At 69.2% G+C, this 113,767-nt stretch carries 100 protein-coding genes and 1 tRNA gene (2 of these 101 running past the window's edge); 42 read left to right on the top strand and 59 right to left on the bottom strand.

All coding sequences use genetic code 11. The features are described 5' to 3' along the window. Together MFF24_RS09420 and MFF24_RS09425 are read right to left on the bottom strand one after the other, a co-directional pair. On the bottom strand, positions 1-906 hold the 5' portion of the coding sequence (locus MFF24_RS09420; RefSeq protein ID WP_238224196.1) for a helix-turn-helix domain-containing protein. It extends 42 nt beyond the left edge of the window; only the first 906 of its 948 coding nucleotides appear in the window; its start codon is at positions 904-906; its stop codon lies beyond the left edge, outside the window. 316 nt (positions 907-1,222) lie between these two features. Continuing rightward, positions 1,223-1,441 (bottom strand): hypothetical protein, encoded by a 219-nt coding sequence (locus MFF24_RS09425; RefSeq protein ID WP_108941789.1) that lies wholly within the window; start codon positions 1,439-1,441, stop codon positions 1,223-1,225. A 487-nt stretch (positions 1,442-1,928) separates the two neighbouring features. Between MFF24_RS09425 and MFF24_RS09430 the strand changes: the two genes are divergently transcribed. The 4 genes from MFF24_RS09430 to MFF24_RS09445 all read left to right on the top strand — a co-directional run bounded on the left by MFF24_RS09430 (position 1,929) and on the right by MFF24_RS09445 (position 6,694). Beyond that, complete coding sequence (locus tag MFF24_RS09430; RefSeq protein ID WP_166060618.1) at positions 1,929-3,224, top strand: HlyD family secretion protein; 1,296 nt, start codon at positions 1,929-1,931, stop codon at positions 3,222-3,224. Beyond that, the gene (locus tag MFF24_RS09435; protein ID WP_238224197.1) at positions 3,221-5,392 is read left to right on the top strand and encodes a peptidase domain-containing ABC transporter; all 2,172 of its coding nucleotides are present in this window, start codon (positions 3,221-3,223) and stop codon (positions 5,390-5,392) included. Before MFF24_RS09430 ends, MFF24_RS09435 begins: the two co-directional genes overlap by 4 nt. Positions 5,393-5,462: 70 nt before the next feature. Then, on the top strand, positions 5,463-5,936 hold the full coding sequence (locus MFF24_RS09440) for a RidA family protein (RefSeq protein WP_238224199.1): 474 nt from the start codon (positions 5,463-5,465) through the stop codon (positions 5,934-5,936). Beyond that, positions 5,933-6,694: a glycerophosphodiester phosphodiesterase family protein gene (locus MFF24_RS09445; RefSeq protein ID WP_238224203.1), complete on the top strand. Its 762-nt coding sequence runs from the start codon at positions 5,933-5,935 to the stop codon at positions 6,692-6,694. The genes MFF24_RS09440 and MFF24_RS09445 overlap by 4 nt, the downstream gene beginning before the upstream one ends. Before the next feature lie 58 nt (positions 6,695-6,752). Here MFF24_RS09445 and MFF24_RS09450 read toward each other — a convergent pair whose 3' ends face one another. The 9 genes from MFF24_RS09450 to MFF24_RS09490 all read right to left on the bottom strand — a co-directional run bounded on the left by MFF24_RS09450 (position 6,753) and on the right by MFF24_RS09490 (position 14,752). After that, positions 6,753-8,438 (bottom strand): methyl-accepting chemotaxis protein, encoded by a 1,686-nt coding sequence (locus tag MFF24_RS09450; protein ID WP_238224205.1) that lies wholly within the window; start codon positions 8,436-8,438, stop codon positions 6,753-6,755. Positions 8,439-8,633: 195 nt separating this feature from the next. After that, positions 8,634-9,794 carry an alpha/beta fold hydrolase gene (locus MFF24_RS09455; protein WP_238224207.1) on the bottom strand — a complete coding sequence of 387 codons (1,161 nt, stop codon included), beginning with the start codon at positions 9,792-9,794 and terminating at the stop codon, positions 8,634-8,636. Then, positions 9,794-11,299: a glycerol kinase GlpK gene (glpK, locus tag MFF24_RS09460; RefSeq protein ID WP_238224209.1), complete on the bottom strand. Its 1,506-nt coding sequence runs from the start codon at positions 11,297-11,299 to the stop codon at positions 9,794-9,796. Before glpK ends, MFF24_RS09455 begins: the two co-directional genes overlap by 1 nt. 195 nt (positions 11,300-11,494) lie before the next feature. Next, the gene (locus MFF24_RS09465) at positions 11,495-12,037 is read right to left on the bottom strand and encodes an ankyrin repeat domain-containing protein (protein ID WP_238224211.1); all 543 of its coding nucleotides are present in this window, start codon (positions 12,035-12,037) and stop codon (positions 11,495-11,497) included. A 79-nt stretch (positions 12,038-12,116) separates the two neighbouring features. Then, on the bottom strand, positions 12,117-12,827 hold the full coding sequence (locus MFF24_RS09470) for a di-trans,poly-cis-decaprenylcistransferase (protein WP_238224213.1): 711 nt from the start codon (positions 12,825-12,827) through the stop codon (positions 12,117-12,119). A gap of 72 nt (positions 12,828-12,899) precedes the next feature. Next, positions 12,900-13,343, bottom strand: coding sequence for a transcriptional regulator (locus tag MFF24_RS09475; RefSeq protein WP_238224216.1), 444 nt, complete (start codon positions 13,341-13,343; stop codon positions 12,900-12,902). After that, positions 13,330-13,983, bottom strand: a complete 654-nt coding sequence (locus MFF24_RS09480) for a hypothetical protein (protein WP_238224217.1) — start codon at positions 13,981-13,983, stop codon at positions 13,330-13,332. The genes MFF24_RS09475 and MFF24_RS09480 overlap by 14 nt, the downstream gene beginning before the upstream one ends. A 137-nt stretch (positions 13,984-14,120) precedes the next feature. Continuing rightward, positions 14,121-14,507, bottom strand: a complete 387-nt coding sequence (locus MFF24_RS09485) for a type II toxin-antitoxin system VapC family toxin (RefSeq protein WP_166060607.1) — start codon at positions 14,505-14,507, stop codon at positions 14,121-14,123. After that, positions 14,504-14,752, bottom strand: coding sequence for a type II toxin-antitoxin system Phd/YefM family antitoxin (locus tag MFF24_RS09490; RefSeq protein WP_238224218.1), 249 nt, complete (start codon positions 14,750-14,752; stop codon positions 14,504-14,506). The genes MFF24_RS09485 and MFF24_RS09490 overlap by 4 nt, the downstream gene beginning before the upstream one ends. A 122-nt stretch (positions 14,753-14,874) precedes the next feature. Between MFF24_RS09490 and uvrB the strand changes: the two genes are divergently transcribed. The 5 genes from uvrB to MFF24_RS09515 all read left to right on the top strand — a co-directional run bounded on the left by uvrB (position 14,875) and on the right by MFF24_RS09515 (position 22,083). Then, positions 14,875-17,640 (top strand): excinuclease ABC subunit UvrB, encoded by a 2,766-nt coding sequence (uvrB, locus tag MFF24_RS09495; protein WP_238224219.1) that lies wholly within the window; start codon positions 14,875-14,877, stop codon positions 17,638-17,640. 137 nt (positions 17,641-17,777) lie between these two features. Beyond that, positions 17,778-18,092, top strand: a complete 315-nt coding sequence (locus MFF24_RS09500) for a hypothetical protein (RefSeq protein WP_238224220.1) — start codon at positions 17,778-17,780, stop codon at positions 18,090-18,092. Between the two features lie 137 nt (positions 18,093-18,229). Continuing rightward, positions 18,230-18,898: a YidB family protein gene (locus tag MFF24_RS09505; protein WP_133089193.1), complete on the top strand. Its 669-nt coding sequence runs from the start codon at positions 18,230-18,232 to the stop codon at positions 18,896-18,898. A 19-nt stretch (positions 18,899-18,917) separates the two neighbouring features. Then, positions 18,918-19,646 (top strand): glutathione S-transferase, encoded by a 729-nt coding sequence (locus tag MFF24_RS09510; protein ID WP_238224221.1) that lies wholly within the window; start codon positions 18,918-18,920, stop codon positions 19,644-19,646. A gap of 79 nt (positions 19,647-19,725) precedes the next feature. Then, positions 19,726-22,083, top strand: a complete 2,358-nt coding sequence (locus MFF24_RS09515) for a PAS domain-containing protein (protein WP_238224224.1) — start codon at positions 19,726-19,728, stop codon at positions 22,081-22,083. Between the two features lie 24 nt (positions 22,084-22,107). On the opposite strand, the gene MFF24_RS09520 is transcribed toward MFF24_RS09515, so the two are convergent. The 5 genes from MFF24_RS09520 to mutM form a co-directional block, all read right to left on the bottom strand. Continuing rightward, the gene (locus MFF24_RS09520) at positions 22,108-23,667 is read right to left on the bottom strand and encodes a serine hydrolase (protein ID WP_238224226.1); all 1,560 of its coding nucleotides are present in this window, start codon (positions 23,665-23,667) and stop codon (positions 22,108-22,110) included. 143 nt (positions 23,668-23,810) lie between these two features. After that, positions 23,811-24,719, bottom strand: coding sequence for an NAD(P)/FAD-dependent oxidoreductase (locus MFF24_RS09525; protein WP_238224228.1), 909 nt, complete (start codon positions 24,717-24,719; stop codon positions 23,811-23,813). Continuing rightward, entirely contained in the window at positions 24,709-25,173 is a 465-nt protein-coding gene (locus tag MFF24_RS09530) for an Rrf2 family transcriptional regulator (protein WP_238224230.1), read from the bottom strand. Before MFF24_RS09530 ends, MFF24_RS09525 begins: the two co-directional genes overlap by 11 nt. Positions 25,174-25,315: 142 nt before the next feature. Then, a complete protein-coding gene (locus MFF24_RS09535; RefSeq protein ID WP_108941768.1) occupies positions 25,316-25,531 on the bottom strand; it encodes a hypothetical protein in 216 nt (71 codons plus the stop codon). 223 nt (positions 25,532-25,754) lie between these two features. Further along, entirely contained in the window at positions 25,755-26,654 is a 900-nt protein-coding gene (gene mutM / locus MFF24_RS09540) for a bifunctional DNA-formamidopyrimidine glycosylase/DNA-(apurinic or apyrimidinic site) lyase (protein WP_238224231.1), read from the bottom strand. A gap of 245 nt (positions 26,655-26,899) precedes the next feature. Between mutM and MFF24_RS09545 the strand changes: the two genes are divergently transcribed. Next, positions 26,900-28,024 carry a carboxylate-amine ligase gene (locus MFF24_RS09545; protein WP_238224232.1) on the top strand — a complete coding sequence of 375 codons (1,125 nt, stop codon included), beginning with the start codon at positions 26,900-26,902 and terminating at the stop codon, positions 28,022-28,024. Positions 28,025-28,042: 18 nt separating this feature from the next. Here MFF24_RS09545 and MFF24_RS09550 read toward each other — a convergent pair whose 3' ends face one another. The 4 genes from MFF24_RS09550 to MFF24_RS09565 form a co-directional block, all read right to left on the bottom strand. Beyond that, on the bottom strand, positions 28,043-28,957 hold the full coding sequence (locus MFF24_RS09550; RefSeq protein WP_238224233.1) for a sulfite exporter TauE/SafE family protein: 915 nt from the start codon (positions 28,955-28,957) through the stop codon (positions 28,043-28,045). A 190-nt stretch (positions 28,958-29,147) separates the two neighbouring features. Beyond that, positions 29,148-30,488: a ribosome biogenesis GTPase Der gene (gene der / locus MFF24_RS09555; RefSeq protein ID WP_166060596.1), complete on the bottom strand. Its 1,341-nt coding sequence runs from the start codon at positions 30,486-30,488 to the stop codon at positions 29,148-29,150. A 139-nt stretch (positions 30,489-30,627) separates the two neighbouring features. Further along, complete coding sequence (locus MFF24_RS09560) at positions 30,628-31,338, bottom strand: tetratricopeptide repeat protein (RefSeq protein WP_133089202.1); 711 nt, start codon at positions 31,336-31,338, stop codon at positions 30,628-30,630. Between the two features lie 96 nt (positions 31,339-31,434). Further along, positions 31,435-32,040: an NnrU family protein gene (locus tag MFF24_RS09565; RefSeq protein WP_238224234.1), complete on the bottom strand. Its 606-nt coding sequence runs from the start codon at positions 32,038-32,040 to the stop codon at positions 31,435-31,437. 79 nt (positions 32,041-32,119) lie between these two features. Between MFF24_RS09565 and MFF24_RS09570 the strand changes: the two genes are divergently transcribed. Beyond that, complete coding sequence (locus MFF24_RS09570; protein WP_238224235.1) at positions 32,120-33,328, top strand: hypothetical protein; 1,209 nt, start codon at positions 32,120-32,122, stop codon at positions 33,326-33,328. Positions 33,329-33,333: 5 nt separating this feature from the next. Here the strand turns inward: MFF24_RS09570 and MFF24_RS09575 are convergent, their stop codons facing one another. Both MFF24_RS09575 and MFF24_RS09580 read right to left on the bottom strand, forming a co-directional pair. After that, on the bottom strand, positions 33,334-34,260 hold the full coding sequence (locus MFF24_RS09575; protein WP_238224236.1) for an EcsC family protein: 927 nt from the start codon (positions 34,258-34,260) through the stop codon (positions 33,334-33,336). A gap of 109 nt (positions 34,261-34,369) precedes the next feature. Beyond that, the gene (locus MFF24_RS09580; protein WP_238224237.1) at positions 34,370-35,845 is read right to left on the bottom strand and encodes an AmpG family muropeptide MFS transporter; all 1,476 of its coding nucleotides are present in this window, start codon (positions 35,843-35,845) and stop codon (positions 34,370-34,372) included. 489 nt (positions 35,846-36,334) lie between these two features. Here MFF24_RS09580 and MFF24_RS09585 point away from each other — a divergent pair, with 489 nt between their 5' ends. Next, positions 36,335-37,435 carry a histidine kinase dimerization/phosphoacceptor domain -containing protein gene (locus tag MFF24_RS09585; protein WP_238224238.1) on the top strand — a complete coding sequence of 367 codons (1,101 nt, stop codon included), beginning with the start codon at positions 36,335-36,337 and terminating at the stop codon, positions 37,433-37,435. Positions 37,436-37,568: 133 nt separating this feature from the next. Continuing rightward, positions 37,569-38,033 (top strand): response regulator, encoded by a 465-nt coding sequence (locus tag MFF24_RS09590; RefSeq protein WP_108941760.1) that lies wholly within the window; start codon positions 37,569-37,571, stop codon positions 38,031-38,033. Between the two features lie 16 nt (positions 38,034-38,049). Here the strand turns inward: MFF24_RS09590 and MFF24_RS09595 are convergent, their stop codons facing one another. Beyond that, on the bottom strand, positions 38,050-40,122 hold the full coding sequence (locus tag MFF24_RS09595; protein WP_238224240.1) for an NAD(+) synthase: 2,073 nt from the start codon (positions 40,120-40,122) through the stop codon (positions 38,050-38,052). 405 nt (positions 40,123-40,527) lie between these two features. On the opposite strand from MFF24_RS09595, the gene MFF24_RS09600 reads away from it, so the two are divergent. The 5 genes from MFF24_RS09600 (at position 40,528) to MFF24_RS09620 (ending at position 48,167) form a co-directional block, all read left to right on the top strand. Then, a complete protein-coding gene (locus MFF24_RS09600) occupies positions 40,528-43,767 on the top strand; it encodes a DNA translocase FtsK (RefSeq protein ID WP_238224411.1) in 3,240 nt (1,079 codons plus the stop codon). A 145-nt stretch (positions 43,768-43,912) separates the two neighbouring features. Further along, the gene (locus tag MFF24_RS09605) at positions 43,913-44,869 is read left to right on the top strand and encodes an outer-membrane lipoprotein carrier protein LolA (RefSeq protein WP_238224242.1); all 957 of its coding nucleotides are present in this window, start codon (positions 43,913-43,915) and stop codon (positions 44,867-44,869) included. 227 nt (positions 44,870-45,096) lie between these two features. Beyond that, positions 45,097-46,782: a putative bifunctional diguanylate cyclase/phosphodiesterase gene (locus MFF24_RS09610; RefSeq protein WP_238224413.1), complete on the top strand. Its 1,686-nt coding sequence runs from the start codon at positions 45,097-45,099 to the stop codon at positions 46,780-46,782. Between the two features lie 32 nt (positions 46,783-46,814). Beyond that, positions 46,815-47,288, top strand: a complete 474-nt coding sequence (locus MFF24_RS09615; protein WP_133089318.1) for a BLUF domain-containing protein — start codon at positions 46,815-46,817, stop codon at positions 47,286-47,288. Positions 47,289-47,357: 69 nt separating this feature from the next. Further along, the gene (locus tag MFF24_RS09620; protein ID WP_238224244.1) at positions 47,358-48,167 is read left to right on the top strand and encodes an exodeoxyribonuclease III; all 810 of its coding nucleotides are present in this window, start codon (positions 47,358-47,360) and stop codon (positions 48,165-48,167) included. 246 nt (positions 48,168-48,413) lie between these two features. Here the strand turns inward: MFF24_RS09620 and MFF24_RS09625 are convergent, their stop codons facing one another. Continuing rightward, positions 48,414-49,880 carry an amino acid permease gene (locus MFF24_RS09625; RefSeq protein ID WP_238224245.1) on the bottom strand — a complete coding sequence of 489 codons (1,467 nt, stop codon included), beginning with the start codon at positions 49,878-49,880 and terminating at the stop codon, positions 48,414-48,416. A 280-nt stretch (positions 49,881-50,160) separates the two neighbouring features. Between MFF24_RS09625 and rpsO the strand changes: the two genes are divergently transcribed. The 4 genes from rpsO (at position 50,161) to MFF24_RS09645 (ending at position 53,978) form a co-directional block, all read left to right on the top strand. After that, positions 50,161-50,430, top strand: coding sequence for a 30S ribosomal protein S15 (gene rpsO / locus MFF24_RS09630; RefSeq protein ID WP_009864833.1), 270 nt, complete (start codon positions 50,161-50,163; stop codon positions 50,428-50,430). Positions 50,431-50,628: 198 nt separating this feature from the next. After that, the gene (pnp, locus tag MFF24_RS09635; RefSeq protein ID WP_231344110.1) at positions 50,629-52,866 is read left to right on the top strand and encodes a polyribonucleotide nucleotidyltransferase; all 2,238 of its coding nucleotides are present in this window, start codon (positions 50,629-50,631) and stop codon (positions 52,864-52,866) included. Between the two features lie 155 nt (positions 52,867-53,021). Further along, positions 53,022-53,663: a glutathione S-transferase family protein gene (locus MFF24_RS09640; RefSeq protein WP_238224247.1), complete on the top strand. Its 642-nt coding sequence runs from the start codon at positions 53,022-53,024 to the stop codon at positions 53,661-53,663. A gap of 90 nt (positions 53,664-53,753) precedes the next feature. Beyond that, positions 53,754-53,978: a YgaP-like transmembrane domain gene (locus MFF24_RS09645; protein ID WP_210279257.1), complete on the top strand. Its 225-nt coding sequence runs from the start codon at positions 53,754-53,756 to the stop codon at positions 53,976-53,978. A gap of 43 nt (positions 53,979-54,021) precedes the next feature. On the opposite strand, the gene MFF24_RS09650 is transcribed toward MFF24_RS09645, so the two are convergent. Beyond that, complete coding sequence (locus MFF24_RS09650) at positions 54,022-54,525, bottom strand: winged helix-turn-helix transcriptional regulator (RefSeq protein ID WP_238224250.1); 504 nt, start codon at positions 54,523-54,525, stop codon at positions 54,022-54,024. A gap of 77 nt (positions 54,526-54,602) precedes the next feature. Between MFF24_RS09650 and MFF24_RS09655 the strand changes: the two genes are divergently transcribed. Further along, positions 54,603-55,496 carry an SDR family oxidoreductase gene (locus tag MFF24_RS09655; protein WP_238224252.1) on the top strand — a complete coding sequence of 298 codons (894 nt, stop codon included), beginning with the start codon at positions 54,603-54,605 and terminating at the stop codon, positions 55,494-55,496. Positions 55,497-55,595: 99 nt separating this feature from the next. On the opposite strand, the gene MFF24_RS09660 is transcribed toward MFF24_RS09655, so the two are convergent. Next, positions 55,596-55,862: a GlsB/YeaQ/YmgE family stress response membrane protein gene (locus tag MFF24_RS09660; RefSeq protein WP_108941752.1), complete on the bottom strand. Its 267-nt coding sequence runs from the start codon at positions 55,860-55,862 to the stop codon at positions 55,596-55,598. Positions 55,863-56,111: 249 nt separating this feature from the next. Here MFF24_RS09660 and MFF24_RS09665 point away from each other — a divergent pair, with 249 nt between their 5' ends. Then, a complete protein-coding gene (locus tag MFF24_RS09665; RefSeq protein WP_238224254.1) occupies positions 56,112-56,471 on the top strand; it encodes a RidA family protein in 360 nt (119 codons plus the stop codon). Then, complete coding sequence (locus MFF24_RS09670) at positions 56,468-57,571, top strand: polyamine ABC transporter substrate-binding protein (protein WP_238224255.1); 1,104 nt, start codon at positions 56,468-56,470, stop codon at positions 57,569-57,571. The genes MFF24_RS09665 and MFF24_RS09670 overlap by 4 nt, the downstream gene beginning before the upstream one ends. 149 nt (positions 57,572-57,720) lie before the next feature. Here the strand turns inward: MFF24_RS09670 and rpoC are convergent, their stop codons facing one another. The 4 genes from rpoC to rplJ form a co-directional block, all read right to left on the bottom strand. Next, positions 57,721-61,938, bottom strand: coding sequence for a DNA-directed RNA polymerase subunit beta' (rpoC, locus tag MFF24_RS09675; protein WP_108941749.1), 4,218 nt, complete (start codon positions 61,936-61,938; stop codon positions 57,721-57,723). A 175-nt stretch (positions 61,939-62,113) separates the two neighbouring features. Continuing rightward, positions 62,114-66,244, bottom strand: coding sequence for a DNA-directed RNA polymerase subunit beta (gene rpoB / locus MFF24_RS09680; RefSeq protein ID WP_108941748.1), 4,131 nt, complete (start codon positions 66,242-66,244; stop codon positions 62,114-62,116). A gap of 264 nt (positions 66,245-66,508) precedes the next feature. After that, positions 66,509-66,889, bottom strand: a complete 381-nt coding sequence (rplL, locus tag MFF24_RS09685; protein WP_108941747.1) for a 50S ribosomal protein L7/L12 — start codon at positions 66,887-66,889, stop codon at positions 66,509-66,511. Positions 66,890-66,946: 57 nt separating this feature from the next. After that, positions 66,947-67,465 (bottom strand): 50S ribosomal protein L10, encoded by a 519-nt coding sequence (rplJ, locus tag MFF24_RS09690; protein WP_012456200.1) that lies wholly within the window; start codon positions 67,463-67,465, stop codon positions 66,947-66,949. Positions 67,466-68,148: 683 nt separating this feature from the next. On the opposite strand from rplJ, the gene MFF24_RS09695 reads away from it, so the two are divergent. Next, a complete protein-coding gene (locus tag MFF24_RS09695; protein WP_162940617.1) occupies positions 68,149-68,298 on the top strand; it encodes a hypothetical protein in 150 nt (49 codons plus the stop codon). Positions 68,299-68,336: 38 nt separating this feature from the next. Here the strand turns inward: MFF24_RS09695 and MFF24_RS09700 are convergent, their stop codons facing one another. Next, the gene (locus MFF24_RS09700) at positions 68,337-69,887 is read right to left on the bottom strand and encodes a porin (protein ID WP_238224257.1); all 1,551 of its coding nucleotides are present in this window, start codon (positions 69,885-69,887) and stop codon (positions 68,337-68,339) included. Positions 69,888-70,550: 663 nt separating this feature from the next. Here MFF24_RS09700 and MFF24_RS09705 point away from each other — a divergent pair. Further along, entirely contained in the window at positions 70,551-72,194 is a 1,644-nt protein-coding gene (locus tag MFF24_RS09705) for a B12-binding domain-containing radical SAM protein (RefSeq protein WP_238224260.1), read from the top strand. A 76-nt stretch (positions 72,195-72,270) separates the two neighbouring features. Here MFF24_RS09705 and MFF24_RS09710 read toward each other — a convergent pair whose 3' ends face one another. Further along, positions 72,271-74,748: an EAL domain-containing protein gene (locus tag MFF24_RS09710; protein ID WP_238224262.1), complete on the bottom strand. Its 2,478-nt coding sequence runs from the start codon at positions 74,746-74,748 to the stop codon at positions 72,271-72,273. 637 nt (positions 74,749-75,385) lie between these two features. Here MFF24_RS09710 and MFF24_RS09715 point away from each other — a divergent pair. Next, positions 75,386-76,234, top strand: a complete 849-nt coding sequence (locus MFF24_RS09715; protein WP_238224263.1) for a prephenate dehydrogenase/arogenate dehydrogenase family protein — start codon at positions 75,386-75,388, stop codon at positions 76,232-76,234. A 69-nt stretch (positions 76,235-76,303) separates the two neighbouring features. Here the strand turns inward: MFF24_RS09715 and MFF24_RS09720 are convergent, their stop codons facing one another. Continuing rightward, on the bottom strand, positions 76,304-77,629 hold the full coding sequence (locus MFF24_RS09720; protein WP_238224265.1) for an OmpP1/FadL family transporter: 1,326 nt from the start codon (positions 77,627-77,629) through the stop codon (positions 76,304-76,306). A 266-nt stretch (positions 77,630-77,895) separates the two neighbouring features. On the opposite strand from MFF24_RS09720, the gene MFF24_RS09725 reads away from it, so the two are divergent. Next, positions 77,896-78,780, top strand: coding sequence for a fumarylacetoacetate hydrolase family protein (locus tag MFF24_RS09725; RefSeq protein WP_238224267.1), 885 nt, complete (start codon positions 77,896-77,898; stop codon positions 78,778-78,780). A gap of 108 nt (positions 78,781-78,888) precedes the next feature. Here the strand turns inward: MFF24_RS09725 and MFF24_RS09730 are convergent, their stop codons facing one another. Beyond that, on the bottom strand, positions 78,889-79,275 hold the full coding sequence (locus tag MFF24_RS09730; RefSeq protein ID WP_238224269.1) for a hypothetical protein: 387 nt from the start codon (positions 79,273-79,275) through the stop codon (positions 78,889-78,891). Between the two features lie 193 nt (positions 79,276-79,468). Here MFF24_RS09730 and bioB point away from each other — a divergent pair, with 193 nt between their 5' ends. The 7 genes from bioB (at position 79,469) to MFF24_RS09765 (ending at position 87,397) form a co-directional block, all read left to right on the top strand. Further along, complete coding sequence (gene bioB, locus MFF24_RS09735; protein WP_238224271.1) at positions 79,469-80,494, top strand: biotin synthase BioB; 1,026 nt, start codon at positions 79,469-79,471, stop codon at positions 80,492-80,494. A gap of 80 nt (positions 80,495-80,574) precedes the next feature. Then, on the top strand, positions 80,575-82,389 hold the full coding sequence (gene aspS / locus MFF24_RS09740; protein ID WP_238224273.1) for an aspartate--tRNA ligase: 1,815 nt from the start codon (positions 80,575-80,577) through the stop codon (positions 82,387-82,389). A gap of 44 nt (positions 82,390-82,433) precedes the next feature. Next, the gene (locus MFF24_RS09745; RefSeq protein ID WP_238224275.1) at positions 82,434-83,306 is read left to right on the top strand and encodes a glycosyltransferase family 2 protein; all 873 of its coding nucleotides are present in this window, start codon (positions 82,434-82,436) and stop codon (positions 83,304-83,306) included. Next, positions 83,303-84,385: an acyltransferase family protein gene (locus tag MFF24_RS09750; protein ID WP_238224277.1), complete on the top strand. Its 1,083-nt coding sequence runs from the start codon at positions 83,303-83,305 to the stop codon at positions 84,383-84,385. The genes MFF24_RS09745 and MFF24_RS09750 overlap by 4 nt, the downstream gene beginning before the upstream one ends. A gap of 294 nt (positions 84,386-84,679) precedes the next feature. After that, entirely contained in the window at positions 84,680-84,895 is a 216-nt protein-coding gene (locus MFF24_RS09755) for a ferredoxin (RefSeq protein ID WP_238224279.1), read from the top strand. Next, a complete protein-coding gene (locus MFF24_RS09760; RefSeq protein ID WP_238224282.1) occupies positions 84,892-86,154 on the top strand; it encodes an NAD(P)/FAD-dependent oxidoreductase in 1,263 nt (420 codons plus the stop codon). Before MFF24_RS09755 ends, MFF24_RS09760 begins: the two co-directional genes overlap by 4 nt. Positions 86,155-86,158: 4 nt before the next feature. Then, on the top strand, positions 86,159-87,397 hold the full coding sequence (locus MFF24_RS09765; RefSeq protein ID WP_238224288.1) for a cytochrome P450: 1,239 nt from the start codon (positions 86,159-86,161) through the stop codon (positions 87,395-87,397). Between the two features lie 172 nt (positions 87,398-87,569). Here the strand turns inward: MFF24_RS09765 and rplA are convergent, their stop codons facing one another. The 7 genes from rplA to MFF24_RS09800 all read right to left on the bottom strand — a co-directional run bounded on the left by rplA (position 87,570) and on the right by MFF24_RS09800 (position 91,408). Beyond that, positions 87,570-88,268, bottom strand: a complete 699-nt coding sequence (gene rplA, locus MFF24_RS09770) for a 50S ribosomal protein L1 (protein ID WP_012456183.1) — start codon at positions 88,266-88,268, stop codon at positions 87,570-87,572. 11 nt (positions 88,269-88,279) lie between these two features. Beyond that, entirely contained in the window at positions 88,280-88,729 is a 450-nt protein-coding gene (gene rplK / locus MFF24_RS09775) for a 50S ribosomal protein L11 (protein ID WP_003597508.1), read from the bottom strand. Positions 88,730-88,962: 233 nt separating this feature from the next. Further along, positions 88,963-89,496, bottom strand: a complete 534-nt coding sequence (gene nusG, locus MFF24_RS09780; RefSeq protein WP_003597503.1) for a transcription termination/antitermination protein NusG — start codon at positions 89,494-89,496, stop codon at positions 88,963-88,965. A 44-nt stretch (positions 89,497-89,540) separates the two neighbouring features. Then, a complete protein-coding gene (secE, locus tag MFF24_RS09785) occupies positions 89,541-89,843 on the bottom strand; it encodes a preprotein translocase subunit SecE (protein WP_108941731.1) in 303 nt (100 codons plus the stop codon). A 183-nt stretch (positions 89,844-90,026) separates the two neighbouring features. Beyond that, a tRNA-Trp gene (locus tag MFF24_RS09790) sits at positions 90,027-90,103 on the bottom strand. Between the two features lie 76 nt (positions 90,104-90,179). Further along, positions 90,180-90,758, bottom strand: coding sequence for an RNA 2',3'-cyclic phosphodiesterase (gene thpR / locus MFF24_RS09795; protein ID WP_238224289.1), 579 nt, complete (start codon positions 90,756-90,758; stop codon positions 90,180-90,182). Between the two features lie 2 nt (positions 90,759-90,760). Next, positions 90,761-91,408, bottom strand: a complete 648-nt coding sequence (locus tag MFF24_RS09800) for an arylesterase (protein WP_108943055.1) — start codon at positions 91,406-91,408, stop codon at positions 90,761-90,763. Between the two features lie 201 nt (positions 91,409-91,609). On the opposite strand from MFF24_RS09800, the gene MFF24_RS09805 reads away from it, so the two are divergent. Next, positions 91,610-92,302, top strand: coding sequence for an ABC transporter ATP-binding protein (locus tag MFF24_RS09805; RefSeq protein ID WP_133089232.1), 693 nt, complete (start codon positions 91,610-91,612; stop codon positions 92,300-92,302). A gap of 111 nt (positions 92,303-92,413) precedes the next feature. On the opposite strand, the gene MFF24_RS09810 is transcribed toward MFF24_RS09805, so the two are convergent. From MFF24_RS09810 to MFF24_RS09840, 7 genes are all read right to left on the bottom strand, one after another. After that, the gene (locus MFF24_RS09810; RefSeq protein ID WP_108941729.1) at positions 92,414-92,611 is read right to left on the bottom strand and encodes a hypothetical protein; all 198 of its coding nucleotides are present in this window, start codon (positions 92,609-92,611) and stop codon (positions 92,414-92,416) included. 158 nt (positions 92,612-92,769) lie between these two features. Then, positions 92,770-93,441, bottom strand: a complete 672-nt coding sequence (locus MFF24_RS09815) for an HAD family hydrolase (protein WP_238224290.1) — start codon at positions 93,439-93,441, stop codon at positions 92,770-92,772. Positions 93,442-93,456: 15 nt separating this feature from the next. Then, positions 93,457-93,744 (bottom strand): hypothetical protein, encoded by a 288-nt coding sequence (locus MFF24_RS09820; protein ID WP_238224291.1) that lies wholly within the window; start codon positions 93,742-93,744, stop codon positions 93,457-93,459. Positions 93,745-93,963: 219 nt separating this feature from the next. Beyond that, positions 93,964-94,353, bottom strand: a complete 390-nt coding sequence (locus tag MFF24_RS09825) for a DUF2934 domain-containing protein (RefSeq protein ID WP_238224292.1) — start codon at positions 94,351-94,353, stop codon at positions 93,964-93,966. A gap of 62 nt (positions 94,354-94,415) precedes the next feature. After that, positions 94,416-94,688, bottom strand: coding sequence for a hypothetical protein (locus MFF24_RS09830; protein ID WP_133089236.1), 273 nt, complete (start codon positions 94,686-94,688; stop codon positions 94,416-94,418). 169 nt (positions 94,689-94,857) lie between these two features. Continuing rightward, the gene (locus tag MFF24_RS09835; RefSeq protein ID WP_133089237.1) at positions 94,858-95,262 is read right to left on the bottom strand and encodes a hypothetical protein; all 405 of its coding nucleotides are present in this window, start codon (positions 95,260-95,262) and stop codon (positions 94,858-94,860) included. 671 nt (positions 95,263-95,933) lie between these two features. Further along, the gene (locus tag MFF24_RS09840; RefSeq protein ID WP_238224293.1) at positions 95,934-96,800 is read right to left on the bottom strand and encodes an outer membrane protein; all 867 of its coding nucleotides are present in this window, start codon (positions 96,798-96,800) and stop codon (positions 95,934-95,936) included. A gap of 349 nt (positions 96,801-97,149) precedes the next feature. On the opposite strand from MFF24_RS09840, the gene MFF24_RS09845 reads away from it, so the two are divergent. The 3 genes from MFF24_RS09845 to MFF24_RS09855 all read left to right on the top strand — a co-directional run bounded on the left by MFF24_RS09845 (position 97,150) and on the right by MFF24_RS09855 (position 100,417). Next, a complete protein-coding gene (locus MFF24_RS09845; RefSeq protein WP_238224295.1) occupies positions 97,150-97,389 on the top strand; it encodes a hypothetical protein in 240 nt (79 codons plus the stop codon). Between the two features lie 276 nt (positions 97,390-97,665). Then, on the top strand, positions 97,666-99,207 hold the full coding sequence (locus tag MFF24_RS09850) for a DEAD/DEAH box helicase (RefSeq protein WP_133089240.1): 1,542 nt from the start codon (positions 97,666-97,668) through the stop codon (positions 99,205-99,207). A 145-nt stretch (positions 99,208-99,352) separates the two neighbouring features. Beyond that, positions 99,353-100,417: a GGDEF domain-containing protein gene (locus MFF24_RS09855; RefSeq protein WP_108941719.1), complete on the top strand. Its 1,065-nt coding sequence runs from the start codon at positions 99,353-99,355 to the stop codon at positions 100,415-100,417. Positions 100,418-100,451: 34 nt separating this feature from the next. Here MFF24_RS09855 and MFF24_RS09860 read toward each other — a convergent pair whose 3' ends face one another. Then, complete coding sequence (locus MFF24_RS09860) at positions 100,452-100,832, bottom strand: HesB/IscA family protein (RefSeq protein ID WP_108941718.1); 381 nt, start codon at positions 100,830-100,832, stop codon at positions 100,452-100,454. Between the two features lie 479 nt (positions 100,833-101,311). Here MFF24_RS09860 and MFF24_RS09865 point away from each other — a divergent pair, with 479 nt between their 5' ends. Next, the gene (locus MFF24_RS09865; RefSeq protein WP_238224297.1) at positions 101,312-101,578 is read left to right on the top strand and encodes a PDDEXK family nuclease; all 267 of its coding nucleotides are present in this window, start codon (positions 101,312-101,314) and stop codon (positions 101,576-101,578) included. A 6-nt stretch (positions 101,579-101,584) separates the two neighbouring features. Here the strand turns inward: MFF24_RS09865 and MFF24_RS09870 are convergent, their stop codons facing one another. The 7 genes from MFF24_RS09870 to MFF24_RS09900 form a co-directional block, all read right to left on the bottom strand. Next, positions 101,585-101,968, bottom strand: coding sequence for an SUF system Fe-S cluster assembly protein (locus tag MFF24_RS09870; RefSeq protein WP_238224299.1), 384 nt, complete (start codon positions 101,966-101,968; stop codon positions 101,585-101,587). A gap of 49 nt (positions 101,969-102,017) precedes the next feature. After that, positions 102,018-103,262, bottom strand: coding sequence for a cysteine desulfurase (locus MFF24_RS09875; RefSeq protein WP_238224301.1), 1,245 nt, complete (start codon positions 103,260-103,262; stop codon positions 102,018-102,020). A gap of 105 nt (positions 103,263-103,367) precedes the next feature. Continuing rightward, positions 103,368-104,690 (bottom strand): SufB/SufD family protein, encoded by a 1,323-nt coding sequence (locus tag MFF24_RS09880; RefSeq protein WP_238224303.1) that lies wholly within the window; start codon positions 104,688-104,690, stop codon positions 103,368-103,370. After that, entirely contained in the window at positions 104,690-105,442 is a 753-nt protein-coding gene (sufC, locus tag MFF24_RS09885; protein ID WP_004446364.1) for a Fe-S cluster assembly ATPase SufC, read from the bottom strand. The genes MFF24_RS09880 and sufC overlap by 1 nt, the downstream gene beginning before the upstream one ends. Positions 105,443-105,457: 15 nt before the next feature. Beyond that, entirely contained in the window at positions 105,458-105,697 is a 240-nt protein-coding gene (locus MFF24_RS09890) for a cytoplasmic protein (RefSeq protein WP_166060560.1), read from the bottom strand. 17 nt (positions 105,698-105,714) lie between these two features. Beyond that, entirely contained in the window at positions 105,715-107,184 is a 1,470-nt protein-coding gene (gene sufB, locus MFF24_RS09895; protein ID WP_108941715.1) for a Fe-S cluster assembly protein SufB, read from the bottom strand. 104 nt (positions 107,185-107,288) lie between these two features. After that, the gene (locus tag MFF24_RS09900) at positions 107,289-108,461 is read right to left on the bottom strand and encodes a cysteine desulfurase family protein (protein ID WP_238224304.1); all 1,173 of its coding nucleotides are present in this window, start codon (positions 108,459-108,461) and stop codon (positions 107,289-107,291) included. A 257-nt stretch (positions 108,462-108,718) separates the two neighbouring features. Between MFF24_RS09900 and MFF24_RS09905 the strand changes: the two genes are divergently transcribed. Further along, a complete protein-coding gene (locus tag MFF24_RS09905; protein WP_238224305.1) occupies positions 108,719-109,375 on the top strand; it encodes an alpha/beta hydrolase in 657 nt (218 codons plus the stop codon). Positions 109,376-109,412: 37 nt separating this feature from the next. Here MFF24_RS09905 and MFF24_RS09910 read toward each other — a convergent pair whose 3' ends face one another. The 3 genes in view from MFF24_RS09910 to MFF24_RS09920 are tightly spaced (at most 39 nt apart) and all read right to left on the bottom strand, a layout consistent with a single transcriptional unit that may run on beyond the window. After that, positions 109,413-109,700, bottom strand: a complete 288-nt coding sequence (locus tag MFF24_RS09910; protein ID WP_238224307.1) for a helix-turn-helix domain-containing protein — start codon at positions 109,698-109,700, stop codon at positions 109,413-109,415. Then, positions 109,697-110,044, bottom strand: a complete 348-nt coding sequence (locus MFF24_RS09915) for a type II toxin-antitoxin system RelE/ParE family toxin (protein ID WP_238224309.1) — start codon at positions 110,042-110,044, stop codon at positions 109,697-109,699. Before MFF24_RS09915 ends, MFF24_RS09910 begins: the two co-directional genes overlap by 4 nt. A gap of 39 nt (positions 110,045-110,083) precedes the next feature. Then, on the bottom strand, positions 110,084-113,767 hold the 3' portion of the coding sequence (locus MFF24_RS09920; RefSeq protein ID WP_238224311.1) for a Pls/PosA family non-ribosomal peptide synthetase. 423 nt of this gene lie beyond the right edge of the window; 3,684 of the gene's 4,107 nt are visible here — the last part of the coding sequence; the start codon falls outside the window, past its right edge; its stop codon occupies positions 110,084-110,086.

A 113,767-nucleotide genomic window follows, 5' to 3' on the forward strand; every position in this document is an offset into this window, starting at 1 on the left:
GATCACCTTGCGGAAGGTGCGCCCCATCCGCCGCGCATCGGGAAAGCCCGCACGCTTGGCCGCCTCGCCGAGGGAGACCGTCCCGGAGCGGATCAGCGATTGGGCCAGGGTCACGCGCTCGCGCAGGACATATTGATAGGGCGTGACGCCGAAGCTGCCCTTGAAGGCCCGTACGAAGTAGCCCTCGCTGAGGCCCGCGGCTTCCGCCATCTCCCGCAGGGACAGGGGCGCATCGATTCGCGCGGCGACGAGGTCGCGCACCCGCCGCGCCTGCCGCGCGGTGAGGGCCGCATTCCGGCGCGGGTTAGGCGGCGCCAGGGCACCGGAGACGCGCAGCACCGCCAGCGCCACGCTGTCCACCAGGAGCGCGTCGGCGGCGGTGTCGTGCCCGCCCGCCTCCTGCCCGAGGGCGGCGAGCAGGTGGAACACGCTCATCCGCTCCGAGAGGTCGTCCGTGAGCGTCGGGATCTCGGCCTGGGAGAGCGGCGCCTCGATCATCCGCTCGACCGCCGCCGGCATGTAGGCGAGGTAGCGCCCGCGGCAGGGCCCGCTCCAGGCCGTGCTGCCGACAAAGCCGGGGCCGCGCAGCACGAAGGCGTCGGCGATCCGCTCATCCGCCCGCTCGTCCGGCATCGCGCCGTCGCGGAAGGTCAGTCGTGTCGGCCGGTCGCCGGGACGGTCCTCCGGGCCGGGATGCCAGGGATTTCGCCAAGTGTTGTGCGACGTGCCCTGCCAGGTGCCGACGAGAAGTCCGTCCACGCGGTGGGTACTGTATCCCGCGGATTCGTAGGCGAAATCGAGAAAGGCGACGCCGTCGAGGCCGCTTGCCGGGATCTGGCCGAAGATCTGGTCGGGCGAGGCGGAGAGTTCGCCTTGCACGGAGGCGTTGACGAACGGGACGCTCATCGGCCGCTTCGCTCTCCCCGTCTCTGCCGCTTCGAGGCGGCGTGGTTCCGGTTCCGCCGTGTCGCGCGCCGCCGCCAGGGTCGGCGGCCGGACGGCGAACGGTCATGCTTGCATCCGACTCGGCAGAACGACACCTGGGCCGATCCTGTTCCTTCGCCGGCCAAGTGTAATAGCCAGATGCGCCGGCCAAGCGCCGGCCAAGCGCCGGCCGCGCTGCGCTGCGCCGAACCGTTGAGCCCTGCGGAAGCGGTGGGGTTGACCGCTTCCGCAGGGTGGACAGCCCCGAGGGGGCTGACCTCAGAGGCTGCCTGAGGGGTTACTTGCCGAGCACGCCGCCCAGGAGGCCTCCGACCGCGCCGAGCACGGTGTCGAGCGTGCCGCCGACGAGGCCGCCGACCTGATCGACCACGCCGGAGACGGCGCCGAGTTCCTGGCTGAGATCGAGTTCCACGCCGACGCCGAGAGACAGACCGCCGCCGACCTGATCCAGCTCCGCAGCGTTCAGCTCGCGGATGGTGTCAATGTTCTGCTGCATGTGTTCTCCTTAGTCCGTACGATATTGGAAGATCGTTCTGTATTTATGTCTTCCCGTGGAATAAGAGCGGCGTTGCTGCGCTGCTCTGCTGGATAAGGTACGGATATTAGTCCGGCAGGCAACCCGGTTTGTGCCGGCAGAGCCGAGCGGATCGAAAAGGAAACGGAGGAATGGACAAATCTTGCCCTTCGAAATCACCACCAACGGTCGTGAATACGTCGCGTCGGCTGCTCACAGGCAACCGCATTGCTCAGCCCTACGCCTTTCGGCGGTGTTCCGGGACGTCCGCACGGGAGGCGCGACCGACCGGACATCGGGGGACAAAAATTGACTTGCCCCGCCGGTGATCGGCCGCCCTACCCGCCCGCTCGAATAAAGCTCTGAAATGACTACGGATTACGACAAGCATGCGTCAGAATAACGCACCATGCCGCACTGTCGCAGGCTGGAGCGCTGGCCGGAGCGAGACCTACGGGGAGGCCCGGCCGTGAACGCGCCGCTGTTCCGTCAAGAGGTCGTCGAGGCGCGTCGAAGCGCTTGGCTCGGCGAGGCGCAGGTGGTGCAGCCGCTCTCCGTCCGCGTCGTGGTCGGCCTCTGTCTCGCCTTCGCCGTCTTGGTCGGCCTCTATGCCTGGCTCGGCAGCTACACCCGCCGGGTTCACGCGAACGGTCTGCTCGCGCCCGATATCGGGCTCATCACCGTGGCGAGCCCGCTTGCAGGACGGGTCAGTGCGTCGGGGGTCAAGGAGGGCGACCGGGTCGAGCGGGGCCAGCTCCTCTTCACCATCGATCTCGACGCGGTCTCCGCGAGCGGTCCGACCCAGGAGCGGGTGATTGCCCAGCTCGGACGCCAGCGCGAGAGCGTCGAGCGCCAGCGCGCCGCCCGCGCCGCCATGGCCGCGGCGGAAAAGGAGGGCTTGCGCGAGCAGATCGCCAACCTGGAGGCGCAGCGCGCCAAGATCGACGAGCAGCTCGCGCTCCAGGAGAAGCTGGTGCCGCCGCTGAAAGCCCGCGCGGACGAACTCGCCGACCTCGTGACCCGGGGCTTTGCCCGCGCGGCCGACTTCCAGAGCCAGAACTACCTCTACCTCCAGGCGACCTCGCAGCTCGCGCAATTCCGCCAGGGCGGATTGCAAGTCGAGGGCAAGCTCGGGGATCTCAAGGCCAAGCTCTCGACCTTCGATGAGACATTGGCGCGCGACCTCGCCGAACTCGATCGCAGCGCCGCCCAGCTCGAACAGCAGCGGGCCGAGAGCGAGGCGCGCCGCGCCATCGAGGTGCGCGCCCCGGAGCGCGGCATCCTCACCTCGATCCGGGCCCAGGCCGGGCAGACGGTGGCGGCGGGGGCGAACCTGCTCACCCTGCTGCCGAGCGAGGGCCGGCTGCAGGCCAACCTGTTCGTCGATTCCTCGGCGATCGGCTTCATCGAACCGGGAGCGAGCGTGATGCTGCGCTACGCCGCCTTCCCGTTCCAGCGCTTCGGCCTGCACCGGGGCATCGTGACGGAGGTGACGCGCGCGCCGCTCGAAGGCGACGGCGCCGCCCAGCCCGAGGCGGCCCGCGATGCCGCCAGAAATGCAGGGAATGGGGGCGTCTACCGCATCATCGTGCGGCCGGACGCCGACAGCGTGAGCGCCTATGGCGAGCAGCGTCGGCTCGAGGCCGGGATGCGGGTCGAGGCCGACATCGCGCTCGAGAAGCGCCCGCTCTACCGCTGGCTCCTCGACCCCCTCTACCACGTCAAGCGCAGCGTCGATCTCGTCACGGAAGGAGGCGCGCGGTGAGCCTGCTGTCGGATCTTCAGTTCGGTTTCCGGCGGCGCTTGCCGGTCGTGCTCCAGGCCGAGGCCGCCGAGTGCGGCATGGCCTGCCTCGCCATGGTGCTGGGCTATCACGGGCGCCGGGTCGATCTCGGAAACTTACGCGCGCGCCACGCCCTCTCGCTGAAGGGCATGACGCTGCGCAATCTCATGGACCTGTCGGGCACGATGGGGCTCTCGACGCGGGCGCTCAGGGTGGAGTTGCCCGATCTCGGCCGGCTGCGCCTGCCCTGCATCCTGCACTGGGGGCTCAACCACTTCGTCGTCCTGGCCAAAGTCGGGCGCCGGGAGATCGTAATCCACGATCCCGCCCGCGGGCGCCGTTCTTTGAGCCTTGCGGAAGCCTCGCGGGACTTCACCGGTGTGGCCCTGGAGGTAAGCCCGAACCAGAGCTTCGTGCGGGAGAAGGCCGCGCCGGGCCTCGCGCTCTCCGACCTGTTCCGCGGCATGGCCGGCATCCGCTCGGCGATGACGCAGATCCTCGTCCTGTCACTCGGGATCGAACTCGTCGCGATCCTGATGCCGATCGCCTCGCAGATCGTCATCGACGAGGTGATCGTGAACGGCGACCTCGATCTGCTCCTCGTCGTGGCCCTCGGCCTCGCTTTGCTTCTGGTGCTTCAACTCGGCCTCGGCGTCGCCCGAAGCTGGGCGATCATGCTCACCGGCACCAAGCTGAATTACCAGTGGTCGGGCTCGCTGTTCGACCACCTCTCGCGGCTGCCGCTCGACTATTTCCAGAAGCGGCATGTCGGCGACGTGATCTCCCGCTTCGGCACGCTCGCCACGATTCAGAAGGGCATCACCACCGATCTCGTCCAGGCGCTCCTCGACGGGCTGATGTCGGTCGGCATGCTGATCATGCTGTTCCTCTATGGCGGCTGGCTCGCCCTGGTGGCGCTTGCCGCCACCGCCCTCAACGCCGCCATGCGCATCGCTGCCTACAAGGCCTACCGCGAGGGCACCGAGGAGGCGATCGTCGCGGAAGCGCGCCAGCAGAGCCACTTCATCGAGACCGTACGCGGCATGGCGAGCGTCAAGCTCCTGAACCTGCGCGAGCGCCGCCGCGGCACCTGGATGAACCAGTTCGTCCAGGCGCTGAACGCCCGGCTGCGGCTGCAGCGGCTCGACCTCGTGTTCGGGCGCGGCAACGAGTTCCTGTTCGGCGCCGACCGTCTGATCCTGCTGGTGCTCGGCGCCCGCGCCGTGATCGACCAGTCGATGACGCTCGGCATGCTGGTGGCGTTTCTGGCCTATCGCGACCAGTTCTCGACCCGCATCGGCAACCTGATCCAGTCAGGCTTCCAACTGCGGATGCTCAACGTGCAGACCGACCGGCTCTCGGACATCGTCATGACCGAGCCGGAGGAGGCCGCAGCACCCATGGCCGCCGCGGTGGAGCCCGTCGCCGCGCCTGCCCTCCTCCCCGGCGGCGAGCGTCCGCCAGTGCGAGGGGCCGGGTTGCGCGCCGTCGGCCTGTCCCTGCGCTACGGCGCCGACGAGCCCTGGGTGTTCCGCAACCTCGGCCTGGAGGTGCCGCCGGGCGAAAGCCTCGCGATCACCGGCCCCTCGGGCTGCGGCAAGAGTTCGGTGATGAAGATCCTGATGGGCCTGCTGCCGCCCTCCGAGGGCGCCGTGCTGGTCGATGGCCGCGACATCCGCGCCGGGGGATTGGCGGCCTACCGCGCCCGCATCGCCGGAGTCATGCAGGATGACGGGCTGTTCGCCGGCTCGATCGCCGAGAACATCGCCTGTTTCGACGAGCGGCCCGATCCCGGCTGGATCCGCGAATGCGCTGGCCGCGCCGCGATCCTCGACGACATCGCCCGCACGCCGATGGGCTTCGAGACGCTGGTGGGCGACATGGGCTCGACGCTGTCCGGCGGCCAGCGCCAGCGGGTGATCCTGGCCCGCGCCCTCTACCGGCGCCCGGAGATCCTGTTCCTCGACGAGGCGACGAGCGCGCTCGACGAGCCGACCGAGGCGGTGATCGCCGCCGCGCTCCGCGACCTGAAGATGACGCGGGTCATCGTCGCCCACCGCCCGGCGACCGTGGCCCATGCCGACCTGCGCTACGACTTTTCCGCCGACGCGCCGCGGGTGGCGGCGCAGGCGAGGGAGACCGCCGGTTGAAGGGGCCCTCCCCCTTGCGGATCGCCCCGTGGCCGTGCTCAGAGCCCCGCAGCATCAAGGAGAGACGGCGATGAACTCGGTGAAGGAACGTCTGGAAGCGCTCGGCCTGAAGCTGCCGAAGGCGGCGGCCCCGGTCGCGAACTACGTGCCCTACATGCGCACCGGCAACCTCGTCGTCATCTCCGGCCAGATCTGCTTCGGGCCGGACGGCACGCTCGACCCGGCCCACAAGGGCAAGCTCGGCGCCGAGGTCTCGGCCGAGCAGGGGATCGCGGCGGCCCGGCTCTGCGCGCTCAACGTGCTGGCCCAGGTTCAGGCAGCGGTGGGCGACCTCGACCATGGTGTGGTGCAATGCGTGCGCCTCGGCGGCTTCATCAATGCGGTGCCGAGCTTCGCCGGCCTCGCCCCGATCATGAACGGTGCCTCGGACCTGATGGTCGAAGTGCTGGGCGATCGCGGCCGTCATGCTCGCTCGACGGTGGGCGTGGCCGAGCTTCCCCTCGACGCGGCGGTCGAGGTCGAGGCGATGTTCGAGGTCGCGTGAGCGCGACCCTGGATCGGGCGCCGGACTGGCTCACCGGCCGTCCGATCGCCCATCGCGGCCTGCACGACCGCGCGAACGGCATCCCCGAGAACACCCTGGCCGCGGCCGAGGCAGCGGTGGCGGGCGGCTACGCCATCGAGTGCGACGTGCAGCTCAGCGCCGACGGCGAGGCGATGGTGTTCCACGACGAGGCGCTCGGGCGCCTCACCGAGGCGTCCGAGCGGGTGGACGCCCGCACGGCCGCCGAGCTCGGCCGGCTGACTGTGGCCGGGACGGCGGAGCGCATCCCGACCCTGCCGGAATTCCTGGCGCGGGTCGCGAGCCGCGTGCCCGTCATCGTCGAGATCAAGTCGCGCTTCGACGGCGACCGTCGCTTGACCCGTCGCACCGCCGAAATCGTCTCACGCCTCGACGCGCCGGTGGCGCTGAAGTCCTTCGATCCCGGCATCGTCGCCACGCTTGCCGAGATCGCGCCGGACCGGCCCCGCGGCATCGTCGCCGAGGCGAGCCAGGACGACCCGCATTACGCCCTGCTGACGCCCTCCGTGCGGGCCGAATTGTCGGGCCTGCTCCACCTGCATGTGAGCCGTCCGCACTTCCTGTCCTGGCGCGTCGGCGACCTGCCGGGCCCCGTCCCCTATCTCTGCCGCCGGCTCGGGAACATGCCGGTGATGACCTGGACGGTCCGCACCGAGGCACAGCGGGCGCTGGCCCAGGAGCACGCCGACCAGATGGTCTTCGAGGGTTTCCGCCCGTAACGGGTTTCGAAAGGACAAGTCCTTCTCATAGGGTGCAGGGCAGAGCCCTGCTTCATGCTCAGGCCGCGCGAACCGTGTCGAGGAAGCGGGCGACCTCGGCCGAGAGATGCTCGGATTGGCGCGACAGTTCGGTCGCCGAGGCCAGCACCTGAGCGGCCGCCGCGCCGGTCTCCTCGGCCGCGCCCGCCACGCCGGCGATGGTGCGGGTGACGGATTCCGTCCCGCCCGCGGCCTGGGCGACGTTGCGCACGATCTCCTGGGTTGCCGCCCCCTGCTCCTCGACCGCCGCGGCGATGCCGGTGGCCACGCCGCTGATCTCGCGGATGCGCCCGGCAATGCTGTCGATGGCGCCGACCGCCTGCCCCGTCGCGCCCTGGATGCGCCCGATCTGCGCGGTGATCTCCTCGGTCGCCCGCGCGGTCTGGTTGGCGAGTTCCTTCACCTCCGCCGCGACGACGGCGAAACCCCGGCCGGCCTCGCCGGCGCGCGCCGCCTCGATCGTGGCGTTCAGCGCCAGCAGGTTGGTCTGGCCGGCGATGGTCGAGATCATCGCCACCACGTCGCCGATCCGCGCGGCGGCCTCGGAGAGATCGCGCACGAGGGCCGCCGTCTGGCCGGCCTCGGCGACCGCCGCCTGCGCCAGGGAAGCCGAGCCGTCGACCTGCCGGCCGATCTCCTGGACCGAGGCGCCGAGTTCCTCGGCCGCCGCAGCCACCGTGCCGACATTGGAGGCGGCCTCCTCGGCGGAAGCCGCCACCGTCCCGGACTGGCCGGCGGTCTGGCTGGCATTGGCGGTCAATTGCTGCGCGGTGGCCTGCAACTCGGTCGCGGCGGCGGTCACGCCGTTGACTATGCCGCCGACCGCGCGCTGGAAATCGTCGGCGAGCGCGCGGGCGGCGGCCCGGCGCTGCGCCTCGGCGCCGGCGCGGGCAGCCCGCGTCTCCTCTTCGAGGGCACGGGTACGGATTAGGTTGTCCTTGAACACCTGCACCGCCGCAGCCATGGCGCCGATCTCGTCGCCGCGCCCCTGCCCCGGCACGGCGACCGTCGCATCACCGTCCGCGAGCGCGCCCATCGCACCGGTCATCCGCGTGATCGGCCGCGAGATCCCGAACCAGGCGAACAGGGCGGCGGCGAGCGCCGAGAGCAGCGTCACGGTCATGGCGATCCAGGCGGTCGTGGCGGCGGAGGCCGCGCTGCCGACGGCACCCTCGACGCTGTGCTTGGCGCCCTGCTTGTTGAGGGCGAGGTTCTCCTGCAGCGCCTTGGTCGCGGCCTGGGCGAGGCCCAGGGCCTCGGGCCCGGTGAGGAGGGTCAGCGCCTCGGCCCGGCGCCCTTCCCGCATCAGGGCGACGATCGCCTCGACGCGCCCCGTATAGGTCGCCCAGGTCGTGGAGAAGCGCTCGTACAGCGCCCGCTCCTCGGGAGAGGCGATCATCGGCTCGTAGGCGCGCCGCAGCGCGTCGAGGGCAGCCTGGCTCGTCCGCACGCTCTTCTCGTTCTCGGCGAGCAACTGATCCGTCGGCGAGGCGGCGACGAAGCGATACGTCTTCACCCGCTCGTCGCGCGTCGCCGTGCTGATGTCGCCGAGTAGACCGACCGAGGGCAGCCAGTTGTCGGCGATGTCGCGGACTTCGTGGTCGATGGCCGAAAGTTTGACGACGCTGAGCCCGCCCTGAACCGCAGCAACCACGGCCAGGAGGCTGAACGAGCCCGCCAGGGCCACCTTGAGGGAGACGCGCATGCTGGATCCGGTAGGGTATGGAAACGCTCAGTTCCGCCACCCTGCACCGGAATACTTAAGGTTCTCTCGATTTCTGCAAGAAAATGCACATCCCCAGCCATCGAGCGCCGCCCCACCGGAGGCGCGGTGGCGCAGCCGGCCGGCCGCGAACACCCGCCGCGCGGGGAGGCGGAGGGCGGAATCGCGGATCGCCGGCTACCGGCGGCCCTCCGGCCGCTCCGATGAACTCGCCTTCTCCGTCGTCGCCTCGGGCTGGCCCAGAAACTCGGCCAAGTAGCCCTTCCACAGGCTCGCGAAGCGCAGCGACTGGTGGCCGTGGGTTTCGGGCGAGGTCGGCACCAGCACGAAGCGGCCGTCTTTCACCCGCGCCATCGCCGCGTTCATCACATCGAGCTGGGGCGGGTTCAGCTCGTCGTCGGCGAAGTTCACCGCGAGCACCTTGGCGGTGATCTTTTCGAGATCCGGCGACGGGTCGTAGTCGTAGGAGGAATCGAACCAGTACAGCCAGTCGTTGGCGTCGGCCTTGCTCCCGTAGCCGGCGATCATCTTGTCGTAGGCCGTGTCGGCCGCCGCGCGGGTGGGTGCCTGCTTCTGGAGACCCAGCACGCTCTCGGTCATGATGTTGAAGATCGGCAGGATGCGCTCGAAGCTGCGCGGCTGCTCGGTGTACTCGCCGCCCTTCCAGCCGGGATCGGTGCGGATGCCCTCGATCAAGAGGCGCCGCCACAGGGCGTTGCGCCCGCTCACCGGGATCGGCTGACTGGCCACCGCCATCAGCAGGTCCATGCTGCCGGGATAGCGCTCGCCCCACATCCAGGCCTGCATGCCGCCCATGGAGGTGCCGAGCACGAGGCGCAGGTGCTTGACCCCGAGCGCTTCGGTCACGACCCGGTGCTGGCCCTCCACGACGTCACCGTATCCGTAGCGGGGGAAGCGCGCCTTGAGGCCGTCGGAGGGCTTCGAGGAGCCGCCGCGGCCGAGCCCGTCGGGCAGGATCACGTACCAGCGCCGCGCATCGAGCGGCGCACCCTCGCCGAACAGCTCCGGCCCGAGGGTCGGGATCAGGAAGCTCTTCCCGGTGCCGGTGGTGCCGTGCAGGACGAGCACGGCGTTGTCGATTTCGCCGTCCGCGCCGCGGTGCGGCGTTCCCAGCGTGGTGTAGTGCAGCTTGACCCGGTCCAGGCGCTCACCGCTGGCGAAGGTGAAGGTCTCGGCGACGAAATCGCCCTCCTGCTGCCCCGGATAGACGGCCGGCGCGGCGAGGACCGGGGCCGGCGCGAGGCCGGCGGCGAGCGGGGTCAGCGCCATCGCCGTGACCAAGAGAGCCGCGCGAAGCGAGCGTATCCGAGCACCCATCAAGCGTTCTCCTCGACCCATCCGAACGAGCGTTCCACCGCGCGGCCCCAGCCGGCGAACAGTGCACGGCGTTCCTCGGCCGCGATACGCGGATGCCAGCGCTTGTCCACGGCCCAGTTATCGCGAAGATCTTCGAGCGTTTTCCAAAAACCGGTGGCAAGTCCCGCGGCGTAGGCAGCCCCCAGCGCCGTCGTCTCGGAAACCTTCGGGCGCAGGGTCGGCCGGTCGAGGATATCGGCCTGGAACTGCATCAGCAGGTCGTTGACGGTCATTCCGCCGTCGCAGCGCAGTTCGGCGATCGGGCAGCCGGAATCGCGCTCCATCGCCTCCAGCACCTCGCGGGTCTGGTAGGCGGTGGCCTCCAGGCAGGCGCGGGCGATGTGGCCCTTGTTGGCGTAGCGGGTCAGGCCGATGATGAGGCCGCGGGCATCGTCCCGCCAGTGCGGGGCGTAGAGCCCGGAAAACGCCGGCACCACGTAGACGCCGCCATTGTCCTCGACGCTGCGGGCGAGCCCCTCGATCTCGCCCGAGGCGCCGATCAGCCCGAGATTGTCGCGCAGCCACTGCACCAGGGCGCCGGTGATGGCGATGGAGCCCTCCAGCGCGTAGGCCGGCGGGTGGCCGTCGATCTTGTAGGCCACGGTGGTGACGAGGCCGGCGGTGGAGGCGACGGGCTCAGGGCCGGTGTTCATCAGCGCGAAGCAGCCGGTGCCGTAGGTGTTCTTGGCCTCGCCCGCCGAGAAGCAGGTCTGCCCGAACAGGGCCGCCTGCTGGTCGCCGAGAATGCCGCCGACGGGCACGCCGGGGAACGGCGCGCGCGTCTCGCCGCACACCCCGCCCGAGGAAACGATCTTTGGCAGCACCGCTCGCGGGATGCGGAACACGCCGAGCATGGCGTCATCCCACTCCAGCGTCTCCAGCGACATCAGTTGCGTGCGGCTGGCATTGGTCACGTCGGTGACGTGCAGGCCGCCGTCCGGACCGCCGGTGAGGTTCCAGACGAGCCAGGAATCGATCGTGCCGAACAGGGCGGTGCCGTCCTCGGCGAGCGCCCGCGCGCCCTCGACATGGTCGAGCAGCCACGCGAGCTTGGAGGCCGAGAAGTAGCTCGCCAGCGGCAGGCCGGTGACGGCGCGGAAGCGGTCGCGCCCGCCGTCGCGGGCAAGCGCGGCGACGTGCCGGTCGGTACGGGTGTCCTGCCAGACGAGCGCATGGTGCAGCGGCTCACCGGTGCGGCGGTCCCACAAGAGCGCCGTCTCGCGCTGGTTGGTGATGCCGACTGCGGCGAGATCCCGCGGCTCCAGCCCGGCCCGGGCCAGGCCCTCGCGCATCACCGCGTGGGTGTTGCGCCAGATCTCGCGCGGGTCGTGCTCGACCCAGCCGGGGCGGGGAAAGATCTGCTCGTGCTCGCGCTGGGCCTGCGCCAGGATGATGCCCCGGCGGTCGAACACGATGAAGCGCGTGCTCGTGGTGCCCTGGTCGATCGCCCCGACCGCATCCGGCATGGCCACTCTCCCGGCGTTCCTCGCGTACGGGCTTCGTCGTGGCCCGGCGCGAGGCCGATCCTACACGAGGCGGCGTGCGCCGGAACCGGTCATACCAAATCCGGCTGATCCCTTCGGGATGGCGGATTTGGACTTCACTCAAGCGCCGCGCGGGCTTGCTGATCCGATCCCCGCTTGAAGCAAGCGGAGACCGTATCAGCCGGCTCGTTCGTCCCCTTGCGCGCGATCCAACTGGGCCGGCGTGTCCTTCGCCCCCATCTGGCGGGCCATGTCGGCGGCGCTCATCCCCGCGGCGTCGCGCCGGCCCGCATCGGCCCCGTGGGCGAGCAGCAGATCGACGATTTCCGTGCGGTCGAACATCGCCGCCACCATCAGCGCCGTGCGGGTGCCGTCACCGGCCCCATCGACCTGGGCGCCGTGCTCCAACAGCAGCCGCACGATTTCGGCATCGCCCTTGAAGGCGGCCCCGGCGAGCGGGGTCTGGCCGCGGTCGTTGGCGAGTTCAGGATCGCCCCCGGCCTCCAGGATGACGCGGGTCGCCGCCGCCTGGCCGTTATAGGCGGCAAGCATCAGCAGGCTGTCGCCCTTGTCGTTGCGCAGGTTGGCCGGCAGCCCCTGGCCGAACAGCTCGGCCAGTTCCTCCGCATGGCCCATCCGGGCGTACTGGAAGACGCGGGCGGCGAAGGCGAGGGTCTCGTCGTCGAGGGCGGGGGGCGCGGCGTTCGGATCGGCCTGCATCGGAATCTTTTTGAGGCTTCGTGGCGGGATCGGCTCCTTGCATGTGGCGTTTGGGCGGGCTTCGTCCAGCCTGAAGGGCTCAGGCGGCCTGCGGCACCGCGGGCGGGTTCAAACCCCCGTATCGGCGGTCGCGGGCGGAAAAATCGGCGACCGCGGCGGCGAGGTCGGCGGTGCCGAAATCGGGCCACATCCGCTCGGTGAAGTGCAGCTCCGCGTAGGCCACCTCCCAGAGCAGGAAGTCGGAGAGCCGCTTCTCGCCCCCCGTCCGGATCAGAAGATCGACATCCCCGTCCGTCCCCAGGGCCTCGCTCAGACCGTCGCGGCTAAGGCCCTCCGGCCCGAGCCGGGCGGCGGCGGCGAGGATCGCGTCGCGCGAGGAGTAGTCGACGGCGATGCGCAGGTGCAGCCGGTCGCCCGCGGCGGTCGCGGCCTCGGCCCGTGCGATCGCCTCCGGGATGCCTGCCGGCAGGCGATCGCGGCGGCCGATCACCGTTAGCCGGGTGCCGCTGCGGGCGAGCCGGTCGGTCTCACCGCGCAGATAGGCCCGCAGCAGACGCATCAGCCCGCCGACCTCCTCGGCCGGGCGGCGCCAGTTGTCGCTGGAGAAGGCGTAGAGCGTCAGCGTGCCGATGCCGAGGGCGGGGGCGGCCTCCGCCACCCGCTGGATCGTCTTGACGCCGGCCCGGTGGCCCGCGCTCCGGGGTAGGCTGCGGGCGCTCGCCCATCGGCCGTTGCCGTCCATGATGATCGCCGCGTGCAGAGCGGATCTGCGATCGAGAGGGCTTTGCATCATAAAGTCTCCGGGCAGCCTTCGGGACGAGTGGGAGATGCGGCGTTCGACGAGATTGCGCGTGACGAGTCGTCAGACCGGTTCGGCGAGGCCGGAACGGTCGTGGCCGGCGGGCCGGTCTTCGGTCGATGGGGATCGGCCGGCGGCGCCTTGCGGCCTGCCGGCGACGCTTTGTGGCCTGCCGGCGGCTTGAGCCGCGTCGCGCACCACCTGCTCCAGCACCCCGAGATAGTCGAGGAAGCGGGTGCGACCGGAGGGCGTCAGGCGGCACAGGGTCTGCGGCCGGTTCTGGTCGTAGCCCTTCTCCAGACTGACGAGGTCGGCCTCCTGCAGAACGGCGAGGTGGCGGCTGAGATTGCCGTCGGTGAGCCCGCACAGGCGTTTCAGATCGGGGAAGGCGAGGCCGCGGGGATGCGAGACCAGGGAGGTCAGCACCGAGAGCCGCGCCCGCTCGTGGATGATCCGGTCGAGCCCCTCGTAGGAGAAGCGCGCTTCGGGGCGATCAGAGGTCGGCATCGGCGTCTCCGTCGGCGGATCCGTCAGCTTGGCTCGAATGGCGGTGGATGATGGCGGCGAGGAGCCCCTGGCCCACCGCGAAGGGCACGCCCATCAGCCAGGGCGAGAGGTGGCGCGTCTCGCTGGCGAGCGCCAGGACGGTGAGCCCGGCGAGCAGGTACCACGCGCCCGCCAGCGGCACGGTGCGGGGCAGGATGCGGGCGGAGGCGAACAGGCCGAGCCCGACCAACACCTGCCACAGGCCCGGCAGCATCCAGAGCTGGTCCGGCGCGAAGCGGGCGAAGACGAGCCCCAGACACAACCCGGCCCCGCCCGCGGGCAAAAACCCTTCAATGGCGTTGAACACCATCGCGTCGGCCAGCCCCGAATGGACCCGGCGCGAGCGGCGCACCGCCTCGAACCCGATCAAGGCGCAGGCGGTGACGGCAGCGGCGATCCACAGGCCGAAGAAGACGACCGGCCGCGCGGTCGGATCGTCGAGCAGCCAGTCCTGGGCGCCCGCGACGACAAGGGCGAGAACGCCGGTCGCGGCCAGCGTCGCCGCGCCGAGGCCGCGGAACGCCGTGTCCCGAGCGATCTGCATCCGGATCGCGACGATGTCGGCCAGGGCCTTGTCGAGGTCGCCGTGGGTGTCACGCATGAGGGTCGCCTTCCGGCATCAGGGCATGCTTTGCAGTGCAAAGTACACGCGGACGCAGAGCCGTCAAGCGGCGCTTGTTCGACTGAGCGAGATGACGTCCCGCAAAGGCAAGAAAGATGAAATGACCGCGCCTGAGATCACACCCGCCGGATCGGGCCAGGATAGCGGGCGACGAGGACATCGGAGGTCAGGAGCGTGATACCCTCCACCGTCGCTTGAGCGACCAAAAGCCGGTCGAACGGGTCTTTGTGGATCAGGGGAAGCCCCTCCACCGCGACGGCATGCTTTCCGAGAACGGGCAGCTCTTCGTAGCCGTTCTCGACCAGTCCACGGTACAGGATGCGGCTGTCGATCTTGAAGTCTGACCGGCCAAGGCTGCGCTTGATCGCGATTTCCCAGACACTCGCGATGCTAAAGACAGGCGTGATGGCCGGATCCTCGATCAAGGTGCGAATCAACGCCGGCAACCGATCGGATCCTTCGGCAACCCAGATCAGCAAGTGTGTGTCGAGGAGAAGCCTCACTTCTCCTCTTCGCCCCCGAACAATCGGATGATCTCGTCCTGAAACATTGTGTTGAAATCGTCCGGCACCGATATCTGCCCGGCGAGGAAGCCGATACGTCGCGTGCGTAGCGGCTCGACCTCCGCCGGCACGACCCGGACCAGGGGCCGACCATTTTCGGCGATGACGAACGGCTCGCCGCGCGACGCCGCCTCGATCAGCCGCGGCAGATCCGCCTCGGCCTCGCGGAGGCTGACCGTTTTCATGACGGTCTCCCTGATGTGGAAACGCAATAAAGCTAGTCCGAGCCCGAAACGGCCGCAAGGCGGGACAATCTCGGACCATTCGGACTCTTCCGGAGATCGCCCGACGGGCCCATATTGCCGCCATGCCCGCACCCAAGAATCCGCGCGTGAGCCCGGCCCAAGCGCCCGCCAAGGCAACGGCCAAAACACCGGCCAAGGCGACCTCGAACACTGCGGCGAAGGCCGACAAGCCCGCGCTGATACCGCTCGACGAGCATCTCGCCGCGCTGCTCAACCCGGCTCTCAACCGCAACCGTCCGAAGGCGGTCGAGCCGGTGCCTCAGCCCGAGCCCGCCCGGAAGGGACGCGGCCGGAAGACCGAGGCCGGCGAGGCGAAAGCGTATAAAAAAATCGCGCAGGACGGCTTCGCCGAGGCGCCGCAGGCGGGCTTCGCCATCGGCGATGCGGCCGACGTCGATCCGCGTCTGGCCCAGGCGCTCGGCCTCGTTCCGCCCGATGACGGCCCGGCGCCCGAAGCCGGGCCCGAGGCGGACGCGCCCTCGCTCGCGACAGAGCGCGTCTCGGCCACGGTGGAAGCGCTGGAACGGCTGCTCACCGAAGGCAATCCGCTGTTCAAGAACGGCGAGGCCTGGGTGCCGCACCGGCCCGAGCGCCCGGCCAAGTCGGAGGGCGGCTACAAGTTCACGCTGAAATCCGAGTTCACGCCGGCCGGCGACCAGCCCAGGGCCATCGCCGAATTGGTGGCAGGCGTCAAAACCGCCGAGCGCGATCAGGTGCTGCTCGGCGTCACGGGTTCGGGAAAGACCTTCACGATGGCCAAGGTCATCGAGGAGACGCAGCGCCCGGCCCTGATCCTGGCGCCGAACAAGACGCTCGCCGCACAACTCTACGGCGAGTTCAAGAGCTTCTTTCCCGACAACGCGGTCGAGTATTTCGTCTCGTACTACGACTACTATCAGCCGGAAGCCTACGTCCCGCGCTCGGACACCTTCATCGAGAAGGAATCCTCGATCAACGAGCAGATCGACCGGATGCGCCACTCCGCCACCCGCGCCCTGCTGGAGCGGGACGATGTGATCATCGTCGCCTCGGTCTCGTGCATCTACGGTATCGGCTCGGTCGAGACCTACACGGCGATGTCGTTCACCGTCTCGCTCGGCGAGCGGATCGAGCAGCGCCAGCTCATCGCCGACCTCGTGGCGCTACAGTACAAGCGCATCCAGTCGGACTTTGCCCGCGGCACCTTCCGGGTGCGCGGCGACGTGATCGAGCTGTGGCCGGCCCACTTGGAGGATCGCGGCTGGCGCATCGGCCTGTTCGGCGACGAAGTGGAATCGATCGTCGAGTTCGACCCGCTGACGGGCAAGAAGCTCAACGAGCTGAAGTTCGTCAAAGTCTACGCCAACTCGCACTACGTCACGCCGCGCCCCACCCTCCAGCAGGCGATCAAGGGCATCAAGACCGAGCTGAAACAGCGCGTCGAGGAACTGACCCGGATGGGCCGCCTGATCGAGGCGCAGCGGCTGGAGCAGCGCTGCACCTTCGACATCGAGATGATCGAGGCGACCGGCGCCTGCAACGGCATCGAGAATTATTCGCGCTACCTGACGGGCCGCAAGCCCGGCGAGCCGCCGCCGACCCTGTTCGAGTACCTGCCCGACAACGCCCTCGTCTTCACCGACGAGAGCCACGTCACCGTGCCGCAGATCGGCGGCATGTATCGCGGCGACTTCCGCCGCAAGGCGACGCTCGCCGAGTACGGCTTCCGCCTACCCTCCTGCCTCGACAACCGCCCCTTGCGGTTCGAGGAATGGGACGCGATGCGCCCGCAATCGATCCACGTCTCGGCCACCCCGGCCAAGTGGGAGATGGAGCGCACGGCCGGCGTCTTCGCCGAGCAGGTGATCCGCCCCACCGGCCTCGTCGATCCGGTGATCGAGATCCGCCCGGCGAGATCCCAGGTGGACGACCTGCTCGGCGAGGTCCGCGCGGTGGCCCAGGCCGGCTACCGCACGCTTGTGACGACGCTGACCAAGCGCATGGCCGAGGATCTGACCGAGTACCTGCACGAGAACTCGGTGCGGGTGCGCTACATGCACTCCGACATCGACACCCTGGAGCGGATCGAGATCATCCGTGATCTCCGGCTCGGCGCCTTCGATGTCCTGATCGGCATCAACCTGCTGCGCGAGGGCCTCGACATCCCCGAATGCGCGTTGGTGGCGATCCTCGACGCGGATAAGGAAGGGTTTCTGCGCTCCGAAACGTCTCTGATCCAGACTATCGGCCGCGCGGCCCGCAACGCGGATGCCCGCTGCATCCTCTACGCGGACACCATCACCGGCTCGATGGAGCGGGCGATGGCCGAGACCGAGCGCCGCCGCACCAAGCAGCTCGCCTACAACGCCGAGCACGGCATCACGCCGCAATCGGTCAAGCGCGGCATCGCCGACATCCTCGAGAGCGTGTACGAGCGCGACCACGTCCGCGTCGATACGGGGCTCGCCAAGGACGCGATCACCGTCGGCCACAACCTCAAGGCCGTCATGGCCGATCTGGAGAAGCGGATGCGCGCGGCCGCCGCCGATCTCGACTTCGAGGAGGCAGCGCGGCTTCGCGACGAGTTGAAGCGTCTGCAAGCCACCGAGCTGATGGTCTCCGACGATCCGATGGCGCGGCAGGGCGACGTGGAGCGCGAGGCCGGACGCTACGGGCAGAAGGGCAGCCGGATCGCGAAGCCCACCCTCGAAAATATGGGGCCGGGTACCGACCGCGAATTGCCGGCCGGGGCCGTGCCTTGGCAGGAGCGGCCGAAGGCGCGCTCGACGCAGGGGTTGGGCGGCCAGAAACCGCGCTACAAGGGCGGCGGCGGGCGCAAGCGCGGCTGAGCTCGAGGCTGAGACCGCTCGAAACCACCGCGTGCGGAACCTTGGCCAGCAACCGGGATTGGCCCTTCAGATCCTGCAACTCCGGTCGGCTCCGCCGTGAGCCCGGTCGGCAGCGCGTAGCCTGAAGGAGCCGACCGATGCGATTCCCCACCCTCCTCGGCCGGGCGGCTCTGGCTGCCCTCCTCGGCAGCCTGATCCTGTCCACGTCAGCTCTGGCACAGAGCGTGGCCAACCCCAACGACCAGCCCACCGCCGGCACCCTGCCCTCCGGCACCGACACGGTGCGCGGCAACGCGCGATCCGCCGAGCGGCCGACCGGCGAGGTCTCGGCCCCGAGCGCGATCCGCTCCTCGACCTCGGTGATGCCCGAGGGTCGGAGCAGCGGGAAGACCGTGCGCACCAATCCGACCGATCACCTCTCGAAGCCGTTTCGGACAAGCTACGAGAACTGATCCGCAACCTCATCCCGAGGCTCGCCGTTGGACCGGCAGGGCCGCCTGAGCGCGCTCGGCCGAAGGGGATACCGGTTCGGCGTGAGAGCGCGCTTCCAGACACTCTGGAGGCGGCGTGAACCGGCGGGAGGAGACGGATGGGGCTGCTCGATCAGGTCATCGGCGGAGTCGTCGGACAGGTTCTAGGGGGCGGACGCGGCGGGGCGCTGGCCTCGCCGGTGGTCAAGGCGCTGCTCATGCTGTTGCTCGCCAAGGGCGCGAGCGGCGGCCTCGGCGACATCTTCGGGCGGGGGCGGGACGAGGGCGGCGGCTCTCCTCTGCCGAGCCCAGGCGCCGACGACGGTGATTTCGGTGGGTTCAACCAGGGCCGGCGCAGCGGTCCGCCCGCGCGCGGCGACGAGACCGGCGGGGATTTCAGCGATCTCGCGGGCATGCTCGACGGCCCCGGTGACGGCGCCTCCGGCAGCCGTTCGCCCGGCGGGGGTCCCTATGCGGGGCTCGACCGGGAGCCGCAGGACGGGGGCGGCCCCGCCGCGGCCGGGCTCGATGGCCTGATCCAGAGCTTCGAGCGCAGTGGGCTGGGCGACGTGATCGGCTCGTGGATCGGCCAAGGCCCTAACCGCGAGATCGCGCCGAACCGCCTCGCCGAGGCCCTGGGTCCCGGCACCGTCGACAGCCTCAGCCGCGAGACCGGCTTGCCGCGCGAGGATCTGCTGGCGCAACTGGCGCAGGCCCTGCCCGGCGTGATCGACGCCCTGACGCCCCAGGGCCGGGCGCCCAGCCGCGAGGAACGCGGCGGCTGGTGAATGACGGAGGGGATCGGCGATGGCCTACGAGCTGCACTACTGGCCGATGATCCCCGGCCGCGGCGAGTTCGTGCGCCTCGCCCTCGAAGCAGCGGGGGCGGATTACGTCGATGTCGCCCGCCTGCCCGAGGAGGCGGGCGGCGGCATCGCGGCGATGATGGATGGCTTGGAGGATGAGCCGGTCCGCCCGCCCTTCGCCCCGCCCTACCTCAGGGACGGCGATCTCGTGATCGGCCAGACCGCGGCGATCCTGCTCTATCTCGGCCCGCGCCTCGGCCTCGTCGGTGCGGACGAGGCCGACCGGATCTGGACGCACCAGATCCAGCTCACGATCGCCGACATGGTAGCGGAGGCCCACGACACCCATCACCCGGTCGGCGTCGGCCTGTACTACGAGGACCAGCGGCCGGAGGCGCGCCGCCGGGCCGCGGATTTCTGCGAGAACCGCATCCCGAAATTCCTGGCTTGGTTCGAGCGGGTGCTTGCCGGCAACCCGGCCGGGCCGCAGCACTTGGTGGGCGGCGCCGTCAGCTACGCCGACACCTCTCTGTTCCAGCTCGTGGAGGGGCTGCGCTATGCATTCCCGAAGGCCGCGGCTCGGGCGCTGGCGCAGGCGCCGCAGGTCGCCGCCCATGCGGAACGGATCGGAGCGCTGCCGCGCATCGCGGCCTACCGTGTCAGCGAGCGGTGCATCCCGTTCAACGAAGAGGGAATCTTCCGGCATTATCCGGAACTCGATCTCGGCTGATCGCGGCGACAAGACTGCTTTCCAGCCAAACAGTCGCGCTTGTGCCGGCCGGCGGCGTGCTACATGTGCCGGCGTGAGCATGACCGAGAGTCTCCCCATCGTCGCGGAACCGAGCGTCGAACCGGCGCGCCTTCGGATTGCGGAGCCGTTGCCGGCCGCGCGAGAGGCCCTCGCCCGCGCGCAGGACGCCGCCGGGATCGGCGTGTTCACCCTCGACCTGCGCGAGGGCGTGCTGCATCCGAGTCCCGCCTTCTGCCGCCTGCACGGCCTGGAGCTGCGCGCGGCCTATCCCCTCGCCGCGCTGGCCGAACGGCTCGCGGCGGAGGACCCGGCGGCGATCCCCTCGGGCGATGCGCAGGCCGGAGAGGCGGTCTACCGCCTCCGCGATCCGCTGACCGGCCTGCCGCGCTGGATCGCCCGCACCGTTGAGATCGAGCACGACCTGGACGGCGTGCCCGTGCGGCTCGTGGGCGTGGTGCGGGACGTGACCGAGCAGCGGGCCCAGCGCACGGCGCTGGCCGAGAGCGAACAGCATTACCGCACGCTGTTCGAGCAGATGGACGAGGGCTACTGCGTCATCGAGTTCATCGACGGCCCGCACGGCCCCCTGAGCGACTACGTCCACGTCACCGCCAACCGCGCCTACGCGCAGCATGCCGGCATCGAGAATGTCGCGGGAAAACGCCTGCGCGAGATCGTCGGCGATGAAGCCGAGGGCTGGCTCGCGCTCTACGGCGACGTCCTGCGCACCGGCCGGCCGATCCGCTTCCAGCGCGAGCTGGTCGCCACCGGGCGCTACCTCGAACTCGCCGCCTTCCGCATCGAGCCGCCCGCGCGCCGGCAGGTCGCGGTGCTGTTCCAGGACATCACGGCGCGGCGGCGCCTCGAGCACCTGCTCCATTCCAAAGCCGCCGACCTGGAGGCGGAGGTGGTGGCGCAGCGGCGCGACCGCGACCGCGTCTGGACGCTCTCGCCGGTGCTCAAGGTCGTCGCCTCCCCCGACGGGCGGATCGGGGCGGTGAATCCCTCGTGGAGCCGGACGCTGGGCTGGGCGCAGGCCGAGACGGTGGGCCGCTGCGTGCCCGATTTCTTCGCCCCCGAGGATCGTCCGGCGGCCGAGGCGGCGCTGGAGCGGCTCGCGGCCGGCGCCTCCACCGACCTCGAACTGACCTGCCTGACCCGGGACGGCGGCACCCGCAGGGTGCTCTGGACCATCGTACCCGCCGACGGCCTGCTCTACGGCTTCGGCCGCGACATCACCGAGCAGCGCCACGCGGAGGAGGCGCTGCGCCAGTCGCAGAAGCTGGAGGCGGTGGGCCAGCTCACCGGCGGCGTCGCCCACGACTTCAACAACCTGCTCACCATCATCCGCTCCTCGGTGGAGTTCCTGCGCCGGCCCGGCCTCGCGCCCGAGCGCAAGCGCCGCTACCTCGATGCCGTCTCCGACACCGTGGACCGGGCGGCGAAGCTGACGGGCCAGCTCCTCGCCTTCGCCCGGCGCCAAGCGCTCAAGCCCGAGACCTTCGACGTCGGCGAGCGGCTGCGCAGCATCGCGGAGATGCTCGATTCGGTGACCGGGGCGCGCATCCGCGTGGTCACCGACCTGCCCGGCGCCCCCTGCTACGTCCGCGCCGACGCGAGCCAGTTCGAGACGGCGCTCGTCAACATGGCGGTCAACGCCCGCGATGCCATGGACGGCGAGGGCCGCCTGACGCTGCGCCTCGACGGCGGCGCACCGATGCCGCCGATCCGCGGCCATGCCGGCGCCACCGGGCCCTTCGTCGCGGTCTCGGTCGTGGACACCGGCACCGGCATCGCGAGCGCCGACATCACCCGCATCTTCGAGCCGTTCTTCACCACCAAGGAGGTTGGCCGGGGCACCGGGCTCGGCCTGTCCCAGGTGATCGGCTTCGCCAAGCAGTCGGGCGGAGACGTGGACGTGAAGAGCCGCGCGGGCGCGGGCACCACCTTCACCCTCTACCTGCCCGAGGTCGCCGCCCCGCCTCCGGCCCCCACCCCTGCCGGACCGGGGCCGGAGACGGGCACCGAGGCGCATCTGCGCATCCTCGTCGTCGAGGACAATGTCGAGGTCGGCCGCTTCTGCACCCAGATCCTGGAGGAACTCGGCCACCAGCCGGTCTGGGCCGAGAACGCCGAGGCCGCCCTGGTCGCGCTGGAGCGGGCCGAGACACCGTTCGAGGCCGTGTTTTCTGACGTGGTGATGCCCGGCATGGGCGGCATCGCGCTCGCCCGCATCCTGCGCGAGCGTTTTCCGGATCTGCCGGTGGTGCTCACCTCCGGCTACAGCCACGTCCTGGCGCAGGACGACGCGCACGGGTTCGAGCTGTTGCGGAAACCGTATTCGGCGCAGGAGTTGGGGCGGGTGCTCAAGGAGATGGCCGGGCGACGGGCGACGCGAGAGATCGCGGCGAGTTGACCGCCGAAGCCCGAGAACCGGCGCTCATTCGCCCGACCGATCGAGGGTGCCGAGACCGTTCGCGTTCAGCGCGTCGAGCGTCACCGCATGGGCCCGGCCGCCGCTTCCGACAGTGAAACGGATGGCGGAGGGATTGTCCGGCGCCTCCGCATCCGGAAAGCAGAGGAAGAGGTCGCGATCGAAGTGCCGCAACGGATAGGTCCGCGCGCCGCCGGGCCCGACCGTCAAGGACAGGCCACCGCCGACCTCCGCCACCACGGCGTCGCCGACATAGGCGTTGGCGTAGCGCCCGGTATAGGCCGACAGGGGGAGCGAGGCCGAGGCATTCGCCGGCGGCTGGGCGTAGGCGGCGCGGTTCGCCGCCGCGCTCGGCCCGAACAGGGTTCCGTAGGTCTCGCCCCAATCCTTCAGCCAGTCCTTGCGGATCCGCCCGTCGAAGACGAGGTCGGCGAAGCTGTCGGCCAAGCCTTCCGGGACGCCCGACGGGAAGGCGTTCGTCAGAAGGACGATGCCGAGCTTCGCGTCCGGATGGATCGAGACGAGGGTCTGCGCGCCGACGCTGAAAGCGCCCGCATGACCCCAGACGAGGCCGTGGCGGCCGTACTCGACATTCCAGCCCAGGCCGTAGAACGAGGCGCCGCCGGTGACGGGGTTGGTGCCGCGTGCCGTGAGCGGCCCATGCGTCTGCGCCAGGGCCGCGGCGGTGACGAGCGGCCGGCCCTCGAACCGGCCGTTGCCGATCACGAGCCGCATCCAGCGCGCGAGGTCGCGGGCATTCGCACTGACGCCGCCGGCCGGTGCCTGCGCGTCGGGATCGCGTCGGATCCCCGCCGTCCAGACGCCATCGCGCCGGACATGGAGCGCGGCACGGTCGTCGCGCGTCAGAAAGGCTTCGTACGTCGTGCCCGTCGATGTCATGCCCAAGGGGCCGAAGAGCCTTTCCCGAGCCACGACGTCCCAGGATTGACCGGTCGGCCCGGCGGCGGCCACGGCGCCCTCGGTGAAACCGAAATTGCTGTAGGAGTAGCCGGCACGGAAGCTGGAGGACGGCCGCACGAGGCGCAGCCGGCGAAGGATGTCGTCGCGACCGTATCCGATCTGCTCGAGGTCGTCCCCGGCCAGGCCAGGCAGGCCGCTGCGGTGATTGAGGAAATCGCGCACGGTGACCTGCGAGGCCGGATAGGGCTCGTGGAGCCGGAAGGCAGGATCGAGATCGGCGATCCGCGAATCCCAGTCGACGACGCCATCGCCGACGAGGGCTGCCACGATGGTCGAGGTCACGGGCTTCGACAGGGACGCGATCTGAAACACCGTATCCGGGCCGACCGGATCGGGCTTTCCGGCTTCCCTGCGGCCGAACCCTTTCAGGAAGAGCGTCTCGTCGCCGTGGACGACCGCGATCGCGAGGCCCGGCACGTCGCCCGCAGCGATGGCCCGCTGCGCCAGCGCTTCGAGGGCCAGCAGGTTCGCCTCGACCTGCGCCCGGGTGATGGCTTGGCCGAATGCGCTTCCGGGCCAACCCGACATGACGCCGAGCGCCAGGACGATCGGTGCGAGGCGCCGAGGCGATCGAAGCCGCTGCATCTGAACTTCGATCCCATCGAGGACAGCTCGGATCGAGGCAATCGCGCCGCGCCCGGCCTCAGACTGATCGCCGCGGCACGCGCCGGCAAGTCGAAATCAATCGATCGGACCGCCGGGCGACTGAGAGCCCGACCTCGTCCTCCTCACGCTGCCAAGCGCGGAAACACCAGCGCCTGATGCAGCGACACCCCCGCCGTCACGCCGTCGGCCGACGCCCAGGCCACGCTATGGGGAAACCGGGCCGCGTCCCCGGCCGCGTAGACGCCGGGCACCGTCGTCTCCTTCATCGCGTCGGTGCGGATCGTCGGGCCGAGCATCCCCTCGTCCACGGCGCAGCCGAGTCCCTCGGCGATCGGGCTGTTGAGGCGGTACCGGGGGCCGACGAAGAGGGCGTCGAGCGCAACCGTCCGGCCATCCGCCATGACGACGGCCGACAGGGCGCCGCCGTCGCCCGCGAGCGCCCGGACCGGGCCGGGTTCGATCCTGACCTTGCGCGCGGCGAGCCGCGCCGCGGCCTCTGCGTCCGGCGCCGGATTCCCGTTCAGGAAGAGCGTGGTCGGCCCCCATTCCGCGACGAGCTCCGCCTGGTGGACCGATTTCGGCCCGGCATACAGCACGCCGAGAACGCGCCCGGAAAACTCGAAGCCGTGGCAGTAGGGGCAGTGCAGCACGCTCGCCCCCCAGCGCTCCGCCAGCCCCGGAAGGTCGGGCAGGATGTCGCTGATGCCGAAAGCGAGGACGAGTTTGGCGGCCTCGAGCCGCCGCCCCTCCGCGAGCGAGGCGGCGAAGCCGTCGCCCTGCGCCCGTGCCGACACCGCCTCCCCTGTGACGAGGGTGGCGTTCGGGTAGGCCGCGAGTTGGGCACGAGCCGCCGCGATCATCGCCAGCGGGTTCTCGCCGTCCTGCGCGAAGAAGCCGTGCGAGGCGGCCGCGAACCGGTTGCGGGGCGCGCCGGCATCGACGACGCAGACCCTGCGGCGGGCGCGGGCGATGTAGAGCGCCGCGGAGAGGCCGGCGAAGCTGCCGCCGACAACGATCGCATCATACCGCATGGGCCGTCTCCAGGTTGAAGTCGCCCCCGCGCGCGGCGAGGCGGGCGTGGAAGTCGGCGCTGAGCGCAGCCAGCGTGATCCGGCCGAGCTGGGTCATCAGAAGGGCCTCCGCCTCGCGGAAGCTCTCGTCCATCGCGGCATTGACCGCCTGCTCGACGAGGCAGCCGGGCGCCTCGCTCCGATTGCCCATGGCGAAGATCTCGGGCGCACCGAGCGCCTCGTAGACGTCGCGCAGGGTGACGGCCCGGAGGTTGCAGGCGATCCGCCAGCCGCCGCCATGTCCCTTCTCCGAGCGGACGTAGCCCCGGTCCCGCAGGCCGGCCATGATGCGCCGGACCACGACGGGGTTGGTCTGCATCACGCCGGCCAGGAACTCGGACGTCACCGGCCCCTCGATCTCGGCCATGTGCAGGAGGACGTGGAGGACCCCCGAAAGCTTGCTGTCTCGTCTCATGTAACTTTACATGTTTCATGAGACGTGTCCTGTCAAGCGCGAGGACCTAAGGCCCTGAACGCAAGAAGGCCCGCCTTCCGGCGAGCCTTCTCCCTGTCCGTGCGCCCACGGCCACCGGCCGGGCGGCGAAAATTCCGAGACGTTACGGCTGCCCGGCAGGCTTGTTCGCGGCGGGCGGGTTGGTCGGTGCCGTGGTCTGGCCGGCGGCCGGCGGGGTGGCCGGCGGCGTCGCCGGGGCGGTGGTCGTGGTGCTGGCCGGAGGCGTGGTCGTGCCGGTGGTGTCCTTCTTCTCGTCCTTGCAGGCGGCGAGGCCGAGGGCGATGAGGCCGAGGACGGGAAGCAGCTTGATGGCGCGCATGGATGTTCCTCCGTGTCGTTGAGCCCTTCGAAGCACCGCCGTGAATGGACAGCGCGCCGGAAGAGCGGAAACGGGCTTTGCCGTGCTGTGGCGAAGCTAAGAACGCGTTGCGGCCCCGAACCGTTCAACATTCGCGCGGCGAATGACCTGAAGAAGGGCGGATGAGCGCCGAATTTCAGCAAACCATAAGCGGGATGAAACCGGCCTCTCCGACGTTGCGACCTTATCGGAGCGGCAGTTTTTGGCAGGTCTCGCAGAAGAAGGTCGAGCGCCCGCCCTGCACGATCCGGCCGATCCGGCCGGTGCAGCCTCGGGTCGGGCAGGCATGGCCCACCCGGTCGTAGACGCGGAACCCGTGCTGGAAGGCGCCGCGCTCCCCGTCCGGCCGGGCGTAGTCGCGCAGGGTCGAGCCGCCGGCGGCCACCGCCTCGGTCAGTACCGCCTTGATCTCCTTGACGAGCCTTTTGGCCTTCGGTGCCGGCGAGCCATCGGGCTTGGTCAGCGCGCCCGCCGGCAGGGCCGGGTGGAGCCCCGAGCGGTGCAGCGCCTCGCAGACATAGATGTTGCCCAGGCCCGCAATCAGGCGCTGGTCGAGCAGCGCCGCCTTCAGCGGCGTGATCTTTCTCGCGAACAGCCGCGCGAGCAGGGCCGCGTCGAGGGCGTCCGAGAGCGGCTCGACGCCCATGCCGGCGAAGTGGCGGCAGGTGTCGAGATCGCGCGTCGCCACGAGGTCCATGAAGCCGAAGCGGCGGGTGTCGTTGTAGGTCACCGTGGCGCCGTTGGCGAAAGCCATCACCACGTGGTCGTGCTTGGGCTGGCCCAGCGCCCCTTCGAGGTAGAAGTCGCCCGGCGAGAGGTTCGAGCCGTCGGGCATCCGCACGTCGAAGCGCCCGCTCATGCCGAGATGCAGGATCAGGCTCTCGCCGGAATCGAGATGCGCGGTGAGGTATTTGGCCCGGCGCGCGAGGTCGCGCACGGTGGCGCCCTCCAGCCGCTCGGCGAAGCGCTCGGGGAAGGGGAATCGCAGGTTCGGCCGGCGCAGGATGACGCGGGAGAAGCGCGCGCCGACCATGGCAGGCGCGAGGCCCCGGCGCACGGTCTCGACTTCGGGCAGTTCGGGCATGGTCGCGAGAGAGAAGCGGCAGGGGAAAAAGAGCTGTAGCGCCCTCCCCGCCCCCGGCGCGAGCGCCGCCGTGCGGCCACGGTGTCGCGTCCCCGGCCACGCGGCGCGGAACCCGCACGGAACCCTTCGGAACTCTTGGCCCTGCAAACGGCTTGCTCCCGGCCAAGGTCCTTTCGCGGCGCTCCCCTCGCGGGCTCCGGCCCCGGCGAGAGCCCGCGTCGGCCGGTCGTCGGAGTCGTTACGGCATGAGCGCCCATCCCTACCGGTTCGGGATCGAGGAAGAGTATTTCCTCGCCGATGCCGAGACCCGCGGCACCCCGCGCCGCTCGGTCAAGCCGTTCCATCAGGCGGCCGGCGAGCGGCTGCCGGAGATCGGGCGCGAGCTGCTGCAATGCCAGGTCGAGGTCTGCACCCCGCCCTCGACCGCCTTCCCGGCCGCCCACGAGTCGCTGATGCGGCAGCGGCAGGCGCTTGCGGAATTGGGGGCCGAGCACGGGCTCCTCGTCTTCGCCGCCGGCACCCACCCCATCGCCGACTGGGCGCGGCAATTGCCGACCAAGGGCGACCGCTACCGCGGCATCCTGCGCGATGTGGGGCTGGCCGGGCGGCGCAGCCTGATCTGCGGCATGCACGTCCATGTCGAGGTCTCCGACCCCGACCGGCGCGTGGCCCTGATGGACCGGCTGCTGCCGTTCCAGCCGCTGCTGTTCGCGCTCTCGGCCTCCTCGCCGTTCTGGCAGGGCAAGCCGACGGGGCTCGCCGCCTACCGTCTCAGCGCTTTCGGCGAGTTGCCCCGCACCGGCCTGCCCGACCTGATGGGCGATGCCGAGGCCTACGCGCGCTACGTGCGGATCATGACCAATGCCGGCTCGATCCAGGATGCGAGCTTCCTGTGGTGGTCCTTACGGCCCTCGATCAAGTTCCCGACGCTCGAACTGCGCATCGCCGATTCCTGCACCCGGCTCGCCGACGCCATCGTGCTGGCGGCTTTGTTCCGCTGCCTCGTGCGGCTGGTCGAGCGCCGGCCCGACATCAATGCGGGGCTCACCGGCGTGTCGCGGGCGATCGCGGCGGAGAATCTCTGGCGGGCCCAGCGCAGCGGGATCGAGGCCGAGCTGATCGACGAGGCCTCGGAACAGGCGTTCCCGTTCGAGGCCGCCCTCGACACGCTGCTCTCGCTGATCGCCGAGGACGCCGAGGCGCTCGGCTGCACCGAAGAGGTCGCCGACGCCCGCCGCATCCTGCGCGAGGGCACCAGCGCCGACCGGCAGATCGCCGCGTTCGAGGCCACCCGCGGCGGCGACACCAGCAACCGCCAGGCCCTCGACGCGGTGGTCGACTGGCTCGCCGAGACGACGCGGGCCGGGTGAGCCGGGAGAGCTGAGGCTTTAGCCGAACAGCCCGGCGAGGTTCACGAGGCTCAAGACCGCGATCAGCAGCCCGACCACGACCATCAGCGCCCGCGCCGGGATCACCCGCACCAGAAGCGCGGCGATCGGTGCCGCGAACAGCCCGCCGACGACGAGGCCAGCGATGGTGGTCCAGTGGGTCAGCCCGCCGAGCAGGCTGAAGGAGAGGCCGCTCGCCAGCGCGATGAAGAACTCCGCCGCGTTGACCGTGCCGATGGAGGTGCGCGGATCCTGCCCGCCGCCGACCAGCGTCGTCGTCACCACCGGCCCCCACCCGCCGCCGCCGACCGCGTCGACGAAGCCGCCGCCGAGCGCCAGCGGCACCACCGCGCGCGGCGGCTCGCGGCGGGTCTTCAGGGTGCGGAACGCCTTCGACAGGACATAGAGACCCATCACCAGCAGGTAGACCGAGACGAACGGCTTGATGGTCTCGCCATCGACCGATGTGAGGAGATACGCGCCCGCCACCGCGCCGATCGCGCCGGGGATCAGCAGGCGTCGAAACAGCGCCCCGTTCACGTTGCCGAGTCGCCAGTGCGACAGGCCGGAGAAGGCGGTGGTGAAGATCTCGGCGACATGCACCGAGGCCGAGGCCGCCGCCGGCGGCACCCCGGTGGAGAGCAGGAAGGTGGTCGAAGTGATGCCGTAGGCCATGCCGAGCGCGCCATCGACAGTCTGCGCCGCGAGCCCGACCGCGACGGCGGTCCAGAAGCCGCGGCTCGCCAGCCCCTCGCTCACCGCCTGGACCGTGTCCCCGCCCGCGCCACCGGCGAGAAGGGTCCAAACCGCCGCGATCACGACGAGCGTGGCCAGGGCGGCGAGCGCCAGGAGGGCGAGCGTGCGGGGCTCACCGAATTTCGTCGGCCGCGCGGCGGCGGAGGACGATCCGGCCATCGAAAAGCGATCCATGCGAGAGGAGGCCGAAAACTAAGACCTCGCTCCCGGCGAGCAAGGGTTCGGCATCCCAATGATTGGCTCTTGAAGAGAGCGAATCCCTCCGCGATCGGTTCCTGGGAGAACGATGTTTTCTTTGTCCCCCGCGCCCAGGCAGAGACGGGACGAAACCGTCTCCTCAAGCCGATTCTCAGCTCTTGTCGAACGGGTTCTTGGACGTGCGCAGGGACAGCCGGATCGGCGTACCGGGCAGGTCGAAGGCCTCACGCAGGCCGTTGACGAGATAGCGGGTGTAGGATTTCGGCAGGGCGTCGAGCTGGTTGCCGAACAGGGCGAAGTGCGGCGGGCGGCTCTTCACCTGGGTGGCGTAGCGGATCTTGATGCGCCTCCCTGAGACCGCGGGCGGCGGGTTGCGCTGGAGCGCGTCGGTGAGCCACGCATTGATCCGCGCCGTCGAGACGCGCCGGCTCCACACCTCGGAGGCATCGACCACTGCCTGCATCAGCTTGTCGATGCCCTCGCCGGCAAGGCCTGAGAGCGGCACCACCGAGACGCCGCGGACCTGCGGCAGCAGGCGGGTGCAATCCTCGCGCAGGGACTTCAGCAGCCCCGGCTGGTCGGCAACGAGATCCCACTTGTTGAGGCCGATCACCAGGGCGCGCCCCTCGCTCTCGACGAGATCGACGATGGTGAGATCCTGCTTCTCGAAGGGAATCGTCGCGTCGAGGAGCACGACCACGACCTCGGCGAAGCGCACGGCGCGCAATCCGTCCGAGACCGCGAGCTTTTCCAGCTTGTCGTCGATGCGGGCCCGGCGGCGCATGCCGGCGGTGTCGTGCAGCTTGATCCGGCGCCCGCGCCACTCCCAATCCAGCGAGATCGAATCGCGGGTGATGCCGGCCTCGGGTCCGACCAGCAGGCGCTCCTCGCCGATCATCCGGTTGATCAGGGTGGACTTGCCCGCGTTCGGCCGCCCGACGATGGCGACGCGCAGGCCCTTGCCGCCCTCCTCGTCCTCCTCCTCATCGTCCGGCTCGGGCAGAACCTCGCGCAGGGCATCCTGGAGTGAGCCCAGACCCTCGCCGTGCTCGGCGGAGAAGGGGATCGGATCACCGAGCCCCAGCGAGAATGCGTCGTAGGCACCCGCCATCCCGGCCCCGCCCTCGGCCTTGTTGGCGATGAGAATGACGGGGCAGCCGGAGCGGCGCACCAGTTCGGCGAAGGGCCGGTCGGACGGCAGGACGCCGGCGCGAGCATCGATCACGAACAGAACCGCGTCGGCCTCGAGGATCGCGGCCTCGGTCTGGGCGCGCATGCGGCCGAGCAGCGAATCGGCATCCGCCTCCTCGAGGCCGGCGGTGTCGATGACGCGGAAGGCAACGTCACCGATGAAGCCCTCGCCCTCGCGGCGGTCGCGGGTCACGCCGGGGCGGTCGTCGACGAGCGCGAGCTTGCGCCCGACCAGCCGGTTGAACAGGGTCGACTTGCCGACATTCGGGCGTCCGACGATCGCGACGGTCGGCAGATCCATGGGACAGTACAGTCTCGTCAGGCGCGCGGGGCGGACAAGCCCGACGCGCGATATTCGATGAACGCATCGTCTTTTCAGACAAGCCGGAGGCCAGCTTTCGGGACGATGCTTGAGAAGATAAGCGGTTCCGGCCGCGCCGTCAGCGGGTGATCGGCGGCGGCGCGGCGTTCTCGGGCTTGGCCTCGGTCACGGTGACGGGACCGCCGGCCACCAGCGCCGCGTAGACATCGACCCGCTGGCGCAGGCCCTGGGGCGTCTCGGCATCGGCGCTGATCTGGTCGAACCAGCGGCCGGCGCCCTCGATGTCGCCGCGCTTGAGCGCGGCCAGGCCGAGCATCTCGCGGGCGGTGTGGCGATAGGCGTTGGTCGGGGCGGCAAGCCCCTGGAGGCTCGCCAGGGCCGCGTTCGGATCGGACCCGTCGAGGCGCAGCAGGGCCGCGCGCAGGCGGGCGAGGTCGCGCAGGGAATCGCCGATACCGGTATCGGCGGCGAGCTTGTCATAGGCCTCCGCTCCGGCAGCCGCGTCGCGCTTGGCCGCGTCGGCGGCGAGGCGGAAGCGGGCGAGCAGGGCGTAGCCGCCCGGCGCGTCGGTGCGGATCGCGGCGAAGTCGCGGTCCGCCTCCTCGGTCTTGCCGTCCTTGGCGAGGCGGCTGGCGACATCGTAGCGCTCGGAAGCCGCCTCGGCGCGGGTGCGCTCGGCATGGCGCCAGTAATTGTAGCCGCCGACGCCGGCCACGAGGAGGATCGCCCCGGAGATGATCAGCGCGTTGTAGCGCTTCCAGATCCTGGCGATCTGGTCGCGGCGGTAATCCTCGTCGACCTCGCGGATGAACTCGTTGTTCTCGGCCATCTTCGAAAAAATCCGGGCGCCCCTCGCGGAAGCGCACTCGCCTCGCCTGTCTTGTCGGGGCGCCTAGCACAGCGCCTCCGCTTTGGCGAATGAGGCTCAGGCCTGCCCTGGCCAGGCGGCGACGCCGATGAGGAGCGGGTGCAGGTATTTGCCGAACACGAACCACGCCACGACGCCGACCACCACGGCGATGGCGTCGTTGCGCCAGCCGGCCGGGGCGGCCTGCCCGCCATGCTGCTGCGCCACCTGCCCCGCGGTGAGCGTCCGGCGCTTGGCGCTGATGCGGGCGGCCACCGCCCAGGCGAGGAAGGAGCCGAACAGCAGGATCGAGCCGAGATCGCCGTTGGCCAGCAGGTGGGCGGTCGCCCAGATCTTCACGGCGAGCAGCATCGGGTGCTTGAGCCGGGCGCGGAGATGGCCCGGCAGGTAGGTCGCGGCAAGGCTGATGAAGGCGAACAGAGTCAGCAGCACCGCCAGATGCCGGGTCCAGAGCGGCGGCGACCAGACCGGGATCATGCCTTCCTGCCGGTACAGGCCGTAGCCGTAGACGGTCAGGATCAGGCCCGCCGCCGAGAGCAGGGTGTAGCCGAGCTTGAATCGGCCCTCGCCGATGCGGCCGATCACCTCCGCGCGCTTGGACCGCGCCATGGAGAAGGCGTGCGTGCCGAGGAACAGCACGAGGCCGAGGATCATCACCAGCATGGGGCAGCCTGTGGACGGCGCTCGCTCCGGCGGATGCGGACAAGCTCCCTGTAACGGTTCAAAACGCAATCCTGGCGGGATGTCCAGATCGTCCCGTCTGCTTGGCCGTCTCCTTGGCCGCCCCCTCGCCGTGACGCTCGCGCTCGCCTGCGGCGGCGTGCCGCCGGTCCGCGCCGCCCCGGAGCCGCCGCTCTCGGCGCTCACCCTGACGGGGCCGGAGCGGACGATCTTTTCCGCCACCCGCGACGCCTGCGACGGCGCCGACGTGCCCGACGCCCCAGCCCGCGCCTTCCGCGACGCCTCGGGTCAGGTCGCGCTCTATGGCCTGCACTACCGCAACCGGGCCCTGCGCGGCCTCGATCTCGACCATCTCAAGATCGATTGCCGCGTGGTGCTCGATTCCGGGGAGAAGCCCGATCCGGCGCTCTACGACGACCGCTCGTGGATCACCGCCACTTGGACCGAGGACGGCACGAGCGTCGCCGCCCTCCTCCACCACGAGTATCAGGCCAACGAGCACGAGGGCCGCTGCCGCTCGAAGGTTTATATGGAGTGCTGGTACAACACGGTCACGGCGGCCTTCTCCCGCGACGGGGGCGTGAGCTTCACCCGAACGACACCGCCCGCGGTGGTGGCGGGCGCGCCCTTCCGGCAGGAGGAGGGCCAGGGCCGGCACCGGGGCTTCTTCAACCCCTCCAACATCGTCAGTGAGGGGCGCTTCCGCTACTTCTTCGCCTCGACCACGGGTTGGGACCGTCCAGGCAGCGATCAGGAGGCGGGCGTCTGCCTGTTTCGCACCGAGCGGCCGGAGGATCCCGCGAGCTGGCGCGCCTGGACCGGCACCGGCTTCACCGCCGCCTTCCCCGACCCCTACCGCAAGCCGGTCAGGCTCGCCGACACCTGCAAGCCGGTGGCGCCGTTTCCCGCCCCCGTCGGCGCAGTGGTGCGCCACCGCGGCACCGGAGCCTGGATCGCCGTGTTCATGGCGGCCAAGGGCGGGGCCTTTCCGGAATCGGGCTTCTACTGGAGCACCTCGCGCGACCTGCTGACCTGGGACGGGCCGCGGTTGCTGCTCGCCGGCGCCACCCTCTACGACGACCCCTGCCAGGCGAAGGGACGGCTGATCGCCTACCCATCCCTGCTCGATCCGGACGCCAAGGGCCGCAACTTCGACGATGTCGGCGAGGGCGCGCTCCTCACCTTCGCGACCCTGCGCCTTGAGGGCTGCACCATCACCTCCGACCGCGACCTCGTACGGCGGCCGGTGGCGATCAAGGTGTGGCCGTGAGGCGCTCACCCGAGGCCGAGCGCCGCCTTCTCCTCGAGATAGGCCGCGTGCACGGCCTCCTTGCCGTAGGCGCGCTCGAGCCGGCGCACGGTGAAGTGGGCGCGGCCCATGGACTGGAAGTGGTCCATGAAGGCGGCGTTGACCGCGGCGCCCCCCAGCGCCCCGATCACCGGTACGGCCTGGGCCGCGACCTTCTGCGAGACGACGAGACCGAAGCGGGCGGCGATCTGAGCGGTGAGCCGCACCAGCGGCGGCGCGCCGGCATCGAGCAGCGAGCGGTGGGCAGCGTAGCGGGCCGCCTCCGACATGGTCTTGGCCAGCGCCGCGCGCACGGCGAAATAGCCGCTGTCGGCGACCGAGGCCTCGGCGCCGGCGCGCCCGCCCAGGGCGAAGACCTGCACGCAGGCGAGCGCGGTCTCGGGATCGCTCAGATCCTCGCCCTCCTGCCGCGCGATCTCGGCGATCGAGCGCAGCATGATCGTCGTGGAGACCGGCAGTTCCACCGCCAGCGTCGCGAGGCCGAGCACGCCGCCGACGGCGCCGGTCACGGCGGCGAGCGCCTTATGGCGGGTATCGCTCGACCCGAGCAGGCGGCTCAGGCGCCCCCCGGCTTCCGTCTCGACGCGTTCCAGCGCGGTGCCGGCGGGCTTTACGTCCTTATCCGGCAGGGTCGCGAGCGCGACCCGCAGGGCCGTGCGCATCGCGCCTTCCGTGGCGCTGGCCACCGTCTCGGTGATGGGAGCCGGCAGCGCCCGGCCGATCATGTCCAGGGGCGCACCCGCCGCCGCCGAGAGCCGGGCGGCAAGGCCCGGCTTCTCCAGCACGGCCACGGCCCGGCGCAGGGCCAGACGGTCGCCCTCCGACAGCGGGGGCGAGGCGGACGCCTCCACCGGAACCGGCAGGGTCTCGCCGACGAGGGTCAAGTCGCTCACGGTTCGTATCCCAGCCTCGCACCTCAGTGACTTCGGACACAGCAAGCGCGGGGCCGCGCGCTTGGTTCCGTTTTCGGAAGACCGGGCCGGCGCGGAACGCGGGCCGGGGTCATACCTTCATCGCGACCGCCTCCGCTTCGGGAGCGGGTTCGGGCACGGGCTCCTCCCGTCCCTCGCGCAGGATCATCAGGACAATGCAGAGCAGCGCCACGGGAATGCCGATCGCGGCGGACGCCGCGAAGAAGGCCGGATAGCCCATCGCGTCGACCATGAAGCCGGAAAAGCCCCCGACGAACTTGCCGGGCAGGGCGTAGAGCGAGGAGAGCAGGGCGTACTGCGTCGCCACGAAGGCGGGCGAGGTCAGGCTCGACATGTAGGCGATGAGGGCGGTGCCCGCGAAGTTGCCGGCGAAGTTGTCGATCGAGATGCTGAGCACGAACAGCGACAGCGGCGCCCGCTCGGGGATCCAGGGGATGAGCGTGCCCCCCGCCCCGCTGTTGGCCTGGAGCAGCAGCATCAGGTCTCCCGTGTCGACGCCGCCATTGGCGACCCAGAAAAAGGGCATCGCCACCCGCTCCGGCCCGCTCAACGCGAGCCAAGTGAACATCAGGTTCGAGGCGGCACCGATGATGCCGCCGATCAGCAGCGTCCAATTCATGCCGAGGCGGATGACGGAGAGCCCGCCGACGAAGGCGCCCAGGATGCCGACGATGACGCCGTAGACCTTGGTGACGTTGGCGATCTCGGTGAGCGTGAAGGCCTTCTCGATGTAGAAGGGCTGGGCCATCACGCCCGAGATGATGTCGGGCAGGCGGTAGAACATGATCAGGGCCAGGATCAGGATCAGCTGGCCCCCCTTGCGGCGCACGAGGTCGGAGAACGGATCGACCACGGCGACGCGCAGCGTCGTGGCGAGCGAGCGCCGCTCGCCCGGCACCGTCACCGGGTCCTGGCGCGGGGCCAGCAGGGCGGCGACCAGCCCGACCAGCATCAGCGCCGCCATCGCGCCGTAGGCGAGGCTCCAGCCGGCGCCTTGCGCGATGTAGAGCGCGCCGGCCCCGGCGAAGGCGCGGGCGATGGCGTAGCCGAGCTGGTAGGCGGCGAGCATCACGCCCTGCCGCTCCGTCGGGGCCGCGTCGATGCGCCAGGAATCGACCACGATGTCCTGCGTCGCCGAGGCGAAGGCGGTCAGCAGCGCGCAGATCACCATGAAGCTCAAGGAGGCGGCCGGATCGCCCTGGCTCATGCCGATGAGGCCGAGGGCGACCGCGATCTGCGCCGCCACCATCCAGGCGCGGCGGCGGCCGAGCCAGCGCGCCAGGACCGGCAGGTCGAAGCGGTCGATCACCGGCGCCCACAGGAACTTCAGCGAGTAGGCGAAGGAGACGTAGGAGAGCAGGCCGATGCTGGTGCGCTGGATGCCGGCGGTGGCGAGCCAGGCCGAGAGCGTGGAGAACACGAGCAGGATCGGCAGGCCGCAGGCGAAGCCGAGAGCCAGCATCAGGGCGACGCGGCGATCCTCGGTGATGTCCCGCAGGCGAAACTTGCGGGGTTGCGCCGTCTGGGCCGCTGCTTGCGCCGCCATCGCGTGGAACTCCCTGGAGCCTTCGCCCGAAGGCGGGTGCGGGGTTTCGTGGATCCGAGACTTCGCGGATCCGAGAATTCGCGGAGCCGGGACGCGGCGAGCGGCCGGTCGCCCGGACGCAGGCGCGTCGTTCGCTCGCGCATCTTTGATACGACTCCGCGGAAAACATGGCGGCCTTGCGCCCGCCAGCCCCCCGTGTGCCTCCCTTGCAGGACAAGCGCGGCTTCGGAATCCCGAGCTGCTTATGGACGAACATGGTTGACGCAAGTGTAACCCCAGCGCCGACACGCGGCCGGAGCGCCGGGGTGCTGCGTGCTCGACGGCTCGGCCTGCGTGCTTGGTCTGCGTGCTTGGTCTGCGTGCTTGGCCGCACGGAACGGGGACGGTCCGGGCTCGTTTGAGTCGCGGGGCCGGACGCTGCGGAATGCGCCTGGAGACTCCGGTTCATGTGCCGCAATCCATCGCGGCGTGCCTCTGTTGGCGTTCGAGATGTCGGGTTTTCCCAAAGGAGCGAGCTTGCCCGCGGGCGTCACGGTGGACGTCTTCGCGGCGGCCTTCGAGGCGAGCCCGACCCCCATGGTCGTCACCGATCCGGGGCAGGGCGACAATCCCGTCGTGTGGGCCAATGCCGCCTTCCTGGCGCTCACCGGCTACGACCGCGAGGAGATCTACGGCCACAACTGCCGCCTGCTGCAGGGCCCCCTCACCGATGCGGACGTGCTCGAAAGGATGCGCAGGTCGCTCTCCGCCGGCCGGCCGTTCGAGGGCGAACTGCTCAACTACCGCAAGGACGGAACCCCGTTCTGGAACGGCATGACGATCAACCCGGTCTGCAACGCGGCGGGCAAGGTGGTGTTCTTCTTCTCGGCCCAGGCCGACATGACCGACAAGCACCGCCTGGAACTGGCCATGCGCGACGCCAACGGCGCGCTCGAGCGCGAAGTGAACGAGCGCACCGCCGACCTGCGCTCGGCGCTCGAACAGAAGACGGCGCTGCTCCACGAGGTCGACCACCGGGTCAAGAACAACCTTCAGGTCATCTCCTCGCTGATGCTGCTGAAGGCGCGGCGCACGCCCGAGGGCGAGGCCCGCGACGCGCTTCAGGCTATGGCCGACCGGATCAGTGCCCTCTCCACCGCCCACCGGATGCTCTACTCCGAGGGCGACGTCTCCCGCTTCGATTTCAAGGACTTCACCGCCGACCTGATCGCCGACCTCGCCGCCGGCCTCGACGAGGATCGCACCCGGATCGAGACGAAGATCGAGGCCCTGGCGCTCTCCGCCGCCATGGCCGCGCCGCTGGCGCTGCTGATCCACGAATTGACGACGAACGCCCTGCACCACGCTTTCCCGGAGGAGCGCCGCGGCCGGGTCGCCATCGAGGCGCGCCGCTGTGAGGCGGGGATGCGCCTCGTCATCGAGGACGACGGCATCGGCATGGGCGCGGCCTCTCCCAACCCCGCCGGCTTCGGCCGTACCCTCGTCGAGATGGTGGTGCGCCAGTTGCGCGGAACGCTCGAATGGTCGGATGCCGGGCCCGGCACCCGGATCGCGATCACGATCCCGCTGACCGGGGCCGACGCACCGTGACCGGTTCCTCCGCCGGTCGGCCCTCTCGTTTCCACCGCAAACGGCTCCCCGATCGACCGGGCTCGTTTCCGGTAAACGCGATCTTGGCCGATCCCGTCGGATCGAGGAGCGAAACGAGGCCGGGAGAGCCGCGATGGCCGAGGTGAGGGAGGCGCCCCTGCGCATCCTCGTCGTCGAGGACGAGGTGCTGATCGCCCTCGAACTGGAATGTCTTCTGGAAGATCTCGGCCATGTCAGCGTCGGCGTGGCGGGCTGCTCGGCGGATGCCATCGCGCTCGGCCGCAGCGCCCGACCGGACGTGGCACTCGTGGACATCCACCTCGTCGACGGCCCGACCGGCGTGGAGGTGGCCCGCGCCTTGGCGGGCGACCCGCGGATCACGGTGGTGTTCATGACCGCCAACGCCAAGCGCATCCCGCCGGACTTCGCCGGTGCGCTCGGCGTCATCGCCAAGCCCTATTCCGAGCGCGCCGTGATGGGCATCCTCGACTACGTCGCCCAGCGCCGTGCCGGACGGGCCCCCTCGGTCGCGACGCTCGACGGCTTCCATCCCGCCCCGGACGCGGGCGGCGGGCCTTGGACCGGCGGAGCCCCTTGAACCGGCCCGACCGCCGTCACGTCTTCGGGACGTTGCGCTCCAACTCATCGAGCCACGCGCGGGCGCTGGCGTCCGACGGCGCCCGCCAGTCGCCGCGGGGCGAGAGGGAGCCTCCGGCCGAGACCTTCGGGCCGTTGGGCAGCGCCGAGCGCTTGAATTGGCTGAAGCGGAAGAAGCGATCGAGGAAGACGCCGAGCCAGCGCCGGATCTCGGCCAAGTCGTAGGCGACGCGCTTGGCCTGCGGAAAGTCCGGCGGCCAGTCGCCGCGCCCCGCATCGCCCCAGGCGTGCAGCGCGAGGAAGGCGATCTTCGAGGGCCGGAAGCCGTGGCGCAGGGTGAACCAGAGATTGAAGTCCTGCAGGGCATAGGGACCGATTTTGGCCTCCGTGCTCTGCGGCCCCTCGCCTTCCGAGGCGGGCACCAGCTCCGGGGAGATCTCGGTGTCGAGCACCGCCTGAAGCGTCCGGTTCTCCTCGGCGCCCAACTGGCCGGAGGAGATCACCCAGCGGATCAGGTGCTGGATCAGGGTCTTGGGCACACCGGCATTGACGCCGTAATGGCTCATCTGGTCGCCGACGCCGTAGGTGCTCCAGCCGAGCGCCAACTCCGAGAGGTCGCCGGTACCGATGACGATGCCGCCGTGCTGGTTGGCGAGCCGGAACAGGTAATCGGTGCGAAGCCCCGCCTGCACGTTCTCGAAGGTGACGTCGTAGACCGCCTCGCCCCGCCCGAACGGGTGGCCCATATCGCTCAGCATCTGCCGGGCGGCCGGGCGGATGTCGATCTCCTCCGACGTGGTGCCGAGCGCCCGCATCAGGGCGTGGGCGTTGGTCTTGGTCTCATCGGAGGTGGCGAAGCCCGGCAGGGTGTAGGCCAGGATGTCCTTCCGCGGCAGGCCGAGGCGATCGAAGGCTTTTGCCACGACGATCAGCGCGTGGGTCGAGTCGAGGCCGCCGGACACGCCGATCACCGCCCGCTTGGTGCCGGTGGCAGCGAGCCGCTGGGCGAGGCCCGCGACCTGGATGTTGTAGGCCTCGTAGCAATCCTGCGCGAGGCGCGCCGGATCGGCGGGCACGAAGGGGAAGCGCTCGACCCGGCGCTCCAGGCCGAGATCGCCCTGCGGCGGATCGAGGCGGAAGGACACCGTGCGCCAGGGCCGGAGGCTCTGGTTGCGGGCGTTGTCGTCGAAGCTGCCGGCCTGGAGCCGCTCCCCGGCGATCAGGTCGAGGTCGATGTCGGCCAGCGTCACCACCGGTCCCTCGGGGAAGCGCGCGCCTTCGGCCAGACGCACGCCGTTCTCGTCGATGCTGGTCTGCCCGTCCCAGGACAGGTCGGTGGTGGATTCGCCGGTTCCGGCCGCGGCGTAGACGTAGGCGCACAGGCCGCGCATCGAGGCGGCGCGGGTGAGCAGTTCGCGGGAATCGGCGCGGCCCACGGTGATCGGGCTGCCCGAGGGGTTGGCGATCACCGTGGCGCCGGCCAGCACCGCCTCCATCCCCGGCGTCTGCGGCACCCAGAGATCCTCGCAGACCTCGATGGCGAGACGGAAGCCGGGCAGGTCCTCGGCGGAAAAGATCAGGTCGGTGCCGAACGGCGCCTCGAGCCCGGCCAGACGGATCGTCTCAGCCATGATCCCGGCGCCCGAGGCGAAGTGGCGCTTCTCGTAGAATTCCCGGTAATTCGGCAAATAGCTCTTCGGCACCACGCCCAAGAGCTGCCCGCCGCGGATCGCCACCGCGCAATTGTAGAGCCGGTTGTGCCAGCGCAGGGGCGCGCCGACGACGAGGAGCGGCGTCAGCCCGGCGCTCTCTTCGACCAGCCGCGCGACCCCGGCTTCGACCGCGTCGAGGAGGGTCGCCTGCAGCAGCAGATCCTCGATGGCGTAGGAGGAGACGCAGAGTTCGGGAAAGACCGCGAGCGCCGCCCCGGCCCCATGCGCCTGCCGCGCGAGGCGCAATATATCCTCGACATTGGCCGCCGGATCGCCCGGATGGCTGCGCCCGGTGCAGGCCGCCACGCGGGCGAAGCCGTGCCGGTAGAGCGAGCGGAAGTCTTGGGGGCTGACGGGTTCTTGGCTCGGAGTCGTCACCGGGTCTCGAAGCTCACCTAATATGGCAGAATAGCCTGCCAAGTGTCTCTCGGGTCGTCGTTTCTCAAACTTGGCGTGCGGCACGGCCACGCCTCAGGCGCGCTCTCGCACCGGATCTCGAAACATCGCCGCAAAGCGCCAACCGCGCTCGATGATAGTCGGTTCGCGTTCCGCTTGCACCGGCGGCCTGGGACGACGCGGAGAAGGGGAGGGCAAGCGTTCGTTAACGACGATCCGCCTAGCTTGGGGCTCGAACCGCTCCGCAGGAGCCGGACCTTGTTTCGAGTCATCTCACAGATCATGCGCGCATCGGGACGGCCTCCCCATTCCCATCGTGATCCGTCGCGGCCGAGCCGCGGCGGCGACCGCCTGGACCGGTCGATCGGCGGCATCGCCCATCGGCTGATGAGCCTGCGCTCCAACCTCGCCCGGCGCATCGCCGGCGCGCCCCCGGCGCCGCCGCGGGCGCTCCCGCAGGCGCTGCCGCATCCGGCCCTGCCGCAGCCCGGCACGGACGGGTTCGACGCGGGCAGCGTGCCGAGCTGGCTGGTGCCGCCGGGGACGATGCTCGGCCGTACACCGGCTGCTCAGGAGCCTTGGGCTGCCGCAGCGGAGGAGGGGCTGTTCGAGATGCCCGCCCCGGTTCATCCCGGTCGGGCCTTCGCTTACGACGGCGAATCGGAGATGCCGTTCGAGAGCCGCATCGATCCCCGCGCCTCCGGTCCCGGCGTCCTGGTGCGCACGCCGCGCCGTCCGGCGGCGATCGCCCCGGAGGCCGGCACGCTTCCGCTCCCGGCCGCCCTGCCCGCCTCCCAGCCCGCGAACCCGGGCGGATCCTACGGCGTGCCGCAGGCGCCGCTGCCCGAGGCGGTGCGCTTCACCCGCACGCCCGACACCGTTCTGATGGAGCGCCGCCGCCAGGCGCTGGAGGCCGAGCGCGAGGCGCAGGCCCGCGCCCAGGCCCTGCTCGACGCCCAGGCCGCCGCCGAGGCCGCGGCTTTGGAGGCGCAGCGGGCCCGCGAGGCGGCGGAGCGCGAGGCGGCCGAGCGCGCGGCGCAGTTCGCCGCCGAGGAGGCCGAAGCGGCCCGTCTGCGCGCGGAGCAGGCCGTCTCGGAGGTGCCGAGCTGGCGCCGTCCGTTCGTGCCGCCGCCGGGCGTGAGCTTCTTCCGCACCCCCGACCGCCGGCCGAAGCCCGTCGTCCAGATGCAAGGAGCCGGACAAGCGGCCGCTGCACGGCAGGCCGTGCCAACCCCGGCCGAGGCGCCGTGCCTTGAAGCCGCCGTGCCGGAGAGCCTGCCGATTGCCGCCCCCGTCGCGGCGGAAGCGGTGGAGGCGATCGCCTCGTTCGCCTCGATCTACGCGCCCTTCATCCCGCCGGTTCCGGCCGAGCCGTCCGACTGGTCGGACGTGCCGGATTGGTCGGCCCTGCACGGCTGGTTCGGCCCGGCCGAGGCGATGGTCGAGGTCGCCGAGCCGGTCGCGCCTGCCGTGCCGCGTCCGGTCCCGAACGCCATGGCCGCCCGCGCCGCGATCCGCCCGGTCCGTCCGGCTCCCGTTGCCGGGGCCGCGCCGCAGGCTGCCTCGTATGCCCCGCCGCAAGCCGTGGTGCCCGCCCCGGCCGCCGTCGCGGCGCCCGCGCCCTTCACTGTGCAGCCTTTCGCCGTACAGCCGGCTCCGATGCAGGTTCTGGCGCCGGCCCCGATGCAGGCGGCACCGCAGGCCCCCTCCCCTGCCTCGCAGGCGGTGGCACCGCTGACGATCCCGGCCCGCCCGGTCCTGCTGCGCACCAAGCCCGGCACTGAAGCCGAGCCGGCCGAGGAGCCGGTCATCGAGACCGTGCAGGAGGAGGCTCCGGAGATCCTCGACGAGGCCGTCTCGGAGATCGCCGACGCGTTCGAGGAGGAAGCCGCCGCACCCGTAGCCGCTCTCGAGCCCGAGAACCGTCCGCGGGCGTTCCTGCCCGAGCGTCCGACGCTGATCCCCGCCGGCCGCCATCTTGAAGCGTCGTTCGTCGGCAATGCCGATTACGAGCTGCCCTCCCTCGAACTGCTCGCCGAACCGCCGCTGCCCGACGGCGAGGAGGTCGATGCGGACGAGCTGGAGCAGAACGCCCTCAACCTCCAGCAGACCGTGCAGGACTTCGGCGTGCGCGGCGACATCCTCGCCGTGCGCCCCGGCCCGGTCGTCACCCTCTACGAACTGGAGCCGGCGCCGGGTACCAAGTCGAGCCGCGTCATCGGCCTGTCGGACGACATCGCCCGCTCGATGTCCGCCGTGTCCGCCCGCGTCGCCGTCGTGCCCGGCCGCAACGTGATCGGTATCGAGCTGCCGAACCCGGTGCGCGAGACCGTGTACCTGCGTGAGCTTCTGGCTTCGGTCGATTTCGTCGAGACCAAGCACAAGCTGGCGCTGTGCCTGGGCAAGAACATCGGCGGCGAGCCGATCATCGCCGACCTCGCCCGCATGCCGCACCTGCTGGTGGCCGGCACCACCGGCTCGGGCAAGTCGGTGGCCATCAACACCATGATCCTGTCGCTGCTCTACCGCCTCAAGCCGGAAGAGTGCCGCCTGATCATGGTCGATCCCAAGATGCTGGAGCTGTCGGTCTATGACGGCATCCCGCACCTGCTCTCCCCCGTCGTCATCGACCCGAAGAAGGCGGTCATCGCCCTCAAATGGGCGGTGCGCGAGATGGAGGAGCGCTACAAGAAGATGTCGAAGATCAGCGTGCGCAACATCGACGGGTACAATGCCCGGATGAAGGAGGCGCGCGAACGCGGCGAGACCATCACCCGCACGGTCCAGACCGGCTTCGACCGCACCACCGGCGAGGCGGTGTTCGAAGAGCAGGAGATGGACCTCTCGGCCCTGCCCTACATCGTGATCGTGGTCGACGAGATGGCCGACCTGATGATGGTGGCGGGCAAGGACATCGAGGGCGCGATCCAGCGTCTCGCCCAGATGGCACGCGCGGCGGGCATCCACCTGATCATGGCGACGCAGCGTCCCTCGGTCGACGTCATCACCGGCACGATCAAGGCGAACTTCCCGACCCGGATCTCCTTCCAGGTGACGAGCAAGATCGATAGCCGCACGATCCTGGGCGAGATGGGCGCGGAGCAGCTGCTGGGCCAGGGCGACATGCTGTTCATGGCCGGTGGCGGACGCACGACCCGCGTGCACGGGCCGTTCTGCTCGGATTCGGAAGTCGAGACGGTGGTCGCCCACCTCAAGGCTCAGGGCCGGCCCTCCTATCTGGAGGCGGTCACCGCCGATGACGGCTCCTCCGACCAGCCGGAGAAGCCGGCCAAGGGCGCGCGCGCCGCGGCCAAGGCCGAGAAGGACGACTTCGCCGAAGCCGAGGAGTCCGACGCCCCGGTCTTCGACATCGGTGCCTTCGCGGCGACCGCCGGCGCGGAGGGCGGCGAACTCTACGAGCAGGCCATCGCCGTGGTCCTGCGCGACCGCAAGGCTTCGACCAGCTACATCCAGCGCCGCCTGCAGATCGGCTACAACCGCGCCGCCTCGATCATGGAGCGGATGGAGATCGAGGGGATCGTCGGGCCGGCCAACCACGCCGGCAAGCGCGAGATCCTGGTCGAGGGCCTCGCAGGCGCCCCGTCCGGCGGCTACGACGACGAGTGACCCTCAAGATCCGGCCCCCGTCGCATATTCGCCACAGGGGCCGGCTCTACCGGCAAACACGACATCCGGACGCGCCGCAGCCGCGCGTCCGCACCGGGACGGCAAAAGCCCCGCGCGCCCGCAAGCTTTCGGAGATGCCCACACGATGACTGGCCGACGCCTCCGCCCCGCCGCCGGTCCGCTGCTCGTGGTCGCCGCGCTGGCGCTCCAGCCGCTTCCGGCGAACGCTCAGGTCTCCTCCTTCCTCGACGGCCTGTTCGGTCGCAAGGAAGAACCGGCACCGCCCCCGGCCGCTTCGCCCGAACCGGACGCCGCCCCGGCCCCGGCCAAGAAGGCGGCGCAGAAGCCCGGCAAAGGCGCGGACAAGGCGGCCGAGAAGGCAGCTGATAAGTCCGCGGAAAAACCCGCCGAGAAGACCGGCAGCCTCAAGGCGGCGGCCAAGCCCGGCGCTCCGGCGACGCCGGCCGCGAAACCCGGCACCCAGGTTGCGGCGGTGGGCGCCCCCAATCTCGGCGCCTCGCTGCAGGACGCCGAACCGGCCACCGTGGTCGCGGCGGCCAACGCCTATTTCAACGGCTTCCAGACCCTAACCGGCTCGTTCATCCAGATCGGCGCCGACGGGCGCCGCATCGGCGGCAAGCTCACGCTGGCCAAGCCCGGACGCCTGCGCTTCGAGTACGACCAACCCTCCCCGCTCGAAGTGATCGCCGACGGCACCTCGGTCGCGGTGCGCGACCGCAAGCTCAACACCCAGGATCTCTACTTCATCTCGCAGACGCCGCTGAAATTCCTGCTGCGCGAAAGAATCGACCTCGCCCGCGACCTGACGGTGAGCGACGTCACCAACGATCCGGGCGGCGTCCGGATCGGGCTGGAGGACCGCTCGACGCTGGGCGGCACCTCGAAGATTCAGCTCTACTTCGACGCCGAGATGAAGACCCTGTCGCAGTGGCGGATCACCGATCCGCAGGGCTACCTCACCACGGTGCAGCTCTCGAACCTGCAGAAGGGCAAGGCGGTCGACGGATCGTTGTTCTTCATCAATTACGGCCGCGCCGAGGACAAGGCGATGCAGCAGCAGATCAACGGGCGCAATCCCTGATCCGTGAGGCGGGGCGGGGCGAAGCGACATGGGTTGACTTCGCCTTCAGCCCCGCAATCGACTGCCATATCCTATGTTGTAACGCTCAAAATCCTTGGAGCAATATCAGCAATACGCTGCGTCGGACGCGCGCTTTAAGCATCCGTTGAGAGGACACCTGGCCTATGGGCAGGCCGCCCACGATGGGCGGCTGTCATGGGACGCTGTCCGGCCGCATGTCCGCCTTCATGTCCGCCCTCGCCGCTCCGTCGCTTCCGGCCTCCCTCCCGTTCGAGGCGGCGCTCGCCGAGATGGCCGCCCCCCTCCTCCTGCTCGACGCGGGCGGCATCGTTCTCTTCGCCAATGCCCGCGCGGCGGCCCTGATCTCCTGCGCGGATCCGGTCGGCCTGTCCCTGCCCGCCCTGCTGGCGCCGGCCGGGGTCACTGAGCCGGAGGCTGAGCCCGTTCTCGACGCCCTCCTCGACGCCGTGCGCGCGGCCCGCTCGATCCGGGCGCCCCTGAGGCTTTCCGGCGACCGCCGTGTCGAGGCGGCACTGGCGCCCCTCTCCGTCGGCGGCTTCGCCCTCACCTTCGAAGATGTGACCGAGCATCTCCAGGGCGCGGCGCTCGCCCGGCAGGAACCGCTGACCGGCCTGTGCAACCGCGTCGGCCTGCGCGACCGCCTCGATGCGGCGTTGGCCGGGGCGGACCGGACCGGCGCACCGCTCGCGGTGCTGATGCTCGACCTCGACCGGTTCAAGGCGGTCAACGACACCCTCGGCCACCCGGTCGGAGACGCGCTCCTGCGCAAAGTCGCCGAGCGCCTGCGCAAGGCCACCCGCAGCGGGGACGTGGTGGCGCGGCTCGGCGGCGACGAATTCGCCATCCTGCAAGTCAGCGCCCTCCCCGGCGCCGAGCAGCCGCAGGCCTCCGAGGCCCTGGCGCGGCGCCTCGTCGATCTGGTCGGGCGCACCTACGTCGTCGACGGCCACATGCTCAATGTCGGCGTCAGCGTCGGCGTCGCGCTTGCCCCCGCCGACGGGAGCGACGCCGACGCGCTCCTGAAGCACGCCGACCTCGCCCTCTACCGGGCCAAGGCCGAGGGCCGGGGCACCTACCGCTTCTTCGAGCCGGCGATGAACGCGCAGATGCAGGCGCGGCGCAGCCTGGAGATCGACCTGCGCCGGGCGCTCGCCCTCAAGCAATTCGATCTCGCCTTCCAGCCGCAGATCCAACTGGAGACGGGCCAGGTGACCGGCTTCGAGGCGCTGCTGCGCTGGAACCATCCCGAACGCGGACCGATCTCGCCGGCCCAGTTCATCCCGCTGGCCGAGGAGATCGGCCTTATCGTCGGCATCGGCGAGTGGGCGCTGCGCGCCGCCTGCCGCGAGGCGGCGTCCTGGGCGCAGCCCGCCTCGATCGCCGTGAATCTTTCCCCCGTGCAGTTCCGCGGCGGCAAGCTGGTCGAGACGGTGATGAACGTGCTGGCCCAGACCGGTCTCGATCCGGCCCGGCTGGAGCTGGAGATCACCGAGGGCGCCCTCTTGGAGAACACCGACAGCGTGCTCGACGTGCTCAACGGCCTGCGCGCGCTCGGCGTGAAGATCTCGATGGACGATTTCGGCACCGGCTACTCCTCCCTGAGCTACCTGCAGAAGTTCCCCTTCGACAAGATCAAGATCGACCAGTCCTTCGTCCGCGGCATGGAGGGCAATGCCGAGTGCGGGGCGATCGTGCGGGCGATTGCCCGTCTCGGCGCCAGCCTGGGCATGCGCACCACCGCGGAAGGCGTGGAGACCGCCTCGCAGCTCGACGCCATCCGCGCCGAGGGCTGCACCGAGGTCCAGGGCTACCTGACCGGGCGCCCGATGCCCGCGGCCCAGGCCGCCGCCCTGCTGTCGCCTCCAGCCGCCTCCCCCAACGACGCTGCCTGATGAGCCAGGAGTCTCCCGTGAGCCAGCCCGCGATGCCCCAAGACCCGTCGAACCAGAATTCGCTCGACCACGACCTGCGCCGCCTCGTCTATTACAGCCGCAACCGGGTCGCCGGCGAACCGGGCGCGATGCACGAGACGATCCGCGGCATCCTCGCGGCGAGCCGCACCAACAACGCCCGCGTCGGCGTCACTGGGGCGCTGATGTTCAACGCCGGCTGCTTCGCCCAGGTGCTGGAAGGGCCGGGCGAGGCGGTCGAGACCACCTTCGAGCGCATCCAGCAGGACGAGCGCCACGGCGAGGTCTCGCTGCTGGCCTTCGAGGCGGTGGCGGCGCGCCTCTTCACCGACTGGTCGATGGCCTATGTCGGCGCCTCGCAGGCCGATGCGGCACGCTACGGCGACATGGCGAATGAGAGCGGCTTCGACCTCTCCAAGATGACGGGCGACCGACTCTGCGCCGTCCTGCACGGCCTCGCCCTGGAGGAGGAGGCCGCCGCGGCGTGACGGTTTTACGGGGCGCGCGGGTTGGGCTAACGGGGCGGCACCCATCGCCCCGCTTCTCAGGCTTGTCCGTTGCGCCTCACCGTCACGACCTGGAACATCAATTCGGTGCGGCTGCGCATCGAGTCCGTGCTGCGCTTCCTGCGCGAAGCGCAACCCGACGTGCTCTGCCTGCAGGAGACCAAGTGCCCGGACGAGCTGTTCCCGCTCAAGGCGTTCAAGGGCTCGGGCTACGAGCACATCGTCTTCGCCGGGCAGAAGGGCTATAACGGCGTCGCGATCATCTCGCGCTTTCCCCTCCTCACCCGCGACGTGATGAGCTTCTGCGAGCGGGCCGATGCGCGCCATATCTCGGCGGTGCTCGGACCCGAGGCGGGGCCGGCGGCGGGGATCGTGCTGCACGATTTCTACGTGCCGGCCGGCGGCGACGTGCCCCACCGCGACCTCAACCCGAAATTCGCGCACAAGCTCGACTTCCTGTCCGAGCTGCGCGCCTGGGGCGGCCGGCGCGTCGCCGGCCCGGCGATCCTGGTGGGCGACCTCAACGTGGCGCCGCTGGAGCACGACGTCTGGTCGCACAAGCAGCTCCTCGACGTGGTGAGCCACACCCCCGCCGAGACCGAGGCGCTGGAGACCCTGCGCGGCGAGGCCGGCTGGATCGATGCGGCCCGGCTCCTCACCCCGGAGCCGGAGAAGATCTACACCTGGTGGAGCTACCGCTCGCCGAACTGGGAACTCGCCAACAAGGGCCGGCGCCTCGACCATGCCTGGGTCTCGCCCGATCTCGCCGGCACGGTGCGTCGGGTCGAGGTGTTTCGCGCGGCGCGCGGCTGGGACAAGCCCTCCGACCATGTCCCGGTCACGCTGGCGCTGGAACTGTAGCCGGGAACGCGGGCGCCCCTCCGGGCATTGGGACTTCAACCTTAGTCTTCAGACACGGAGTCCCACCGGATGCGCTCGATCCTGCGCCAGATCCTCGTCGTCTTCCTCCTGCCCAAGGCCATCTCGTACCTGCGTCGCCGCTACGGCGGCGGCCGCGCCGCGGGCCATCACCGCTCGTACTGAGTTTCGGGATTCCAAAGGGATCATCCCTTTGGCGGGGCGCCGGGGCAGAGCCCCGGCATCCCTTCAACCCGGGCTCTGCCCTGGACCCGCGAAAGGACTTGTCCTTTCGAAACCTGGATCTCGGCCGACGCGACGGCGGCCGTAGCCGAACCAGATCGCCAGCCCGAGGCCGAGCCAAGCCAGCAGGCGCAGCCAGGTGTCGCCGGGCAGGCTCACCATCAGGGCGAGGCAGGCCAGGATGCCCGCGACCGGCACGATCGCGCCGCCCGGCACCCGGAAGGGGCGCGGTAAGTCCGGCTCCGTGCGGCGCAGGATCAGCACGCTGGCGCAGACGAGGATGAACGCGAACAGCGTGCCGATGCTGACGAGTTCGCCGAGGATGTTGATCGGCACCAGGGCTGCCACAAGTGCGGTGGCGAGTCCGATGATGCCTTGCGCGACGAACGGCGTCCGGCTTCGCGGGCCGATGCGCGAGAACACGTCCGGCAGCATGCGGTCGCGGGCCATGGCGTAGCAGATCCGCGCCTGTCCGTAGAGCGCCGTGAGCGCCGCCGTGGTGAGCCCGATCAGCGCGCCGAGCTTGATCGCGGCCGAGAAGCCGGTCAGCCCCGTCACCGCCATCGCTTTCGCGATTGGGTCGGCCACGTCGAGCTCGCGATAGGGCACGAGGCCGGTGAGCACGGCGGCCACCGCCACGTAGAGGGCCGCGGTGACGACGAGCGAGCCGAGCAGGCCCACCGGCGCGTCCCGCTGCGGATTGCGGGTCTCGCCCGCCGCCGTCGAGATCGTCTCGAAGCCGACATAGGCGAAGAACACCACCCCGGCCCCGCGGAGAATTCCGCTCCAGCCGAAGGCGCCGAACGCGCCTTCGTTGGCCGGCACCAGCGGTTGCCACAGCGCGGGCCGGACATGCAGGGCGCCGATCCCGAGGAAGGCGAGGATGATCACGACCTTCAGCGCCACCAGCACGGCGTTGGTGCGCGCCGCGCCGCGGTTGTCGCGCATCAGCAGCGCGGTGAGCGCCAGCACGACGAGGGCCGCCGGCCCGTTGACGAGCCCGCCCTCCCCCGGCGCCGCGGCGAGCCATGCCGGCAGCCGCAGGCCCGCATCGGCCATGAGGCTCTGGGCGTAGCCCGACCAGCCGACGGCGATGGTCGCGGCGGCCATGGCGAATTCGAGCACGAGGTCCCAGCCGATGATCCAGGCCGGCAGCGCGCCGAGCGTCGCGTAGGTGTAGGAATAGGTCGAGCCGGCGACAGGCATCATCGCGGCAAGCTCCGCGTAGCAGAGCGCCACCAGCCCGCTCGCCACCGCCCCGAGCACGAAGGACAGCATCAGCCCCGGCCCGGCGAAGTTCGCCGCCGCCGTGCCGGTGAGCACGAAGATCCCCGCCCCGACCGTCGCGCCGACGCCGATGCAGACGAGACTGAAGGCAGAGAGGTTTTTAGCCAGGGTCGGCCCGCCCGAATCGGACTCGCTGGCCAGGAGGGCCGCGATGGGCTTACGGGTGCCGAGGGAAGGAGGAGGCATGCGTCTCACTGCCCTGAGCGGATCGCGTCCGGCAACGCGAAATTCGCGCCGGTCGTGAGGCGCGCCGAAGCGGATGTCACGCGAGCACGGGGCATGCACTGGCACTTCCCGCGGTTTCGTGTATGGTCCGCGCCGCCTCGACCCGGTTGACGGGCGGGGCTTGTGCCGCTTGCGGCTGACCGTGCTGGACGACATCCCGGCACCGGCCCGACCGCGAGCTTCAAGGCGCCCTGCCCTTCGGGCGGCGCCTCCGACCCAAACCCCATCTGAAAGGCCTGCGATGTCGATCACGGCAGAGCGCAAGACCGCGCTCATCAAGGAATACGCCAAGGGCAACAAGGATACCGGCTCGCCGGAGGTCCAGATCGCCATCCTCACCGAGCGGATCACCAACCTGACCGCCCACTTCAAGACCCACGGCAAGGACAACCACTCCCGCCGCGGCCTCCTGAAGCTGGTGTCGCAGCGCCGCTCGCTGCTCGACTACCTGAAGCGCAAGGAAGAGGCGCGCTACCGCACCCTCATCGAGCGCCTCGGCATCCGCCGCTAAGGCAACCGACGCGGTCCTTCGGGGCCGCGTTTCACTATGGACTGTCCGGGCATGGGGCCCGGCCGGTCCAATCCGGGCGGCTTGAAGGCGCAGGGCGCCAGGGCAGGATCGCGAGACGCTTCTCCGACGAAGCGTCTCGCCGTCTTGCCTCTGGCGGCGCCGGGCTCAGCCCACCGCATGTTCGAAGGCAAGAGACATATGTTCGACGTACAACGTGAAGAGCTGATCTGGGGCGACCGCAAGCTGGTCCTCGAGACCGGCAAGACCGCCCGTCAGGCGGACGGCGCCGTGGTCGCCACCTACGGCGAGACCACCGTGCTGGCCACCGTGGTCGCGGCCAAGGAGCCCAAGGCCGGCATCGACTTCATGCCGCTGACCGTGAACTACCAGGAGCGCGCCTACGCCGCCGGCCGCATCCCCGGCGGCTACTTCAAGCGCGAGGGCCGTCCCTCCGAGAAGGAGACCCTGGTCTCCCGCCTGATCGACCGCCCGATCCGTCCGCTCTTCGTCGAGGGCTGGCGCAACGACACCCAGGTCGTCGTCACCGTCCTCTCCCACGACCTCGAGAACGATCCGGATATCGTCTCGATGGTGGCGGCGTCGGCCGCGCTCACGCTCTCCGGCGTGCCGTTCATGGGCCCGATCGGCGCCGCCCGCGTCGGCTACCTCAACGGCGGCTACAAGCTGAACCCGCTGGTGACCGAGATCGCCGAATCGACCCTGGACCTCGTCGTCGCCGGCACCCAGGACGCGGTGCTGATGGTGGAGTCGGAGGCCAAGGAGCTCTCCGAGGACGTGATGCTCGGGGCCGTGATGTTCGGCCACAAGCACTTCCAGCCGGTCATCGAGGCGATCATCCGCCTGGCCGAGAAGGCCGCCAAGGAGCCGCGCGACTTCTCCCCGCCCGAGAACGCCGACGTCGAGAAGGCCGTCCTCGACATCTGCGAGTCGGAGCTGCGCGACGCCTACAAGATCACGGTCAAGCAGGACCGCTACAAGGCTGTCGACGCCGTGAAGGCGAAGGTGGTCGCCGCCCTCTGCCCGGCCGAGGGCGAGCAGAAGTTCTCGCCTGAGAAGGTCAAGGCCGCCTTCAAGGAGGCCCAGTCGAAGGTGGTCCGCTGGAACATCCTCGACACGGGTTCCCGCATCGACGGCCGCGACGTGAAGACGGTGCGTCCGATCGTGTCGGAAGTCGGCGTGCTGCCGCGTGCCCACGGCTCATCGCTGTTCACCCGCGGCGAGACCCAGGCGCTGGTCGTGGCCACGCTCGGCACCGGCGAGGACGAGCAGTTCATCGACGCGCTGGAGGGGACCTACAAGGAGCGCTTCCTGCTCCACTACAACTTCCCTCCCTACTCCGTCGGTGAGACCGGCCGCATGGGTTCGCCCGGCCGCCGCGAGATCGGCCACGGCAAGCTCGCCTGGCGCGCGATCCGGCCCGTGCTGCCGCCGGCCCACGAGTTCCCGTACACGATCCGCGTGGTCTCCGAGATCACCGAGTCGAACGGCTCCTCCTCGATGGCCTCCGTCTGCGGCGGCTCGCTGTCGCTGATGGACGCGGGCGTGCCCCTGCGCCGTCCAGTGGCCGGCATCGCCATGGGCCTGATCCTGGAAGGCGAGCGCTTCGCGGTGCTCTCCGACATCCTCGGCGACGAGGACCATCTCGGCGACATGGACTTCAAGGTGGCCGGCACGGACGAGGGCATCACCTCGCTCCAGATGGACATCAAGATCGCCGGCATCACCGAGGAGATCATGCGCGTCGCCCTGGCTCAGGCCAAGGACGGCCGCGCCCACATCCTCGGCGAGATGGCCAACGCGCTGACCGCGGCCCGTCCCGAGCTCGGCGAGTACGCGCCGCGCATCGAGACGATGCAGATCCCCACCGACAAGATCCGCGACGTGATCGGCACCGGCGGCAAGATCATCCGCGAGATCGTCGAGAAGACCGGCGCCAAGATCAACATCGAGGATACCGGCGTCGTGAAGATCGCCTCCTCCGACGGCAAGGCGATCAAGGCGGCCTATAACTGGATCCGCTCCATCGTCGCCGAGCCCGAGGCCGGCACGATCTACGACGGCACGATCGTCAAGATCATGGAGTTCGGCGCCTTCGTGAACTTCTTCGGCGCCAAGGATGGCCTCGTGCACATCTCCGAGCTGGCCGCCCAGCGCGTCGCCAAGGTCGGCGACGTCGTGAAGGAGGGACAGAAGGTCAAGGTGAAGTTCCTCGGCGCCGACGAGCGCGGCAAGATCCGCCTCTCGATGAAGGTCGTCGATCAGGAGACCGGCGAGGACATCACCGAGAAGCTGAAGGCCGAGCGCGCGGAGCGCGGCGAGCCGGAGCGCGAGGAGCGCAGCGACCGGGGTGATCGTGGCGACCGCGGCCCCCGCCGCGACCGCGGCGAGCGTCGCCGGGAGTCGTCGGGCGAGTAAGCCCCCGGCATGAGACGACGAGGGCGGCCGAGAGGCCGCCCTTTTTTGTTTCGGCCGGTCGATCACCGCCCGGTTCCGAGACGAGGCGCCATCCCGTAGACCTCAGGAGCGATTCGCGTGCCTCGCGACCCGGGGCGGCTCCGGAGACTCAACCGATGACCGACGACCTCGTCCTCTACACTCACCCGATGTCTCGCGGCCGCATCACGCGCTGGATGATGGAGGAGATCGGCGCGCCCTACCGGACCGAGTTGCTCGGCTATGGCGGCGCGATGAAGGGCGAGGCCTACCGGGCGGTCAACCCGATGGGGAAGGTGCCGGCGCTGCGCCACGGCGCCACGACAGTCACCGAAGTCGCGGCGATCCTGGCCTATCTCGCCGACGCCTTCCCGCAAGCCGGGCTCGCGCCCGAGCCCGGCTCGGCGGCCCGCGGCCCCTATTACCGCTGGCTGTTCTTCTGCGCCGGACCGGTGGAGGCGGCAGTGACCAACAAGACGCTCGGCGTCGAGGTGCCGGACGATCCGCGCATGCGGGGCATGGTCGGCTACGGCAGCCTGGAGGCCGTGCTCGACACCCTGGAGGGTGCGGTTGCGGACACCGCCTTCGTCGCCGGCGACCGCTTCAGCGCCGCCGACCTATACCTCGCCGCCCATCTCGGCTGGGGCATGCAGTTCGGCACGATCCCGAAGCGGCCCGCCTTCGAAGCGTATGTCGGCCCCCACTTCGCCCGGCCCGCCGCAAAGCGGGCGCGGGATATCGACGATCGCCTGCTCGCACAGGCCGGAAGCGCCGCGTAGCCGCCTCTCCACGGAACGGCACCGCCCGCCCTGCGTTCGCCCCGCGACGCTGCACGGGCATCAAGAAGGAGTGCGTTGACCGTGAACGAGATGATCGAGGACATTTTCTCCGGCGAGCCGAACCTGAGCATGACCGAGCGGGCGGTCTCCGTCGCGCTCGGTCTCGGCATCGCCGCCGCCGCGGCCCAGCCCCGGCCGAACAAGCTCCTGAGCCTCGCCGCCCTGGTGGTCGGCGTCGGGCTGGCCGTGCGTGGCGCCACCGGCCACTGCGCCGTCAAGGCGGTCACTGCGGGCGGACGCGACCTGACCGGCTGACCTCCGCGTCTCGCGATTGAAGCTGCGCGTGGTCGTAACCCGATCAGGCGCGGCCTCGATCGGCCGAGATCTCGACCGAAGACCGGGGCGCGAACGCGTCCGGTGCCCCATCTCGAGCGGAGCCGGCCTCGAAGCGCCGCCGCGCCTCTTGAATGGCCGCATGGTTCTGCTCGGCCCAGCCGACGAGATGGGCGAGCGGATCGAGGAGCGCGCTTCCCAGCGGCGTCAGCCGGTACTCCACGCTCGGCGGCTTCGTCGGGAACACCGTCCGTGCGATGAGGCCGTCCCGTTCGAGGTCGCGAAACGTCTGCGTCAGCATCCGCTTGGAGATGTCGGGGATCATGCGGGCGACCGCGCTGAACCGGCACGGACCCGCGGCCAAGGCGATCAGGATCAGCATCGACCACTTGTCGCCGACCCGATCCAGCACATCGCGGACCGGGCATGCCGCGATCGCCGAAAGGCTGGACCGCCACTCGACAAACCTGCGAGCCAGTTCGGCTTGACCCGACCGGGGCGTGGTTTCCTCGCTGTCACCTTGTCCCAAGAAAGTGCCTCCTTCACGGTCTATACGGTCTCAATTAGGTACCTTGTACCGCAGGGGAACCAAGTGGGACCATCGTCATGACCACAGCAGAACCGCGTCTCTTCGTGACCGGTGCCACCGGCCATCTCGGCCGGCTGGTGATCGCAGCCTTGCTGAAGAGGGTGCCGGCCGGCACAATCGTGGCAGGCGTCCGCTCGCTGGAGAGCGATGGGGCCAAGGACCTGCGTGCCCGCGGCGTCACCCTCCGCATCGCCGACTACGCCCGTCCCGAGACATTGGCGGACGCCTTTCGCGGCATCGACCGCCTGCTGCTCATCTCGTCCAGCGAGATCGGCCGGCGCGTGGCCCAGCACCGGAACGTCATCGAAGCCGCCCGGCAGTCCGGTCTAAACCGGATCGCCTATACCAGCCTGCTGCGCGCCGATACCTCACCGCTCGCACTGGCGGACGAGCATCGCCGGACGGAAGACGCGCTCAAGGCTTCAGGTCTGTCCTTCACCGTGCTGCGCAACGGTTGGTACACAGAGAACTACGCGGCCTCGATCGCGCCGGCCCTGGCCCACGGGGCATTTCTGGGCAGCGCGGGCCAGGGCCGGATCGCCTCCGCCGCGCGGGCGGACTACGCCGAGGCTGCCGCCGTCGTGCTGACGACGGATGGCCAGGACGGGCGCCTCTACGAACTGGCGGGGGACGACGCCTACACCCTGGACGAGTTCGCGATGGCGGTGAGCGCGCTGTCCGGCAAGACGGTCATCTACCGGAACCTGACGGAGGCCGAGTTCAAGGCGGCCCTGGTCGGTGCCGGCCTGCCGGAGGACTTCGCGGCACTTCTCGCCGACTCGGATACGGCGGCAGCCAAGGGCGGACTCAACGATACGAGTCGTCAGCTGAGCGGGCTGATCGGCCGGCCGACGACGCCCTATCGGACGACGATCACCGAAACGATCACCGGGTTGGCGGCGCGGGGCTGACGCTCCCCAAGCGCCGGGGACCGCGAATTCCAGATCCGACAAAAAAAGAGGCGCCTCACGAGGGGCGCCTCTTTTCTCTCGATAGTCGGTCGTCGCGTATCAGAGCGAGCGGCTGCTGGTGCGGCCGGCGATGAAGCCGTAGATGGCGAGCACGACGCAGGCGCCGACGATCGAGCCGATGAAGCGGGCGCCCTCGTTGGGCCCGTACCAGCCGACCGCCTGACCGATGAAGGTCGCGACGAAAGCGCCGACGATGCCGAGGATCGTCGTCAGGATGAAGCCCGCGGGCTCCTTGTCACCGGGCATGATGAACTTGGCGATGACGCCGGCCACGAAGCCGATGATGATGGTCCAGAGAATTTCCATTTGGCTCCAACCCCGAAAAGCGTCTTCGACCTGAAGATCTGGCCGGAAGACTTGGCCGTATTCGTGGGACAAACGCGCGAAAGACGATGCCGGTTGCCTCGGGAAATGCCGGGCGTCCAAAAAATCCGGCCCCGCCGTGCCGGCTCTGTCTTCGGGGCCGGCCGCTCCGCCGAAAGCCCCTTTACGGAGAACCGTTCGCGGCGGCAGAAGGGTCCGCCTCTTTCACGAACCGAGACCGGCGATCCCATCATGACCATCGAACGCTACGAGACCGGCCCGCGCATGTCCCAGGCGGTCGCCCATGGCGACCTCGTGTACCTCGCCGGCCAAGTCGCCGCCGACGTGGTCGGCACCGGCGTCACCGCCCAGACGCAGCAGATCCTGGAGCAGATCGACCGGCTGCTGATGGCGGCGGGCAGCGACAAGTCCCGCGTCCTTTCGGCGACGATCTACCTCGCCGACATCGCCGGCTTCGCCGAGATGAACGCCGCCTGGGACGCCTGGGTCGACCGGGAGAACCCGCCCGCCCGCGCCACCGTCGAAGCCCGGCTCGTCGCGCCGGAATACCGGGTCGAGATCGCCGTCACCGCCGCGCGAGGCAAATCGTGATCCGGCGGCGTCTGCTCGGAGGGCTCGCCGCCCTCCCCCTTCTTCTGGCAGCCGCCGGCGGCGCGGGCGCCGAGGAGCGGGTCGTCAACATCTACAACTGGTCGGACTATATCGACCCGAAGGTGCTCGACGACTTCACGAAGGAGACGGGGATCAAGGTCGTCTACGACACCTACGACAACAACGAGATCCTCGAAACGAAGCTTCTCGCCGGCAAGTCCGGCTACGACGTCGTCGTGCCCTCGGGCCCGTACCTGCAACGCCTGATCAAGGCCGGAATCTTCCTGCCCCTCGACAAGGCGAAGATCCCGAACCTCAAACACGCGTGGCCGGAGATCTCGAACCGGCTCCAGGCCTACGATCCCGGCAACACCTACGCCGTCGATTACATGTGGGGCACCACCGGCATCGGCGTGAACGTGGCGGCCGTGCGTGAGCGACTCGGTGCGAACGCGCCGCTCAACAGCTGGAGCCTCGTGCTCAATCCGGGCTTCATGGCGAAGCTCAAGGATTGCGGCGTCATGCTCCTCGATTCCCCCGAGGATCTGATCCCCTCGATCCTGCCCTTCTACGGCTACAAGTCCGATTCGAAGCGCTGGGACGACATCACGGCCGTCACCGACGCGCTCTACAAGGTCCGCGGCTCGGTGCGGAAGTTCCACTCCTCGGAATACGTCAACGGGCTCGCCAACGGCGATGTCTGCCTCGCAGTCGGCTATTCCGGCGACGTGATGCAGGCAAAGAAGCGCGCCGAGGAATCGAAGAACGGCGTCGAGGTCGCCTACTTCATCCCGAAGGAGGGCGCGCTGATGTGGTTCGACGCCTTCGCGATCCCGAAGGACGCCGCCCACCCGGCCGAGGCCCACGCCTTCATCGACTACATGATGCGGCCCGAAGTGGCGGCGGCCAACACCAACTTCGTCGCCTACGCCAATGGCAACCTCGCCTCGCAGAAGTTCGTGCGGCCGGAGATCCGGAGCAATCCCGGCATCTACCCCGATGACGCGACCATGCAACGGCTCTCGGTCAACACTGCCTGGAACGACTCGACCCAGCGCTTCGTGACGCGCGCTTGGATGCGGGTGCGCACGGGGCGCTGACCACTCCCTCTCGCAGCTCCAGCCTGAGGATCCCAAAGGGGTGATCCCTTGGGCGGAGTGCCAAGCCTGCGCCCCGGCCGAACGAAAAAGGCCCCGGCTCTTACGAGCCGGGGCCTTTTTCATGTCGTGATCCCAGGTGGGGCTGCCGATTACTCGGCGGCGGCCGGGGGCAGCTCGCTGAGCTCGGCGGCGTTGGCCGCGTTCTCGGCGGAGCGCTGCTGCAGGATCAGGCTGTCGCGGCGGCGCGCGATGGAGCGGATATCCGCCGCGAGCGAGCCGGTGCCGGCCGGGATGAGCGAGCCGACGATGACGTTCTCCTTGAGCCCTTCCAGGGTGTCGACCTTGCCGTTGACCGCCGCTTCCGTGAGGACGCGGGTGGTCTCCTGGAACGAGGCCGCCGAGATGAACGATTTCGTCTGCAAGCTCGCCTTGGTGATGCCGAGCAGGACCGGAACGCCCTGGATCGGCTTCTTGCCCTCGGCGAGCAGCTTCTCGTTGAACTCGGCCAGCTCGGTCCGGTCGATCTGGTCGCCGGTCAGGATGTCGGAATCGCCGCCATCGGTGATCTCCACCTTCTGCAGCATCTGCCGGACGATGACCTCGATGTGCTTGTCGTTGATCGACACGCCCTGGAGCCGGTAGACCTCCTGGATCTCGTTGACGAGGTAGGCGGCCAGCTCCTCCACGCCCTTGATCGCCAGGATGTCGTGCGGCGCCGGGTTGCCGTCGACGATGTAGTCGCCGAGCTCCACCACGTCCCCGTCCTGCAAGTGGATGTGCTTGCCCTTCGGGATCAGGTACTCGACCGCATCGGAACCGTCATGCGGCGTCAGCGTCAGGCGCCGCTTGTTCTTGTAGTCGCGGCCGAAGGCGATGGAGCCCGACTTCTCGGCGATGATCGCCGCGTCCTTCGGACGACGCGCCTCGAACAGCTCCGCCACCCGCGGCAGACCGCCGGTGATGTCGCGGGTCTTGGCCGATTCCGCCGCCACGCGGGCCAGCACGTCGCCGGCCTTGATCTTCGCGCCCGGATCGAGGCCGATGATGGCATCGACGGGGAGGAAGTAGCGGGCATCCGAGCCGCGCGGCAGCTTCACCGGCTTGCCGTCCTGATCCAGGACGACCATCGCCGGCTTCAGGTCGGAGGTGCGGGACGAACCGCGCCAGTCGATGACGACGCGCTTGGCGATGCCGGTCGACTCGTCGGTGGTCTCGGTGATGGACTGGCCATCGTAGAGATCCTCGTAGCCGACGATGCCGTCCACCTCGGCGACGATCGGACGGGTGTAGGGATCCCACTCGGCGATCCGCTGCCCGCGCTTGATCGTGTCGCCCTCGTCCACGCGCACCTTGGCGCCGTATTGCAGGCGGTGGACCGCCCGCTCGGCCCCGTCCGGACCGATGATCACCACCGCGACCGAGCGACCGGTGGCGATGAGGTCGCCGTCCGAGTTCTTGGCCAGCGACCGGTTACGGATCGTGACCGTGCCCTCGAAGCTCGACTCGATGAAGGACGTGTCCGAGATCTGCGCCGCACCGCCGATGTGGAAGGTGCGCATGGTGAGCTGGGTGCCCGGCTCGCCGATCGACTGCGCCGCGATGACGCCGACGGCCTCGCCCATGTTGACGGGCGTGCCGCGGGCGAGGTCGCGCCCGTAGCAGGTGGCGCAGACGCCGCTCTTGGTCTGGCAGACCAGCACCGAGCGGATCTTCACCTCCTGGATGCCGGCGGCGTTGATCGCCGGCAGATGACGCTCCTCGATCGTCTCACCGCTCTTGATGATGACGCTGCCGTCCTGCGCCACCAGATCCTCGGCCGCGGCGCGGCCCAGGATGCGGATGGCGAGCGGGGCGACGACCTGGCCGGCATCGATGATGGCGCGCATCTTGATGCCGTTGGTGGTGCCGCAATCGACCTCGCGGATAACGGCATCCTGCGCCACGTCGACGAGGCGGCGGGTGAGATAGCCCGAGTTCGCGGTCTTCAGCGCCGTGTCCGCGAGGCCCTTGCGGGCGCCGTGGGTGGAGTTGAAGTACTCGAGAACGTCGAGACCTTCCTTGAAGTTCGAGATGATCGGCGTCTCGATGATCTCGCCCGAGGGCTTACTCATCAGGCCGCGCATGGCGGCGAGCTGGCGCATCTGCTCACGCGAGCCGCGAGCGCCGGAATTCGCCATCATGTAGACGGAGTTGAGCTGCTTATCGCGGCCGTTCTCGTCCTTCTGGACCGACGAGATCTGGGTCATCATCTCGTCCGCGAGGCGGGTCGAGCACTTGCCCCAGGCATCGACGACCTTGTTGTACTTCTCGCCCTGCGTGATCAGACCGTCCTGATACTGCTGCTCGAACTCCTTCACGAGCGCGCGGGTATCGTCGACGATCGACCACTTGTTCGACGGCACGACCATGTCGTCCTTGCCGAACGAGATGCCGGCCTTGAACGCGTGGCTGAAGCCGAGCGCCATGATGCGGTCGCAGAAGATCACCGACTCCTTCTGACCGCAATGGCGGTAGACGGTGTCGATCATCGCCGAGATTTCCTTCTTGGTCATCAGCTTGTTGACGACGTCGAAGGGCACCTTCGGGTGCAGCGGCAGCACGCCGGACAGGATCACGCGGCCAGGCGTCGTGTCGTAGATCCGGGACACGGGCTCACCGTCGGGGCCGAGGCCGCGCCAGCGCCACTTGATCTTCGAGTGCAGCGACACGGACTTGGCCGCGAGCGCGTGCTCGAGCTGACCGATATCGCCGAACACACCCTGCATCGGGTTGTTCTTGTCATCGGCCTTGTGCTCGCCGACCGCGCCGTCGGCCACGATCGAGAGGTAGTAGAGGCCGAGAACGATGTCCTGCGACGGCACGATGATCGGCTGACCGTTGGCCGGGTGCAGGATGTTGTTGGTCGACATCATCAGGACGCGCGCTTCCAGCTGAGCCTCGAGGCTCAGGGGGACGTGCACGGCCATCTGGTCGCCGTCGAAGTCGGCGTTGAACGCGGCGCAGACCAGCGGGTGAAGCTGGATCGCCTTGCCCTCGATCAGCTTTGGCTCGAAGGCCTGGATGCCGAGGCGGTGGAGCGTCGGCGCGCGGTTCAGCATCACCGGGTGTTCGCGGATCACCTCATCAAGGATGTCCCAAACCTCGGGCTTCTCCTTCTCGACGAGTTTTTTCGCCTGCTTGACGGTCGCAGAAAAGCCCTTGGCGTCCAAGCGCGCGTAGATGAACGGCTTGAACAGCTCCAGCGCCATCTTCTTCGGCAGGCCGCACTGGTGCAGCTTCAGCTCGGGGCCGACCACGATGACCGAGCGGCCCGAGTAGTCGACGCGCTTGCCGAGCAGGTTCTGGCGGAAGCGGCCCTGCTTGCCCTTCAGCATGTCGGCAAGCGACTTCAGCGGACGCTTGTTGGCACCCGTGATGACGCGGCCGCGGCGGCCGTTGTCGAACAGCGCATCGACCGCTTCCTGAAGCATGCGCTTCTCGTTGCGGATGATGATGTCCGGCGCGCGCAGCTCGATCAGCCGCTTGAGGCGGTTGTTGCGGTTGATGACGCGGCGATAGAGGTCGTTGAGATCCGACGTGGCGAAGCGGCCGCCGTCCAGCGGGACCAGCGGGCGCAGGTCCGGCGGGATGACGGGCACGACGGTCAGGATCATCCACTCGGGCTTGTTGCCCGACAGCTGGAACGCCTCGATGATCTTGAGGCGCTTCATCAGCTTCTTCGGCTTCAGCTCGGAGGTCGTCGTCGCGATCTCCTCCTTGAGCGAGGTCGCGATGCCCTCGAGGTCGAGTTCCTGCAGGATGCGCCGGATCGCCTCGGCGCCGATCATCGCCGTGAACGAATCCTCGCCGTACTCCTCCTGCGCGCGCAGGTACTCCTCCTCCGACAGAAGCTGACGCTCCTTCAGGGGGGTGAGGCCCGGCTCGATGACGACGTAGGACTCGAAGTACAGGATCCGCTCAAGGTCCTTGAGCGCCATGTCGAGCAGCAGGCCGATGCGGCTCGGCAGCGACTTCAGGAACCAGATATGGGCGACGGGGGCGGCCAGCTCGATATGGCCCATGCGGTCGCGACGGACGCGTGCGAGGGTGACCTCGACGCCGCACTTCTCGCAGATGACGCCCTTGTACTTCATACGCTTGTACTTGCCGCACAAGCACTCGTAATCCTTGATCGGCCCGAAGATGCGCGCGCAGAACAGACCGTCGCGCTCAGGCTTGAAGGTGCGGTAGTTGATCGTCTCGGGCTTCTTGATCTCACCGTAGGACCACGAGAGGATCTTCTCCGGCGACGAGATCGAGATCTTGATCTGGTCGAAGCTCTGCGGCTGGGCCTGCTGATTGAAAAGGTTCATGACCTCTTGGTTCATGATCCGCTCCTTGCTCGCCGGTTGCCCCGCGCCTGGGCCGTCCCGGCTTGATCCTCATGGCGCCGCGCTCGTCCGGAGCGCCGCTGGCCGTCGTCTGTCGGAAGGCCCCGCCCCTTCCCGCTCGACCGCGGCGGCGCCTCGTCAAAGGCGCCGCCGCGGGAGGTGAACCCGGTCGTTACTCGGCCGCGTCGGCCGGCGGCTCGATCTGGTCGTTGGCCGCCTGCTGCTGCTTGGAGTTGGTCAGCTCGACGTTGAGGCCGAGCGAACGCATCTCCTTGACGAGCACGTTGAAGGATTCGGGGATGCCGGCCTCGAACGTGTCGTCGCCGCGGACGATCGCCTCGTAGACCTTGGTGCGGCCGGCCACGTCGTCCGACTTCACCGTGAGCATCTCCTGCAGCGTGTAGGCCGCGCCGTAGGCCTCCAGCGCCCAGACCTCCATCTCACCGAAGCGCTGGCCGCCGAACTGCGCCTTGCCGCCCAGCGGCTGCTGGGTGACGAGCGAGTACGGACCGATCGAGCGCGCGTGGATCTTGTCGTCCACGAGGTGGTGCAGCTTCAGCATGTAGATGTAGCCCATGGTGACCTTGCGGTCGAAGGGCTCGCCGGTCCGCCCGTCGTAGAGCGTCGACTGCGCCGAGCGGTCGAGCCCGGCCATCTCCAGCATCGTCTCGATGTCGGCTTCCTTGGCGCCGTTGAACACCGGGGTGGCCATCGGCACGCCGCGGCGGACATTGTTGCCGGCCTCCGCCAGATCCTCGTCGGACAGACCTTCGAGTTCGGACGGGGAGTAGATCGCTTCCATCTCGGTCCGCAGCGGCGCGATGTCCTGATTCTTCAGGTAGGCATCGACCGCCTTGGCGACCTTGCGACCCAAGCCCGCAGCCGCCCAGCCCAGGTGGGTTTCCAGGATCTGACCGACATTCATGCGTGAGGGCACGCCGAGCGGGTTGAGCACGATGTCGGCATGCGTGCCGTCTTCGAGGAACGGCATGTCCTCGATCGGCACGATGCGCGACACGACACCCTTGTTGCCGTGGCGGCCGGCCATCTTGTCGCCGGGCTGGATCTTGCGCTTCACCGCCACGAAGACCTTGACCATCTTCATGACGCCGGGCGGGAGCTCGTCACCGCGCTGCAGCTTCTCGACCTTGTCGAGGAAGCGCTGCTCGAGGCGCTTCTTCGACTCGTCGTACTGCTTCTGCATCGCCTCGATCTCCGTCATCAGACGGTCGTCGACGACGGCGAACTGCCACCATTGCGAGCGGGGATACTCGCTGATGCCCTCGCGGGTCAGCGTCGTGTCCTTGCGGAAGCCCTTCGGGCCGGCGATCGGCGATTGGCCGATCAGCACCTCGGCGAGACGCGCATAGGTGTTGCGGTCGAGGATGGTCTGCTCGTCGTCGCGGTCCTTGGCGAGACGCTCGATCTCCTCGCGCTCGATCGCCTGCGCGCGCTCGTCCTTGTCGACGCCGTGGCGGTTGAACACCCGGACCTCGACGATCGTGCCGGTCACGCCCGGGGGAACCCGGAGCGAGGTGTCGCGCACGTCGGACGCCTTCTCGCCGAAGATGGCGCGGAGCAGCTTCTCCTCCGGCGTCATCGGGCTCTCGCCCTTCGGCGTGATCTTGCCGACGAGGATATCACCGGCGTGGACCTCGGCGCCGATATAGACGATGCCGGCCTCGTCGAGGTTCTTGAGCGCCTCTTCCGAGACGTTCGGGATGTCGCGGGTGATTTCCTCCGGACCCAGTTTGGTGTCGCGGGCCATCACCTCGAATTCCTCGATGTGGATCGAGGTGAACACGTCATCCTTCACGATCCGCTCGGAGAGCAGGATCGAGTCCTCGAAGTTGTAGCCGTTCCACGGCATGAACGCGACGAGCACGTTGCGGCCGAGCGCGAGCTCACCGAACTCGGTCGAAGGACCGTCGGCGATGATCTCGCCCTTCTTCACCGGCTCGCCGACGCGCACCAGCGGCTTCTGCGTGATGCAGGTCGACTGGTTCGAGCGCTGGAATTTCTGAAGGCGGTAGATGTCGACGCCGGGCTTAGTCGGGTCGGTCTCCTCCGTCGCACGGATGACGATACGGGTGGCGTCCACCTGATCGACGATGCCGGAGCGACGCGCCGCGATGGCGGCACCAGAGTCGCGGGCGACCACGGCCTCCATGCCCGTGCCGACGAAGGGCGCGTCGGCGCGAACCAGCGGCACCGCCTGGCGCTGCATGTTCGAGCCCATCAGCGCGCGGTTGGCGTCGTCGTTCTCGAGGAACGGGATCAGCGCCGCGGCGACCGAGACGAGCTGCTTGGGCGACACGTCCATGAGATCGACGCGGTCGGGGGCGACCACGATGACCTCACCCGCGCGGCGGCAGACCACGAGGTCGTCCGTCAGCTTGCGACCCTCGTCCATGCCGGCATTGGCCTGGGCGACGTAGTACTTCGCCTCCTCCATGGCGGAGAGGTAGGCGACCTCGTCGGTCACCACGCCGTCCTTCACCCGGCGGAACGGGGTCTCGATGAAGCCGTACTTGTTCACGCGGGCGAACGTCGCCAGCGAGTTGATGAGGCCGATATTCGGGCCTTCCGGCGTCTCGATCGGGCAGATGCGGCCATAGTGCGTCGGGTGCACGTCGCGCACCTCGAAGCCGGCGCGCTCGCGGGTCAGACCGCCCGGGCCGAGCGCCGAGAGGCGGCGCTTGTGCGTCACTTCCGAGAGCGGGTTAGTCTGGTCCATGAACTGCGAGAGCTGCGACGAGCCGAAGAACTCGCGCACGGCCGCGGCGGCCGGCTTCGCGTTGATGAGATCCTGCGGCATCACCGTGTCGATATCGACCGAGGACATGCGCTCCTTGATAGCGCGCTCCATCCGCAGGAGGCCCAGACGGTACTGGTTCTCCATCAGCTCGCCGACCGAGCGGACGCGGCGGTTGCCGAGGTGGTCGATGTCGTCGATCTCACCCTTGCCGTCGCGCAGGTCCACCAGCGCCTTGACCACCGCGAGCATGTCCTCGCGGCGCAGCGTGCGCACGGTGTCGGCGGCATCGAGGTCGAGGCGCATGTTCATCTTCACGCGGCCGACGGCGGAGAGGTCGTAGCGCTCGGCGTCGAAGAACAGCGAGTGGAACATCGCCTCCGCGGTGTCGAGCGTCGGCGGCTCGCCGGGACGCATGACGCGGTAGATGTCGAACAGCGCGCCCTCGCGGCCGGAATTCTTGTCCACGGCCAGGGTGTTGCGGATGTAGGGGCCGACATTGACGTGGTCGATGTCGAGCACCGGGATCTCGGTGACGCCGACATCGTCGAGCGCCTTTAAGAGCTTCTCGGAGATCTCGTCGCCGGCCTCGGCCCAGATCTCACCGGTCTTCGCGTTGACCAGATCCTCGGCGATGTACTGGCCGACGAGATCCTCGTCGGTTGCCTTGAGGAACTTGGTGCCCTTCTCGCCGATCAGGCGGGCGTTGCGGGCGTTGAGCTTCTTGCCGGCCTCCAGCACCACCTCGCCGGAATCGGCGTCGATGAGGTCGACGGACGCCTTGAAGCCCTTCAGACGCTCGGCGTCGAACGGCACGCGCCAGTCCGCCCCGTCGCGCTCGTAGGCGACGCGGTTGTAGAAGGTCGAGAGGATCTCTTCGCCGTCGAGGCCGAGCGCGAACAGCAGCGAGGTGACCGGCAGCTTGCGCTTGCGGTCGATGCGCACGTGCACGATGTCCTTGGCATCGAACTCGACGTCGAGCCAGGAGCCGCGATACGGGATGATGCGCGCGGCAAACAGCAGCTTGCCGGAGGAGTGGGTCTTGCCCTTGTCGTGGTCGAAGAACACGCCCGGCGAGCGGTGCATCTGCGAGACGATGACGCGCTCGGTGCCGTTGACGATGAAGGTGCCGTTATCCGTCATGAGCGGCATGTCGCCCATGTAGACATCCTGCTCCTTGATGTCCTTGACCGACTTGGCGCCGGTATCCGGGTCCACATCGAACACGATCAGGCGCAGCGTCACCTTGAGCGGGGCCGCGAAGGTGATGCCGCGCTGGCGGCACTCGTCGACGTCGTATTTCGGCTGCTCGAAGGTGTAGCGCACGAACTCGAGGAGTGCCGTCGAGGCGAAGTCGGAGATCGGGAAGACCGACTTGAAGACGCTCTGCAGGCCCTCGTCGGCGCGTCCGCCTTCCGGCTCGTCCACCATCAGGAACTGGTCGTAGGACGCCTTTTGAACCTCGATGAGGTTCGGCATCTCGGCGACTTCCCGGATCTTCCCGAAGAACTTGCGAATGCGCTTGCGACCGACCAGCGTATTGGCCATGAGACCTCGCTCCACCACCTCAGCGTAGGGTGCCCGGGGAAGGCGAAACACCTCCCGTCACCGGACCAAGAAGGGCCGCCCCGCCGGACGATCAGCCCACCCGAACCGAATTCGTCTTCTGTTCGCCGCGCATTCCCCCTCTCGGGGAACGACGGCCGCCCGAAGCGGCGTTAGCCCGCGAGCCGGAGCCCGCGGGCGTGAAGGCCGGCACACCCCCGAGGGGAGTGCACCGGATGCGATGGGCCGGATCGGCCCATCGACGGATTACTTGAGCTCGACCTTGGCGCCGGCCTTCTCGAGCTGGGCCTTGAGCTTCTCGGCCTCGTCCTTGGACGCGCCTTCCTTGACGGGCTTCGGGGCGCCCTCGACGAGGTCCTTGGCTTCCTTGAGGCCGAGGCCGGTGATCGCGCGGACCTCCTTGATGACCTCGATCTTCTTGTCGCCGGCCGAAGCCAGGACAACGGTGAACTCGGTCTGCTCCTCGGCAGCCGGGGCAGCGGCGCCACCGCCGGCGGCCGGGCCGGCAACGGCGACGGCAGCAGCGGCCGAGACGCCCCACTTCTCTTCGAGGAGCTTGGCGAGCTCGGCGGCCTCGAGAACGGTCAGCGAGGAGAGGTCGTCGACGATCTTGGCGAGATCAGCCATGTGAATGTCCTTTGCGTATATCGGTTTGAACGGATGGTTTCGCTAGGGGCGAACGGCTCAGGCCGCTTCGTCCTTCTTGGCATAGGCCCCGAACACGCGGGCGAGCTTGGCCGCCGGCGCGTTGACGACCTGGGCGACCTTGGTCGCGGGAGCCTGGATGAGGCCCACGAGCTTGGCGCGCAGTTCGTCGAGGGACGGGAGCGTGGCGAGTGCCTTCACGCCGTCCGGGTTCAGGGCAGTCGTTCCCATGGCGCCGCCGAGAATCACGAGCTTGTCGTTCGTCTTGGCGAAGTCCACCGCAACCTTGGCGGCCGCGACCGGATCGCTCGAATAGGCGAGCAGGGTCGGACCCTTCAGGAGGGGCTTGATGGAGGCGACGTCCGTGCCATCGAGAGCGATGCTGGCGAGCCGGTTCTTGGCGACCTTCACGGTGGCGCCGGCCTGCTTCATCTGCGAGCGCAGCTTCTGCATGTCGGCGACCGTGAGGCCCTTGTAGTGGGCCACGACGACGACGGCGTTCGTGGTGAACACGCCGTTGAGCGTCGAGACGAGATCAGCTTTAGCTGTCCGGTCCACTGTGCTCTCTCCGGTTGGCGGAACCTGAGGCAGGTCCGCCGGTTGCACTTGCCGCCCGGAACGGAACTCGGCTGAGAAGCCGGAACCGTCGCCCGGGCGACGTCTCACGGCCCTGTCCCCTTGAAGCGCCGTGAGGCCCCCGCGGGTGAGATTGGTTCAAACCGATGCCTCCCCCCGGTGCCTGCCGGCCCCGAAGCGAGGTGTGAAAAATTCGGTCTTCCCCGTCTGTGCAGGCTGTCGCCGATTAAGCCGGTCGCCCGGCGCCTGCAGTCTCGGACAGGACATGGCCGGAAATGGCGCTCGGAGCGGCTGCCCCAAGTCCTTTCCGGCCATCACCACCCGGTCGCCCGGGCGGCATCTCGAATGGAAACCGACCGATCGGCCGATCCCTTCCAATGGGTGAATTCGTGGAGCGCGGTCTATAGCGGCGTGCAAGCTCCCTGCCAAGTCCCGCGACGCGACTTTTCCGTCGCAGGCAAGGAGGAAGGCAAGGGGGAAGGTGAGAAGGCACCAGCCGAGCGACAGAAGACGGGAAGATCCGTCGCGGCCCGTCCTTAACCCGGCATTGACTCTGCGCCGACCCTGCCGGCTGCGGGGCACGGCCCGTGTGCGCCAGCGCATCCCGAACTGCGCCGCAGCGGCCTTACACCGCAGCGCACAAAAGGCAGGGAAAGTCTCGGGCAATGGCCTCGAAGGTGTTGTTGGCTCTGGTGGTGCTCGTCTTCGTCCTGGACGGCCACCTGCCCGGGATGCGCGAGTTGCGCAACCCGGATGCCGAGGGCGGCAAGGGCACGGGCCGTGCCTCGCTCCTTTCGAAGCGGTCCGAGGCCTGAACCCCGGACCGCCCTCCTCCTCGCGAGGTCGCTCGGGGTCAGTAGTTGATCTGAAGTTGCCCGCGGAACAGGTCGCCCTCGGCCCGTCCTAAGCGGCCGATATTGGCCTCGCGGCGCTTCATGCTGGCATAGGCAAGGGTCAGCTCGACCGACTTGATCGGCTGGAACTCGACGCCGAGTTCCAGCTCGTCGGTATCGAGGCGCGGCGCGTTCGTCGCGACCTTCCAACCGCCGTCATAGGTCTGCCAGCGGATGTAGGGCATGAACGGCCCCACGGGCGAGTGATCGACCCTCATCATCGCCTGGACGTAACCGCCCTGGAGCGGCTTGGTCAGGATCGTGCGGGCGACCGGATCGTATTCGGGACCGCGGCCCCAGTTCCACTCGGCCTGGAGGCCGAAGGGCTGCGGGTACAGGATCGCGTGCAAGCCGACACGCTCGTCGTCGTAGGTGTTGCCCAGGGCCGTCGAGGCGCCGAAAGTGGCCTCGGGCCGGAAGCGGTTGCGGTAGGCCGAGCCGCCGACCTCCAGCACCTGCCCGCGGAAGGCCTCGCCGAGGCCGTCGAGTTCGAACGGCCAAGTCACCATCATCGCCGTCATCAGATCGTTGTTGGCCTCGACCCGGTTGATGGTCTGGCCGTTGTAGATGCCGACGCCGAAGGCACCGTAATTGCCGAACAGCTTCTGGCCGCCCTTGGCCAGACGGTCCCAGATGCGCTGCACGTGCCAGGGCGTGTAGTAGAACGAGATGCCGATGTCGCGCTCGCCGGGCACGGCGCTGTTGATCGCGTCGGAGCGGTCGAGCGTCAGGCGGTTCTGCGACGATTGCAGGTTCTCCCAGCCGTAGGGCACCTTCTGCTGGCCGAAGCGCAGGCGGGTGCGGCGCTCGTCGTCGAGGAACACGTCGGCAAAGGCGTCGCGCAGTTGGGTGTAGTGCTGGCGCCCCTCGCTGCCGGCCTGGTTCGAGACGTTCACCGCGAAGTCGGGCTGCAGGTAGATGAACACCCGCTCGTGGATGTCGCCCTGCAGGACCAGACGGACCCGGCGGAAGGTGAAGTTGTTGCGGTCGGTGATGCCGCTGTCGTGGACGGAGCGCAGGCGCGCGCGGCCGGCCGGAGCGGTGTCGTCGCCGGACAGGAATTCGTTGCCGCGCAACTGCGTGTAGCCGCGCAGGGACAGGCGCTCGAACCAAGTCTTGGGCCGGCCTGCGTGGCGGGGATCGTCCGCGAGCAATTGCGGCGCGGGCGGCACCAGTGCGTCGTACCACGTGTCCGGCTCGTCGAGGGCGAAGCGGTGCGGCACCGGGCCGGACGCGGCCGGCTGCGCCACCGCGGATTCGATCGGGCGACCGGCGGCCGGGACGGTGCCGGCATCGGTGGTGCGGGCAGTGGCCGGCCGCAGGGCGACCGGGGCCGCACGCCGGGGCGCCGTTCCCGCCACCCTCGCCTGCCCCTCCGCCTGCGCCCTGATCATCGCCTTGAGCTCATTGATCTGGCGCTGCAGTTCCGCGACCGTCTGAGCCTGGGCCCGAACGGAGGGGAGCACCAGGGCGCCCGAGAGGAGCAGTGCAGTCAGAAGACGTTGTTTCATCACTTGAATTCCCCACGCGCCCCAGGCCGGCGCGATGACGCTCGCCGTGTTGTGCTGGGACGTTCGCAGCCACAGGCCGCAGATCCTCGGGAGCAGGATGACGTCGGGTAGCCGTCGGAACGGTTCTTGACCGGATGCCGGCCGGAGGCACGGCGGCCGGCGAACTTGTTAGATGGCTCAGTGGTTTAGCGACCCGATGCGCCTCGCTTCCGCAATGCGGCGATAGCATCGGTCCCAAGTAATTGGAAGCAAATCACGGGAATATCTGAGAGTTATATCAATTCATTATTGTATTAACGAGCAAGGCCATAGCTTAATCCGAGAAATCTTGAAGTTTATTCCGTCATAAAACTGACGCCCTAAAATGCTTTCTTGATCGCTTTGATCAAGACTCATCCTTGGTGGTCAAAGACACGATTGGCCCGGTCCAGGTCCGGAAAACCCGATTTCCACACAGCCGCACCCCGGCCCGGGGCCTCCGGACGGCGCTGCGTCCCATGCATCCGCCGCATGCCGCCACCGCCAAGGCGCGCTCGATCGCCCGGTGTGTCCGCACGGCCGCATCGACTGGGCGGAGCCGCCGGATTTGCCGAAGCACGATGTCACGTCAAAGAGAGGAGCAGGGGGGACGCCAAAGCGCGGCGCTGTGCTAGATTGGGAGCCATGCGATGCCCCCTCCCCATCTCGTCCCGCCGGCGCATCCTGTGCGTCTTCCCCGCCTACACGCCGTCCTTCGGCACGTTCTCCCATGCCTACCCACTGATGGGCGGGGTGAAGGCGTTCATGCCGCCCCAGGGTCTCCTGGTGATCGCGGCCTACATGCCCGAGACCTGGGAGTGCCGGTTCATCGATGAGAACATCCGGCCAGCCTCGCCCCAGGATTTCGCCTGGGCCGACGCGGTGTTCGTGTCGGGCATGCACATCCAGGAAGGCCAGATCCACGACATCGGCCGGCGGGCGCACGAGGCCGGCAAGGTCGCGGTGCTCGGCGGCCCCTCGGTCTCGGGCGCGCCGGAGAAGTACCCGGATTTCGACTATCTCCATGTCGGCGAGATCGGCGACGCCACCGACCGGCTGATCGAGATCCTCGACCGCGACCTGTCGCGGCCGGCGGCGCAGGTCGTGCTCGACACCAAGGACCGGCTGGCGCTGGCCGACTTCCCGGCGCCGGCCTACGAGGCGGTACCGCTCAAGCGCTACCTGATCGGCTCGCTGCAATTCTCGTCGGGCTGCCCCTATCGCTGCGAGTTCTGCGACATCCCGCAGCTCTATGGCCGCCAGCCTCGGCTGAAGAGCCCGGAGCAGATGTGCGCCGAGCTCGACGCGATCATCAGCCAGCCGGGCCACCCGGCGGTGGTCTACTTCGTCGATGACAACTTCATCGCCAACCGCAAGGCGACCCGCGAGATGCTGCCGCATCTCGTCGCGTGGCAGAAGAAGAACGACTACCCGCTCCAGTTCGCCTGCGAGGCGACGCTGAACATGGCCAAGCAGCCCGAGATCCTCGAGCTGATGCGGCAGGCCAACTTCATGACGGTGTTCGTCGGCATCGAGACGCCGGAGGCCGACGCGCTCAAGGGCATCGACAAAACCCACAACGCCGCCGTACCGATGTACGAGGCGATCGAGACGCTCAATTCCTACGGCCTCGAAGTGACCTCGGGCATCATCCTCGGCCTCGATTCCGATACCGACAAGTCCGAGCAGAACCTGATCGACTTCATCGACCGCTCCGCCATCCCGGTGCTGACGATCAACCTGCTCCAGGCGCTGCCCAAGACGCCGCTCTGGGACCGGCTGGAGCGCGAGGGCCGGCTGCTGCACGACGCCAGCCTCGAATCGAACGTGCTGTTCAAGCGCCCCCACGACACGGTGGTGAATTCCTGGCGCCGGGCCATCGCCCATGCCTACGCCCCCGAGCACCTGTTCGAGCGCTTCAAGCACCAGTGCGACGTGACCTACGGCAACCGCATCGTCACGCCGACGAAGGGCAAGCTGACGAAGACCAACCTGCGCCGCGGCCTGATCCTCGGCTTCAACATCATCACCCGTGTCGGCCTCTTCTCCGACTACCGCCGGCCGTTCTGGCGGGCGGCGGGCCACGCGCTGAAGCGCGGGCAGATCGAGGCGGTGTTCAACATGGGCTTCGTCGCCCACCACCTGATCCGCTTCACCCGCGAGGCGCTGCGGGGCGAGCACAACGCGTCGTTCTACGCCGCCAAGGCGGCCGAGGCCGAGGCGCAGCGCCAGCGCAGTTGGTGGGAGAACGCCCGCCGCCGCATCGCCCCGGAGCGCGAGGCGGCCTGATTCTTCAAGTTCCGGCCGAGCCGAATGAGCCGAGAGGGGCGGGCCGATCTCGGCCCCTCTCGGGCGAAGCGCTTCGTCAGGCGCAGGCCTTGGCCGGCGGCTCGGTGAACGCCGGCTCGGCGAACAGGGAGCGCAGCCGCGCCCGCTCGAGATCCGGGGCGCCGGCGATCGGGGCCGTCATGGGCGCCGTCATCGGCATCGGCCGGGCGAACAGGTAGCCCTGCATCTGGTCGCAGCCGAGTTCGCGCAGCACGGCGAGCTGCTCCTGCGTCTCCACTCCCTCGACCGTGACCTGAAGGCCGAGATTGTGCCCGAGATGGGTGATCGCGCGCACGATCGTCAGGGAGTCCGCGTGCTGCCCGAGACGGCGCACGAAGGACTGGTCGACCTTGATCTTGTCGAACTTGAACCGCTGCAGGTAGCTCAGGGACGAGTAGCCCGTTCCGAAATCATCGAGGGCGAGGCGCACGCCGAGGGTGCGCAAGGCGGTCAGCACCTCCACCGCCATCGCCGCGTCCTGGATGAACACCCCCTCGGTGATCTCCAGCACCAGCCGTCCCGGCGGGAGTCCGTGGCGGCCGAGCACCGCCGCCACGCCGGCAGCGAAGCCCGGCTGGCGGAACTGCTTGGGCGAGACGTTGACCGAGACCCGCCAGGGATGCGCCCATGCGACCGCCGTGGCGCAGGCGGTATCGAGCACCCAGGCGCCGATCCGCCCGATCTGGTCGGTCTGCTCGGCGAGCGGGATGAACTCGACCGGGGGCACGCAGCCGCGCTCCGGATGGTGCCAGCGGATCAGCGCCTCGAAGGTCTCGATCTCGCCGGTGCGGCCGTTGACGATCGGCTGGTAGTACAGCTGCAGCTCGCCGCGCGGGATCGCGCCGCTGAGCTCGTGCTCGATCCGGCGGCGCGCCTGGAGCTGCTCGTCCATCGCCGCCTCGAAGAAGCGCACCGTGCCGCGCCCCTCGTCCTTGACCCGGTAGAGGGCGGTGTCGGCGGCGCGCTTCAGGCTGTCAGCCGTGCTGCCGTCGCTGGGATAGAGGGCGATGCCCGCCGAGGCGCCGATCTCGACGCGCAGGGCTTCGCTCCGGTTCTCGCCCTCGATCTGGAACGGCCGGCCGAGCGCCGCGACCAGCCGCTCTGCCGTCTCGGCGACCTGCGCGAGGGTGCGGGTATGGGCCAGGACGATCACGAATTCGTCGCCGCCGATCCGGGCGAGCGTGTCGGTCGGGCGCAGCTCGGCCAGCATCCGCTTGGCTGCCTGCACGAGCAGGGCGTCGCCCGCGGAGTGGCCGTGGAAGTCGTTGACGGGCTTGAAGCGGTCGAGGTCGAGATAGACCAGCGCCACGCTCGTCCCGTTCTCGGCCGCATTCTCCAGGGCCAGCCCGAGACGCTCCTCCAGAAGGGTGCGGTTGGGCAGGTCGGTCAGGGCGTCGTGCAGGGCGAGGTGGCGGATGCGCGCCTCGTCGCGGCGGCGCTGGCTGAGATCGCGCAGGGCCACCGCGGTGGCCGGCCGGCCGAGATACTCGATCGGGCGGCAGGAGAGTTCCACCGGCACCAGGGTGCCGCTCGCCGTGCGGATCTCGAACTCCTCCGGGCGCAGATCCTCCGGGCGGCAGCGGCTGCGCCGCATCACCGCCGGTGCGTCGGCTTCGCTGAACAGGTCCAGCACCGGGCGGCCGACGATCTCCCCCGTGGTGGTCTCGAACAGGCGCAGGCCCGCCTGATTGATCTCCACCACCCGGCCGCTGCGGTGGATGAACAGACCCTCGTGGGCGAGGTTGCCGAGCAGGCGCATGCGGCTCAGCTCGTCCATGCGGCGGCGCATGAGATGGCGCTGCATCAGCAGCGCGGCGAGACCGGCGGCGAGGACGATGAGGCTCACGAGCCCCACCACGAGGCCGAGCTGCGTCGAGCCCAGCACGGAACCGCCCTCCTCCTGCGGGGCGATGGGTGCGACAGTGAGCGCCGTCATGCCGGTGAAGTGCAGGCCGCAGATCGCCAGCGCCAGCCAGACCGTCACCTCGATCCGGCGGCCGGGGCCGCTGAGGTCGCCGGCCCGGGCGAGGGCGACCATCGCCAGGGTGGCGCAGAGGCCGAGCGAGCCGAAGACATAGGCCCCCTCGAACACGAGCAGGTTGCTCGCCGCCATCGCGCTCACACCCGCGTAGTGCATTCCCGCAATCGCCGCCGCCAGCGCCAAGCCGGCCGCGGCCAGCCCGAGCGGGTCGTGACGTGTGCGAGCCCAGATCAGGAGGGCGACAAAGGCTCCGGCCACCGCGATCGCGATCGAGACCGCCGTGGGCAGGAGATCGTAGGCCGCCTGCTCGCCGGGCAGGAAGGCGAGCATCGCGACGAAGTGGAGCGACCAGACGCTGCAGCCGAACACCGCCGCCGCCGCGGCCAGCCAGGGGAAGAGGAGCCTGCGCTCGGCCTGCACGGCCTCGGCCATCAGGATCACGGTCGAGAAGCAGCCGAGCATGCAGATGCCCGCCGAGATCGCGACAAGGCCGAGATCGTGCTGTTGCACGACGCAGGCGACGATTTTGAGCATGATGAATGGAGAGCCCGACGACCTACAGCGGGCTTAGGCTTCGTCTCTTAAGGCGCCGTTGCTGCGCTTCTTCTTAATCTTCTCATTCACTTGATCGTTAATACCTCAAACAAACCTAAGTTATGTTTTGCGGTTGTTCTGATCTTTTGTATTCTTGAACACAATTTCTGCGCTACAACATGCCCAGAAAGTCAATTTCGGGGCGACTTCTGAAATCGCCAGGCCCTGAGCGCAGTTCGACGAAGTGGTTAGCGGTTCATTTCAAGGATGCGCGCCAAAATGCCGGCCAAGGGACGCCAGCCTGATGCCATCAGGCCGGATACGCCTCAGCGTGCCTCACAAAACTCCCGGTCTCCGACCGTTGTCACTCTGGCCATGACGGCGCGGCGGGAGTTTCGTGAGAGACTTAGCGCGAACACCCGGCAGGTCGCCCGCCGGACCTTGACGGTGCAGCCATCCCTGTCTATCGGCGCATCATCATGACGGGCATCCTCCTCTCCGGGTCGTATCGCGCGCCGCTCCCCTAAGCGGCCCCGGACTCGTCATGTCTTCAGCCGCTGCGTCGTCGGCGGCTTGAGGATCGTGGAAAAGCATCCCGCAACGGACCGCCGGCCTCGCTCTATCCCGAGGTCACACCGTGTCTGCTCTGCATCCTCTGCTTCCTCCCCTCGCCCACCGCCAGTCGGTGGGTCTCGTCGGCTTCGGCGCCTTCGGCCGCCTGATCGCCCACCACCTCGCGCCGCACGCCGCGCTGAGGATCCACGACCCGTACCTGCCGGCCGGGACGCTCGCGGCGCATCTCGCCGCGGATGCGGGACCGGAGGCGATCGCGGCCGACCTTCCGAGCGTGGCGGCCTGCCCCGTGGTGATCCTCGCCACGCCGGTGGCGAGCCTCGCCGAGGCGGCACGCGCGCTGGCCCCGCATCTGCGACCGGGCACGCTGGTGGTCGATGTCGGCTCGGTGAAGATGGGACCCGCCGCGATCCTGCAGGAGGAATTGCCGGCCGATGTCGAGATCCTCGCGACCCATCCGCTGTTCGGGCCGCAAAGCGCGAGAGTTTGCGCAAGGGACGGCGCAGGAAACGGCATCCGGGGTCTGAAGGTCGCCGTCTGCCCGATCCGCGGACGGTGCGGCTTGCGGGCGGCCGCCTTCCTGCGGCGCGTGCTCGGCCTCGACGTCATCGTGACGACGCCGGAGGCGCATGACCGGGCGATGGCCTCGGTTCAGGGGCTGACCCACCTCATCGCCAAGGTGCTGGTGGCGATGGAGCCGCTGCCGACGCGGATGACCACGCGCAGCTTCGACCTGCTGATGCAGGCGGTCGGCATGGTGCGGCACGACGCACCGGACGTGTTCCACGCCATCGAGCGCGCCAATCCGTACGCGGCGCCGGTGCGGCAGCGCTTCTTTGCCCTGGCCGGCCAGCTCGACGCCGAGCTGGCCAGGGAGGCGGTTCACGCGGAACCGGCCCGGCTCGCCTCTTGAGAATCGATACGCCCCGCGCAGGAGCCCGTTGCAGGTCCGACGCGGGGCGTATCGCGGCCGATCAGGCGATCAGTACTTGCGCACCAGCGGCGTCGGGGCGACGGCGGCGGGAGTGTCCCACTGGTAGCGGAAGCCGACCGACACGACGTCGGCGCTGACATCGGTGGACGCCGCGAGCGGGATGTTGCCGATGTTGTAGTCGCGGCCCGGACCCGCCAGGAGAAGCCCGCGGTCGAAGAAGGCGTGCGCATAGCTGGCCGTCAGCAGCACCTTCTCGCTCCAGCGATAGCTGCCGCCGATCGAGACGACGTAACGGTCGCTGTCGGGCAGGCGCGCCGAGCGGTTCGTGAAGTCGATCGGCACGTTGTCGTAGCCGAAGCCGGCCCGCAGGGTCAGGTTCGGCGACCAGTCATACTCGGCGCCGATCGAGTAGAAGAACGAGTCCTTGAAGTTGAGCGGCAGGTGATTCACCGTCACGCCGAGCGCCTTCGAGACGATGCCGACATCGCCGAGCCTCGACCAGTTGTCCCATTCGAAGCCGAGCTGGATCCGGGTGACCGGGTTGATCGCCTGGGTCAGGCCGACGCTGACCTTCTCGGGCGTGTTGAGGTTCGCCCGGACCTGCCCCAGGGCGATGGCCTGACGCGGATCGGGGAAGCCGATCGAGCCGTCGATGTCGTGGTGGACCGAGGAGCGGTAGCCGACGCCGATCGACGTCCCGGCGGCGGGGGTGACCAGGACACCGGCGGTGAAGCCCACGCCCCAGGATTCGCCCTTGATAAAGCCCGACGGATAGAGGCCCGGGAAGACGCCGGGCACCGGCACGGCCGCGCGCAGAGTCAGGCGGAAATATTCGATGTTCGGACCCGCGGCGACGGAGAGCCAGTCGTTGACCTTGAAGCCGACCACCGGGTTGAAGGCCAGCGAGAAGATCCGCGAGGAGCGGGCATAGACCGAGCCCGCCCAATCCTGGCGCGGCTTGGTGACGAGGCCGTAGGGGGCCCCGGTCTGGATGCCGACCCAGAGCCGGTCGGTGAGCTGGTAGGAGGTCGCGCCCGAGGGCACCACGGCGCCCTGCCCGACCTCGCCGGAGGAGCCGAAGGGCAACAGGCCCGGCGCGGTGCCCACCGTCGGCGTGATCTCACCCGAGAGATTGATGAAGCTCAGGCTCTGCTCGCTGGCGAAGCCCGGCCGCATGGTCACGGTCGCCGGGTTCCAGAAGATCGACGAGACGCCCGCCCCGCCCGAGGCCGCGCCCGCGAAGACGAGGCCCAATCCCTGCGCACTCTGTTCGCGCAGGCCGAAGGCACCGGCCTGCGCCGCCGTCGCGCCCGCCACCGATGCGGCCGCGACAGCCCCCGCGAGCCCGAGCGCGCGGATCGTCCCCCCCGTCATTCTTGTTCTCCGAAGCGTCTTTTTGCAGACCCAAGTCCCAACCGTGATGGAAGAGGATCGCGCGCATCCGGTCCAGAGGCGGAAAACCGAAAATAGAATTATAGATCAATTGAGGAGTTTATGTCACGGAACCGGGGCGTCCCTGCGCCTGTATGAACCGAAGGACCGAGAGGTGCGGGTCTCAAGGCACCGCTTGCACCCTCGATCGGTCGCGGCCATGGTCTCGCCCCTCTGGGCGAGCCTCGATCAGGACGGAGACGCCGACGATGAAGTTGATCCGGCACGGAGCGAGCGGTGACGAGAAGCCGGGCCTCGTGGACGCGAAGGGAGGCTTGCGCGACCTGTCGGGAACCCTGCGCGACATCGCCGGAGCGGGCCTCTCGCGGGAATCGCTCGACCGGCTCGCGCGGATCGACCCGACAAGCTTGCCGCTCCTGCCGGCCGGCACCCGCCTCGGCCCCTGCGTCGGCGGCACCCGCAACTTCGTGGCGATCGGCCTGAACTATGCCGACCACGCTGCCGAGACGGGCGCGGCGATCCCGTCCGAACCCATCGTCTTCAACAAGGCGCCTTCCTGCATCGTCGGCCCCAACGACACGGTGATCCTGCCCAAGGCCTCGGCCAAGACCGACTGGGAGGTGGAGCTCGCCGTGGTGATCGGCGCCCGCGCCTCTTACGTCCACGCCAACGAGGCCCTGCGCTACGTGGCGGGCGTGTGCATCTGCAACGACCTGTCCGAGCGCGAATTCCAGATGGAGCGCGGCGGCACCTGGACCAAGGGCAAGGGCTGCCCGACCTTCGGCCCGCTCGGCCCCTGGCTCGTCACCCTCGACGAGATCCCGGACCTGAAGAACCTCTCGATGAGTCTCGACCTCAACGGGAAGCGGATGCAGACGGGCTCGACGGCGACGATGATCTTCGATGTTGCCCAGCTCGTGGCCTACGTCTCGCACTTCATGATGCTGGAGCCCGGCGACGTCATCACCACCGGCACCCCGCCCGGCGTCGGCCTCGGCATGAAGCCGCCGCGCTACCTCAGGAGCGACGACGAGATGGTGCTGCGCATCGACGGCCTCGGCGAGCAGCGCCAGCGGGTGGTGGCCTTCGACGACTGGACCGCCAAGGTCGCCGCCGGCGAGCCGACGAACTGACGCACGGCACAGGCCTCTCCGCTGAGACTTGCTCCCCCCGCAGAACCGGCCCGGTCGCCTTCCTCGGCGGCGGGCCGGGTTGTCGTTCTGACACCCGCCGCGGACCGATCACCGGCGCAGCGGGGCCGCCGCGCGGTTTTGCTCCAAGAGGAGGCGACCGATCAGGCCGTCGCAGTTCAGGGTCCGTCCGACGCACTCGGCCGACATCCAGATCTTCACCTGCCCGTCCTCCTGCACGACCCTTCTGCAGATATAGGCGTCCGGTTGATCGCCGTGGGCCTTGTAGAGCGTCCAGATGATGAAGCGCTTCGGGTCCTCGATCTCGATGACCGAGCCGTTGCCCCGCAGCACCTGGACCCCCGGCTCCGCTTTGAGGGCCGCCACCATGGCACGGAACGGCAATACGGTGCGCTCGCAGAGCGACGCGGCCTGCGCCGCCCACGGACAGAGCAGCGCGAGTGCCGTTGCGAGGATCAGACGATCGGCCGGGAGCATCGGAAGACTCGCTTAAAGTCTGCATTTCTCCGATCATGCTGCCTGTGAATGCAATGACGATCAAGCTTACGCGGTGATCGACGCCCATGGCTGCTGAATCAGGGCGGAGCGCCACGCGTGCCGGGCGCTTCGCGACCGGGCTCTCCCGCGGCAAGGCTTGATTTTTCCCGCGCCTTCGCCCTCAAAGAAGCGCATGAGCGACACCGTGGTCTCCCTCACCTCTTCCGCCGCCCCGGCCTCGATCCGGCAAGAGATCCGGCATGACTGGACCCTCGCCGAGATCCAGGCGATCCACGACATGCCGCTTCTCGATCTCGTCCATCGGGCGGGCGTCGTGCATCGGGCGCATAACGATCCCACCGACATCCAGCGGGCGGCGCTCCTGTCGATCAAGACCGGCGGATGCCCTGAGGATTGCGCCTACTGCCCGCAATCGGCCCATCACAAGGGCGCGAACCTCCCCCGCGAGCGGCTGATGCCGGTCGAGGCCGTGTTGAAGGAGGCCGCTGCGGCCAAGGCCAACGGGGCGCATCGCTTCTGCATGGGTGCGGCGTGGCGCAAGCCCAAGGACGGGCCGGACTTCGACGCGGTGCTGGAGATGGTGCGCGGCGTGCGCGGGCTCGGCATGGAAGCCTGCGTCACCCTCGGCATGCTGACCCAGAGCCAGGCGCAGCGTCTCGCCGAGGCCGGGCTCACCTCCTACAACCACAACCTCGACACCGGCCCGGACTTCTACGGCGACATCATCTCGACCCGCACCTACGACGACCGGCTCCAGACCCTGGAGCATGTGCGGCAGGCCGGCATCGGCGTCTGCTGCGGCGGCATCGTCGGCATGGGCGAACGGGTGCGCGATCGGGCCGAGATGCTCTTGGTGCTCGCCAACCACGCCCCGCACCCGGAGAGCGTGCCGATCAACGCGCTCGTCGCCGTCGAGGGCACGCCGCTGGAGGACCGCCCGCCGATCGATCCGCTCGACCTCGTGCGGATGTGCGCCACCGCCCGCATCGTCATGCCCAAGGCCCGCGTGCGCCTCAGCGCCGGCCGCAAGAGCCTGACGCGCGAGGCGCAGATCCTCTGCTTTCTGGCCGGTGCCAACTCGATCTTCTACGGCGAGCGCCTGCTCACCACCGCCAACAACGAGGCCGATGCCGACGCCGAGCTGCTGCGCGACATCGGCGTTCCGGTGCCCGAGGTGACGCTGGCCGCCGCGGAGTAGGCCGGAGGGGCGGCAAGCCCCTCTACCTTGACTTCACCCGCCTCCCGTGAATGGTGCCGGCTCACTCAAAAGAGCCCGCCATGCACCGTTACCGTTCCCATACCTGTGGGGCGCTCCGCCCGTCCGATGTCGGGCAGACCGTCCGCCTGTCCGGCTGGTGCCACCGCATCCGCGACCACGGTGGCGTGCTCTTCATCGATCTGCGCGACCATTACGGCCTGACGCAGTGCGTGATCGATTCCGACTCGCCTGCCTTCAAGGCGGCCGAGACCGCGCGCTCCGAGTGGGTGATCCGCATCGACGGCCGGGTGCGCACCCGGCCCGCCGGCACCGAGAACGCCGAGCTGCCGACCGGCGCGGTCGAGGTCTATATCGACGACCTCGAAGTGCTGGGCCCCGCGGGCGAGCTGCCGCTACCCGTCTTCGGCGACCAGGAATACCCGGAGGAGACCCGGCTCAAGTACCGCTTCCTCGACCTGCGCCGGGAGAAGCTGCACGCCAACATCATGAAGCGCGGCGCGATCGTCGACAGCTTGCGCCGCCGCATGCGCGAGGGCGGTTTTTTCGAATTTCAGACGCCGATCCTCACGGCCTCAAGCCCCGAGGGTGCCCGAGATTATCTGGTGCCGTCCCGCGTGCACCCCGGAAAATTCTACGCGCTGCCGCAGGCGCCGCAGCAGTTCAAGCAGCTCACGATGATCGCGGGCTTCGACCGCTACTTCCAGATCGCCCCCTGTTTTCGCGACGAGGACGCCCGCGCCGACCGGAGCCCGGGCGAGTTCTACCAGCTCGACATCGAGATGAGCTTCGTGACGCAGGAGGACGTGTTCCAGGCGGTGGAACCCGTGCTGCGCGGCGTGTTCGAGGAGTTCGCCGGCGGCAAGCGCGTCACCAAGGAGTTTCCGCGCATCACCTACGCCGACGCGATGCTGAAATACGGCGTCGACAAGCCGGACCTGCGCAACCCGCTGATCATCGCCGACGTCACCGACGCGTTCGCCGACGACGCGGTGGAGTTCAAGGCGTTCAAGGGCGTCATCAAGTCGGGCGGCGTGGTGCGCGCCATTCCCGCCACCGGGGCGGCCGGCCAGCCGCGCTCGTTCTTCGACAAGCTCAACGACTGGGCCCGCTCGGAAGGCGCGCCGGGGCTCGGCTACATCGTGTTCGAGGAGGAGGGCGGGGCGCTCACCGGCAAGGGGCCGATCGCCAAGTTCATCCCGGCCGCGATCCAGGCGCGGATTGCCGAGAAGGCCGGCGCCAAGGCGGGCGACGCGGTGTTCTTCGCCGCCGGCACCGAGGCGAAGGCGGCCGCGCTCGCCGGCAAGGCGCGCATCCGCATCGGCGACGAGCTGAAGCTTTCGGATACGGACCAGTTCGCCTTCTGCTGGGTCGTCGATTTCCCGATGTACGAGTGGAACGAAGAAGACAAGAAGATCGACTTCTCCCACAACCCGTTCTCGATGCCGAACTTCGACCGCGAGGACTTCCTCGCCCTAGGGGAGGCGGACGCCGAAAAGATCCTCGGGATCAAGGCGTTCCAGTACGACATCGTCTGCAACGGCATCGAGCTGTCGTCCGGCGCGATCCGGAACCATCGCCCCGACGTGATGGAGAAGGCGTTCGCCATCGCCGGCTACGGCCGGGATGTGCTGGAAGAGAAGTTCGGCGGCATGCTGAATGCGCTTCGCCTCGGCGCCCCGCCGCACGGCGGCATCGCGCCGGGAGTCGACCGCATCGTCATGCTGCTGTGCGAGGAGCCGAACATCCGCGAGGTCGTGCTGTTCCCGATGAACCAGCGCGCCGAGGATCTGATGATGGGCGCGCCCGCCGAGGCGACCCCGAAGCAGCTCCGCGAGCTGCACATCCGCCTCAACCTGCCCGAGAAGAAGGGGTGAGGCAGCCGACCAACCCTCCCCCCTCGGCGGGGGAGGGGAGCGGGATGGAGGCTCTCACCGCCATCGTCGTGGCCCACGACAGCGCGGACGCCCTGCCCGCCTGCCTCGCGGCGCTCGCGCGCGAAGGCGTCCCGGCGATCGTGGTCGACAACGCCAGCGGCGACGGCTCGGTGGCCGTGGCGCGAGCCCACGGCGCGCGGGTGATCGCAAACCCCCGCAACGAGGGCTACGGGCGGGCCAACAACATCGGCGTGCGCGCCGCGGACGGGGCGCGCCACGTCCTCATCCTCAACCCCGACCTCGTGCTGCAGCCGGGCGCCGCCGCCGCGCTGCTCGCCGCGGCGCAAGCCTGGCCGGAGGCCGGGCTTCTGGCGCCGCGCATCCACGAGCCGGACGGGCGCTTCTTCTACCAGCCGCGCTCGCTGCTCGCGCCCTACCTCACCAATCCGAAAGGCCGGCTGGCGCTCCCCGAGGGCGATGCCTGCGCTCCGTTCCTGTCCGGCGCCTGCCTGATGATCGAGCGCGCTCTCTTCCTCGAACTCGGCGGCTTCGACGAGAACATCTTCCTGTTCTACGAGGACGACGACCTCTGCCGCCGGGTGGCCGATGCGGGCCGCGCGCTCATCCACGTCCACGGGGCGGTGGCGCTGCACGGGCGCGGGCGCTCCTCGGCCCCGGCGCCGGGCCGGGTGTTTCGCACCCGCTGGCATCAGGCGTGGTCGCGGGCCTACGTCTCGAAGAAGTATGGCCTGCCCGATCCGAGCCCCGGCCTCTTCGCCACCAACGCGCCGAAGGCGGCGCTGGCCGCTCTCGCCTTCCGGCGCTCGGGGCTGGAGCGCTACGGCGGCTCGGTGGCAGGCGCCCTCGCCGCCCTGCGCGGGCAGAGCGCGCTGGCCCGCGAGGGATTGTCACCGTGAGCTTCCTTTCCGGCCCGACCGTCGCCGAGGCGCTGGCGCGCCCGCATAACGGCTTCTCTGCCCTGCGGCTGGCACTCGCCCTGATGGTGGTGGTCTCCCACGCCTTCAGCGTCGTCTCCGGTCACGGGGCCGACGAACCGCTGGCCCGGTCCACCGGCTTCTCGCTCGGCGAGCACGCGGTGAACGGCTTCTTCGCCGTCTCGGGCTTCCTCGTCACCATGAGCTACGACCGGCGCGGCTGGCGCGACTACGCCATCGCCCGCTCCTTGCGCATCCTACCGGGGCTGGTGGCCGCGACGCTGGCGGTGTCGCTGCTGCTCGGCGGCGCCCTCACCCAACTGCCGCTCGCCGAGTACCTCGCCTCACCCGAGCTGTGGCGCTTCGTGCGCGGCACGCTCCTGTCCTTCAAGAGCAATGCCAGTCTGCCCGGCGTGTTCGAGGCGAATCCGCTGCGCAGCCCGCTCGGTACGGTCTGGACCCTCAAATACGAGACGATCTGCTATGTCGGCGTCCTCGTCATCGGATTGTGCGGCCTGCTGCGGCGTCGCTGGGCCGTGCCGGCGCTCACCGCCACCCTGGCCCTGACCCTGGCGGGGCTGGAAGCCGTCCGGCCGGACATGTCGAAGGGGACCGAGACCGCCCTGCGGCTCCCGCTGATCTTCGCCTTCGGCGCCTGCCTCTACCTGTGGCGTGATCATGTGCGTCTCGCCGCCTGGCCGCTGCTCGGCCTCGTCGCCGCCCTTCTGCTTCAGGGCCATGCCCCCGCCCGGACGCTGCTGTTCCTCTCCGAGAGCTACGCGGCGATCTGGCTCACCTTCCTTCCGGCGCTGGCTCGCCCGGTCCTCGATCCGCCGGCCGACCTCTCCTACGGCGTCTATCTCTACGGCTGGCCGATCCAGCAGAGCCTGCACGCGCTGTTCCCCGCCGCCTCGGCCGTCGCGCTGCTGCCGCCCGCGCTCGGCCTCGCCGGGCTCGTCGCGGCGCTCTCCTGGTACACGATCGAGAAGCCGGCCCTGCGCCTGAAGGCGAGGGCGCTCGGGCGGCGGACGCTCGGCACCATCGAACCCGCCGCCCCCTGACGACGCCCTCTTGACGCAGGATTGATCCCAATCACGGCCTCGAGCGTTTCCCGCTCCGCGGACCAGGTGGCGGCCGTCGGGATGGGGGCGTCGAGCCGCCATGGCGAGCGGGTTCCCTCGCTCGACCGCCCCCCGTCGGCCGCCTCCAGGCCGCGCAACCCTCGTCTAGAGCATCGTCCCGAAAGGTGGCCACCGGCTTTCGGAAAAAGACGATGTGAAATCAAGAATCTAGAGCATCGTGCTGGATCCGACATCCAGCACAATGCTCTAGACAGGCGGAGCGAAATCCTCCTCATGAAGGTCGTCGTGGATCTCAACCGTTGCCAGGCCTACGCGCAGTGCCTCTACGCCGCGCCGGGCCACTTCGCCCTGCACGGGCGCGAAGCGCTGGTCTACGACCCCTCCCCCGACGAGTCCGCGCGGGCCGAGATCGAACGCGCGGTCCACGCCTGCCCGGTGCGGGCCATCACCGCCTCTCCCGACGGCACCAGCGCCGGAGAGGCGGCGTGACGACCCCGCCCGAACGCATCGTCATCGTCGGCGCCTCGTTGGCGGGCCTGACCGCGGCACACGCCCTGCGTGATCGCGGATTCACCGGCGCCGTCACCCTGGTCGGCGATGAGCCCCACCCGCCCTACGACCGGCCGCCGCTCTCTAAGCAGGTTCTGCGCGGGCTCTATTCCGCCGACACCACCCTGCCCTGCCCACCCGATCTGGGCGCGGAATTCCGCCTCGGCCGGCCGGCGACCCGGCTCCACCTGTCCGAGCGCGTCGTTGAACTCGGCGACGGCAGCCGCCTGCCCTACGACCGTCTGTTGATCGCCACCGGCACCCGCGCGCGGCCCTGGCCCAACCCCGAGGAAGCCGGGCTCACCGGCGTCTTCACCCTGCGTGGCCGCGATGATGCCGAGCGGCTCGGGGAGCGCCTGCGCGCCAAGCCGCGCCGCGTCGTGCTCGTCGGCGGCGGCTTCATCGGCTTCGAGGTCGCCTCGACCTGCCGCGATCTCGACATCCCCGTTACGCTCCTCGTGCGCGATGCGGTGCCGCTCGCCGCGGCTTTGGGCCCCCACCTCGGCACTCTCATCGGCGCCGTCGCCCGCGAGGGAGGTGTCGACCTGCGACTCGAATCCGAGATCGAGCGGATGGAGGCGCAGGACGGGCGTCTCGCAGCCGTCGTTCTGAAGGACGGCGAGCGGATCGAGACCGATTGCCTCGTCGCGGCCATCGGGACGCTGCGCAACGTCGAGTGGCTCGAAGGCTCCGGCGTGGAGGCCGACGCCGGGGGTCTGCGCTGCGACGCCTTCTGCCGGGCCTTGCGCGCCGACGGCCGCGTCGCGGAGGGCGTGTTCGCCGCGGGCGACGTCGCCCGCTGGCCGAATCCGCACGACGACGACGCCCTGGTGGCGGTCGAGCACTGGGGCAACGCCCGGGCGCAAGCCGAGACCGCCGCCGCCAACATGCTGGCGGGCGACGCCTCGGCGATGCGCCGCCACGACCACCTGCCCGATTTCTGGTCGCAGCAATTCGGCCTGACGATCAAGCTCGTCGGCTTGGCCGACGGCGCCGACAGCTTCGCCGTGATGCACGGCGCGCTGGAGGACCGCCGGTTCCTGGCCGCCTTCGGTAGGGACGGCCGCACCATCGCCGCCGCCTCGATCGACAGTGCCCGCTGGCTGCCGGCCTACAAGGCCGCGATCCGCGAACGTGCACCCTTCCCGCCGATCGCGGACGCCGTCGATCAGCCCCGCATCCGTGTGCAGGAGCCCTAATCCCGTGAGCGGAAGCACGCTGTTCGAACAGATCCTCGACCCCGCCAACCGGGCGAACCCCTACCCGCTCTACGCGGAGCTGCGGAAGGTGCCCGTGGCGCGGCAGGAGGACGGCACCTACGTCGTCAGCACCCATGCCGAGCTGGCGCGGCTGATCTCCGACCCGCGGATCAGCTCGGACGACCTGCCCGACCCGCAAAAATTCCGCTGGACCGGCAACCCGGTCACCGACCTGCTGGTGCGGCCGGTGCGCGCCGAGATCCGCAAGCGCCACCGCCCCTTCATCTTTCGCGATCCGCCCGACCACGACCGCCTGCGCGGCCAAGTGATGCGCTGCTTCACGCCTGAGCGGGTGCGCGGCATGCGCGAGAAGACGCAAGCCATCACCGACGACCTGATCGGCAAGATGCGGGGCAAGACCTGCATCGATCTCGTCGACGACTTCTCCTACCCGCTCCCCGTGACGGTGATCTGCGAATTGCTCGGCGTGCCGCCGGAGGACGAGGCGCAGTTCCACGGCTGGGCGACACAGCTCGCCACCGCGCTCGAGCCGAACCGGCGCGACGACGAGGAGACGAGGGCCAAGAACGAGGTCTGCTTCACCGAGATCGCCGACTACCTCCAGGGGCTGATCAAGGCGAAGCGCAAGGACCGCCAGGAGGACATCCTCTCGGATCTGGCGAACGACAGCGACGGGATGAACGATTTCGACCTGATCGCCACCGCCGTGCTGCTCCTGGTGGCGGGCCACGAGACCACGGTGAACCTGATCACCAACGGCATGCTGACGCTGATGCGCTTCCCCGAGCATCGGGAGCGCCTGCGCGCCGAGCCCGAGATCGCGCCGCGGCTGATCGAGGAACTGCTGCGCTACGAGCCGCCGGTCCAGTACCGCACCCGGCTGGCACTGACCGACATCACGGTCGGCGGGATCACCATCCCGAAGGACGCGCCGGTGATTTTTCTGCTGGCGGCGGCCAACCGCGACCCGGCCCGTTTTCCCGATCCCGACCGCTTCGATCCCGACCGGCCCGACAACCGCCATCTCGGCTTCGGCGGTGGCCTGCACTACTGCGTCGGCGCCCCGCTCGCCCGGATCGAGGCGGAGGTGGCGCTGGTCAGCCTCGTGCGGCGGCTGACCGGCGTGTCCCTGGTCGAGGACCCGCCGCCCTACCGGCCGGGGGCGTCGCTGAGGGGCCCGCGGCACCTGAAGCTGGGGCTGGAGGGTGTGGCGGAGGGGTGATCGCCGGCTGTCACGGCGAGCGGAGCGAAGCAGTCCAGGGCACTGCCCTCACCGAAAAGGTCGCGCCGCTGGATCGCTTCGGCTTCGCCTCGCGATGACGGTCACCAGCCAAACGAAAAGCGCCCGGCCTTTCGGCCGGGCGCTTCCCTGAAACGTCCCTGCGGAACGCGTCTTACGCGGTCAGCACCGTGGAGGGCTCGACCTTCACGCCCGGGCCCATCGTCGAGGTGACGGCGATGCGCTGGATGTAGGTGCCCTTGGCGCCGGCGGGCTTCGCTTTGGCGACCGCGTCGGCGAAGGCCTTGATGTTCTCGACGAGCTTCTGCTCGTCGAAGGACACCTTGCCGACGCCGGCATGGATGATGCCGGCCTTCTCGACGCGGAACTCGACCGCGCCGCCCTTGGCGGCGGCGACCGCGCCCTTCACGTCCATGGTGACGGTGCCGACCTTCGGGTTCGGCATCAGGCCGCGCGGGCCCAGCACCTTACCGAGACGGCCGACCAGCGGCATCAGGTCCGGGGTCGCGATGCAGCGATCGAACTCGATCTTGCCGCCCTGGACGATCTCGAGGAGATCCTCGGCGCCGACGATGTCGGCACCCGCCGCCTTGGCGTCGTCCGCCTTGGCGCCGCGGGCGAAGACCGCCACGCGCACCGTCCGGCCGGAGCCGTTCGGCAGGTTGCAGACGCCGCGAACCATCTGGTCGGCGTGGCGCGGGTCGACGCCGAGATTCATCGAGATCTCGACGGTCTCGTCGAACTTGGCCGAAGCCTTCGACTTCACCAGCTTGATCGCCTCGTCGATGGCGTAGAGCTTGGTCGGCTCCAGACCCTCGCGGGCGGCGCGGATGCGCTTTCCTTCGCGTGCCATATCGCCCTCCCTTACGCGACGACTTCGAGGCCCATGGCTCGCGCGGAGCCACGGATCATCGCGACCGCCGCATCGACGGAGTCGCAGTTGAGGTCGGGCATCTTCTTCTCGGCGATCTCGCGAAGCTGGGCTTCGGTGATCTTGCCGACGGTCGGGCCCTTGCCCGGGGTCTTCGAGCCGGAAGCCGGCTTCTTGCCGATCTTCAGGCCGACAGCCTTCTTCAGGAAGAAGGTGACCGGGGGCTGCTTCATCTCGAAGGTGAAGGAGCGATCCTGATACGCGGTGATGATCACCGGGATCGGGGTGCCCTTCTCCATCTGCGCGGTCTTCGCGTTGAAGGCCTTGCAGAATTCCATGATGTTGAGGCCGCGCTGACCGAGCGCGGGGCCGATCGGCGGCGACGGGTTGGCGGCGCCGGCCGGGACCTGAAGCTTCACGTAGCCCGTGATCTTCTTCGCCATGGGACTGCTCCCAAATGTTGCGCGTCGCCGGGCTGCCGAGGCACGGACGGACGGGCGGTTGCAGGTCGCGGTGCGATCCGTCGATCCCGGAGGCGAAGCCGGGCGGATCTCCCGCGGGGTTGTGGCGATGCTCTCACGAAAGCATCGCCGTGTCCGGGCCACGACGGGGCCGCCGGCCGGGAACACCGAGGATCAGTCAGTCGGTGCCGACTGATCGCAAAATGCGAAGAAAATCAGACCTTCTCGACCTGACCGTATTCCAGCTCGACCGGCGTGGCGCGGCCGAAGATCGACACCGCCACCTTGAGGCGCGAGCGGGCGTCGTCGATTTCCTCGACGGTGCCGTTGAAGGAGGCAAAGGGGCCGTCGGAGACGCGGACCGTCTCGCCGATCTCGAAGGAGACCGTGTGCTTCGGGCGGTCGACGCCCTCCTGCACCTGCCCCTTGATGCGCTCGGCCTCGGCGTCCGGGATCGGCACCGGCTTGGCCTTGTCGGCACCGAGGAAGCCGGTGACCTTCGGGGTGTTCTTGATGAGGTGGTAGACCTCGTCGGTCAGGTCGCACTTCACCAGCACGTAGCCGGGAAAGAACTTCCGCTCGGCGTCGACTTTGCGGCCGCGGCGGACTTCGGTGACCTTCTCGGTCGGCACCATGACCTCGTCGAACAGCTCGGTCAGCCCGCGCTGGGCCGCCTGGTCCTTGATGGACTGGGCGACCTTGTTCTCGAAGTTCGAGTAGGCGTGGACGATGTACCAGCGCTTCGACACGGGTCTTCTCAACTCCTCGGCGTCGCAGGGACGCCCGAAAATCCTTAGGCGCCGATCCCGAGGATCAGGCCGACGCCGAAGCGCAGCACCTGATCGACGGCGACGAAGAACAGGCTCGCGGCCACCACCATGATGAACACCATCATCGTGGTGACGGTGGTCTCCTTGCGGGTCGGCCACGTGACCTTGCGGGCCTCGTCACGCACCTGCCCCAGGAACTCCGCCGGGCCGACGCGCTTCGGCGCCGGGCGCACCGGCGGGGTCGCGCGCTGGGGCGGGAGGGGCGCCGCGCCGCGATTGGGTCCGCGCGCCGCGTCGGCTTTCTTGGTCGCTTCGTTCGATGCCATGGCGCAACTGAAACCGGACAGGGCTCCGGGAACCGCCGATCGCGGTGCGAGGACGTTTGTCCCACACCGACAGCATCTGAGGATCTCGGAATGCGCCCGCTCTAGCGCAAGTGATCCGACTTGTCGATGGGGAGGAAAGGATGTGCGGCGAGGCGAAGGCCGGGCCGGATGCGGGAGGCGCCGTGGCAGGAGTGGAGGGACTCGAACCCCCAACCCCCGGTTTTGGAGACCGGTGCTCTGACCAGTTGAGCTACACTCCTACGGCGCGCGCGGCGCGGCTCGCGTCATGCCGCAAGCGGCGGCTCAACGCAAGGGCGGAACGTGAGCGGGCTCGAACTACGACCCGTCCGCCTCTTCATCCAGCTCGAAGGGCCCGTCCCCGAACGGATAGGCCGCCTCGACAAGGTAGGGACCGCCCCCGCGCGAGGTGCGGGCCGAGTACAGCGCGGCGCGCCGCGCCGTGAAGGTGAGGCGCGGGAACACGCCCGCCTGGGTCAGCGTGCGCGCCACCGCCTCCGGTGTGGCCTCGCGGTTGAGGCGGGCCAGCGTCACGTGGGGCGTGAACTTGCGCCGCTCCGGCGCGGCGCCGGCCCGGCGGGCGATGCGCTCATGTTCCTCCTGCAGCTCGGTCAGTTCCGGACTCGGCACGACCGAGGCGTAGAGGGCGCGAGGCCGGTCGCCGCCGAAGCTCGCCAGCCCGTCGAGGGTTACGGTGAAGGCCGGGCGCGCCCGCGCCTCCGCCAGACCCGCATCGAGATCGGCGGCGACAACGTCGTCGATCTCGCCGAGGAAGCGCAGGGTGATGTGGTAATCCGACGGCTCGACCCAGCGCGCGCCGGGCAGGCCGCCGCGGAAGAACGACAGCCGCTCGGCGATGTCGGGCGGGATCTCCAGCCCGGTGAACAGACGCGGCATCGCTACTGTCCCTTCTGCTCCGGCTTCTGCCCCAGGCGACCGAGGAAGGTCTCGACGGTGGGCAGGATGCCCTCGACGACCCGTTCGACGCCCTTGGCGGTCGGGTGCAGCCCGTCATCCATGGTGTTGGCACGCTGGCCCGCCACGCCGTCGAGAAAGAACGGGTAGAGCACGAGGTCGTGCGCCCGCGCGAGGTCGGGATAGATCGCGTCGAAGCGGGTGCGGTACTCGGTGCCGAGATTGGGCGCGGCCAGCATGCCGGCGAGCAGCACCGGAATGCGTCGCTCCTTCAGCCGCACGATGATCGTCTCCAGCGCCTTGCGGGTCACCGCCGGATCGGTGCCGCGCAGCATGTCGTTGGCGCCGAGTTCGAGGATCACCCCTTGCGTGCCGTCCGGCACCGACCAGTCGAGCCGGTCGAGCCCGCCGGTGCTGGTATCGCCCGAGACCCCGGCATTGGCGATCTCGACCCGGTACCCCTTGGCCTTCAGCGCCCGCTCCAGCACCGCGGGAAAGGCGGCCTCGGCGGGAAGGCGGTAGCCCGCGGTGAGGCTGTCGCCCAGAGCCACGAGCTTGAGGGGCGGCTCTTCGGCCTGCACGGTGCCGGGCCGCAGGCCGGCGGCGAGCGTGGCTGCGGCGAAGAGGAGCATCAGCGCGGCCCTGCGCCGGGCGCGATGCGGCCCCACATCGGGTCCGTCCGCCTCGCGCCGGGCGCCTGCGCGTGACACAAGGCGTGCCACAAACCTGCCGGATCCGGCTTTCGCCTCGTTCGCGTGGTGCAAGACCGTATCCTTTCGCTCGAACCTGCCCGTGCGGCTCTCAAGCCCTCAGTCCAGATCGGTCGGTGCCTGATGTCGAACAAGGCCGTCTCCCTGTCGCAGATCGAGCTGAGCCTCGGCCGCGGTCCCGCTCGGGTGCATGTCCTGCGCGGCATCTCGCTCGATGTCGAGCGCGGCGAGGCGGTGGGGCTCGTCGGGCCCTCGGGCTCGGGCAAATCCACCCTGCTCACCGTGATGGCCGGCCTGGAGCGGCCCGATACCGGCCGCGTCACCATCGCCGGCACGGATCTGAGCGGTCTCGACGAGGACGGGCTCGCGCGCTTCCGCGGCCGCAACATCGGCATCGTGTTCCAGGCCTTCCACCTCGTGCCGACCATGACCGCGCAGGAGAACGTGGCGCTGCCCCTCGAACTCGCGGGCGCGCCCGACCCGCACGGGCGGGCGGCGGCGGAACTGGAAGCGGTGGGGCTTGGACACCGGCTGCGACACTATCCGGCGCAGCTCTCCGGCGGCGAGCAGCAGCGGGTGGCGATCGCCCGCGCGCTCGCGCCCGATCCGGCGATCCTGGTCGCCGACGAGCCGACCGGCAACCTCGACGAGGCGACGGGGCGGCAGATCGTGGAGCTGCTGTTCGGATTGAAGCGCGACCGCGGCGCGACCCTGGTTCTGGTGACGCACGATCCCGGTCTCGCCCGGCTGTGCGACCGCACCGTGCGCCTGCGCGCCGGCCGGATCGAGGCGCCGGCCGAGGCGCAAGGAGCCTGAAAACACAATGCCTTCCGGCACCGCGCGGGCACCGGAAGGCCAACAATTCCGGGATGTTAGGGCCGCCTGCTCATGCGCCGCCTCAAGCCGCGCGGCAGGACCACAAAATATTCAGGCGCTCAGCGGGGCGCCGATCCGGGCCCGGAGCTGTGCCCGCAGATTCTGGTTGGCGGCGCTGCGGTCGGCATCGAGCGCCCACATCAAGCGCAGGAGCCGGCTGATCGGCAGAGCCCGGTCCTCGATGGCCTCGGCGACCTGCTGCTGGAGAGATTTCGAGGTCGTCATGAACGTCTCGGCCGTGGTCTGCATGAGTCGCATCCGGAAGCGGGCTCGCCCCCCGCGGGGCGGGCTCTTAAACGGTTCCAAATCGCATGGCCATAGGTTTGCCGGCTCGCAGTTAGCGCTTCCTTGGGGGGCGCCCTCCGTCGCTCACAGCTTTTTGACGCCGGCTTACCAACCGTGACGCATCAGGCGAGGGGCGAGCGCGCGTAGCCGTCGAGCAGGTCCTGCGGATCGCGGTAGATCGCAACGCAGCCGGCCTCTGAGAGCTCGGCTTCGGGAAAGCCGCCGCACAGGACGCCGATCGTCGAAAGTCCAGCGCGGGCAGCGGCTTGCGCGTCGTAGGGCGTGTCGCCGACCACCATCACCGCTCGTTTCGGCACGCCGGGGAGCTTGCCTAGCACCGCCTCGAAGATGTCGGGATGGGGCTTGGAGCGCTCGGCGTCGTCGGAGGTCGTGACCACATCGACGAGATCGGTGATGCCGAGGATCTTCTGATAGTTTTCGACCTCGTCCGCCTTGCCGGAGGAGGCGAGCGCGACGGTCTGGCCTGCATCGCGGACATGGCTGAGCAGGGCCTGCACCGCGGGGAACGGCTTGGCCTGCGCGAGATAGGAGCGCTTGAACAGATCGGAGCGGTAGGCCTCGATGGCTTCGCCCTCGCGGGCGAGCCGCTCCGCATCCACGAAAACCGGCAGTAACTGGTCGCCACCCTTGCCGATCTGGCGGCGGACCTCCGCTTCCTTCGTTTCAATGCCGAAATGCGCGAAGGCCTCGACCCAGGCGCGGGCGTGCAGGTCGACGCTGTCGAGCAGCGTGCCGTCAATGTCGAACACGACGGCCTGGATGCGAGGGCTCATGCGAACGAACCGCGCTCAGCGCGGGAAGAGGTGAAGACCGTCATCCGGCAGCAGGTTGCGAGCCGGTCCGCCGGTCTGCTGGCCACCGCCCTGCTGGTAATAGGGCAGTTCGGGGCGCCGGTCCTGGCCGCTGCCCGAATCGTATTGCCACGGCGCGCTCCACGGCGCCCGGCCGCTCACCGTCGGCACGGCGGGACCGGCGTAGAACGCCTCGCCCGCCCGCACCGGACCCGCCTCGGCGGCGGAGGCCAGCATCGTGCCGAGAAGGGCGGCCAAAGCTCCTCGTCCCATCAGCACGCGCATCACTTGCCCCTCCTCGAACGTCGGGCCACCGGAGACTGCCCCGCCTGCGGAGCGCGAGGGGAAACGGCCGATCCCGACTCACGTTCCATACCCTTGACCCGCCCTTGCCTTACCCTGCCCTTGCCGTGCGTTCCCGTCCCGACGCCGAGCCCTGCAAAAAGCGAAGCCCGCCGTCCCCGGAGGACGGCGGGCTCTCGAACCGGGTTCGGTTCGCTGGGCTCAGTGGAGGACGACCGCCTCGGCACCGGCGCGGGACTTGGTCCGGCTGGCGGCCGGCTTGGCCTTGGGGGCGGCCTTGACCGCCTTCGAGGCGGGCTTCTCGGCGGCTTTGGAGACGGTGGCGGCGGGTGCCTTGGCAGCCTTGGTCTTGGCCGCCTTGGCGACGCCTGCCAGCACCGCGGCGGGCGTCTCGGCAACCTTGGCGCGGCTGGCGCGGGGCTTGGCAACCTTGGCCGGGGCGGCGACCGCCGCGGCCTCGGCCGTCGTCACGCTCTGCCGCAGCTCGGCCTCGGCCTGCAGCCAGTGGGCTTCGGCCCGGCCGAACACCCGGCCCTCGCCTTCCCAGATGTAGTAGGCGCGCTCGCGCACGCTGTTCTCGCACGGCACCATGAAGCTCTCCCGAAATCGTCCGACGTGAGTTCGAACGATGGAAGTTCATGGTTAAGGGTCGGTTAATCGCGTGTCGCGGTGCGGGAGAGACGGCGGTGGTTCGCCCGTACCTTGCGGCGGTAGCCGGCCACCACCGCGCCGTGGGACCCGCCCGTGGCGAGCTGCATCGCCGCCTCGCCGGCCGCGAACACCTTCTCGCTCACCATGCGCTGCGCCTCCGCCTGCGCCGCGCTGCCGCCGGCGGCGAGCTTGGCCATCCGCAGGGCGATCACCGACTGCGCCTCGAAGGCCAGAAGGGTCGTGTCGAGGCCGAGCTTCCACCACGTCGCGAACATGGAACTGATCCTCCGGTCACCACGCGGCCCCGTGCCGAACGGTCAAAGCAAGCCGCGGCCGTGCATGGCCGCGCTTGGGAACGACGCAAAGACATAAGAGCGAGCGCCGCCTTATCGAGAGCCTCGCGGGCCGCCACCGCTCGTCGGCGCGGCCGGACGAGGCGGGCGCTCAATCGAAGCTGCGGCCCTTCGCGGCCGAGCCGCCGAGGCTGATCTTGACCTTCTTCGGCTGCGCCGCCGGGGCGCCGCGGCCGCGGCCGGCCGGCACCTCGATCTCCGGCGCCGCCTGGGTCGGCTTCAGCCGCGACTGACCGTAGATCACCGAACCGATCTCGCCCACGGCCCGGATCAGGTCCTCGCGCTCGCAGGCGCGGGCCACCTTCAGGCCGAGCTGATGCATGTGGCTCTTGCCGTAGAGGTAGGCGGCGAGCTTGGCCCGCGTCAGCGCCGGGATCGTCTCGAGGATGTAGGGCAGGTCGTACTCGTCGGCGCGGTAGACCTCGCCGAGCAGTTCGAGCGAGACCGGGCATTCCGGATCGACGGTCGCGCCGGTGGTCGGGTGGGCCTGGGTCATGGGTCACCTGCGGTCGGTGCAAAGGGCAACGGAGATGGAGAGGGAGAAGGCGACGAAAGCGGCGAAGGCATGTCGGAGGCCCGCGCTTCCGCCACGGAGGACGGCATGAACGCCTGCAGGGCGGAACGTCCCACCATGCATCCGGTGCAGACCGAGGCGATCGCGATCCGGGCGCGCCGGTCGCTGCGCTCCCAGGCGGATTCACCGCGCGCGCGTCCTGCGGCCAGCGGGCCGCCCGTCGGTCCGGCGCCGGCCGCCCCGTCGAGGCGGGCTTCCGGGCTTGCGCGGATCCGCAGGTAGAGCGGCTCCTGCGCCCGCGCCACGGGGATCGAACCGCAGAGGATCCCGAGCAGGGCCGCACCACGGACTGCGCTCCACCGCGCCCATGGTGAGGGACATGCCGAGTCTGTTCTCCGCGCGGCGCGTCCAGCCGTGCGGTCCGATCTCATGCCGGTTGTCATGCGGATGCGCGGGTCTCGCCGTGGCGGTTGCGGGCGCCGGTCCCCGCGTCAGGAGGGCCGGGCCGTGCAGGATCGGCCGGTATGGTCAACAAGACCTTAACGGCAGCACCTGCCGGAGGCGAGGCATCCAACGCGAAAAAGCCCGGCACGCGGCCGGGCTCTTTCGGGGAGGACCGGCGGTCCGATGAGGGACCGCCGGAGATCCGGATCTTAGTACGAGCCGAACTTGTAGTTCAGGCCGGCGCGGACGACGGCGAACTCGGTGTCGCGGACCTGCTGGCCGCCGCTGACGAGCACGACGCCCGGGCTGGTCACGGTGACCGTGCGGCCCTGGTTGTCCACCGCGAAGGCGCCACGGCCGCCGGTGCCGCGGTCGAGGTTCACGTACAGGCCTTCGACCTTCAGGGTCACGGCCGAGGACTTGAAGAAGTTCAGGAACGAGTCGGTCGGGAGAGCGTACTCGATACCGCCACCCGCGGCCCAGCCGGTCTGGAAGTCGTCGCTCGACACGCCGGTGCCGAACTCACGGCCGCCGCCGGAGCCGTAGGCGAAGCCGCCGGTGCCGTACACGAGGGTGCGGTCGAAGGCGTAGCCGAGGCGGCCGCGGACGGTGCCGAAGAAGTCGAGGCCGGAGAGACCACCCGGATTGAACACCTGCTGCGCGGCCAGCGGGCTGGTCGACAGGAAGCGGTTCCGGTTACGGCCGAAATCGGCGTACTGGGCATCCGCCTCGACGCCGATCACGACGCCCGAGCCCGGGGTGAACTGGTAGTTGTAGCCGATCTGGCCGCCGCCGACGAAGCCCTCGTTGGACTCGCGGTTGCTGAAGGCGATCACGGCCGTGGTGGGCGGGGGCACGAGGAGCGAGGCCGGGCCGACGCCGATCACGGTCGGGGCGCGGTCGTCCTGGGTGCCGAAGCCGTAACCGGCGTTGAAACCGGCGTAGAAGCCCGTCCAGGTGAAGACCGGCACCGGCTGGAACACCGGGGGCGGAGCGGCGCGGCGCGGCAGGTCGGCGGCCGAGGCGGCAACGGTGGCGGCAACGAGCGCGCTCGAAGCGAGAAGCAGGCTTTTCATCGTGTCGTGTCCTGGTTTGGCGGGAGCCGGTGTTGGTGTGAAGTGGTCCGGGGGTCCGCCCCGGTATCCGTCGCCCTCCTGCGATGGAGCGATGAATGCCACCGAACCTGTCAACGAAAGGTGAAGCTTACCCGGCCGTGAGCACTCGATCAGGATCGATGTGTCATTGCGCACATCGATGGCCCGTCTTGTCGAAATCCCGCAACAGTCAAATCTCGAAGACGAACTGGCCTGCAATACGGTTAACAACCCGTTTGCGACTCTCGTAAGCTGGCATTAACCCTGTTCGGCCGATCCTCCGGCTACCCGGCCCCCGCTCCCGGAGCCGGCCCGACGGATTGCGCTGTTCATGTCCCTCGATTCCGGCTCGCCCAGACCGCGCGGTCCTCTTGCCTGGTCGATCAAGACGGCGCTGATCGTCGGCCTCGGCGCCACGGCCCTGGCCCACCAAGTCGCCAAGCCGGTCGGCAAACCGGGCGCGCACCTGATCGACCCCGAGGTCACCGGTTCGATCGGGACCGCGGCACAGGCGACGCAACTCGATCCCTGCGCGCTGCGCGGGAGCCTCGGCCCAGCCGCGCGGAACTGACGCCCAGGATCTCGGCGCCGTCACGGCTCGGCTCAAAATGGTGGCTCGACGTCGCCGGGGACGGTCGCGGGATGCCTGCGGCGCAACCGTACCTGGCCCGTACGGAGGGCGGCTGCGCGAGCGCGGTCGATTGACAAGAAGGCAGAGGGGTCTAAGTGTCGCGCGCGTTCGGACGCGTGACGGCGTACCGCGCACGGCTCTCGCGTTCATCCGCCGACGCGAGTTCTGAGCCCCTGATCGGCCCACTCCACGCGCGCAAATGGTTTCCCACACCCGATGTCTTTCGCCGATCTTGGACTGAGTGACAAGGTACTCCAAGCCGTCTCCGCCGCCGGCTACACCGAGCCGACGCCGATCCAGGCCCAGGCGATCCCGCACGTGCTCGCCCGGCGCGACGTGCTCGGCATCGCCCAGACCGGCACCGGCAAGACCGCGGCCTTCACCCTGCCGATGCTGACCATGCTGGAGACCGGCCGGGCGCGGGCGCGGATGCCGCGCACGCTGATCCTGGAGCCGACCCGCGAACTCGCCGCCCAGGTCGAGGAAAATTTCGAGCGCTACGGCACCAACCACAAGCTCAACGTGGCGCTGATCATCGGTGGCGTCTCCTTCGCCGACCAGGACGCCAAGCTCACCCGCGGCACCGACGTGCTGATCGCGACGCCGGGGCGCCTGCTCGACCATTTCGAGCGCGGCAAGCTGCTGCTCACCGGCGTCGAACTCCTCGTCATCGACGAGGCCGACCGGATGCTCGACATGGGCTTCATTCCCGATATCGAGCGCATCGTGAAGATGGTGCCGTTCACGCGCCAGACCCTGTTCTTCTCCGCCACCATGCCGCCGGAGATCGAGCGGCTGGCGGACATGTTCCTGTCGAACCCGCAGCGGGTCGAGGTGGCGCGGCCCTCCTCCACCGCCACGACGATCGAGCAGCGCCTCGTGGCGACGGGGCCGGAGGGGCACGAGAAGCGCAAGGTGCTGCGCCATCTCATCCGCTCGGCGAACGAGTTGCAGAACGGCATCATCTTCTGCAACCGCAAGCGCGACGTGGCGCTGCTGCAGAAGTCCCTGGCCAGTCACGGCTTCAACGTCGCCGCGCTTCACGGCGACATGGACCAGCGCGCCCGCACCGCGGCGCTCGACGGCTTCCGCAGCGGCGAGGTTCCGCTGCTCGTGGCCTCCGACGTCGCCGCCCGCGGCCTCGACATCCCCGCCGTGAGCCACGTCTTCAACTTCGACGTGCCGCACCATCCCGAGGATTACGTCCACCGGATCGGCCGCACGGGCCGCGCCGGACGCGCCGGCAACGCCTTCACTCTGGCCAACCGCGCCGACGAGCGCTCGCTCTCGGCGATCGAGAGCCTGATCGGCCGGCCGATCGAATGGCTCGACGGCGACCTCGCGAGCCTGCCCGAGGACGCGGAGGGCGACGAGCCCCGCCGCCGCCGCGGCAGCCGGCGGGCCAAGGGCCCCGAGCGTGGACCTGAGCGGGGGCCCGAGCGCGGCGCCGAGAAGGGGAGCGAGCGGGCCACAGAGCGGTCGAGCGAGCGCCGTTCGCGCGGCAGCCGGCGCCCGGCCTCCGAGCGTGGCGAGGACACGCGGCGCGAGGAAACCCGGCGCGACGACACCCGGCGTGCCCCAATCCGCGAGACTGAGCCGGTTTCCCCGGTCCGCGAGCCCGCGCGCAGCGCCCCCGATCGGTCCCGCTCCGAGCGCCGTCCCCCGCGCCGCGACGAGGATGACGACACGCCGGTCGGCCTCGGCTCGCACGTGCCGGCCTTCCTGCTGAAGCCGACCGGGTTCGGGAAGAGCAAGTAGCCCTCCCCGGACATCATCGCTGACGGTGGCGGCGGCGGGCGTATTCCGCGCCCGCCTTAACGTCCTGGCGAGGTTCTGAAGCGACACTCAGGCTGAGTGGACGACAGGGGCGGCGTGCCCCGTCCGCAGGAGCCTACGTCACCGGATGAGCCACGGCCCCGATCTCGACCGTGATCGCAGTTTCGTCCTTGCGCAGCGCAGCTTCGAGCTGATGCGCGACTACTGCGCCTGCGCCACGCCGCGGGCCTACGCGGTCTGGTATCTCTACGCGTCGGGCACGCAGCCGCTGATGAACGACGCGATCAAGCGGCTGACGGCGCAGAACGGCACGCTGACGAACACTGACATCGAGAGCCTGCACGACACCTATATCGACGGGCGCCGGCTCGCCGTGGAGGTGGACCGGATGAATTCGAGCCTCATTGCCGAGGTCGAGGGCATCATGGAGATGATCGAGGTCTCGATCCGCTCCACCGCCCAGTACGGCGAGTCGCTCCAGGCCCTGTCCCAGGACATCGCCAACACGGCGACCACCCGGACGCGTCTGCGCGAGATCGTCACGACGATCATCGCTAACACCCGCGACGTGACCGCCAACAACCGCACCCTCGAAGCGCGGATGCGGGAGAGCCGCAGCGAGATCGAGGGCCTGCGCGAGACGCTCGAGGCGGCCCGCCTGGAGAGCCTGACCGATGCCCTGACGGGTCTCGGCAACCGCAAGAGCTTCGAGACGGCCCTGCACCGCGCCTGCGACGCGTCGCAGGCCGGAGGCCGGCCGACGAGCCTGATCGTCATCGACATCGACTATTTCAAGCGATTCAACGACCTCTACGGCCATCTGACCGGGGATCAGGTCCTGCGCCTCGTCGCCATCGTCATGCGCGAGCATGTGGGGCAGCCGGGCGCGACGCTCGCCCGCTTCGGCGGCGAGGAATTCGGCATCGTCCTGCCGGAGACGGACCTGGCCGAGGCCCGCGCCGTCGCGGAACGGGTGCGCACCAGCGTCACCGGCCGCGAACTGGTGAAGCGCTCGACCGGTGAATCGCTCGGCAAAGTCACGGTGTCGCTCGGCGTCGCCACCCGCCGCGAGGACGACAACGCCGTCTCGCTGCTGGAGCGGGCGGATGCCTGCCTGTTCGCCGCCAAGCGCGCCGGCCGCAACCGCACCCTCGACGAGACCGAGGCGGGGCCCTTACGCGACGTGGCGTGAGATCAGGGGCGGGCGTGGCGCCCGCCCGCGCCGATCAGGCCGGGACGGCCGCGCCGAGCCGGTCCGGAGTCGCGGGCGTGATCGCCACGGACTCGCCGCAGCCGCAGGCCGAGGTCTGGTTCGGGTTGTTGAACACGAACTGCGACGACAGCTTAGTCGTCTGGAAGTCCATCTCGGTGCCGAGCAGGAACAGCACCGCCTTGGGGTCGATGAACACGGTCACGCCCCGGTCCTCGATCGCGTCCTCGCCGGGTTTGCGCGCCTCGGCATATTCCATCGTGTAGGACATGCCGGCGCAGCCGCCGTTCTTCACGCCGACGCGCAAGCCGGCGATCGGCTTCTCCGCATCGGCCATGATCGCCTTCAGCCGATCCGCGGCGCGGTCGGTCAGCGTGATCACCTTGAAACCTGACATTGGGGTCTCTCTCCTGCGGCCGGGTTCAAGGCCCGGGCGGGTGAGTTTTCGGGTCTTTCAAGAGATAAGCACTCCGCCGCCACCGGTCCACCGGGACCCTCCGCGCACGGATCGATTGCAGCCGTGCTATGCTGAATCGGTGACGGAGGATGCGATGGCCGATCCTACGCGGCCGATGACGCCGGACGCGTTCTTCGCGTGGCAAGCGGCTCAGGACGGGCTCTACGAACTCGTCGACGGCGTGCCGGTGCCGCATGTGAAGATGACGACCGGGGCCAGCGCTCAGCACGACCGCGCCATCGTCAACATCATCGCGACGCTTCACGCTCAGTTGCGCGGAAGCGGCTGCCGCCCGACCACCGACGATCTTGCGCTGCGCACGAGCATCGCCACGATCCGTCGTCCCGACGTGACGGTGGAGATGCAGCGAACTCGTCCGCGATACCTACGAGAACCGCTTACCGCGTCTGGTCGTGGAGGTGCTGTCACCCTCCACCACCAACATCGACCGCTTCCGCAAGCCCGACGAGTACCGGCGCCATCCGAGCCTCGCCTATATCCCCCTCGTCGAGACACGCTTTCCCAGCGCCGTGCTCTACCGGCGCGAGGGCGACGCTTGGGCCGAGGAGAGCTTCGAAGGGCTCGACGCCGTGATCGCGCTGCCCGCCATCGGCGCGCAACTCGCGCTGGCGGACATCTACGAGAATGTCAGCTTCGAGCCGGGCCGCCCGATTCCCACGCGCTGAAGCGCGCTACCACATGTCGAGCGCGACGCGGGCCTCGTCGGACATGCGGCTCTGGTCCCACGGCGGATCGAACACCATCGTGACGGAGCAGGATTGAACGCCCGGCACCGCCGAGACCGCGTTCTCGACCCAGCCGGGCATCTCGCCGGCCACGGGGCAGCCCGGCGCGGTCAGCGTCATGTCGATCAGCACCCGCCGGTCGTCCTCGATCTGTACCCGGTAGATCAGGCCGAGTTCGTAGATGTCGGCAGGGATCTCGGGATCGTAGACGGATTTCAACGCGACGACGATCTCGTCGGTCAGGCGGTCGATCTCCTCCGCGGGAATCGCGGAGGCCGCCGCGAGGGCCGGGGTGTCGGTGCCCCCGGTGATGGTGGCGTCTGCACTCATCGGATCACTCCTTCCGGCCTCCATGGGCGGCGGCCGAAACTCTCAAAAATCAGGCAAACAGCATCTCGGCCTTGGCCAGGGCCTCGGCGAGGGCGTCGATCTCTTGCGTCGTATTATACAGGCCGAACGAGGCGCGACAGGTCGAGGTCACACCGAAACGCGTGAGCAGCGGCATGGCGCAGTGGGTGCCGGCCCGCACCGCCACGCCCTGGCGGTCGATCACCGTGGCGATGTCGTGAGCATGCGCGCCCTTCACCTCGAAGGCGATGACACCGCCCTTGTCGCGGGAATTGCCGATCTGGCGGATCGAATTCATCGCGCCAAGCCGCTCCTGCGCGTACGCTGTCAGCCCCGCCTCGTGCGCGGCGATGTTCTCGCGCCCGAGCGTCATCATGAATTCCAGCGCCGCGCCGAGACCGACCGCCTCGATGATCGCCGGCGTGCCCGCCTCGAAGCGGTGCGGCGGGTCGTTGTAGGTGATCGTGTCCTGGCTCACCGTACGGATCATCTCGCCGCCGCCCTGGTAGGGGGGCAGCCGGTCGAGCCACTCCTTCTTGCCGTAGAGCACGCCGATGCCGGTCGGCCCGTAGACCTTGTGGCCGGTGAAGACGAAGAAGTCGCAGTCGAGCGCGCGCACGTCGACCGGGCGGTGGACCGCGCTCTGCGCGCCGTCGAGCAGCACCGGCACGCCGTGGGCGTGGGCAATGCGCACGATGTCTTCGGCCGGGGTCACCGTGCCGAGCACGTTCGACATGTGGGTGATCGCCACCATCTTGGTGCGCGGGCTGAATAGTTTTTCGAACTCTTCGATCAGGAAGTTGCCATCGTCGTCCACGGGCGCCCACTTGATGACGGCACCGCGCCGCTCGCGCAGAAAGTGCCAGGGCACGATGTTGGAGTGGTGCTCCATGATCGAGAGGATGATCTCGTCCCCCTCCCCGATCAGCCCGGCCCAGCCCATGGACGAGGCCACGAGGTTGTAGGCCTCGGTCGCGTTGCGGGTGAAGATGATCTCGTCGGTGGAGGCCGCATTGAGGAACTGGCGCGTGGTCTCGCGCGCGCCCTCGAAGCCTTCAGTCGCGGCATTGGCCATGTAGTGCAGGCCGCGATGGACGTTGGCGTAGCCGGTCTCCATGCAGGAGACCATCGCGTCGATCACCGCCTTCGGCTTCTGCGTCGAGGCGGCGTTGTCGAGATAGACCAGCGGCTTGCCGTAGACCTTTTCCGAGAGGATCGGGAATTCCCGGCGGATCGCCTCGACGTCGTAGGGGGTGGCGGGAACGGGTGCGTTCATGTTCGCGACCTTGGATCCTGTGCTATCCGGGTCCATCGCCGCCCGCCGGAACAGGTTCGGCGTCAATGAGCTCGGCCGGCTCCCGGCGGGAGCCGGCCGGCAGGGTCAGCCGCGCGCCGCCAGCCAAGCCTCGATCCCGCCGATCAGCGCGTCGCGCGCGCCCTCGTGCGTGACGGTCTCCACCGCCTCGCCGACGAAGGCCTGGACCAGCAGGCTCTCGGCGGTGGCGCGCGGCAGGCCGCGGGCCATGAGGTAGAACAGCAGATCCTCGTCCGGCGCACCGCAGGTGGCGCCGTGGCCGCAGGCGACGTCGTCGGCGAAGATCTCCAGCTCCGGCTTGTTCATCATCTGACCGTCATCGGTCAGGAGCAGGCAGTCGGACTTCATCTTTCCGTCGGTCTGCTGCGCGACCTGGCGGACGATGATCTTGCCCTGGAACACGCCGGTGGAATCGCCGTCGATCACCGTCTTGAACATCTCGCGGCCGACGCCGCCCGTCGCCGCATGATCGGCGAGCAGGGTCGAATCCGCGAGTTGGCCGTGGCCCAGCAGCGTCGCGCCGTTGACGACCGCGTTGGCGTCCTCGCCCGCGACGTGCAGGTAGATCTGGTGACGCGAGAGCTTGGCCCCGGTCACGAGATTGACGGTCTCGAGTTGCGCCCGCGCGTCGAGGCGCACGGACAGCGTCGAGAGGGCGATGGCCGCATCGCCTTCCCGGTTGAGCCGGGTGTGACGGAAGGCGGCCTCGGCGCCGATATGCACGTCGAGCGCGTCGTTGGGCTGGTAGGTCAGCCCGGACGGCCCCTCATGGCTCTCCAGCAGGAAGAACTCCGCGCCGGCGCCGACCTCGACCAGAATGCGGGTCGCGGTCGAGAAGGCGGCCTCACCCGTGCCGATGAAGCGCAGGTGGATCGGCGTCTGCGGCTTGGCGCCGGGCGCGACCGAGACCAGCGCGCCGTCCGCCAGGAAGGCGGTGTTGAGCTGATAGATCGGGTTTTCGCGCACCTGCTCGACGGGAGCGAGCAGCTTGAGACGGGCATCGCCCTGCGCCAGCGCCTCGTTGAGCGGCGTGACCGTTACGCCTTCGGGAACCCGGTCGAGATCCGACAGGGCGGCCACGAGATGGCCGTTGACGAAGGTGAGGCGGATGGCCTCGACGTCGGTGAAGCCCTTCGCGCCCGCGGCTGTGGCCCGGGCCGCGTCCTCGCTCGGCGCTTCGGCGGGCGGGGCGGCCTCCACGATGGCGGCGCGCAGGTCGGTGTACTTGAACGCCTCGACCCGGCGGCTCGGCAGGCCGGTCGCCTCGAAGAAGCGGAATGCCTCCTCGCGGCTGATCGCGGACTCGCTGGCGAAGGCCTTGCGCGAGGACTCGAACAGCTTGGAGAGCCCGGCCTCTGCGGGGGAGCGGAGATTGGTGACGTCGGCCATTACGCAGCCTCGCTCGTGCGGTACTCGGCGTAGCCTGAGGCCTCGAGCTCCAGCGCCAGTTCCTTGCCGCCGGTCTTCACGATCTGGCCCTTCGACATGACGTGCACGGTGTCCGGCACGATGTGGTTGAGGAGCCGCTGGTAGTGGGTGATGACGAGGAAGGAGCGGCCCTGCGCGCGCAGCGCGTTCACACCCTCGGAGACGATGCGCAGCGCGTCGATGTCGAGGCCGGAATCGGTCTCGTCGAGCACGCAGAACTTCGGCTGCAGCAGCGCCATCTGGAGGATCTCCATGCGCTTCTTCTCGCCGCCGGAGAAGCCGACGTTGAGCGCGCGCTTGAGCATCTCCTTGTTGATCTCGAGCTTGTCGGCCGCTGCGTTCACCGCGCGGATGAAGTCGGGGGTCGAGAGCTCGGCCTCGCCGCGGGCCTTGCGCTGCGCATTGAGGCACGCCTTGAGGAAGGTCATCGTGCCGACGCCGGGGATCTCCAGCGGGTACTGGAAGGCGAGGAAGATGCCGGCGGCGGCGCGCTCGTCGGCTGCCATCTCCAGCACGTTCTGCCCGTCGAGCAGGATCTCGCCGTCGAGGACCTCGTAGTCCTCCTTGCCGGCGATGACGTAGGAGAGCGTCGACTTGCCCGAGCCGTTCGGGCCCATGATCGCGGCGACCTCGCCGTCGTTCACGGTCAGATTCAGGCCGTTGAGGATGCGGTTGTCCTCGATCTGCACGACGAGGTTTTTGATCTCAAGCATGTCCGTCCAAGTCCTTTAAAACCATTCCTGATGCATCGCCCGCAGGAAGGTGACACTCCCGGCCGGATGGCCGGACAGGTCACCGATGACTGCGTCGACGCCGCACCGGGGACAGAGGGCGGTGCCTTCATCGGCAATCCACTCTCCGATCTCGTCCGGCGCGAACGTGTTCAGGCAGTAGAAGCAGCCGCACACGGCACTGCTCCTCACCTCGTCGGCGTGCCGCGCGCTGTGCCGGTGGGCCGCGCGCAGCACGTCCGTCTCGAAGGTCGTCAGCCCACCGAGCCTTCGAGGCTGATCGAGATCAGCTTCTGGGCCTCGACCGCGAACTCCATCGGCAGCTGCTGCAGCACGTCACGGACGAAGCCGTTGACGATGAGTGCGGTCGCCTCCTCCTCGGAGAGGCCGCGCTGCAGGCAGTAGAACTTCTGGTCCTCGGAGATCTTCGAGGTCGTGGCCTCGTGCTCGAACACCGCGGAGGCGTTCTTCGACTCGATGTAGGGCACGGTGTGCGCCCCGCACTGGTCGCCGATCAGCAAGCTGTCGCAGTTGGTGAAGTTGCGCGCGCCCTTGGCCTTCTTGTGGGCCGAGACGAGACCCCTGTAGGTGTTCTGCGAGCGGCCGGCCGAGATGCCCTTCGAGATGATCCGGCTGGTCGTGTTCTTGCCGAGATGGATCATCTTGGTGCCGGAATCGACCTGCTGCATGCCGTTCGACACCGCGATCGAGTAGAACTCGCCGCGGGAATCGTCGCCGCGCAGGATGCAGGACGGGTACTTCCAGGTGATCGCCGAGCCGGTCTCGACCTGCGTCCACGAAATCTTCGAGCGGGCACCGCGGCAATCGCCGCGCTTGGTCACGAAGTTGTAAATGCCGCCCTTGCCCTCGTTGTCGCCGGGGTACCAGTTCTGGACGGTCGAGTACTTGATCTCGGCATCCTCAAGGGCGACGAGCTCGACCACCGCGGCGTGGAGCTGGTTGTCGTCGCGCTTCGGGGCGGTGCAGCCCTCCAGATACGAGACGTAGGACCCCTTGTCGGCGATGATGAGCGTGCGCTCGAACTGGCCGGTATCGCGCTCGTTGATGCGGAAATAGGTCGACAGCTCCATCGGGCAGCGCACGCCCGGCGGGATGTAGACGAACGACCCGTCCGAGAAGACCGCCGAGTTCAGGGTCGCGAAGAAGTTATCGGTTACCGGCACGACCGAGCCGAGATACTGCTTCACGAGGTCCGGGTACTCGCGGATGGCCTCGGAGATCGGCATGAAGATCACACCGGCCTTCTCCAGCTCCTTGCGGAAGGTGGTGGCGACCGAGACGGAGTCGAACACCGCATCGACCGCGACGCGACGCTCGGGCGCGATGCCTTCCAGCATCTCGACCTCGCGCAGCGGGATGCCGAGCTTCTCGTAGGTCTTCAGGATCTCGGGATCGATCTCATCGAGCGATTCCGGGCCCTTACGCTTCGGCGCGGCGTAGTAGTAGATGTTGTTGTAATCGACCCGGTCGTACTCGACCCGAGCCCATTCCGGCTCCTTCATCGTGAGCCAGCGCTTGTAGGCGTCGAGGCGCCACGCGAGCATCCATTCCGGCTCGTTCTTCTTGGCCGAGATGAAGCGGATCACGTCCTCGGAGAGGCCTTTCTCGGACTTCTCCATCTCGATCACGGTCTCGAAACCGTACTTGTACTGATCGATGTCGATTGAACGGACCCGATCAATGGTCTCCTGCACTGCAGGCATTCAACGTCTCCTACCGACTCCGGCGTCAAGGACCGGGGGTTTCCAACGAAACGGCGGGGTGAGCGCCGAAAAAAATGGCTTGGGCGGGCGGCGCTGAGCGTTCCTCAGGCTGCCTGCCCTCGCCGCTGATATAGGGACGAAACGACCCGTTCGAACCCCGAAACGAAGCGTGACGGGTCATCCGCACGCGAATTCCACCCGAAGCTGACGCGCAGCGCCCCTGCGGCGAGCGCAGGGCTCACGCCCATCGCCGCGAGGACGGGGGAGCGGGCCACCTTGCCCGAGGCGCAGGCCGAACCCGACGAGACGGACAGGCCGGCAAGATCAAGGGCGATCAGCGCCGTCGCGGCTTCCAGCCCCGGCACGGCGAAGAGGAGGGTGTTGGGCAGGCGCGGCGCGCCCTCCCCGAACACCACGAGGTCCGGAGCGAGCGCCCGCAGGCGTCCTTCGAGGGCATCGCGCAAACCCGCGAGCCGCGTCGCCTCGGCTTCCAGAGCATCCTGGGCGATCATCGCCGCCTCGCCCAGACCGACGATCCCCGAAAGGTTCTCGGTGCCGCCGCGCAGGCGCGCCTCCTGGCCGCCGCCGCGCAGGAAGGCCGCCTCCAGGCTCACACCCTCGGCCAGCACCATCGCGCCGACGCCTTTCGGTGCGGCGAACTTGTGGCCTGACAGGGTCAGGGCATCGAGGCCGAGCGCGGAAAAATCGAGCGGGATCTTTCCGACCGCCTGCACCGCATCGCTGTGAACCAGAGCCCGACCGTGGGCGCGGGCGAGCCGCACGATCTCGGCCAGCGGCTGCACCGCCCCGGTCTCGTTGTTGGCCGCATGGACCGAGATCAGCACGGTCTCGTTCCGGCAGGCTTCGAGCCGGGCCGCGAGGACGTCGAGCCGCAGCAGGCCGCTCTCGTCCACCGGCAGCACCTCGACCGCGTCCGGCGCGAAGCGGTGGCCCGCGGTGACGCAGGGATGCTCGGTGGCCGAGATCATCAACCGGGTGGGGGCAGGCAGGCCGGTCTTGCTCAGGGCGCCGGAGAGCACGGCGTTGGCGGCTTCCGTACCGCCGCTGGTGAAGGTGACGCGCTCCGGATTCGCACCGAGCAGAGCCGCGAGCCGCGCCCGTGCCGTCTGCAGCGCGTGGCGCGCCGCGCGGCCCTCGGCGTGGATCGAGGAGGGATTGCCGGGCAGTTCGAGGGCGCGCACGACCGCCGCCGCGACTTCCGGACGCACCGGAGAGGTCGCATTGTGATCGAGATAGCTGCGCCCGCCTGACGTCATCCTGCCGTTGCGCTCCGTATCGTCCTGCCAGATCCTGATTTTCTTGATTTCGCCCCCCTCCCCCGTGCTAAGCCGCGCGAAACGCGCCCTTGCATCGCAGGTCGAGGCCCGACGAACAGTTTAGAATTGTTCTAATCGCCTAGAATTATTCTAAGAGCGCTTGTAGGTGGCGCGCGCAACGAGTCAAGCCGTGACCGGCTCAGCCCCCATGCCTTCGCGAAAGCGCGGGGTGAGGGTCGGATCATCTCGAGGACACCATGCCCGAAGTCATTTTCTCCGGCCCCGCCGGCCGTCTGGAAGGCCGTTACCAGGCCCCCAAGAAAAAGGGGGCGCCGATCGCGATCGTGCTCCACCCGCACCCCCAGTTCGGGGGCACGATGAACAATCAAATTGTGTACAATCTTTTCTACACCTTCGCCAATCGCGGATTCGCAGCCCTGCGCTTCAATTTCCGCGGGGTCGGTCGCAGCCAGGGCGCGTTCGACCACGGCTCGGGCGAATTGTCCGACGCGGCCGCGGCGCTGGACTGGGTCCAGTCGGTCAACCCGGAGGCGAAGTCCTGCTGGATTGCGGGCGTGTCGTTCGGCTCGTGGATCGGCATGCAGTTGCTGATGCGCCGCCCCGAGATCGAGGGCTTCATCTCGATCGCCGCCATGGCCAACCGCTACGACTTCACCTTCCTGGCGCCCTGCCCCTCCTCCGGCCTGTTCGTGCACGGCTCGGAAGACCGGGTGGCGCCGGCCCGCGAGGTGATCCCGGTGATCGAGAAGGTGAAGACGCAGAAGGGCGTCATCATCGAGCACCAGATGGTCGAGGGCGCCAACCACTTCTTCGACGGCAAGGTCGACGAGTTGACCCAGACGGTCGACACCTATCTCGACAAGCGCCTCGGGACGAAGACCGAGGTGGCGTGATCCGCGTCAGCCCGCTGGCCCGACCAGCGGGCTGCATTCATACGAGTTCGACCCGCAAATCCCGTCCAACCGCGCGAGCGGCGCGCACCAGGGATTCCAACGTCGCGGCGCCATTCGACGGGTCGAGGAGACGGTCGACCTGAGCGCGGCTCGTCTGCATGAGTTCGGCCATCCGAACCTTGCTGATCTTCTGGCGCTTCATCTCCGATGCGATCTGCTCGGCGATGATGCTCTTGGCCGCCGCCGCCTTCACCTCTTCGGCAATGCCCTCGGCTTCGAGCCAGCTCTCGAAGCTCGATCCGATATGGGGGCTGTCCGCTCTCATCTCGTCACTTCCTTTAAGCGCCGCCGTGCCAGTTCAAGCTCTGCCGCCGGCGTCCGCTGCGCCTTCTTGACGAAGGCATGCAGGGCAATCAGCTGGCCTTCGTGGAACCCGAACAGCAGGCGGGCTTCGCGTCGGCTCGGCAACGTCGAACGCACCTCGAACAATCCGCCCGCCATGGGCCGACAGACCGGCAACCCGATCGGCCAACCCAGTTGAACACGACGAACGTCGAAGCCGACGACGCGCTTGTCCTCCAGCGGCAATCCCCTCAGCCACTCGCGGACCGGCTCATGGCCTGCAGCGCTTCGATAGAAGACGAGAGGGATGGTCGGCACGGCAGACATAACAAAATGTACCGATAATGGTACGTTCTGCAAGAGCCGTCACGCCGCCCGCGCCACCGGCTCCGCCACCGCGTGCACCACCGGCACGGCGGGCGCGCCCTCCCATTCCGAATGCGCCGGGATCGACTCGCCCTTCATCACGATGGTGAGCGGGCGCAGCCGCGCATAGTCGCCGACATGGCTGTCGTAGAGGACGGTGGAGAACGCCCCGACCGAGACGCCGCGCCCGACCACGACGCGCCCGACCTTCATGATGCGGTCCTCGTAGAGGTGGGTCTGGAGCGCTGCCGAGCGGTTGATGGTGACGTAATCGCCGATCTCGACGCAGTCGAACTCGGTGATGTCGGTCATCAGCAGGCAGGTGCCCCGGCCCACCTTCACGCCGAACAGCCGCAGCGCCCAGGGCAGGAAGGGCGTGCCGGTCAGGTGCTCCAGCAGAACCTTGCCGGCCAAGCCCCAATAGGCCACCGCGATGGCCTCGGTGCGCATTGCCCACCACGACCACATCGGCCGCATGCCGGGGCGGTAGCGCCCCATCAGCAGCCACTTGAGGGCGATGACGCTGCTCGTCTGGATCAGCGCGATGATCACGCTCGCGAGCACGAAGGCGAGCGCCAGCCCGCCCCAATCCTCGGCGAGGATTGCCGGGTAGAACACCCAGTCGATCGCGCAGATGGCGAGCGAGATGTAGAGCATCGGCGAGAACGAGGTGGCGAAGGCCTCGAACAGGCCGCGCCGCAGCTTGGCCCCCACGCTCGGCTGGAAGGTCTGGGCGGCGGATCCGAGATCGACCTTCTGGCGCACCGGCAGGCGGATCGGCGGCGAGCCGAACCACGTCTCGCCCGGCCCCATCGCCGCGTTGGCCGGCGGCTTCGACTTGATGCCGATCAGCACGTCGTCGGGCAGCCGCGTGCCCGGCGGCAGCACGCCGTCATTGCCGACGAAGACGCGGGCGCCGGTCTCGACGGTGTGAAGGTGCATCCAGCCGCGGCGGATCTCCTCCTCGCCGACCACCACCTCGTCGGCGATGAAGTTGTTGGGCCCGACCGAGACGAGGTCGTGGCGCGAGCCGAGATTGGTCGAGATCTCGGCGCCCCGGCCCATCCTTGCCCCCATCAGCCGGTACCACGCCCGCATGTAGACGGTGGCGAACAGCGAGGAGAGCGTCTCCAGCGTCACCTCGGAGGCGAGCGCCACCAGCCACTTGCGCAGGTAGAAGCCCGACCAGATCGAGAACGTGCCGGAGGTCTTCCGCGGCAGCACCGCCCAGCGGATCGCGGCGATGAGCAGCACCGTGCCCGCCGTCATCAGCATGGCGGTGGGCCAGGTCAGCAGCGGCAGGTAGACGTGGTAATCGACGTCGGTGATCTCCGAGAGGTGATCGGAGATCTGGTCGAACATGTAGAAGGCCGGGAAGATCGGCAGCAGGCCGACCGCCGGCACCGCCGCGAGCAGGAAGGCGTAGACCGCGCCGAACGCCGCCCGGCGGGCGGGCGAGGCGGTGGCAGGCTCGGGCAGCGCGGAGAAGTCGACGGTGCCGACCCGGCGGCCGGGCGAGCCGTCCCAGGCCTCGGCCGGGCCGATCTCGGTGCCGGCGGGCACGGTAGTGAGGTCGGCGATCTCGGCATGATCCCCGATCACCACGCCGGGGCCGATGACGCAGGAGGCGCCGATGGCGACATCCTCGCCGATCTCGACGGAGCCGATGACGAGTTCGTTGCCGACCACCTCGGCATTGGCGATGACGAGGCGCCCGCCGAGCGAGGATCCGCGGCCGACGGTGAGGAGGTCGGCAGCCCCCACGTCGAGGTCGGAGACCAGCACGTCGTCGCCGATCCTGGCGCCGAGCAGCCGCAGATAGGCGACGATGGCGGGCGAGCCCTGGAGCCACTTGATATGGACCAGCGGCGTCAGGCGCTGCGCCAGCCACCAGCGGTAATAATAGACGCCCCAGAGCGGGTAGCGGCCCGGTTTGGTCCGCCCGAGGATCAGCCACTTGGCGGCAATCGCGATCGCCGCCGTCACCGCGTTGATGCCGATATAGACGAGCAGCAGGACGCCGAGCTCGCCCCAGAAGCCTAAGCCCCCGCCGGTCAGCAACAGGTAGGTGACGAAGATGCCGAGCCACTGCGCGGTGGCGAGCGCGATGACGAACGGGAGAGCCGCCGCCTGGGCCAGCCCGCACAGGGCGCGCCGCAGGAGCGGGGGCGGCGTGAAGCTCAGGTCCCGGATCGCGGTCTGCGCGCCGACGCCGCCGGTGCGCTCGATCAGGCTCGCCGCCATCGCCCGGAGCTTGCGACCGGTATAGACGTCCTGCAGGGTGATGCCGGCGAGCGCCGGCGTCGCGCGCACCGCGCCGACGAAGCGGGCGGCGAGCAGCGAGTGGCCGCCGAGTTCGGAGAAGAAGTCGGCCTCAAGCCCGATCGGCCCATCGCCGAACACCGTCTTGGCGGCGGCCAGCAGCGCCGCCTCGGTCTCGTTGTCGGGGGGCTCCTGCTCGCCCTCGGCCACCGCGACCGTCAGGGGGGCAATCCGCAGGGCCTTGCGGTCGACCTTGCCGGAGGTGAGCCGGGGCAGGGTCTCGACCGTCTCGAAATGGCCGGGCACCATGTAGGGCGGCATCTGCGCGGCCAGGCTCTTGCGGAGCGCCGCCCGGTCGAGCCCGGCGCCGCGCTCGGGCACGAGGAAAGCCACGAGGCGATCGACCTCATCGTCGCGGCGCAGGACCACCGCGGCCTGGTTGATGCCCGCCTCGCCCCGGATGCGGGCCTCGATCTCGCCGAGCTCGACGCGAAAGCCGCGGATTTTGACCTGATCGTCGATGCGGCCGTGGAAGACGATGTCGCCCTCCGTCGTCATCGAGACGGCGTCGCCCGAGCGGTAGAGCACCGGGTCGGTCCCGTCGGACGGGTAGGGGTTGGCGACGAATTTCTCCGCCGTCAGTTCGGGCCGCTTGAGATAGCCCGCCGCGACGCCGGGGCCGCCGATCAGCAATTCGCCTTGCTCGCCGGGCCCGAGCAGGTTCAGGGCCTCGTCGGCGACATAGACGGAGTAATTCGGGATCGGGCCGCCGATGGTGACGGGCCGGCCCGGCCGCATCTCGGCGGCGGTCGCCACCACGGTGGCTTCCGTCGGGCCGTAGGTGTTGAACAGGCGCCGCTCACCGGTCGCCCAGCGCGCCACCAGCGGCTCGGGCAGGGCCTCTCCCCCGAGCAGGACGAGGCGGACGCTCGGCAGATCGCCGGGGATCATCGCGAGCAGGGTCGGCACCGTGTCGAGCACGGTGATGCCGGCCTGCGCGATGATCGCGGGCAGCGACTCGACATCGCCCATCATCGCGGGGCTCGCCACGAACAGGCAGGCGCCGACGAGATAGGGGACCCAGATCTCCTCCATCGAGAGATCGAAGGCCACCGAGGCGCCCTGGAACACCACGTCGTCGGCGCGGAGGCCGTAGACGGCGTTGCCCGAGCGCAGGAAGTGGCAGATGTTGGCGTGGCTGATGACGATGCCCTTCGGCACGCCGGTCGAGCCCGAGGTGTAGATCAGGTAGGCCGGGTGCGCCGGGGTCAGCCCGGCAGCATCGAGATCGGGCGCAGAGGCGCCCTGCCCCGCCGCCAGCACCTCAGACGTCGTCAGCGCGGGCGTGCCCTCCGGCGCCTGGGGGCGCAGCGCCTCCGAGACGAGGAGCGCCTTGGCCTCGGCATCGCCCAGGCAGACCGC

Source organism: Methylorubrum aminovorans (genome assembly GCF_022179725.1).
GTDB classification, from domain to species: Bacteria; Pseudomonadota; Alphaproteobacteria; order Rhizobiales; family Beijerinckiaceae; genus Methylobacterium; species Methylobacterium aminovorans.

What these genes read in the sequence shown, in the direction of transcription:
- bioB (WP_238224271.1), top strand. Translation starts at nt 79,469, where the DNA reads ATGAGCGACACCGTGGTCTCCCTCACCTCTTCCGCCGCCCCGGCCTCG.
- MFF24_RS09665 (WP_238224254.1), top strand. Translation starts at nt 56,112, where the DNA reads ATGACCATCGAACGCTACGAGACCGGCCCGCGCATGTCCCAGGCGGTC.
- MFF24_RS09755 (WP_238224279.1), top strand. Translation starts at nt 84,680, where the DNA reads ATGAAGGTCGTCGTGGATCTCAACCGTTGCCAGGCCTACGCGCAGTGC.
- MFF24_RS09730 (WP_238224269.1), bottom strand. Translation starts at nt 79,275, where the DNA reads ATGCTCCCGGCCGATCGTCTGATCCTCGCAACGGCACTCGCGCTGCTC.
- MFF24_RS09875 (WP_238224301.1), bottom strand. Translation starts at nt 103,262, where the DNA reads ATGAACGCACCCGTTCCCGCCACCCCCTACGACGTCGAGGCGATCCGC.
- MFF24_RS09590 (WP_108941760.1), top strand. Translation starts at nt 37,569, where the DNA reads ATGGCCGAGGTGAGGGAGGCGCCCCTGCGCATCCTCGTCGTCGAGGAC.
- MFF24_RS09565 (WP_238224234.1), bottom strand. Translation starts at nt 32,040, where the DNA reads ATGCTGGTGATGATCCTCGGCCTCGTGCTGTTCCTCGGCACGCACGCC.
- MFF24_RS09530 (WP_238224230.1), bottom strand. Translation starts at nt 25,173, where the DNA reads ATGAGACGAGACAGCAAGCTTTCGGGGGTCCTCCACGTCCTCCTGCAC.
- glpK (WP_238224209.1), bottom strand. Translation starts at nt 11,299, where the DNA reads ATGCCGGATGCGGTCGGGGCGATCGACCAGGGCACCACGAGCACGCGC.
- rplA (WP_012456183.1), bottom strand. Translation starts at nt 88,268, where the DNA reads ATGGCACGCGAAGGAAAGCGCATCCGCGCCGCCCGCGAGGGTCTGGAG.
- MFF24_RS09900 (WP_238224304.1), bottom strand. Translation starts at nt 108,461, where the DNA reads ATGACGTCAGGCGGGCGCAGCTATCTCGATCACAATGCGACCTCTCCG.
- MFF24_RS09425 (WP_108941789.1), bottom strand. Translation starts at nt 1,441, where the DNA reads ATGCAGCAGAACATTGACACCATCCGCGAGCTGAACGCTGCGGAGCTG.
- MFF24_RS09645 (WP_210279257.1), top strand. Translation starts at nt 53,754, where the DNA reads ATGATCGAGGACATTTTCTCCGGCGAGCCGAACCTGAGCATGACCGAG.
- MFF24_RS09720 (WP_238224265.1), bottom strand. Translation starts at nt 77,629, where the DNA reads ATGACGGGGGGGACGATCCGCGCGCTCGGGCTCGCGGGGGCTGTCGCG.
- MFF24_RS09695 (WP_162940617.1), top strand. Translation starts at nt 68,149, where the DNA reads ATGGCCTCGAAGGTGTTGTTGGCTCTGGTGGTGCTCGTCTTCGTCCTG.
- MFF24_RS09450 (WP_238224205.1), bottom strand. Translation starts at nt 8,438, where the DNA reads ATGCGCGTCTCCCTCAAGGTGGCCCTGGCGGGCTCGTTCAGCCTCCTG.
- MFF24_RS09455 (WP_238224207.1), bottom strand. Translation starts at nt 9,794, where the DNA reads ATGGGTGCTCGGATACGCTCGCTTCGCGCGGCTCTCTTGGTCACGGCG.
- uvrB (WP_238224219.1), top strand. Translation starts at nt 14,875, where the DNA reads ATGCCCGCACCCAAGAATCCGCGCGTGAGCCCGGCCCAAGCGCCCGCC.
- MFF24_RS09520 (WP_238224226.1), bottom strand. Translation starts at nt 23,667, where the DNA reads ATGCAGCGGCTTCGATCGCCTCGGCGCCTCGCACCGATCGTCCTGGCG.
- MFF24_RS09830 (WP_133089236.1), bottom strand. Translation starts at nt 94,688, where the DNA reads ATGTTCGCGACGTGGTGGAAGCTCGGCCTCGACACGACCCTTCTGGCC.
- MFF24_RS09800 (WP_108943055.1), bottom strand. Translation starts at nt 91,408, where the DNA reads ATGCTCCTCTTCGCCGCAGCCACGCTCGCCGCCGGCCTGCGGCCCGGC.
- MFF24_RS09910 (WP_238224307.1), bottom strand. Translation starts at nt 109,700, where the DNA reads ATGAGAGCGGACAGCCCCCATATCGGATCGAGCTTCGAGAGCTGGCTC.
- MFF24_RS09610 (WP_238224413.1), top strand. Translation starts at nt 45,097, where the DNA reads ATGTCCGCCCTCGCCGCTCCGTCGCTTCCGGCCTCCCTCCCGTTCGAG.
- MFF24_RS09820 (WP_238224291.1), bottom strand. Translation starts at nt 93,744, where the DNA reads ATGCGCGTGCTGATGGGACGAGGAGCTTTGGCCGCCCTTCTCGGCACG.
- MFF24_RS09810 (WP_108941729.1), bottom strand. Translation starts at nt 92,611, where the DNA reads ATGCAGACCACGGCCGAGACGTTCATGACGACCTCGAAATCTCTCCAG.
- rpoB (WP_108941748.1), bottom strand. Translation starts at nt 66,244, where the DNA reads ATGGCCAATACGCTGGTCGGTCGCAAGCGCATTCGCAAGTTCTTCGGG.
- MFF24_RS09625 (WP_238224245.1), bottom strand. Translation starts at nt 49,880, where the DNA reads ATGCCTCCTCCTTCCCTCGGCACCCGTAAGCCCATCGCGGCCCTCCTG.
- MFF24_RS09605 (WP_238224242.1), top strand. Translation starts at nt 43,913, where the DNA reads ATGACTGGCCGACGCCTCCGCCCCGCCGCCGGTCCGCTGCTCGTGGTC.
- MFF24_RS09845 (WP_238224295.1), top strand. Translation starts at nt 97,150, where the DNA reads ATGTCCCTCGATTCCGGCTCGCCCAGACCGCGCGGTCCTCTTGCCTGG.
- rpoC (WP_108941749.1), bottom strand. Translation starts at nt 61,938, where the DNA reads ATGAACCAAGAGGTCATGAACCTTTTCAATCAGCAGGCCCAGCCGCAG.
- MFF24_RS09710 (WP_238224262.1), bottom strand. Translation starts at nt 74,748, where the DNA reads ATGCTCAAAATCGTCGCCTGCGTCGTGCAACAGCACGATCTCGGCCTT.
- rplL (WP_108941747.1), bottom strand. Translation starts at nt 66,889, where the DNA reads ATGGCTGATCTCGCCAAGATCGTCGACGACCTCTCCTCGCTGACCGTT.
- MFF24_RS09905 (WP_238224305.1), top strand. Translation starts at nt 108,719, where the DNA reads ATGCCCGAAGTCATTTTCTCCGGCCCCGCCGGCCGTCTGGAAGGCCGT.
- MFF24_RS09580 (WP_238224237.1), bottom strand. Translation starts at nt 35,845, where the DNA reads ATGGCGGCGCAAGCAGCGGCCCAGACGGCGCAACCCCGCAAGTTTCGC.
- MFF24_RS09825 (WP_238224292.1), bottom strand. Translation starts at nt 94,353, where the DNA reads ATGGTGCCGTGCGAGAACAGCGTGCGCGAGCGCGCCTACTACATCTGG.
- mutM (WP_238224231.1), bottom strand. Translation starts at nt 26,654, where the DNA reads ATGCCCGAACTGCCCGAAGTCGAGACCGTGCGCCGGGGCCTCGCGCCT.
- sufB (WP_108941715.1), bottom strand. Translation starts at nt 107,184, where the DNA reads ATGCCTGCAGTGCAGGAGACCATTGATCGGGTCCGTTCAATCGACATC.
- MFF24_RS09490 (WP_238224218.1), bottom strand. Translation starts at nt 14,752, where the DNA reads ATGAAAACGGTCAGCCTCCGCGAGGCCGAGGCGGATCTGCCGCGGCTG.
- MFF24_RS09745 (WP_238224275.1), top strand. Translation starts at nt 82,434, where the DNA reads ATGGAGGCTCTCACCGCCATCGTCGTGGCCCACGACAGCGCGGACGCC.
- sufC (WP_004446364.1), bottom strand. Translation starts at nt 105,442, where the DNA reads ATGCTTGAGATCAAAAACCTCGTCGTGCAGATCGAGGACAACCGCATC.
- rplK (WP_003597508.1), bottom strand. Translation starts at nt 88,729, where the DNA reads ATGGCGAAGAAGATCACGGGCTACGTGAAGCTTCAGGTCCCGGCCGGC.
- rpsO (WP_009864833.1), top strand. Translation starts at nt 50,161, where the DNA reads ATGTCGATCACGGCAGAGCGCAAGACCGCGCTCATCAAGGAATACGCC.
- MFF24_RS09870 (WP_238224299.1), bottom strand. Translation starts at nt 101,968, where the DNA reads ATGAGTGCAGACGCCACCATCACCGGGGGCACCGACACCCCGGCCCTC.
- MFF24_RS09585 (WP_238224238.1), top strand. Translation starts at nt 36,335, where the DNA reads ATGTCGGGTTTTCCCAAAGGAGCGAGCTTGCCCGCGGGCGTCACGGTG.
- MFF24_RS09500 (WP_238224220.1), top strand. Translation starts at nt 17,778, where the DNA reads ATGCGATTCCCCACCCTCCTCGGCCGGGCGGCTCTGGCTGCCCTCCTC.
- MFF24_RS09465 (WP_238224211.1), bottom strand. Translation starts at nt 12,037, where the DNA reads ATGCAGGCCGATCCGAACGCCGCGCCCCCCGCCCTCGACGACGAGACC.
- MFF24_RS09470 (WP_238224213.1), bottom strand. Translation starts at nt 12,827, where the DNA reads ATGCAAAGCCCTCTCGATCGCAGATCCGCTCTGCACGCGGCGATCATC.
- MFF24_RS09510 (WP_238224221.1), top strand. Translation starts at nt 18,918, where the DNA reads ATGGCCTACGAGCTGCACTACTGGCCGATGATCCCCGGCCGCGGCGAG.
- MFF24_RS09860 (WP_108941718.1), bottom strand. Translation starts at nt 100,832, where the DNA reads ATGTCAGGTTTCAAGGTGATCACGCTGACCGACCGCGCCGCGGATCGG.
- MFF24_RS09480 (WP_238224217.1), bottom strand. Translation starts at nt 13,983, where the DNA reads ATGCGTGACACCCACGGCGACCTCGACAAGGCCCTGGCCGACATCGTC.
- MFF24_RS09705 (WP_238224260.1), top strand. Translation starts at nt 70,551, where the DNA reads ATGCGATGCCCCCTCCCCATCTCGTCCCGCCGGCGCATCCTGTGCGTC.
- MFF24_RS09855 (WP_108941719.1), top strand. Translation starts at nt 99,353, where the DNA reads ATGAGCCACGGCCCCGATCTCGACCGTGATCGCAGTTTCGTCCTTGCG.
- MFF24_RS09550 (WP_238224233.1), bottom strand. Translation starts at nt 28,957, where the DNA reads ATGGCCGGATCGTCCTCCGCCGCCGCGCGGCCGACGAAATTCGGTGAG.
- MFF24_RS09505 (WP_133089193.1), top strand. Translation starts at nt 18,230, where the DNA reads ATGGGGCTGCTCGATCAGGTCATCGGCGGAGTCGTCGGACAGGTTCTA.
- MFF24_RS09655 (WP_238224252.1), top strand. Translation starts at nt 54,603, where the DNA reads ATGACCACAGCAGAACCGCGTCTCTTCGTGACCGGTGCCACCGGCCAT.
- MFF24_RS09850 (WP_133089240.1), top strand. Translation starts at nt 97,666, where the DNA reads ATGTCTTTCGCCGATCTTGGACTGAGTGACAAGGTACTCCAAGCCGTC.
- pnp (WP_231344110.1), top strand. Translation starts at nt 50,629, where the DNA reads ATGTTCGACGTACAACGTGAAGAGCTGATCTGGGGCGACCGCAAGCTG.
- MFF24_RS09570 (WP_238224235.1), top strand. Translation starts at nt 32,120, where the DNA reads ATGTCCAGATCGTCCCGTCTGCTTGGCCGTCTCCTTGGCCGCCCCCTC.
- MFF24_RS09880 (WP_238224303.1), bottom strand. Translation starts at nt 104,690, where the DNA reads ATGGCCGACGTCACCAATCTCCGCTCCCCCGCAGAGGCCGGGCTCTCC.
- MFF24_RS09840 (WP_238224293.1), bottom strand. Translation starts at nt 96,800, where the DNA reads ATGAAAAGCCTGCTTCTCGCTTCGAGCGCGCTCGTTGCCGCCACCGTT.
- aspS (WP_238224273.1), top strand. Translation starts at nt 80,575, where the DNA reads ATGCACCGTTACCGTTCCCATACCTGTGGGGCGCTCCGCCCGTCCGAT.
- MFF24_RS09560 (WP_133089202.1), bottom strand. Translation starts at nt 31,338, where the DNA reads ATGGCCGAGAACAACGAGTTCATCCGCGAGGTCGACGAGGATTACCGC.
- thpR (WP_238224289.1), bottom strand. Translation starts at nt 90,758, where the DNA reads ATGCCGCGTCTGTTCACCGGGCTGGAGATCCCGCCCGACATCGCCGAG.
- MFF24_RS09615 (WP_133089318.1), top strand. Translation starts at nt 46,815, where the DNA reads ATGCCCCAAGACCCGTCGAACCAGAATTCGCTCGACCACGACCTGCGC.
- secE (WP_108941731.1), bottom strand. Translation starts at nt 89,843, where the DNA reads ATGGCATCGAACGAAGCGACCAAGAAAGCCGACGCGGCGCGCGGACCC.
- MFF24_RS09815 (WP_238224290.1), bottom strand. Translation starts at nt 93,441, where the DNA reads ATGAGCCCTCGCATCCAGGCCGTCGTGTTCGACATTGACGGCACGCTG.
- MFF24_RS09545 (WP_238224232.1), top strand. Translation starts at nt 26,900, where the DNA reads ATGAGCGCCCATCCCTACCGGTTCGGGATCGAGGAAGAGTATTTCCTC.
- MFF24_RS09915 (WP_238224309.1), bottom strand. Translation starts at nt 110,044, where the DNA reads ATGTCTGCCGTGCCGACCATCCCTCTCGTCTTCTATCGAAGCGCTGCA.
- MFF24_RS09725 (WP_238224267.1), top strand. Translation starts at nt 77,896, where the DNA reads ATGAAGTTGATCCGGCACGGAGCGAGCGGTGACGAGAAGCCGGGCCTC.
- MFF24_RS09835 (WP_133089237.1), bottom strand. Translation starts at nt 95,262, where the DNA reads ATGACCCAGGCCCACCCGACCACCGGCGCGACCGTCGATCCGGAATGC.
- MFF24_RS09535 (WP_108941768.1), bottom strand. Translation starts at nt 25,531, where the DNA reads ATGCGCGCCATCAAGCTGCTTCCCGTCCTCGGCCTCATCGCCCTCGGC.
- MFF24_RS09525 (WP_238224228.1), bottom strand. Translation starts at nt 24,719, where the DNA reads ATGCGGTATGATGCGATCGTTGTCGGCGGCAGCTTCGCCGGCCTCTCC.
- der (WP_166060596.1), bottom strand. Translation starts at nt 30,488, where the DNA reads ATGGATCTGCCGACCGTCGCGATCGTCGGACGCCCGAATGTCGGCAAG.
- MFF24_RS09640 (WP_238224247.1), top strand. Translation starts at nt 53,022, where the DNA reads ATGACCGACGACCTCGTCCTCTACACTCACCCGATGTCTCGCGGCCGC.
- MFF24_RS09515 (WP_238224224.1), top strand. Translation starts at nt 19,726, where the DNA reads ATGACCGAGAGTCTCCCCATCGTCGCGGAACCGAGCGTCGAACCGGCG.
- MFF24_RS09700 (WP_238224257.1), bottom strand. Translation starts at nt 69,887, where the DNA reads ATGAAACAACGTCTTCTGACTGCACTGCTCCTCTCGGGCGCCCTGGTG.
- MFF24_RS09805 (WP_133089232.1), top strand. Translation starts at nt 91,610, where the DNA reads ATGTCGAACAAGGCCGTCTCCCTGTCGCAGATCGAGCTGAGCCTCGGC.
- MFF24_RS09475 (WP_238224216.1), bottom strand. Translation starts at nt 13,343, where the DNA reads ATGCCGACCTCTGATCGCCCCGAAGCGCGCTTCTCCTACGAGGGGCTC.
- MFF24_RS09660 (WP_108941752.1), bottom strand. Translation starts at nt 55,862, where the DNA reads ATGGAAATTCTCTGGACCATCATCATCGGCTTCGTGGCCGGCGTCATC.
- MFF24_RS09440 (WP_238224199.1), top strand. Translation starts at nt 5,463, where the DNA reads ATGAACTCGGTGAAGGAACGTCTGGAAGCGCTCGGCCTGAAGCTGCCG.
- MFF24_RS09600 (WP_238224411.1), top strand. Translation starts at nt 40,528, where the DNA reads ATGAGCCTGCGCTCCAACCTCGCCCGGCGCATCGCCGGCGCGCCCCCG.